The 115,343-nt window shown below is 60.5% G+C and carries 91 protein-coding genes, 3 tRNA genes and 1 pseudogene (2 of these 95 cut by a window edge); 34 read left to right on the forward strand and 61 right to left on the reverse strand.

Annotation, left to right across the window (positions count from 1 at the left end):
• Window positions 1-590, reverse strand: partial view of an ADP-ribosylglycohydrolase gene (locus ACB030_RS02100; protein ID WP_371157633.1) — the 5' portion only. Its footprint begins 52 nt before the window's first position; only the first 590 of its 642 coding nucleotides appear in the window; it begins with the start codon at window positions 588-590; the stop codon falls past the left edge of the window.
• A gap of 6 nt (window positions 591-596) precedes the next feature.
• The gene (locus ACB030_RS02105) at window positions 597-887 is read right to left on the reverse strand and encodes a DUF4258 domain-containing protein (protein WP_371157635.1); all 291 of its coding nucleotides are present in this window, start codon (window positions 885-887) and stop codon (window positions 597-599) included.
• Window positions 888-987: 100 nt separating this feature from the next.
• Between ACB030_RS02105 and ACB030_RS02110 the strand changes: the two genes are divergently transcribed.
• Window positions 988-1,911, forward strand: coding sequence for a WYL domain-containing protein (locus ACB030_RS02110; RefSeq protein ID WP_371157637.1), 924 nt, complete (start codon window positions 988-990; stop codon window positions 1,909-1,911).
• Window positions 1,912-2,004: 93 nt separating this feature from the next.
• Here ACB030_RS02110 and ACB030_RS02115 read toward each other — a convergent pair whose 3' ends face one another.
• The 7 genes from ACB030_RS02115 to ACB030_RS02145 form a co-directional block, all read right to left on the reverse strand.
• A complete protein-coding gene (locus ACB030_RS02115) occupies window positions 2,005-4,092 on the reverse strand; it encodes a dynamin family protein (RefSeq protein WP_371157639.1) in 2,088 nt (695 codons plus the stop codon).
• A 114-nt stretch (window positions 4,093-4,206) separates the two neighbouring features.
• Window positions 4,207-5,016 (reverse strand): hypothetical protein, encoded by an 810-nt coding sequence (locus tag ACB030_RS02120; protein ID WP_371157641.1) that lies wholly within the window; start codon window positions 5,014-5,016, stop codon window positions 4,207-4,209.
• A 29-nt stretch (window positions 5,017-5,045) separates the two neighbouring features.
• Window positions 5,046-6,485, reverse strand: coding sequence for a dynamin family protein (locus tag ACB030_RS02125; RefSeq protein ID WP_371157643.1), 1,440 nt, complete (start codon window positions 6,483-6,485; stop codon window positions 5,046-5,048).
• Window positions 6,486-6,540: 55 nt separating this feature from the next.
• Window positions 6,541-7,575: a hypothetical protein gene (locus ACB030_RS02130; protein ID WP_371157645.1), complete on the reverse strand. Its 1,035-nt coding sequence runs from the start codon at window positions 7,573-7,575 to the stop codon at window positions 6,541-6,543.
• A gap of 59 nt (window positions 7,576-7,634) precedes the next feature.
• Complete coding sequence (locus ACB030_RS02135; protein ID WP_371157647.1) at window positions 7,635-8,942, reverse strand: dynamin family protein; 1,308 nt, start codon at window positions 8,940-8,942, stop codon at window positions 7,635-7,637.
• Window positions 8,935-10,605 (reverse strand): dynamin family protein, encoded by a 1,671-nt coding sequence (locus ACB030_RS02140; protein ID WP_371157649.1) that lies wholly within the window; start codon window positions 10,603-10,605, stop codon window positions 8,935-8,937. The genes ACB030_RS02135 and ACB030_RS02140 overlap by 8 nt, the downstream gene beginning before the upstream one ends.
• Window positions 10,606-10,787: 182 nt before the next feature.
• Window positions 10,788-11,063 (reverse strand): hypothetical protein, encoded by a 276-nt coding sequence (locus ACB030_RS02145; RefSeq protein WP_371157651.1) that lies wholly within the window; start codon window positions 11,061-11,063, stop codon window positions 10,788-10,790.
• 1,214 nt (window positions 11,064-12,277) lie between these two features.
• Between ACB030_RS02145 and ACB030_RS02150 the strand changes: the two genes are divergently transcribed.
• Entirely contained in the window at window positions 12,278-12,436 is a 159-nt protein-coding gene (locus ACB030_RS02150; protein WP_268435568.1) for a hypothetical protein, read from the forward strand.
• Window positions 12,437-12,573: 137 nt separating this feature from the next.
• On the opposite strand, the gene ACB030_RS02155 is transcribed toward ACB030_RS02150, so the two are convergent.
• The 8 genes from ACB030_RS02155 to ACB030_RS02190 all read right to left on the reverse strand — a co-directional run bounded on the left by ACB030_RS02155 (window position 12,574) and on the right by ACB030_RS02190 (window position 25,477).
• On the reverse strand, window positions 12,574-13,638 hold the full coding sequence (locus ACB030_RS02155; RefSeq protein ID WP_371157653.1) for a hypothetical protein: 1,065 nt from the start codon (window positions 13,636-13,638) through the stop codon (window positions 12,574-12,576).
• Complete coding sequence (locus ACB030_RS02160) at window positions 13,639-14,352, reverse strand: M48 family metallopeptidase (protein ID WP_371157655.1); 714 nt, start codon at window positions 14,350-14,352, stop codon at window positions 13,639-13,641.
• Complete coding sequence (locus ACB030_RS02165) at window positions 14,352-17,453, reverse strand: type I restriction endonuclease subunit R (RefSeq protein WP_371157657.1); 3,102 nt, start codon at window positions 17,451-17,453, stop codon at window positions 14,352-14,354. The genes ACB030_RS02160 and ACB030_RS02165 overlap by 1 nt, the downstream gene beginning before the upstream one ends.
• Before the next feature lie 119 nt (window positions 17,454-17,572).
• Window positions 17,573-19,618, reverse strand: a complete 2,046-nt coding sequence (locus ACB030_RS02170; RefSeq protein WP_371157659.1) for a DUF262 domain-containing protein — start codon at window positions 19,616-19,618, stop codon at window positions 17,573-17,575.
• A 1-nt stretch (window position 19,619) separates the two neighbouring features.
• The gene (locus ACB030_RS02175) at window positions 19,620-21,068 is read right to left on the reverse strand and encodes a DUF262 domain-containing protein (RefSeq protein WP_371157661.1); all 1,449 of its coding nucleotides are present in this window, start codon (window positions 21,066-21,068) and stop codon (window positions 19,620-19,622) included.
• The gene (locus ACB030_RS02180; RefSeq protein ID WP_371157663.1) at window positions 21,065-22,429 is read right to left on the reverse strand and encodes a restriction endonuclease subunit S; all 1,365 of its coding nucleotides are present in this window, start codon (window positions 22,427-22,429) and stop codon (window positions 21,065-21,067) included. The genes ACB030_RS02175 and ACB030_RS02180 overlap by 4 nt, the downstream gene beginning before the upstream one ends.
• The gene (locus tag ACB030_RS02185) at window positions 22,429-24,891 is read right to left on the reverse strand and encodes an N-6 DNA methylase (RefSeq protein ID WP_371157665.1); all 2,463 of its coding nucleotides are present in this window, start codon (window positions 24,889-24,891) and stop codon (window positions 22,429-22,431) included. The genes ACB030_RS02180 and ACB030_RS02185 overlap by 1 nt, the downstream gene beginning before the upstream one ends.
• A gap of 139 nt (window positions 24,892-25,030) precedes the next feature.
• On the reverse strand, window positions 25,031-25,477 hold the full coding sequence (locus ACB030_RS02190; protein ID WP_246866550.1) for a hypothetical protein: 447 nt from the start codon (window positions 25,475-25,477) through the stop codon (window positions 25,031-25,033).
• A 243-nt stretch (window positions 25,478-25,720) separates the two neighbouring features.
• Here ACB030_RS02190 and ACB030_RS02195 point away from each other — a divergent pair, with 243 nt between their 5' ends.
• From ACB030_RS02195 to ACB030_RS02205, 3 genes are all read left to right on the forward strand, one after another.
• Entirely contained in the window at window positions 25,721-26,503 is a 783-nt protein-coding gene (locus tag ACB030_RS02195) for an NAD-dependent deacetylase (RefSeq protein WP_371157667.1), read from the forward strand.
• 29 nt (window positions 26,504-26,532) lie between these two features.
• Window positions 26,533-26,865 carry a cyclic-phosphate processing receiver domain-containing protein gene (locus ACB030_RS02200; RefSeq protein WP_371157669.1) on the forward strand — a complete coding sequence of 111 codons (333 nt, stop codon included), beginning with the start codon at window positions 26,533-26,535 and terminating at the stop codon, window positions 26,863-26,865.
• A gap of 336 nt (window positions 26,866-27,201) precedes the next feature.
• Window positions 27,202-27,381 carry an AlpA family transcriptional regulator gene (locus ACB030_RS02205; RefSeq protein WP_080768032.1) on the forward strand — a complete coding sequence of 60 codons (180 nt, stop codon included), beginning with the start codon at window positions 27,202-27,204 and terminating at the stop codon, window positions 27,379-27,381.
• A gap of 38 nt (window positions 27,382-27,419) precedes the next feature.
• Here ACB030_RS02205 and ACB030_RS02210 read toward each other — a convergent pair whose 3' ends face one another.
• On the reverse strand, window positions 27,420-28,613 hold the full coding sequence (locus ACB030_RS02210) for a tyrosine-type recombinase/integrase (protein WP_371157671.1): 1,194 nt from the start codon (window positions 28,611-28,613) through the stop codon (window positions 27,420-27,422).
• Between the two features lie 188 nt (window positions 28,614-28,801).
• Between ACB030_RS02210 and sbcB the strand changes: the two genes are divergently transcribed.
• Window positions 28,802-30,217, forward strand: coding sequence for an exodeoxyribonuclease I (gene sbcB, locus ACB030_RS02215; RefSeq protein ID WP_371157673.1), 1,416 nt, complete (start codon window positions 28,802-28,804; stop codon window positions 30,215-30,217).
• Window positions 30,218-30,363: 146 nt separating this feature from the next.
• A complete protein-coding gene (locus ACB030_RS02220; RefSeq protein WP_371157675.1) occupies window positions 30,364-30,870 on the forward strand; it encodes a hypothetical protein in 507 nt (168 codons plus the stop codon).
• Window positions 30,871-30,928: 58 nt separating this feature from the next.
• Here ACB030_RS02220 and ACB030_RS02225 read toward each other — a convergent pair whose 3' ends face one another.
• On the reverse strand, window positions 30,929-32,644 hold the full coding sequence (locus tag ACB030_RS02225) for a glycoside hydrolase family 36 protein (RefSeq protein WP_371157677.1): 1,716 nt from the start codon (window positions 32,642-32,644) through the stop codon (window positions 30,929-30,931).
• A 130-nt stretch (window positions 32,645-32,774) separates the two neighbouring features.
• Here ACB030_RS02225 and ACB030_RS02230 point away from each other — a divergent pair, with 130 nt between their 5' ends.
• The 3 genes from ACB030_RS02230 (at window position 32,775) to cdd (ending at window position 34,932) form a co-directional block, all read left to right on the forward strand.
• Complete coding sequence (locus ACB030_RS02230) at window positions 32,775-33,134, forward strand: CidA/LrgA family protein (protein ID WP_371157679.1); 360 nt, start codon at window positions 32,775-32,777, stop codon at window positions 33,132-33,134.
• The gene (locus ACB030_RS02235) at window positions 33,131-33,817 is read left to right on the forward strand and encodes an LrgB family protein (RefSeq protein WP_371157681.1); all 687 of its coding nucleotides are present in this window, start codon (window positions 33,131-33,133) and stop codon (window positions 33,815-33,817) included. Before ACB030_RS02230 ends, ACB030_RS02235 begins: the two co-directional genes overlap by 4 nt.
• Window positions 33,818-34,050: 233 nt before the next feature.
• On the forward strand, window positions 34,051-34,932 hold the full coding sequence (gene cdd / locus ACB030_RS02240) for a cytidine deaminase (protein WP_371157683.1): 882 nt from the start codon (window positions 34,051-34,053) through the stop codon (window positions 34,930-34,932).
• A 129-nt stretch (window positions 34,933-35,061) separates the two neighbouring features.
• Here cdd and ACB030_RS02245 read toward each other — a convergent pair whose 3' ends face one another.
• The 3 genes from ACB030_RS02245 to ACB030_RS02255 form a co-directional block, all read right to left on the reverse strand.
• Window positions 35,062-36,726 (reverse strand): AMP-binding protein, encoded by a 1,665-nt coding sequence (locus ACB030_RS02245; protein ID WP_371157685.1) that lies wholly within the window; start codon window positions 36,724-36,726, stop codon window positions 35,062-35,064.
• Window positions 36,727-36,826: 100 nt separating this feature from the next.
• On the reverse strand, window positions 36,827-37,105 hold the full coding sequence (locus ACB030_RS02250) for a YfcL family protein (RefSeq protein ID WP_205641565.1): 279 nt from the start codon (window positions 37,103-37,105) through the stop codon (window positions 36,827-36,829).
• A gap of 108 nt (window positions 37,106-37,213) precedes the next feature.
• Window positions 37,214-38,329, reverse strand: coding sequence for an ATP-NAD kinase family protein (locus tag ACB030_RS02255; RefSeq protein WP_371157687.1), 1,116 nt, complete (start codon window positions 38,327-38,329; stop codon window positions 37,214-37,216).
• 73 nt (window positions 38,330-38,402) lie between these two features.
• Between ACB030_RS02255 and ACB030_RS02260 the strand changes: the two genes are divergently transcribed.
• On the forward strand, window positions 38,403-39,170 hold the full coding sequence (locus ACB030_RS02260) for a TerC family protein (RefSeq protein ID WP_371157689.1): 768 nt from the start codon (window positions 38,403-38,405) through the stop codon (window positions 39,168-39,170).
• 78 nt (window positions 39,171-39,248) lie between these two features.
• Here ACB030_RS02260 and aroG read toward each other — a convergent pair whose 3' ends face one another.
• The 5 genes from aroG to ACB030_RS02285 all read right to left on the reverse strand — a co-directional run bounded on the left by aroG (window position 39,249) and on the right by ACB030_RS02285 (window position 45,214).
• Window positions 39,249-40,304, reverse strand: a complete 1,056-nt coding sequence (gene aroG, locus ACB030_RS02265; RefSeq protein WP_371157691.1) for a 3-deoxy-7-phosphoheptulonate synthase AroG — start codon at window positions 40,302-40,304, stop codon at window positions 39,249-39,251.
• 216 nt (window positions 40,305-40,520) lie between these two features.
• Window positions 40,521-41,801 (reverse strand): 3-phosphoshikimate 1-carboxyvinyltransferase, encoded by a 1,281-nt coding sequence (aroA, locus tag ACB030_RS02270; protein ID WP_268424088.1) that lies wholly within the window; start codon window positions 41,799-41,801, stop codon window positions 40,521-40,523.
• A 314-nt stretch (window positions 41,802-42,115) separates the two neighbouring features.
• Window positions 42,116-43,204, reverse strand: coding sequence for a 3-phosphoserine/phosphohydroxythreonine transaminase (gene serC / locus ACB030_RS02275; RefSeq protein WP_371157693.1), 1,089 nt, complete (start codon window positions 43,202-43,204; stop codon window positions 42,116-42,118).
• A 224-nt stretch (window positions 43,205-43,428) separates the two neighbouring features.
• A complete protein-coding gene (locus ACB030_RS02280; protein WP_371157695.1) occupies window positions 43,429-44,358 on the reverse strand; it encodes an electron transfer flavoprotein subunit alpha/FixB family protein in 930 nt (309 codons plus the stop codon).
• Window positions 44,359-44,461: 103 nt separating this feature from the next.
• Window positions 44,462-45,214, reverse strand: coding sequence for an electron transfer flavoprotein subunit beta/FixA family protein (locus tag ACB030_RS02285; protein WP_371157697.1), 753 nt, complete (start codon window positions 45,212-45,214; stop codon window positions 44,462-44,464).
• Window positions 45,215-45,340: 126 nt separating this feature from the next.
• On the opposite strand from ACB030_RS02285, the gene ACB030_RS02290 reads away from it, so the two are divergent.
• The 3 genes from ACB030_RS02290 (at window position 45,341) to ACB030_RS02300 (ending at window position 48,847) form a co-directional block, all read left to right on the forward strand.
• Window positions 45,341-46,996, forward strand: coding sequence for an electron transfer flavoprotein-ubiquinone oxidoreductase (locus ACB030_RS02290; RefSeq protein WP_371157699.1), 1,656 nt, complete (start codon window positions 45,341-45,343; stop codon window positions 46,994-46,996).
• A 310-nt stretch (window positions 46,997-47,306) separates the two neighbouring features.
• Window positions 47,307-48,254 carry a magnesium/cobalt transporter CorA gene (gene corA, locus ACB030_RS02295; RefSeq protein ID WP_005332981.1) on the forward strand — a complete coding sequence of 316 codons (948 nt, stop codon included), beginning with the start codon at window positions 47,307-47,309 and terminating at the stop codon, window positions 48,252-48,254.
• A gap of 131 nt (window positions 48,255-48,385) precedes the next feature.
• Complete coding sequence (locus ACB030_RS02300; RefSeq protein ID WP_371157701.1) at window positions 48,386-48,847, forward strand: DUF2919 domain-containing protein; 462 nt, start codon at window positions 48,386-48,388, stop codon at window positions 48,845-48,847.
• Between the two features lie 18 nt (window positions 48,848-48,865).
• On the opposite strand, the gene ACB030_RS02305 is transcribed toward ACB030_RS02300, so the two are convergent.
• A complete protein-coding gene (locus ACB030_RS02305) occupies window positions 48,866-49,618 on the reverse strand; it encodes a hypothetical protein (protein WP_371157703.1) in 753 nt (250 codons plus the stop codon).
• A 262-nt stretch (window positions 49,619-49,880) separates the two neighbouring features.
• Here ACB030_RS02305 and ACB030_RS02310 point away from each other — a divergent pair, with 262 nt between their 5' ends.
• The 5 genes from ACB030_RS02310 to ACB030_RS02330 all read left to right on the forward strand — a co-directional run bounded on the left by ACB030_RS02310 (window position 49,881) and on the right by ACB030_RS02330 (window position 56,184).
• Window positions 49,881-51,116 carry an MFS transporter gene (locus ACB030_RS02310; protein WP_371157705.1) on the forward strand — a complete coding sequence of 412 codons (1,236 nt, stop codon included), beginning with the start codon at window positions 49,881-49,883 and terminating at the stop codon, window positions 51,114-51,116.
• Window positions 51,117-51,174: 58 nt separating this feature from the next.
• Window positions 51,175-53,160 carry a siderophore amonabactin TonB-dependent receptor gene (locus ACB030_RS02315; RefSeq protein ID WP_371157707.1) on the forward strand — a complete coding sequence of 662 codons (1,986 nt, stop codon included), beginning with the start codon at window positions 51,175-51,177 and terminating at the stop codon, window positions 53,158-53,160.
• Window positions 53,161-53,235: 75 nt separating this feature from the next.
• Window positions 53,236-54,252: an amonabactin ABC transporter permease subunit 2 gene (locus ACB030_RS02320; protein WP_042648664.1), complete on the forward strand. Its 1,017-nt coding sequence runs from the start codon at window positions 53,236-53,238 to the stop codon at window positions 54,250-54,252.
• An 11-nt stretch (window positions 54,253-54,263) separates the two neighbouring features.
• Entirely contained in the window at window positions 54,264-55,346 is a 1,083-nt protein-coding gene (locus tag ACB030_RS02325; RefSeq protein ID WP_371157709.1) for an amonabactin ABC transporter permease subunit 1, read from the forward strand.
• 43 nt (window positions 55,347-55,389) lie between these two features.
• On the forward strand, window positions 55,390-56,184 hold the full coding sequence (locus ACB030_RS02330) for an amonabactin ABC transporter ATP-binding protein (protein WP_371157711.1): 795 nt from the start codon (window positions 55,390-55,392) through the stop codon (window positions 56,182-56,184).
• Window positions 56,185-56,242: 58 nt separating this feature from the next.
• On the opposite strand, the gene ACB030_RS02335 is transcribed toward ACB030_RS02330, so the two are convergent.
• Window positions 56,243-56,968 (reverse strand): 4'-phosphopantetheinyl transferase, encoded by a 726-nt coding sequence (locus ACB030_RS02335; RefSeq protein ID WP_371157713.1) that lies wholly within the window; start codon window positions 56,966-56,968, stop codon window positions 56,243-56,245.
• Between the two features lie 210 nt (window positions 56,969-57,178).
• Between ACB030_RS02335 and ACB030_RS02340 the strand changes: the two genes are divergently transcribed.
• Window positions 57,179-58,117, forward strand: a complete 939-nt coding sequence (locus ACB030_RS02340; RefSeq protein ID WP_371157715.1) for an ABC transporter substrate-binding protein — start codon at window positions 57,179-57,181, stop codon at window positions 58,115-58,117.
• Window positions 58,118-58,192: 75 nt separating this feature from the next.
• Here ACB030_RS02340 and ACB030_RS02345 read toward each other — a convergent pair whose 3' ends face one another.
• From ACB030_RS02345 to ACB030_RS02375, 7 genes are all read right to left on the reverse strand, one after another.
• Window positions 58,193-59,740 carry an amino acid adenylation domain-containing protein gene (locus ACB030_RS02345; protein WP_371157717.1) on the reverse strand — a complete coding sequence of 516 codons (1,548 nt, stop codon included), beginning with the start codon at window positions 59,738-59,740 and terminating at the stop codon, window positions 58,193-58,195.
• On the reverse strand, window positions 59,737-66,009 hold the full coding sequence (gene amoG / locus ACB030_RS02350; protein WP_371157719.1) for an amonabactin biosynthesis non-ribosomal peptide synthetase AmoG: 6,273 nt from the start codon (window positions 66,007-66,009) through the stop codon (window positions 59,737-59,739). The genes ACB030_RS02345 and amoG overlap by 4 nt, the downstream gene beginning before the upstream one ends.
• Before the next feature lie 14 nt (window positions 66,010-66,023).
• Entirely contained in the window at window positions 66,024-66,773 is a 750-nt protein-coding gene (gene amoA, locus ACB030_RS02355; protein ID WP_371157721.1) for an amonabactin biosynthesis protein AmoA, read from the reverse strand.
• A 29-nt stretch (window positions 66,774-66,802) separates the two neighbouring features.
• A complete protein-coding gene (gene amoF, locus ACB030_RS02360) occupies window positions 66,803-69,892 on the reverse strand; it encodes an amonabactin biosynthesis non-ribosomal peptide synthetase AmoF (RefSeq protein ID WP_371157723.1) in 3,090 nt (1,029 codons plus the stop codon).
• A complete protein-coding gene (gene amoB / locus ACB030_RS02365; protein ID WP_371157725.1) occupies window positions 69,889-70,812 on the reverse strand; it encodes an amonabactin biosynthesis bifunctional protein AmoB in 924 nt (307 codons plus the stop codon). The genes amoF and amoB overlap by 4 nt, the downstream gene beginning before the upstream one ends.
• Before the next feature lie 23 nt (window positions 70,813-70,835).
• The gene (gene amoE / locus ACB030_RS02370; RefSeq protein ID WP_371157727.1) at window positions 70,836-72,497 is read right to left on the reverse strand and encodes an amonabactin biosynthesis (2,3-dihydroxybenzoyl)adenylate synthase AmoE; all 1,662 of its coding nucleotides are present in this window, start codon (window positions 72,495-72,497) and stop codon (window positions 70,836-70,838) included.
• A 76-nt stretch (window positions 72,498-72,573) separates the two neighbouring features.
• Complete coding sequence (locus tag ACB030_RS02375; RefSeq protein ID WP_371157729.1) at window positions 72,574-73,737, reverse strand: isochorismate synthase MenF; 1,164 nt, start codon at window positions 73,735-73,737, stop codon at window positions 72,574-72,576.
• A gap of 25 nt (window positions 73,738-73,762) precedes the next feature.
• On the opposite strand from ACB030_RS02375, the gene ACB030_RS02380 reads away from it, so the two are divergent.
• The 3 genes from ACB030_RS02380 to ACB030_RS02390 all read left to right on the forward strand — a co-directional run bounded on the left by ACB030_RS02380 (window position 73,763) and on the right by ACB030_RS02390 (window position 76,756).
• Window positions 73,763-73,930, forward strand: a complete 168-nt coding sequence (locus ACB030_RS02380) for a hypothetical protein (protein WP_371157731.1) — start codon at window positions 73,763-73,765, stop codon at window positions 73,928-73,930.
• A gap of 128 nt (window positions 73,931-74,058) precedes the next feature.
• Entirely contained in the window at window positions 74,059-74,610 is a 552-nt protein-coding gene (locus ACB030_RS02385) for a lipoprotein (protein WP_205641549.1), read from the forward strand.
• A gap of 148 nt (window positions 74,611-74,758) precedes the next feature.
• Window positions 74,759-76,756 (forward strand): hypothetical protein, encoded by a 1,998-nt coding sequence (locus ACB030_RS02390; protein WP_371157733.1) that lies wholly within the window; start codon window positions 74,759-74,761, stop codon window positions 76,754-76,756.
• Between the two features lie 64 nt (window positions 76,757-76,820).
• On the opposite strand, the gene glgC is transcribed toward ACB030_RS02390, so the two are convergent.
• Window positions 76,821-78,095 (reverse strand): glucose-1-phosphate adenylyltransferase, encoded by a 1,275-nt coding sequence (glgC, locus tag ACB030_RS02395; protein WP_205641547.1) that lies wholly within the window; start codon window positions 78,093-78,095, stop codon window positions 76,821-76,823.
• Window positions 78,096-78,282: 187 nt separating this feature from the next.
• Between glgC and ACB030_RS02400 the strand changes: the two genes are divergently transcribed.
• Window positions 78,283-79,920, forward strand: coding sequence for an EAL domain-containing protein (locus ACB030_RS02400; protein WP_371157735.1), 1,638 nt, complete (start codon window positions 78,283-78,285; stop codon window positions 79,918-79,920).
• Here the strand turns inward: ACB030_RS02400 and ACB030_RS02405 are convergent.
• The 9 genes from ACB030_RS02405 to recR all read right to left on the reverse strand — a co-directional run bounded on the left by ACB030_RS02405 (window position 79,883) and on the right by recR (window position 89,421).
• On the reverse strand, window positions 79,883-80,377 hold the full coding sequence (locus ACB030_RS02405; protein ID WP_371157737.1) for a hypothetical protein: 495 nt from the start codon (window positions 80,375-80,377) through the stop codon (window positions 79,883-79,885). The two genes, ACB030_RS02400 and ACB030_RS02405, sit on opposite strands and share 38 nt — an antisense overlap.
• A 175-nt stretch (window positions 80,378-80,552) precedes the next feature.
• Window positions 80,553-80,915: a DUF2750 domain-containing protein gene (locus ACB030_RS02410; RefSeq protein WP_010674427.1), complete on the reverse strand. Its 363-nt coding sequence runs from the start codon at window positions 80,913-80,915 to the stop codon at window positions 80,553-80,555.
• Window positions 80,916-81,029: 114 nt separating this feature from the next.
• Window positions 81,030-82,658 carry a methyl-accepting chemotaxis protein gene (locus ACB030_RS02415; RefSeq protein WP_371157739.1) on the reverse strand — a complete coding sequence of 543 codons (1,629 nt, stop codon included), beginning with the start codon at window positions 82,656-82,658 and terminating at the stop codon, window positions 81,030-81,032.
• Window positions 82,659-82,819: 161 nt separating this feature from the next.
• Window positions 82,820-84,124 carry an inosine/guanosine kinase gene (locus tag ACB030_RS02420; protein WP_371157741.1) on the reverse strand — a complete coding sequence of 435 codons (1,305 nt, stop codon included), beginning with the start codon at window positions 84,122-84,124 and terminating at the stop codon, window positions 82,820-82,822.
• Between the two features lie 186 nt (window positions 84,125-84,310).
• The gene (locus tag ACB030_RS02425) at window positions 84,311-84,703 is read right to left on the reverse strand and encodes an MAPEG family protein (RefSeq protein ID WP_025326669.1); all 393 of its coding nucleotides are present in this window, start codon (window positions 84,701-84,703) and stop codon (window positions 84,311-84,313) included.
• Window positions 84,704-84,767: 64 nt separating this feature from the next.
• A complete protein-coding gene (gene hemH / locus ACB030_RS02430; RefSeq protein WP_025326668.1) occupies window positions 84,768-85,742 on the reverse strand; it encodes a ferrochelatase in 975 nt (324 codons plus the stop codon).
• 113 nt (window positions 85,743-85,855) lie between these two features.
• The gene (gene adk, locus ACB030_RS02435) at window positions 85,856-86,500 is read right to left on the reverse strand and encodes an adenylate kinase (protein ID WP_025326667.1); all 645 of its coding nucleotides are present in this window, start codon (window positions 86,498-86,500) and stop codon (window positions 85,856-85,858) included.
• Between the two features lie 254 nt (window positions 86,501-86,754).
• Entirely contained in the window at window positions 86,755-88,668 is a 1,914-nt protein-coding gene (gene htpG / locus ACB030_RS02440; RefSeq protein WP_371157744.1) for a molecular chaperone HtpG, read from the reverse strand.
• A 153-nt stretch (window positions 88,669-88,821) separates the two neighbouring features.
• Window positions 88,822-89,421 carry a recombination mediator RecR gene (gene recR / locus ACB030_RS02445; protein WP_025326665.1) on the reverse strand — a complete coding sequence of 200 codons (600 nt, stop codon included), beginning with the start codon at window positions 89,419-89,421 and terminating at the stop codon, window positions 88,822-88,824.
• 778 nt (window positions 89,422-90,199) lie between these two features.
• Between recR and hypF the strand changes: the two genes are divergently transcribed.
• From hypF to hypA, 5 genes are all read left to right on the forward strand, one after another.
• Window positions 90,200-92,617, forward strand: a complete 2,418-nt coding sequence (hypF, locus tag ACB030_RS02450) for a carbamoyltransferase HypF (RefSeq protein WP_371157747.1) — start codon at window positions 90,200-90,202, stop codon at window positions 92,615-92,617.
• A 5-nt stretch (window positions 92,618-92,622) separates the two neighbouring features.
• Window positions 92,623-92,874, forward strand: a complete 252-nt coding sequence (locus ACB030_RS02455; protein ID WP_371157749.1) for a HypC/HybG/HupF family hydrogenase formation chaperone — start codon at window positions 92,623-92,625, stop codon at window positions 92,872-92,874.
• Entirely contained in the window at window positions 92,868-93,986 is a 1,119-nt protein-coding gene (gene hypD / locus ACB030_RS02460) for a hydrogenase formation protein HypD (RefSeq protein ID WP_371157751.1), read from the forward strand. The genes ACB030_RS02455 and hypD overlap by 7 nt, the downstream gene beginning before the upstream one ends.
• Before the next feature lie 85 nt (window positions 93,987-94,071).
• On the forward strand, window positions 94,072-95,076 hold the full coding sequence (gene hypE / locus ACB030_RS02465; RefSeq protein WP_371157753.1) for a hydrogenase expression/formation protein HypE: 1,005 nt from the start codon (window positions 94,072-94,074) through the stop codon (window positions 95,074-95,076).
• Between the two features lie 69 nt (window positions 95,077-95,145).
• Complete coding sequence (gene hypA / locus ACB030_RS02470; RefSeq protein ID WP_371157755.1) at window positions 95,146-95,487, forward strand: hydrogenase maturation nickel metallochaperone HypA; 342 nt, start codon at window positions 95,146-95,148, stop codon at window positions 95,485-95,487.
• Here hypA and ACB030_RS02475 read toward each other — a convergent pair.
• On the reverse strand, window positions 95,465-95,893 hold the full coding sequence (locus ACB030_RS02475) for a hypothetical protein (RefSeq protein WP_371157757.1): 429 nt from the start codon (window positions 95,891-95,893) through the stop codon (window positions 95,465-95,467). The two genes, hypA and ACB030_RS02475, sit on opposite strands and share 23 nt — an antisense overlap.
• Between ACB030_RS02475 and hypB the strand changes: the two are divergent.
• Window positions 95,807-96,580, forward strand: a pseudogene (hypB, locus tag ACB030_RS02480) (hydrogenase nickel incorporation protein HypB); the annotation flags it as partial. The gene ACB030_RS02475 and the pseudogene hypB sit on opposite strands and share 87 nt — an antisense overlap.
• Before the next feature lie 370 nt (window positions 96,581-96,950).
• On the opposite strand, the gene ACB030_RS02485 reads toward hypB, so the two are convergent.
• The 12 genes from ACB030_RS02485 to ACB030_RS02540 form a co-directional block, all read right to left on the reverse strand.
• A complete protein-coding gene (locus tag ACB030_RS02485) occupies window positions 96,951-97,592 on the reverse strand; it encodes an ATP-binding cassette domain-containing protein (protein WP_371157759.1) in 642 nt (213 codons plus the stop codon).
• A 100-nt stretch (window positions 97,593-97,692) separates the two neighbouring features.
• A complete protein-coding gene (locus ACB030_RS02490) occupies window positions 97,693-98,484 on the reverse strand; it encodes an ATP-binding cassette domain-containing protein (protein WP_371157761.1) in 792 nt (263 codons plus the stop codon).
• Window positions 98,478-99,290: an ABC transporter permease gene (locus ACB030_RS02495; protein ID WP_371157763.1), complete on the reverse strand. Its 813-nt coding sequence runs from the start codon at window positions 99,288-99,290 to the stop codon at window positions 98,478-98,480. The genes ACB030_RS02490 and ACB030_RS02495 overlap by 7 nt, the downstream gene beginning before the upstream one ends.
• Window positions 99,280-100,284: an ABC transporter permease gene (locus ACB030_RS02500; protein ID WP_371157765.1), complete on the reverse strand. Its 1,005-nt coding sequence runs from the start codon at window positions 100,282-100,284 to the stop codon at window positions 99,280-99,282. Before ACB030_RS02500 ends, ACB030_RS02495 begins: the two co-directional genes overlap by 11 nt.
• On the reverse strand, window positions 100,269-101,903 hold the full coding sequence (locus tag ACB030_RS02505; RefSeq protein ID WP_371157767.1) for an ABC transporter substrate-binding protein: 1,635 nt from the start codon (window positions 101,901-101,903) through the stop codon (window positions 100,269-100,271). Before ACB030_RS02505 ends, ACB030_RS02500 begins: the two co-directional genes overlap by 16 nt.
• Before the next feature lie 103 nt (window positions 101,904-102,006).
• Window positions 102,007-102,537, reverse strand: a complete 531-nt coding sequence (gene hybE / locus ACB030_RS02510; RefSeq protein WP_371157769.1) for a hydrogenase-2 assembly chaperone — start codon at window positions 102,535-102,537, stop codon at window positions 102,007-102,009.
• The gene (locus ACB030_RS02515) at window positions 102,519-103,049 is read right to left on the reverse strand and encodes a HyaD/HybD family hydrogenase maturation endopeptidase (RefSeq protein ID WP_371157771.1); all 531 of its coding nucleotides are present in this window, start codon (window positions 103,047-103,049) and stop codon (window positions 102,519-102,521) included. Before ACB030_RS02515 ends, hybE begins: the two co-directional genes overlap by 19 nt.
• Window positions 103,049-104,752, reverse strand: coding sequence for a hydrogenase 2 large subunit (gene hybC, locus ACB030_RS02520; protein ID WP_371157773.1), 1,704 nt, complete (start codon window positions 104,750-104,752; stop codon window positions 103,049-103,051). Before hybC ends, ACB030_RS02515 begins: the two co-directional genes overlap by 1 nt.
• Window positions 104,749-105,936: a Ni/Fe-hydrogenase cytochrome b subunit gene (gene hybB / locus ACB030_RS02525; protein ID WP_042648477.1), complete on the reverse strand. Its 1,188-nt coding sequence runs from the start codon at window positions 105,934-105,936 to the stop codon at window positions 104,749-104,751. Before hybB ends, hybC begins: the two co-directional genes overlap by 4 nt.
• Window positions 105,929-106,978, reverse strand: coding sequence for a hydrogenase 2 operon protein HybA (gene hybA, locus ACB030_RS02530; protein ID WP_371157775.1), 1,050 nt, complete (start codon window positions 106,976-106,978; stop codon window positions 105,929-105,931). The genes hybB and hybA overlap by 8 nt, the downstream gene beginning before the upstream one ends.
• Window positions 106,975-108,108, reverse strand: a complete 1,134-nt coding sequence (gene hybO / locus ACB030_RS02535) for a hydrogenase 2 small subunit (RefSeq protein WP_139439456.1) — start codon at window positions 108,106-108,108, stop codon at window positions 106,975-106,977. Before hybO ends, hybA begins: the two co-directional genes overlap by 4 nt.
• 251 nt (window positions 108,109-108,359) lie before the next feature.
• Complete coding sequence (locus tag ACB030_RS02540; RefSeq protein ID WP_371157777.1) at window positions 108,360-108,749, reverse strand: hypothetical protein; 390 nt, start codon at window positions 108,747-108,749, stop codon at window positions 108,360-108,362.
• 242 nt (window positions 108,750-108,991) lie between these two features.
• On the opposite strand from ACB030_RS02540, the gene ACB030_RS02545 reads away from it, so the two are divergent.
• On the forward strand, window positions 108,992-110,206 hold the full coding sequence (locus ACB030_RS02545; protein WP_371157779.1) for a hypothetical protein: 1,215 nt from the start codon (window positions 108,992-108,994) through the stop codon (window positions 110,204-110,206).
• Window positions 110,207-110,704: 498 nt separating this feature from the next.
• Here the strand turns inward: ACB030_RS02545 and ACB030_RS02550 are convergent.
• Together ACB030_RS02550 and dauA are read right to left on the reverse strand one after the other, a co-directional pair.
• Window positions 110,705-110,792: transfer RNA gene (locus ACB030_RS02550), tRNA-Ser, on the reverse strand.
• 270 nt (window positions 110,793-111,062) lie between these two features.
• Entirely contained in the window at window positions 111,063-112,799 is a 1,737-nt protein-coding gene (gene dauA / locus ACB030_RS02555; protein WP_202045197.1) for a C4-dicarboxylic acid transporter DauA, read from the reverse strand.
• Between the two features lie 653 nt (window positions 112,800-113,452).
• On the opposite strand from dauA, the gene ACB030_RS02560 reads away from it, so the two are divergent.
• The 3 genes from ACB030_RS02560 to ACB030_RS02570 form a co-directional block, all read left to right on the forward strand.
• Window positions 113,453-113,528, forward strand: a tRNA-Asn gene (locus ACB030_RS02560).
• A 2-nt stretch (window positions 113,529-113,530) separates the two neighbouring features.
• Window positions 113,531-113,606: transfer RNA gene (locus ACB030_RS02565), tRNA-Asn, on the forward strand.
• A 311-nt stretch (window positions 113,607-113,917) separates the two neighbouring features.
• A protein-coding gene (locus ACB030_RS02570) for a circularly permuted type 2 ATP-grasp protein (protein ID WP_371157782.1) crosses the window boundary here: on the forward strand, window positions 113,918-115,343 show its 5' portion. The gene runs 11 nt beyond the window's last position; the window shows 1,426 of its 1,437 coding nt (coding positions 1-1,426); the start codon lies at window positions 113,918-113,920; the stop codon falls past the right edge of the window.

Here is a 115,343-nt window from a genome sequence, read left to right on the forward strand (position 1 = left end):
ACCCCCCTTACTCGCTCATCCCGACCCAACAACACACCGAGCAATACTTCGCCGCTTTCCAAGGAGTCACCATGCCAGAAACACCAAAGGGCCGCTTCCACTACATCCAGCCAGCTAGCATGACCCAACTGATTACGTGACTTGCGCCGCCAACTGCCGCGCACTACGGCACCGGTATTCGGGGATATGGCCGCCAGTGCCCGCTGCTCCATAGCGCTAGGTGTGAGCCCATCCAGCTTGACCTGACGACTACCACCCCCTCCCCTCAGCAATTTGTCGAGCAGCAGCGCCAGCAGGCGAAACGCATCCTGATCTTCAAAACTTGCCTCTCTCCCCAGCAAGTCGGCCGCACCGGCCATCAGTTGCTCACGCCCGTGGTAAATGGGTAGTAACGTGCGATCCAGCCGATGTTGCTCGATACGGATCGCCAATGCGGTCACAACCGCCAGCGGTGATGCCCCACGAACTTGGTGAGACATCCCATTGCCAAGTAAAGAGTTCAGCTCCGTGACTCGCTCAGCTGACAGAAGGCAAGCAATTCCCTTGATCAGGGGGCTATCCCCCTGACCCGGTACCAGATGTTGGTTCATAGTGCCTCAGTGACGATCGCGTTTGAAATGGGTGGTTTTGTGGCCAACGGTGACAATCTCGCCGCCCTGCAGCACCAGATAGTGACGACGCAGACGCTGGCAAAATTCCGCAGGCAAACCCCACTCGGCTTGCAATATTGCCAATCTTTTTCGATCGAGATAAACCAGTTCTCGCCCTTTGTGATAAGCAGAGCATCCGATCTGCAGGAGCATTTCTACCAGCTCGGGTGCGATGCCACGTTGCTGCATCCGGCATGACGCATGATGGCTATAGGTCGTATCCAGTTTGCCGTTCATGACATTCTCCTTGGGTGCCGCTTTAGATGGACTCATTATATGTAGCCTGTATACTCATGCCGATACTGGTTACATAAACATGTCGCATTTTGGAGCACGTATGGCACCCAAAGAGCTTACCTGGGATCAAACCCTGCGCTTTCGTCTGCTGGAAATCGTATTGCAGTGGGAAGGGCGGCTGACGACCAATCATTTGATGACCGCCTTCAATATCGGCCGCCAACAGGCATCACGGGATATAAACCACTACCTGACCCACTACGCCCCGGAGGGGCTGGTCTATGACAAAAGCCTGAAGGGATACAAACCCACCGGGCACTTTGTGCCGCGCTTTAGTGAGGGAAAAGTAGACGAGTACCTGATGCTGCTGCACCGTGAAAAGCAGCACCAGCGCCAACATGAAGCGGGCCTGTTAACGCTGCCGCTGATGGATCTGCGCTACGGCCATATCGAGATCCTGGATGTGCCCAATCGCCATATCGACCCCAAGATTGTGCGGGGCCTGGTGCAAGCCGCTCGTGGCCAATTGCGGATCGATGTCGATTACGTATCCCTCAGCTCAGAGGAACAAAGCGGCCGCAATATCGTACCTCACACCTTGGTCTATGACGGGATCCGCTGGCACGTACGTGCCTACTGCGAAAAGAAAGGGGAATATCTGGACTTTGTGATGAGTCGTTTTCGGGACGAACCGGATCTGCTGGATGCCTCCCCTCACGGCCGGGATCAGGATCTGGAGTGGAACACTCAGGTGACAGCCATAGTCGTTCCCAATCCGGGACTCAGCAAGGGTCAGCAGGCCATCATTGCCAGCGACTATGCCATGACAGGGAACGGGCTATTGATCCGCCAACGGATCCCTTTGGTGCATTACGCATTGGAGCGGATGCAGGTGAGCTATAACGGCGAACACCAACAACATCCCCTGCTCTACCCGCTGGTGCTGGCCAACCGGGAGGAGCTCATCCAGCAAGGTTGTACCTTCAAGCTCAAGAGTGCGGATTTGCAAGTGCTGCAGCGCTAGTGGCGCTCCCTGCACTCATCACATCCGGCAAAGAGAACTCAACAAGAAAGGCTCCCGCCATGGCGGGAGCCTTTTCCAATCAAAGACCCCAAATTACATCGTGCCAAGACGAGTCAGCAATTGATCATAATTGGCCAATTCCTGCTCTTTATGCTGCAAGCCCTGACGAACCAGTTCCAGTTCATTCTGAATATCTTGAGTCAGATCATTCTGGATGCTTGTCTGCAAGTGATCCAACTGCGCAACTACCTCAGTTACCCCCTGTTTCAATCGCGTTTCCAGCTGTGCGAAAACATTCGAGAGGGCTTGATCCAGATAACTTCGTAGCCTGTTCATTTCCCCCTGCTCTTTCAGCTCACCACTGAAGGGGATAATGGCGGTAGCATCTCCAAGTGATAACTCAAGAGTAGGCAGAGCCAACCTGTTGATCGCCCCCTCCAACGTCCCCTTGAACAGAGCTGGGTTGAAGTGCTCATTGCCCGTATCTAGATGCTTGAGCAGTGCCTTGCGCAAACTGTTTTTCAACTCCAACGGAGAGATAAGTCGGTTGATATGGTTACGCATCTGCTCGGCACACTGGTGGCCATAGTCACGTACCTGTTCGATAGCATCAGATGCACTGAGGTAGTCATAACTGACGGTGCGAGTGTAATACTCCCTTCTGGTATCACCCCATGTCCAAGGCTTATACCATGTGGAGTCACTGACCGTTCGGTAGCGCTCCTCCTCATGGGTAGCGGTACGGGTTTGCAGACGGCTGAAACGTCCACGGTCCGAATCCAGCTGCCCCAACATGGCACGGCTATCCTGCTGCGCTTTAGTTTTCACTCCCTCAATCAAAGTTCGCAGCTCATTGGCAATTGCCGACAATCGCTTATCACAGCCCTGTTGCTGCTTGGTCAGGGATTGCAGATCCTGAGTTTTCAGCAGCGTCATGCGCTGAGTCACCCGCTCGGCCAAACCATCGCGCCACTGACGGAGGCGCTCTGCGGTTTCTTGCTCAAATCCTGCTCGCTGCTGCTCCAGAAGCGGCAGACGATCCTGACGAGCCTTCTGATAAGCCCCCGTTAACGCAGCAAAGTTGGCGATCTGCTGCCACTGCGGCTGGTTAATAGGCTCGCCCCAGCACTCTTCAGCCATATCTTGCAACTGGCTATAGGTGTGGTGCATGCTGCGCCCCCAACTCGTCTCTGGCCAGTGGGCAAAGCCATAAGCAAAGGTACTGGAAAAAACCGGATCAGCCAGTTGTGCCAGCACATCGGCCAGCCGATCTTGGCCACGCTCGCGGCGTAGCTTGACCAGTTCTGCGATTTTCTCACTGGCTCCTCGCTGCAGACGGCGGCGAATATTGCTTTCGGTCTCGGCCAGAGAGCCGCGATCATAACCATCATCCAGAATGGCGGAATCAAATTGACCGGCCACCAGCACCAGCCGCTTCACCCCCTTGTTTGGCAACTGCTCGCTAAGCAAACTCACATCCGACTCATCGAGAAACTGGCTGCAGCGGGAGAGAAAGAAGACCACATCGCAGTTAGCCATATAGTCGCGAGTTTTTTGAGAACGACTCTGCACCGGGTCATTCATGCCGGGGGTATCCACTACCTCAAAACCCTTAAGTTCTTCACTCGGCAGGGTCAGAATGGTCGATTTAACCAAGGCGGTGTAGCGGCCATCATTGCCGGCGTATTGATTGAGCAACCCTTGAAGACCCGCGACATCCTCGGCAAACAGGATCTCGGTCGCCTCGTTATCTGAAAAACGTTGCCAGTGCTCAGCCATATCCAACCCAGAGGCTCTGGCCATTGTCACCAGCTCACGGGCGACCTTGAATTCATCGCTATCCCCTTGCCGGTCGGCCAAATTCGCTATCTCTTGCCATTCCAACTGGTTGTAATACTCCACTTGCAAGCTATAGCGCTCGCCATAGACCACCTTGGTGAGATTGGCTGTCTTGGGCGTGGCCGCCTCTGGCAAGATCGGGCGGCCATCAAACAGCAACGCATTAAGGAAGGTACTTTTCCCCGCTTTGACCTGCCCCATAATACCGATATTGAGGGTCTGCTCCTGTTGCTGCCAGCGGGAAAGTTTAGCTGCATGGTCTTTTTTAATATTTTCCAGCCCCATTAATTCAATGGGGAATTTTACATCCCACTCAGACATGTCATTAAAATACTGTTCCATGCATACCTCTTTTACATCGCCATATGAATATAGCGTAAACAAATCATTTGGCACACCGCTCAAAAAGAAATCGCCGGGTATAAAAGCATTCTTTCCCTTACTTCCTGCGTTGTATTATATAGCGGGTTTGACACCTACGTCGATGGACTCAAACATAGGCCACCATGCGTTCAACCCTTTTAAGTAAGCGATTACTCTTATAGCTGGACTTTTCATCCCTTCATTTACACACCAGATTTCGTAATTTCCAAAACCATTATATACTCTCGTAATAAGGCAGGCGGGAAATGATACCTGATTGTAAACAGTTGCAGCAGAACCTGTATGACTAACTGAAATAACACCAGAGTTTATTACACAGCCTACTATATTCGGAAATTTGTTAACTGAGCCAATGCGGTAATCATAACCAACAATCACGTTTGGAATAATATCATCAGCCATTTCGTTTTCATCGAAAGTTGTTTCCCCCATCATCATTTTAAGGGCCCAAAAAATTATTCTACGAGCTCGCAATTCATTTACCGACAATATTGAAAACTGCTGTGACAATCGCTGAACATCCTGTTCTGACAATGCACAACTTATCCGCATCAATACTATCAAATCAAACAAGTAAGCATTGCTCACACCCTCATCTATTTTCATAAAAGAGATGATTTCTTTAAGTTCACTACTATCCAAAGATGTCGCTTGCTGCAGATAGAAGTTGGCTGGGAACTCTGCTTTCATGGACACAAGCAACATTTCAAACAGTCTTATTTGCACCTCACTCGGTCCACCCAGCTCTAACATATTTGCCGCAAGCAAAGTCAAATAACGATTCTTAGCAATATTTTCTTGCTCTATCAAATAGTGACTGGCAAGAGGTTCCAATTCTGGCCTAATTTTATCCAGCATGACTAATAGTGGTATTTTGTTCATAGCTACGTTCCTGTCAGTTGCAATTTCAATCACACTTTTAGCGCAAAAAGTGCAGTATAAGAAGGGCTGTCTCGACGTAATATTTTATCCATGCTGGGTATGTGCTGGGAACGCATTAGTGCTGCCCACAAGATAGGATCACACACCTCAGCCTCTATTCCCCATTCATCGACTAGTTGTAACAACAAATGGGAAAAATTGATTGGTTCAAGTATAAGTAGGCTAAGCTCATCCGGCTCCGGAAGAGGTATTCCTACACGATCACCTATTTGTTTTAGCTGAGAAAAGAAACGCGATTGAACTTCAACTAACTCTTCGGCCATCTGTTCCTGCTGTACCAACTCGACTTTGCATTTGCGCTGTATACTGCCGATATCATCCTGAATATCCCCATCGTCAGTTAAAGCCAAAATCCGGTTGAACTTTCCAAGCAACCGCTGCACATGCTGTTTTTCCTCATCAATAAAACGCTGATAAACCATAAACTGGCGCTTGAACTGCTGGGCAAAACCCAACTCACGGCAAGCCTTATTCCACTGGACAAAATAGTCCAATAACAGCTCAACGCCGTACGTCGAACGCGGGCGGTTGGAGAAGGGGATCACATCAAGCACAACCACACCACGTTTGGCTAGAGTGCCACGTACCAGTGTCACTATCTTTTCGATATCCTCTGCCGGATGCTTGTCGGCACGGCTCAACACGATGAGCTTGGGGATGGCACGATCCAGACCAGCAAGGAAGACTATATCTTCCTCGGTGATGGTGCCCTTATCCGCCGGTACCAGCCAGACGATAAACTGGGCGCTATTGAGCTGGGCACGAGCCAGATTGGCATCGGTACGCTCACTGCCCGCCTGGCCAGCCTTGCTGTAACCCGGGGTGTCGAGCAGAGCCAGATTGTCCCAAGGATGCGACGGATGAGCCACCACGACCGATTTGAGCAAGCTGCTGACCTGGCTACCATAGCGGAATTTCTCCTCATGAGTCAGTGTACGAAACTGCTCATGGCTTAAAGAAATCACCCGATTGAACAGGTTGATGGCATGCACCTCGGTCTGCTCTCCCTTACCCTGCACCAAATAAGTGGGCAATGAAGTGGTTGGGTCCACCTCGGTGACCAAGCATTCGCGATCCCCTATGAGCGCATTGATAAGGGACGATTTACCCGCACTAAAACTTCCCCCCAGCCCCACGACCACCTTGCTTGGCAAAGCCGGGTATTCACAGAATTCGCGAAAGCGGGTCATCTCCAACCGCAGAGCCTGCAGCAAATCAGTAATGTTATCCGGGCTTCCCTTGCGGGCCAGCGCGGGCAACTCCTGCTCAATAATCTGCTCAAGGGTTTGTAACTGCTGCTCAAGCTGTTGATTGCCCTCACCGGCAACAGATTCACAAGCCTGACAGATCAGTGCATAACGCTCACGTATCGCTTGATCATCAATTTGGGTAAACACGGCATTAGTCACGGGAAACCCCTTTAGTTTAGTGAACTGATTCCATTTTAAATAATAAATGTTTGGCCTATTTCCCTAGAGACTTTGTAAGCAAGATTTGCTGATGCTCTGACAACCACAAATGATAAGGTGACAAATCTATATCAGGTTGCGGCTTACACAAGCCATCTGTTGACTGTTCAAGAATAAATGCAGTTAAATATAAGATGTCGTCTAATTCCATATCATTTATCAGAAACACTTTAGCAAGCATCTCTAAGTGTGAAGAAACTTTAGTAGAAGAGGACTCCACCATACTTGTAAACAAACTCACATCAAGCAGTAATGACTTTCCAAGCCGTGGGTCTTGCGTAATTAAGAAGTTGATAACCTCCTCTAAACTATCCTGAGAGGATAATTTATAAGCCAACTCACACAACTCTGCCTGACGCCCGTTGAGCTTTAGATGTTCAAGCCAACAATTTAGCTTTATCTGCTGTCGCTCATCTATATATCCATCATCCAAAATAATCATGAATAACAAGGCACTATAGTGACAGCGAACAGCTTCACTCTTATTGGACAAATCATAAACCCCGAACTTCTCCACAATATTTAACGAATCATCCTTTGTTCCTACCGGCATGGTATCTTTGTTATCCCCCTCAACCAAAGATACATTTTCATTAACAGTGACATATAAATCAGTAGATTTTGAACGTGCATTAAAGTAATAACAGCCAGCCAACTTCTTGATCAATTCAACAAAAGTATCTGGCTTTATTTTTGACATATTAATATCAATGGCACAATTTGGTTCAAACCAAATAGTACTATCAGACGAGTCAATGGTTGACATATTGTTATACAAGTCTCCCCATGATATGAAATTATGCTCTGTGTATTTACCTAAATTCATCCAGTAAACACCTTTCAAACCAAAGGCAATTCCTGTTTTTGCAGACCCCCAAAATGTAGTATCAATCAGCCCAAGGATTTTTTCAGAACTGGGTATAGAATAGCATTCTCTAGCATTATCAAGCTTGTCATTCGGGATGAAGTCATAAATGTACAGCTTTGGAGAGCCAATGTTTTCTAAAAACTCTAAAAATTTCTCTTCCATTTATTTAATCCTTTCTTAATGAAGATCAAAAACAATACAACTTAAAATTAACTCAAGGTTTATCTACTTGTCAGCCGCTTGAGCATATCTGAAAAATTTGTAGGTTTTAACTCAATTAGGTTCATAGCACTAGGCTCAGCTAAAATAATACCGACGCTATCCCCGAGTTGTTTGAGTTGTGTGAAAAAGCGCATCTGCACTTCAGCCAAACTCTTGGCTATCTGCACCAATTGATCCAGCTCATTCTCGATTTTGCGTTGCAGGCTGTTGATGTCATTCCGCACATCGCCGTCATTGCTCAAGGCAAGAATGCGATTGAACTTGCTGAGCTGGCGTTGCGCTTCCTGCTTTTTATCGTCAATAAAGCGCTGATAGCCCATAAACTGGCGTTTGAACTGCTGGACAAAACCCAGCTCACGCTGAGCCTTATTCCACTGGGCAAAATAGTCCAATAACGGCTCGGCGCTGTAATTCGAGCGGGGGCGGGTGGAAAAGGGGATCACATCGAGCACAGACAGCCCGCGTTTGGCCAAGGTGTCACGCACCAGTGCCACAATCTGCTCGATCTCCTCGGCCGGATGCTTGTCAGCACGGCTGATCACCACCAGCTTGGGAATGGCACGATTCAGTGTGCCAAGGAAGGCGATATCCTCCTCAGTGATGGTGCCTTTATCCGCCGGTACCAGCCAAACGATAAACTGGGCGCTATTTAGCTGGGCACGAGCCAAATTGGCATCGGTACGCTTACTACCAACCTGATCAGCCTTGCTGTAACCCGGGGTATCGAGCAGTGCCAAATTGCCCCACGGCAGCGCCGGATGAGCGACGACGACCGATTTGAGCAGGCTGCTGATCTGGCTACCATAGCGGGATTTCTCATCATGGGTCAGGGTACGAAACTGCTCATGGCTTAAAGAAACTACCCGATTGAACAGGTTGATAGCATGAACCTCGGTCTGCTCACCTTTCCCCTGCACCAAATAAGTGGGGAGTGAAGTGGTTGGGTCCACCTCGGTGACCAAGCATTTGCGATCACCTATCAGCGCATTGATAAGGGATGATTTACCCGCGCTAAAGCTCCCGCCCAGTCCCACGACCACCTTGCTTGGCAAGGCCGGGTATTCGCAGAACTCGCGAAAACGAGTCATCTCCAACCGCATAGCCTGCAGCAGATCGGTAATGTTATCCGGGCTTCCCTTGCGGGCCAGAGCGGGCAGATCTCGCTCAATGATTTGCTCAAGGGCTTGTAACTGCTGCTCAAGCTGCTGATTACCCGTGCCAGCAGTAGATTCACAAGCCTGACTAAGCAGCGCATAGCGCTCACGCACCGTTTGCTCACTCAATTGGGTACACAGGTGATCAGCCACGGGCAAACTCCTTCAGTTTGGTCTGTAACACGACCAGTTCAGCCTGTTCACCTTGGTAACGAACTTTATTTTTGGCGTCAGTTTCTTGCTCGGCTGCAAGCTGCTCGGCCAATTGCTGCAGCGACAGTTGCAGATGGCTGATATTGCGATCTGCGTCGATCTTCACCTGCCCCATTACCTGCTCAATGCTCTTACTTAGCGCTGCGGTAATTGGCACCTGAACCTGAGCAAGACAATCGGGGATCAAGGTCGTCAGCACGTATTGACGCGCCTCTTCCCTTTGCTCGCGCTTAGCCATCTCTTCTGCGGCATTGTCAAACAATGATCCGAGAATGGACTTAAGGATCGGGGCGAAAATCATCAAAGCAGGTATTCGTGTCAGAGCAGCCAATGCCAGGGGCAACAGGCCACTCAGCACATCCTGGAACATGCCACTCTCCTTGCCTTCCCACTGGAAATCATGTGAAAAATTCAGTTCACCGAACGAAACCTCAGCGAGACGCTCAAGCTGGCTTAACTTGCCACTGATCAATGGTTTGAGTCGTTCTTCCATACCTGTCGCGTAGGCCATGCGCAGGGACGCACCGACGGTACCATTGATATCCCCTTGATAGAGCAGGCTACTGGCGAGGCTTTCGAGTTGTGCTTTCAGTCGACTTGAAAACTGATCACAAATAAAGCTGGCAATGGGCGTAACCTGTTCCTGTAACTGCTGTTCAGTTCGTTGCAGATCATGGCGTAGCTGATCCTGCTGCTGACATAACAGCGCCTGCTTGCTTTTGAGCTCTTCAATCGTGAGGTTCTCGCTGTTGAGCAATTGCTGTAGATGACGTACCAAGGTATCGATCAGCCGCTCTGCACGTATACCGACACGTTGATGAAAGAACACCTCGTTTAGCGGCAACAATTGCTGCAATGCACGCGCCCAACCCTCCGTTGTATCACCACTTGACTTGGTTTTACGACTTACCGTACTGATGGAGAGCAAAGGTGTCCCGCTGATGGCTTCAATTTCATCCTTCACCTGAGTCAGTACACTTGCTACATCCTCCGGCGTTTTTTTGTCACATTTGGTAAGCACCAGCATCATCGGCTTCTTACTAATGGCCAGCTCTTCAATAATTTTTTTCAGACTATCCTTGAGCCCTCCTTCATCGACACTCACTACGATGCAGTATGCAGAACTACGTTCCAGGTAATTATCAATGGCCTCCGAGTGTTGCTCGATGCCAGACTCCCAGCCCGGCATATCGACCAGTGTCATGCCTTCCAGCCGAGCGAGTACCGGAGAAGGAATCGCAACCTCAACCCAGCAGCCATTTTCAACATTACCAAAATCCTGAGCTTTAAGTGCAGCACGGTCCAGCAGCACAGCTTCCTTGGCGGGATGATGCAGAATAAGCAATTCATCATCAGCAAAGTGAAGCTCGGTTGGCAGGCAGGTTTCGGGGTTGACGGCAACGGAGAGGAGGCTTTCATCGAGCAAGAAGTTGATCAGGGACGACTTACCAGCACTGAATGAACCGATCAGGGGCAGTCGAACCGCAAACCGGCTTAGCTCAGCTGTTAATGCAGCCAATTCCTCATGAGGAAACTTGTATGAGCACCAAATGGACTCGATACGGGGAAGACTTTCCTTAAGAAATACCTGTTCGTGGAGCATAGAATCCTCATGTTCTATAGATGGCTGCTTTTCGTACTAACTTATTGAAAAAAACCAACAAGTGCCTAGTGGAACCATCATACAGAGGATACCTGAACCTTTTAAGGAGTGTATAAATTCACATGTCACATTTTCAGGCAGAAGTTAGCTTGGAACACATATCAACAACTAAAAGCCCTAAATCAATCAACATATCGTTCTTTCAGCCCAATAAGCCAGCTGCCGTATAGCATGCCCTGTAATGACCCACTGAAATCCTGCTCAGGTCCAAATGAATGGAGATCAAAGGCATGAGTATTACGATGGACGAAGAAAGGCGCTGTAGCCCAAATCGATGGCAGTTTGAGTGGAACGAACTGAAGGGACGGTGATCCGATCACCACCATCCCCTTCAAGTCTGCATCATAGGCAAGGCGCTTCAATCGCTCGTTGGTAGAAACAACGATATCGCTGTTCAAAGTTGATGGTGGACATAATCATTCTACGAAAATACAACGGTCAGGTAGGAGAAGTGATGGCGTATGTGAGCGCGATAAACAAACTAAAAAAACTGAACAACCTTGGTTTGCCAGTAAGAAAGCCCCGAGTGTCACGACCATCAGGGTCTGGGGAAGTCAGGCTGATTTAGGCAACAACGCCACATCCACACACGTACAAAGCTACGTCCATTTAAATGCCATCCTCAATGCAAGTTTATGACCAGGTTTGTTTGATGGCATATAAAAGGCTATTGCCATATTATGGCAATTTTTATCGGAGATTTTTCCAGATTTTGACATGCTTACAGCTATGATTTCATCTTGTACACAAACCCTACTCATTAAAAAATAGAGTTTTAAAAAACAATCTGTTAGGTGAATGAAACTACTATCTCAATGTCAAAAATCCGTGCCAAAATATGGCAATTAACATTTGGCGCTGCCATATTGTGGCAGACACTCCCACATCTCTTCTTACTGAACCTGCTTACCACTCAGATAACTCAGAAAATTCATTAAAATATGAACATTTAGTGACTAAATATGCAATATTAACCACTTCTATACTCATCTCAGTATCTTGTCCAAAGATAGTACAATGGGATGCCATTAATTATAACCAGACACACCTAACAAACCCCAAACGAGTCCGCACTGAGGGCGAGCCTTGTTATGCATATAATGTAGCCTTCGATGCTATCTTATAGATGCTCAAGAATCATATCTTTTCATTCTGGCTTTCATTTACATCTCACTATAAATCTGTATTTCAGGATAAAATGTGCTCTATATAGAAAACCATTTTAAATAAGATGAATGCTGAGTGACAGAGTTACGATTTCATTCACTGGCGGAGAAAAAATAAATACAACACCTCTTTTCCCCTAGCGTGAAATTTTAAGAAATCTGAATCTGAAATCTAATAAGAGATACAGTTCTCATCAATGTCGTATTCTGGTGATCACCTTATCCAGACCTGTTCAACTTGGCGACTCCGGAGTAAAGCAACCGAGAGTTAGTGAACACAGACTGAAAACGGGATCAGTTTTTCGGCCACTACATCTCTCCACTACAACTCCGTTCTACGCCATAACTCTGAAAAATTTCCATTTTTTTCCCCCTGTTAGATGGCTTCGTTTTTCATACATTATCGCTATCCAGTAAGTCTACTGGAGATAACAAGGAGATCTATGATGAGCAACAACAAAAAACCAATGACCACAGAAGCCGTATCCCGTATCCATAGTGCTGAAGCGCGGAGTAACGGAGGTGGTGTGAGTAAAGACAGTTTCACCGCTCGAGCACAAAAAACCGTTTCAGTACCCCCGTCAAAAGCGGCAACAAAAAAGTAAGGAAACAACATGTCTAAAAAGGATGATGACGATAACCGCTCGCGTCAATTAAACCCCGAGCACGATGCCTACTGGCAGAGTCGGGGCTACGATGAGCGCCCTGATGATGAAGATGATGAATGACTTTTTCAGGGAGCCTATGGCTCCCTGCTACCTATAGCTTCATTATAAAAGCGATTGTAATGGCTAAAACATGTGACTACTTCATGATCCAGTTCTTGATCACCCGTTACATGAATCCATCCAGATAATATATCCGCCACCCACCACACCGGCTCACAATAGTGAATAACTTCCTCGACATCAAAATCTTCTGTCTTGGCTAACTCTTCAAGTGCTCCACGTAACCACTCTCTAACCGTTTTAAATTTTAGATTTCTTTTTCTTGCATAGAACTGACGTAAACTGGTGGCGATAGACTCTTCATTGCAACCCGCGTACTTGGAGAATGCCCTATAGCCTATTAACTTGGATGGAAAACGTGCAAGAAGAGGTTCAAACAATCCAGACCTATGAGGCTCCCATTTATAAAGTGGGTAACTCGGCATCAGTTTATGAAATATAGGCTGTTTGTGTTCCATTGGCATGGTGCTGTTAAAATCAGCATCAAAGGCTGCGAAGGTTTTAATAAACATATATATGTTTAAATAGTGCAATACCTTAGCCATGGTCGGATTATCTTCAATAGCTATGCTTGCGTCATAACGATTGATAATCGATTCAACACCCAGCTCAGTCAAACTTGAAATAACCCAATCATTCTCAATTATTTGCTGCGATCGTTCTTTGTTATCAAGACCATCTAAACTATCTAGTAACTCCTGCAGTTTACCAAGAAGAGAACTGGCTTGTGTATATGCCTGCGGATAAAAACGACTAATCTCCATCCCTTTGAATAAAGCAGGCCATTTAACGCGAATAGACAACTGGACTCTTAGAACGGGTTCTGAAGACTCTTCAAAATATTCAGCATTGATACCGAGAGAAACAAGGTGTTTTTTCAACCTATGAAAAAACTTCTCAGCCTGAGGAGTTGTCTTTATCGGCGAATTTGATGCTAAATACTTTCTAAGTGTTTTTGCACATGGGGCATGTAACTTACCTTCATTAAGTAACGGTGAACCAAAAACCGAACACCAAAAATCCCCAGCAGAAGGATAACCAAGCCATTCAATATACTGTTCCGGGTCATAAAGAAACATTTAATAGCCCCACCGGTTAAACGCCAGTGGCATCTTATTCAGCTTCTCTCGGTGCTCTCTCCAATTTGGCAAGTGCAAATCCATCAGGGAGATAAATCGCTGGTTATGTTTGCGCTCTAACAGATGCACCATCTCGTGAACAACAATAAATTCCAGACATTCAGGAGGCTTCTTGACTAATTCGAGGTTAATCCAGATACGAGCAGTATCTGTTTTGCAGCTACCCCACATGGTCTTCATGCGTTTGATACCCACAAAGGAAGGTGACACCTTTAACGCCTCCTGCCACTTGGCGATAAGATCTGGCAAGCGCTGGCGTAGCAACTGGCGGTACCACTCAAGGAGCAACACCTCGCGGCGGTCTGCGTCATAGTGTACAGGCACCCGCATACGGATCCAGCCGCCCTGTAACTTGACGCTATGGTCACCATCGGTCTGGATCACATCCAGCCGGTAGCCTCGTCCCCAAAGATAATGGGTCTCTCCGCTACACATCTTGCGCTCGCTCTGGCGCGGTTGTGCGGCAAATGCGGCCTGCTGCTGTCGGATCCAGGCCAGTCTTCGCACCACTGCAACCCGAATGGCGGTATCTGACAAAGAAGCAGGCGCGGATACACGCACCCGTCCATCAGGGGGCAATACATTGATGTGCAGGTTTTTGATGCCCTTGCGCTGCAACTCGAACGTCAGCTCACCAAAGGTAACCAACGCCATCAGTGGTACTCCGGCTGAGCTTTTACCAACGTCATCACATCTGCGACTGTCACATCGTACTCTTTGATCTCTTCGGCAATAGCAAAGGCAACCTCCCGCTCTTTGAAGCGATCACCGAGCCAGTCCGCTTTTTTGGTATATCTGACGGCAGTATCGATCCTGGTCACCAGCACTTCATCGCAGCCCAAATTGTCATATAGCGCGCGCTTGGCTGAGGTATCAACACTCGCAGGGTAGGTCTGTGCCCCCCCGCTGGCTGGACGTTTCACCTTCATGGCCAGCTCGCGCACCTTTTCCAGATACTCCTGGTAAGAGATAGCCTGAGAGCGACGCAGCTCAATCAGCTCATCGAGCAGCACCGACATCTTTTCGTAGTACTTGGGGTTAACCGGATTCTCGTCGACGATGGCCCGTCGCACGTTGTTTTCAATCGCCTCAGCCATAGCCTCGGGGTCTTTACGCAGTCCCTCAGGCGCCCCCTCAAGCCCTTCAGCTCCCCGCTCGATGATCAGCTCCAGCAATCCCAGCTCTTCAAAGTCCATCAGGGTTTCACTGGGGTCAGCATCAATATAGAGATCCAGCATCTGGCGCATCGCCGGCTCGAACTGCTTCATATCGACGTGATCACTACTGGCTACTTTGATCATGTCGCGCACCTTGCTGTAGTGCTCCACCTCACGACGGATCACAGCAGCCTGGCTCGCGCTATAACCGGCCTCTTCCATCTCCCCCGCCAGCGCGGTGAACGCACGGATAAGCTTGGCAACATATTGATAGAGGGTTAAACGCAGCGCCTCCTTGTCGAACAGCTCATCTTCGTTTGCCCCCGGAGCACAGCAGAAGTAGTGCTGATAATCCAACTCTTCGCGGGGTGCCTTGACCGGTTCGCAGAGCGTTCGCACTGCCTCCAGAGCATCGTCAAGATCCTGCCGTCCTTGTGCCAAGCGATCTTTGAGTAACCCAGCGACATCCTCCTTGTCATAGCCTTCAAACGCCTCGGCCGTATAATCCTTGACGGTCTTCTCAAGGGAGCGAAACAGGTCCTTGTAATCGACGATATAGCCATACTCCTTATCGGCACCATCGAGCCGGTTGACCCGACAGATAGCTTGAAAAAGGTTGTGATCGGCCATCTTTTTATCGATGTAAAGGTAGGTCGCCGACGGCGCATCGAAACCGGTCAACAGCTTGTCCACGACAATCAGCAGCCGCATCCGACCAGGCTCCTTGATAAAGCGCTGTTTGACTGTTTTCTCAAACTCCTCCACCCGCTTGCCGGCCTCATCCTCGCTCTGGCCGAAAAAGTTCGCCAGCATCTTGCGATAGATATGGTATTTCGCCAGCTTTTCGGTCAACCCCGCACCGGTTGTCTGTCCTTTGATGTTACTGGCGTTAGGCTGATAGCTGGTGATGATGGCACACTTGTCAGCAAATCCTGCCTGACTGAACAGCTCATAGCTTTTGCAAGCCTGATAGACACTGGAGCACACCAGCATGGCATTGCCACGGCCATCCGCCAGGCGCTGTTTACGGTCAAAATCGAGCAGGATATCGGCCACGATCTGCTCGAGTCGTGAGCGGCTCGAGAGCAGCTTCTGCATCGAGGCCCACTTCTCTTTTAACTGCTGGCGACCAAGTCGGGAGAGCGCCTTGGTCTTCACCTCGAACCATTCATCCACCTTGGCCTGGGACTTGACCCGTTGGTCAATGTCGCGGGCCTCATAACGCAAGTCCAGCACCACCCCATCGCTCACAGCCTCGTCAAATTTGTAGGAGTGAATGAAGGGGCCAAACACCTCCACCGACTTCTTCTTATCCTTCTTCATCAGAGGAGTGCCGGTGAAGCCAATAAAAAGTGCCTCGGGCAATATGCTCTTCATGGCACCATGCAACTTGCCCGACTGGGTACGGTGACACTCATCCACAAACACAAAGAGTTTGCCCTTGGCCGCAAAATCAGCCGGCAGGCTGGCTTTGAGCTCGGCGATAAATTCCTCGTCATCTCGCTCAGCCGTCTCATCTTCTTCCGTGTGTCGGCCAAATTTGTGTACCAAAGAGCAAAGCAGCCAAGGGTGTGCCTCATTAAGACGGCGTACCAGATCGGCCCCACTCTTGGTACGCAGGATCTCCTCTTCAACCCCAGCAAATACCTTCTCTATCTGCTCATCGAGTTCGGTACGGTCAGTGATGATCAAGACCCGACTGTCAGCGACATTCTCTCGGATCCACTTGGCCAGCCACACCATGGTCAGGCTTTTACCACTGCCCTGGGTATGCCAGATGATCCCGCCCTCATGACGTGCGATAAAGCGCTTGGCCGCCGTGATCCCGAAATACTGGTTATGGCGGCAGGTCTTCTTAACCCCACTATCGAAGACAATAAAGTTGTGAATTAACTCAAGAAAGCGCCCCTTCTCGCAAAGCTGGACCAGGTGGCGATCCAACGGCTTTCCATCCTGCGAAGCGCCGGCCTCTTTCCACTCCAGATAATATTTCTCAGGGGTTTCGATGGTGCCGTACCGCAGGCCCTGGCTGTCGTTGCCTGCCATGAGCAACTGTTGAGTGGTGAAAAAATTGCGAATGAAATCCTGTTGCTGGTTGTCGAGGTTTTGCCGGATCCCTTCACCGATAGAGACGGTGGATCGCTTGAGCTCGATCACCCCTAGCGCAATACCGTTAACGTAGAGCACCAGATCCGGCCGCTTGGTATTCTCCCCCGCGACCGTCACCTCCTCGGCGATGGCGAAGTCGTTAGCCTCAGGATTGGCCCAGTCCACCAGCCAGACGGTCTGATGCTGCTCACCCGCCCCGCTCTTCTCCTTAACGCCATAGCGCAGCAGGCGGTAGACCTCTTTATTGGCATCATAGAGCTGACGCCCCTCCCCCAGGCTGGCCGCCCGCTCCAGCTGGCGCAGGACTCGGGGAATAAGAGCGCCATCCACCCCACGCCCAGCCAACCAACTGGTCAGCAAGGCGGGCTCGACATTGCGATTGTTGGGGCGGGTATGCCAGTTACCCAGATAGCGATAGCCCAGTGTCTCGCAAAAAAAACGGACGACTCGCTGCTGGGTAGCTCGTTCACGTTGGCCGACAGTTGTCACTGTTGTCATTCCTTCTAATCAAACCAAGCAGTCCAACCGGGCTCATCAGGTTTCCAGGGTTACTCAACACCGTCGTTGATAAAAACCCGGAGCAAAACGACTGATAGTGATATTTAACATCACTCTTCAGCAGAGGACCCTATGGTGCCTGGATAACGTTCAACAGCCGCAAAATACTGCTGATACTCTTCAATCATTTTTTGCTGATGAGCCTGCGCCAGCTCACCATTCCACTGTTCGTGTTCATAAATCAGCGCCAACTTTAGAGAATCAACCCTTGCGGCATTTCGCTCACGAAAGCGCGCTCGTTTTTCGGCATAGGGCTTGTTGCCGTATTCCGAGTTGATGCTGCGTGACACCAGACCCAAATTGCCAAAACAGTCGCGTAATTCAGGGGCTACTTGATTGGTGTCAAAGGACTCAGGCTGCTGTGGCGAGACATGCTCCACCGAGTTTCTAGCAGTTATCCGAAACGCCTGCCACGCACTTCCTTTCTGGGTGCGGTAGCGATCCCACAAAATGTATTCCAGCTTGTAGAACCAGTAATGAGAAAAGTCAGTTCCCTCATTGGCCGTCAGCACCGCCTGCATATCACGAAGTGGATAAGCCCGACTCCATGGATTGAGTACAAACTCACGGGTTCGCACGATAAGAGGCTGTTCACTTTCACTGCACAACAGGTGGTTATCCAGATACTGGAGATAGCAATGAGCGTTTTCACCACCATGATCCAACAGATAATTCAGCAGCGGGGTTAACCAGTAATGAGTGGTCAATTGCTGCGAGTGATAGAGCATACTTTGCAGCATGGCAAAGTTGCTTTCGGCATCACGGCTATCTCGGATCAAGCTCCGGTAGCCTCGGCTTTCATTAACCCTGAGCCGGCGAATGCCATGATTTTCTTCATTATTTTCATCGCTGATCCACTTGATGACGTGTTTATCGAACAGATAGCGGCAGCGCCACAACAGCTCGATAAAATAACGCACCTCATTAGCCTGCTTCTGCTTGTCACACTGGGACAGCCCTTCCAGCCAGTGGCTCTGGAAAATCTGTAACAACTCTTTGTCCAGGATCTTGCCGATGTCGTCACGCTGTGACCGTAACAAAAAGAGGCGTAACACATGCTGCAACAACATGGGGAAGCCAATAACGCTGCGCACGTCATCCGCCTCATACACCTCCTCATTTTTTGCGTCCCCACTGGATGGCTCCGTCAGGAGTGCCGCACCATTTAGGATCTCTTCCAGTGAATGAGGCTTGATGTCCTGCTGATCATCAAGCGCCAACAAGGCATCACGTACAGCCCGGGGATCTGCGAGCCGCTCCTGATCGCGTTTTGCTTCATCCGCATCATAAAGAGGTATAAGTTTTAGCCCCTTGACGGTACGCAGATTCTTCTCGACATAGGCCCCCATAAACGAGCATGCATCCCACATCTGACCATAAACTTCCCGTTCACTTCTCTCTGGCAACAATGCCAGCAAGCGAGCCTTCAGAATTTCATGATGCTGCAATTGCACACCGCGATTATTGATAACCTCAAACAACTTGTTGAGATCCGTGTTAGCGGGAACCCGGGTCAGAACCAGTTGTACCCGCTCACGAATAAAACGGCCTAGTTTGACAAGATCAACACGGCTGCGTTCATCAGTCTTGTCTGAGAAATACCCCTCCATCACCTGCATCGCATAGCTCAACGCCGACGCTTGTGGCTCATCAGGCACAGCGCGGCCATCAAGCAACGCCGTGAAAAAGCGGCTAACACCGGGACGAATAGCAAACCGGATACGTGGTTCACGACTATCCCCAAACCAGGCACAGCGAAAATCGGTCAAAGGGTTATGAGCGGTTTGCTCGTCCCTTGAGGGGGGGAGCAGACGCTCCATCACCACACTCAGCAGCCACAAGGTCGTAAAACGTTGCTGGCCATCGATAAGATCCAGCAAAGGATGCCCACATGCAGTCCTCCCCTGTTCAATGACCAGTGTCCCCCCCAGGTAAAACACGTCCTTGTCTGCCTCGCAGGCCGCAACCAGATCATCGAGCAGAACTTTGATCTGATCACTGCCCCACACGTAAAGGCGTTGATAGATAGGGATATTGAAGAGGCGCTTATCTGCAATGATGTCGGCCAACGTGGTCAATTTTGATTCATGTTGCATCTTATTTTTCCATCTTCAGCCAACAGGAAAGCACCCAATTTTTACCCTCAGGGGCAGCGTCAAGCTGGAAATAGCCCAGCAATGCGGCCAGATAACAGCCCTGTACACCCTTCTGGGAGGTAACGTTGCTGACCTTTTTGTATCCCTCTGAACGTTCAATTTCAGATCTTAAAAATGCCATCACCTCTTGCGGGCGATAGGCACCGCATATCTCATCGAGCAGGTTATAGGGGGCATCTCGCAGGTACTTGAGCGGCGACTCCTTGAAGATGTATTGCTTTTCCAGCCGCAGCCCGCCCAGAACCAGTTCCAGCCCCACGGCAAATGCCAATAACCGTTGATAGCCAAAGCGATCGACATACATCAACAAGGCCAGCTTGAAGAGCTCTTGCAAGTAATAGGCATTGACGCATACAACCCGGCGGTAAAACTCACGAAATGCCGTCAACTCTAGGCTGGCGCTCTCCTGATACAACAGCGCATCGAGTAACGCCGCATATTTTTGTGCATAGAGGAAGAAACCCACGCCCTTGTGAATGGGCTGACGCAAGGTGAACGGCAAACTGGCTGCACTTCCCCCCACCTGAACAGGGGTCAGAGCCAATCGATAATCGTTGCTGCCCTGCAATTTGAGAGCGCTGGCAAACTGATTGTGGTACCCCGGATAGAGCGGCACCTCGTCGCTCTCAACCCCCGCGATACTTTGCTGCTGAAAAGTCTCCAGCAAACGATCATGATCTTCGCGCTCGATATACTTGTTGCCCCGCCAGTTACGGGCACGCCACAAGAATTGCTCAAACAGTTCGGGGGCATAATCCTGCCGCTTGCCAGTTTGGCGATAAGGGCCCGCCACTTGCACCGACTCCCAACGCTGGGCACAGACCTGCTGTAGCGATTCGGCATGCGGGCCGTTAACGGCTCGCAAATGATAAGCCTTGAGCAAGTCGGTGGCGTTCAGTGGTACACCACGATGGTTCTGGGTATCAAAAAAGGTAAACGCAAGATCTTCACGCTCTACCGTGATCACGGTGAAACGCAACTGCTCAAAGATAGAGGGGTCCAGCTCAATATTGCTTCGCTCCACCATCAGTTGGCGCGCCTCGTGCAGGTTGCGCGCCGAAATGGGGGATCGATAATGAAACGCTAACCCCTCAGGTAGCGAACCACACAAGGTGTAATACAGCACCGCCAGCGTACTGAGCCGCTGCTGGCCATCGATCACAAATCTGACCTGCTTCTCATCATTACGATGCAGCAACACTGTGCCGAGGTAATAGGCCTGCTCCTTGCTAGAGCGTCTGAACTCGTGTAAATCGCTCAGCAGTTGATTTACCTTGATTGAGTCCCACACATAGGGTCGCTGATAGTGATCGAGTTGTAATGCTGCGCCCTCACGGCACAGCTCATTAAATCCCTGAACAGTAACGTCAACAGGCTGTGCGTGTGTCATGCCCCCACCTCCAGCGGCAGGCGGATACGGCCGGTCAACAACTGCTGCATCATCCCCTGCTTCACATCACGGGCCTTGGCCAGCTTCTGCTCCAGCGCGTTAAGCTCGCTATCCATATCGGAGAGAATGGTGGCGATGGCGGTTTGTTCTTGGGTACTTGGTACTGCCAATAATAAACCTTTGAGCTCTTTTGTATTAATACTGGCTTGACTGACCGCTTGCTTTGCCACTTGCCTTGCCCATTTTCTTGCCTCTTCACCTGATAACAATTTAAACAACCACAGTGAATTAACAGCAGAAGTTCTGATTAAAATAAGATTGATACCATGAAACAACTCTATATCATCATCAAATCGCGCTACCTTACCAATGTGATCGATGCTATTAATATGGCTGTAAAGAATGTCACCTCGAAGCACTCGGTATGACTCATGGATACTTTCTCTAACAGCAACACCTGTTCGCCCAACATCAACAAAACCTGTAGCTATAGTTTCTATCCTAGTTACGGCAACACCATCTTTGGCGACCGAACTATAGTTAGAACCATTCCTAACTATTTCTGCAACACCACCAAGCGTTTCAATTGTCCAATCCTCCGGGATTTGTCCCAGTTCGCTGGTTTTATAACCTTTTGGGGTGCCATCGGGGCGCAGGGCGAAGGCGGGAAGGCGGGTGCGGCCGGTCAGCAGTTGCTGCATGGTGGCGGTCTTGATGGCCTGCTTCTTGGCGATCAACTGCTCCAGCGCATCGATCAGCGCATCGGTATCTGACAGCACGTTGGCAATTGCTGTTTGCTCAACTTTATCAGGAGGATATGCGACAACAAAGTTGAGCAAATCGCCAACGTTGATGTGTTTCATCGTTGTCCCTGTTTCTAACTCCTTTAACCTCAATCGTCCTTGCTGTGAGTTAAATAAAAAAGAAAAGTAGGCTGAATTACACTCAGCTCTAAATCTATTTATAATCAAAGCGTGACAGTTAGCCCCCTCTAATTCTGGAGGGACAACAGTGACAAGACCTACATCACCTGTCTGTACCATAAGCAGGTCACCGGCTCTGAGGCATGACTTGGCATTCTTTCTATGAAACTCTGCTGAAACTTTTTTTATCCCATGAAAGTTAAATTTGTTTTCTTCAACATTATACCCTTGGATATAAGTCACACCATCATGGGCTTCTGTATAATGCGTCTTGGCTGTTCCAACAAAACCATTAGTCATTAAAGAAGTTAAAGAAGACATCGTAGATACGACCCAATCATCCGGAATAACCCCCACTTCGGTCTGCTTATATCCCGCTGGAACAGTCTGCTTGGCCACCTTCTCGTTCGCTCTGTCTTGCATCATCTGCGCTTCCATTATGCCCACTCCAGCCCCATAGCCTTTAGATGGGCCGCCACTTTGGCCTCCAGCTCACTCACGTTTTTGGTGAGTTGTGGCAGGGAGCTGCTATAGCGCTCTTCCAGCTCCTTGACCCGATTAGCCAGTTGCTGGGTAACCCGCTCAATCTCGGCTTCCAGCGCACCGCGCAGGCTCGCCTGCCACTTGTCTTCCACCAGCAGGGTTTTGATCTCGCCATCCTGCAGCTTGGGGTAGCGGGCAAACACCGCTTTATCGAGAGCGTCGCTGGCCTCCTTGTGGGCCTTCTTGGCGCGGGTCTCGGCGTCGAACAGCTGCTGCACCTGCTTGAGCACAGCCAACTCCTCCTTGTCGGTGGCGACCTTGATACGGGCCTTGACGCTGGCAGCGGTCACCTTCTCCTTGTCGTTCATGGCATCGACCAGCCCACCCTCTTCCCCGCTCTGTTCCTCGATAAAGCTCTCCAGTGCCTGGCTGGCCTCATCCAGCGCGGCTTGCAGGGTATTGAGCTCGTTTTGTTCATTGGCAAAGAAGCGGGCCACCAGCAAGGCGGGTGGGAGCAGCTCCGCCTTGTACTTGGCCTTGCCAATTACCAGATCCGGGCTCTCTTTGATCTTTTCTCCCTTGTCGGCGATCAGCTCGCGCATTACCCGACCCGCTGGCCAGCCATCCTGAGAGAGCACATAGAGATCGTCTTGCAGCTCACTCTGCCAGTAGTCCATCAGCAGCTGATAGATGGCGTAGGGGTCGAGCAGCTCACCGGTCGCCTCGGCGCTCGCGCGGTAGTGCTCAAGCAGCGCATCACTCACCTCGTCGATCAACGCCTTGGGCGAATCACCCTTGGCAAACTCGCCGAACTGGCACTCGCTAAACCACTGGGCGAACGGCGCCAGGGCCGCCTGTTTGAAGCGGGCAAACTCCTCACAGGCCAGTATGGTGCCCTTGACCTTGGCGGCGGCGACCCGCGCCTCACTGTAACCGGGACGCAGCGGGGCAAACAGGGTCGCCTTGAGGGTCGGGAATACCCGCCAGTAGGCACCAAGCGCCGCGATATCGCGCTCTGGGATGCCCCCTTGCAGGTGACCGGCCAGATCGTGCAGATCTTCCCCTTCGCTGCCATCGATATAGCGCGGGATATTGAGGTTGTAGTCGTTGCGGGCGATCTCGCTAAGCGGTAACCAACGGCTGTAACCCTCCAGGGTCAGGCCACGGGTGAAGGTATCGACAATCTTGTGGATGTCCTGCTCGCGCAGCCGGTTCTTGTTGCCATCTTTGATAAAGCCTTTGCTGGCATCGATCATAAACAGCCCTTGCTCATTGCCGGCCAGTACATTGAAGGCGCGGGTGTGGGCGCTCTCTTTGTCGATGACGATGATGCAGGCGGGAATACCGGTGCCGTAGAAGAGGTTGGCGGGCAGACCGATGATCCCCTTGATATAGCCTTGTTTCAGCAGGTTCTCGCGAATACGCGCCTCGGCATTGCCGCGAAACAGCACGCCGTGGGGCAGGATCACGGCACCCTTGCCGGTGCTCTTCAGGCTCTTGATGATGTGCAGCAAGAAGGCGTAATCGCCATTTTTTTCGGGCGGCACGCCCCAGACAAAGCGGCCGAACTCGTCATGTTCGGCATCGAGACCGCTGGTCCAGTTCTTGTTGGAGAAGGGCGGGTTGGCTACGGCGAAGTCAAAGGTTTTGAGCTGGTTGTTGCCCTCCTTCCATTGGGGCGCGGCCAGGGTGTTGCCCTTCCAGATCTTGGCGGTGGGGTTATCGTGCAGGATCATGTTCATCCGCGCCAATGCACTGGTGGCGTTGTCCATCTCCTGCCCATAAATAGTCAGCCCCTTGGGGCCTGCCTCATCGCTCGCCTTGAGCAGCAAGGAGCCAGAACCACAGGTGGGGTCGTAGACGGTGGCATCTTGCGGGGTCTGACGGCTGATGCCGATCACCTTGGCCAGAATACGCGACACCTCGGCCGGGGTGTAGAACTGCCCCTTGGACTTGCCCGACTCGGTGGCAAAGTGGCGCATCAGGTATTCGTAGGCATCACCCAGCAGATCATCCCCTTCGGTACGGTTGGCCGACAGATCCAGCCCCTCGAAGATGGCCACCAGCTTGGAGAGACGGTCGATCATCTCCTTGCCCTTACCGAGTTTGTCCTCGTCGTTGAAATCGGCAATGGTGATCACCCCTTGCAGATCGTTGGCGGTCGCCAGCGCACTGATGATGGTGTTGATCCCCTCGCCTATCTCCTTGCTGCCCTTGAGCGCCACCATGTCGTCAAAGCTCGCCCCGGCTGGTACCTCGATCATGGCGTACGGGTTGCCCTTGGCCTTGTCGGAGACGTATTTCACAAACAGCAGGGTCAGCACATAGTCCTTGTACTGGGAGGCATCCATCCCGCCGCGCAGCTCATCGCAGCCAGCCCAGAGGGAGGAGTAGAGTTCGTTCTTCTTGATAGCCATGGTGAATCCGGTCTTTGAAACGGTAAAGGTGGCGCTAAAACAGCGTGTTAATGCGGGTTAGTGTATCCAGTTGAGATTGGGCAGACTATGGCTTGCGCCTCAGAACCTTCGTCTGATGGTGCAGTTGCCTATAAAACCCTCACTCGGATTTAAAAACGGCGGGGGGCGTGCTGCCACCATCGCAACGCAGCGTGCCTAATGAGTCGCTGCGGCACAGGGTGCCATCGGAGGCACGCAGGTTGCCGAGGCTGTCTTTGCGCCAGGTGACGTTCAGGCCACTCTTGCCGTTGCTGGCGCGCACATTGCCCAAGCTATCTTGCCGATAGGTGGTGCCATCGCTGCCTCTGACATTGCCCAACGAGTCTTTGCGCCAAGTGACGCCGGTGCCTGAATCCCTGACGGTGCCAAGGCTGTCGGTGCGCAGCGAACCATGGCGGCCATCCTGGCATTGATAGCGGGTGTGGCCGAGGCTGTCCTTGCGGTAGGTGCAATCGCCCGCGATTCCAAGTTGGGGGAACGCACCGAGCAAGAAAACGGCTAGCCAGGGCAACCGGGCAATTGACCAAGAGATGAAACGGACGCTCATCTCTTGTCTCCTCTGGATGTGAGCTCGACTGACTATACCGAGCGGACTGTGCCGGTTCGATACTGGGGTTTTGCACATGTCGTGTTTTCAGGCGGATACAGTAGCAAACTGCCCACATCCCATCACACCTCCCCTTTGTTGCCCAAACAGGCATTGCCGCAAGGCTTCTAAATCGTCCTTACGCGAGTGGGATGGCGCCAACTAATTTGTCAATTTCAGCCGATGCTGACCAAAGGTAATCTTATGCAACCAATTTCTTCCCGAGCACGAAGACATCAGCGCCGTCATCGAAAAAAACGAGCGCAAGCCCTTACTACAGGTCAAGGTTATCGCCCCAATATCATCTTCTTCACCGGGGCTGGCTTGTCAGCGGAAAGCGGAGTGCCCACGTTCAGAGGCAAGGAGGGTATTTGGCATCACGATGAAAACTGGCGCTATTCCCAAGCGAGCAGCCTGGACACGGATCTGGCTGGTTTCCTGGCCTTTCACAACCAGCGGCGTCAAACCATGCTGGAAGCCTCCCCCTCGCAAGCCCACGATCTGATCGCCCAGCTACAGCCGAAATATCGTGTCGGGATCATCACCCAGAATATTGATGACTTACATGAGAGGGCCGGTAGCCATGTTGTTATTCATCTGCATGGTTCAATCCGGTTTTTGGTACCCAAGGGCTTTCGTAATCTAAAATACCGGCAGCCGTGGTACAAGGATGTAAAGATGGGCGAGTGCTGCCCATGTACCCGCTCACAATTGCGCCCTGATATCGTGCTGTTTGGTGAGACGGTTTATGAGTATCAACACGCTCGTCGCTGGCTCTGCGAGGCCGATATTGTGATAATTATCGGCACCAGTTTACTGGTTGAACCTGCATTCTCTTTGCTGCAAAACATCAACCCAGGCGCATCTGTCTATTACATCGATCCCGACCCCGGGTTGTCATCCCGGCTGCCGTTTCCCGGTGAGCAGATTGTTGATGGGGCTAATCGCGGTGTTGTTCGCCTATTGCAGAAAATATGTCATGACTGATGAGCCTGTAGTGACCAAGAGGAAGCAAAATGAAATTGTATCTGGACGATGAGAGAGAAACACCGGCAGGGTGCGTTCGCGTATTCTGGCCAGACGAAACGATTGCATGGCTAAAAACAGGAGCAGTGACAGAAATTAGCCTCGACCATGACCTAGGTGATGATAATAGAGGGACAGGCTACGACGTTATTCCTTGGATAGAAAAAGAGGTAATAACCAATCCCTTCATACCACCCCTTATTCGTGCTCACTCCGCGAATGTCTCCGCACGAAGAAAAATGGAATTGGGTATTATGGCTATTAATGATTTTCTGGCTAAGCCATCACGGATCGCCCCAGATGATACAAATTGTGTTCGCTGACTCAGTGACATGAGGGAGGGCCAATTGAATAAAGCAGTAGGGGTGCATGTTAGGCTGCGGTGGATTCAACTCTGAAGCAAAACCCTACCCTAAAGGCAACCAAGGAGACAGAACGAGCACCTCCGCCATTGAAATTTACATATCATGACCATGAGCCATATTGATACACGACCATTTTCATTGCTTTTATAATATACGAAAACAGTTTTAAAGTTCATTTTTATAGTATGAGCATGGCGACTTGCTTTTATATATCACAAAAGCAAGCCGCCTAAGAATAGAGCAAATTGACACATTCACTAATGATGTTTAACCTCCTAAAAAACAGGAGGCAATATGAACAACAACGAACCTAAACTAATAAAAACCAAAGCGCTTTTAAAACAGCTTGGCATTTCCAGATCAACACTGTACAGGTGGATTAAAGAACACAAGTTTCCACCGCCACACAATAAAGGATTTTATTCTACCGCAGAGGTCAGCAGTTGGATATCAAGGGAAAATCGCTCATCTTAGATGATGAATTACACCGCTTTTTTATGACTCCATTATATTTACATTTCCTGAAAGGATTTCACAGCCTCCATTAATTTTTTATCCCATAACTCATATGCCTCACGTTGCTCATTGGTCCAATCATGCAGATTGTAAATAGCCATGACACCGGCCATCCTGTGACCAAGCATTTTCTCGGTTACCTGTGGCATGATGCGCTCCTCCGATAAACGCGTACTCAGCGTCCGACGCATATCGTGCATACGCCAATACGGAAGATCCAGTTTCTCTCTCACCCGCTCTGCAAGCTGGATAAGAGACGCACTACTTAATGACTGCTTTGGATTCACCGGCGAGCGACATACAGGGCCGCCCTTTAGCCGAGATTTCGCCGCCGCTTCTTGCAGCAACATCATCACCCGGGTAGGAATAGGCCGACGTATTGGTGATCCACTTTTGGCACGAGCAGCGGGAACCGTCCAAATTTGCTCCTCCAGATTAAACTCACTCCACTGCGCACCCAATGCCTCGCCGCTGCGACAGCCCAGCAGGATCACCAGTTTGGCCGCCAATTTTAATCCGCGACTGGCCCTACTCTGTTCGAATGCAATCCAAATCTGAGCGAGTTCACGCATGGTCAGCACACGAGTCCCCCTCTCTGGTTGAGAGCCCACATCCTCGGTACGTAAATTCAATACCGGTGAGCCGCCAATAAGATTACGCCGAATACAAAAACTAAGAATGGACTTCAGTCTGCGTAATAAATGACCGGCATTTTTGGGCTGTTTCTTGCCAATTTTATCAAACCACTCCAGCCAGCTGGAAAACGGGATCTGTTCAACCGGGATACCAATAAACAGAGGTTCGAAATAGCGCTGCATGGTATGCTCATAGAGCGTGACCGTACGGGGCCGCAGCTTGGGCAGATGGTGTTCTCGAAAATGCTCGCAGCACTGTTTAAGTGTGACATCATGCTTCTGGTGGAGCTTATCCCAGAAAACTCTGGGATGTTCATTACGCTCAAGTGCACCACGGATAGCAGGGATCAACGCCCTGGCATCAGCGAGTTTAAGGTCGGGATAGCGTCCAATTTTGAGTCTCGCCGCTTTTCCTTGCCAGCGATAGCGATACTGCCATGAGATGGTGCCTCGCTCAGTGACCCGAGCTGACAATCCATCACGATCTGACAATTCCGTCTTGCCAAAGTAGGGCTTACCATACAGGGCCCGTAGCTTCGCATCAGTAAGTGGCATATGACTCTCCTGTTATTGGTCATCTGATTTTTCACTGACACATTAACGCGCCCTGACGTGTACACAGATACGTACCAAACTGGTCTGAAACGGACTGAATCAAGATCGGACAAAGTGAGACAATCTGAGATGACACTCCGTATAACGACTTGTTTTTCAAGCATATAAACACAATTCAGAACCACGAAATGAGCCAGCAGACAAAGCCTACCTTCTATTTCCACGACTACGAGACCTTCGGCATCAGTCCCGCCAGGGACAGGCCGTCGCAGTTTGCGGGCATTCGCACCGACGCCGATTTCAACCTCATCGGCGAGCCGCTGGTGATCTATTGCAAGCCGCCCGCGGACTACCTGCCGGAGCCGGAAGCCTGCCTCATCACCGGCATCACGCCGCAGAAGGCGATGAAGGATGGGCTGTGCGAGGCGGACTTCATTCGCCAGATCCACGAGCAGTTCGCCACCCCGAACACCTGCGTGCTGGGCTACAACAGCATCCGCTTCGATGATGAAGTGACCCGCTACACCCTGTATCGCAACTTCTACGACCCCTATGCCTACGCCTGGCAGAACGGCAACTCCCGCTGGGACATCCTCGACATGCTGCGGGCCTGCTACGCCCTGCGCCCGGAGGGGATAGAGTGGGCCCTCGACGACGAGGGCAAGCCGAGCTTCCGACTGGAGAAACTGACGGTGGCCAACGGGGTGGCCCACGCCAACGCCCATGATGCGCTCTCGGACGTGCTGGCCACCATAGAGATGGCCAAGCTGGTGAAAAAGGCCCAGCCCAAGCTGTTTGACTACCTGTTTGCCCTGCGCAACAAGAACAAGGTGAAGGCCCTCATCGACGTGGTGACCATGAAGCCGCTGGTGCACGTCTCCGGCATGTTCTCCCCCTGGCAGGGGTGCGCAAGCTGGGTGTCGCCACTCGCCTGGCACCCCAGCAACCAGAACGCGGTGATCATGGTGGATCTGACCCGCGACCCCACCCCCCTCATCGAGCTCACCAGCGAGGAGATCCGCGAGCGCCTTTATACCAAAAAAGAGGAGCTGGGGGATCTGGCGGGTATTCCGGTGAAGCTGGTGCACATCAACAAGTGCCCGGTGCTGGCGCCGGCCGCCACCCTGACCCCGGAGCGGGCCGACCAGCTTGGCATCGACAGAGAGCAGTGCCGCAAGAGCCTGGATCTGCTGCGGGCCCATCCCGAAGTGCGGGAAAAACTGGTGGAGGTGTTCAATCAGGAGTTTGCCGGCAGCAACGACAGCGATCCCGATACCCAGCTCTACGCCGGTTTCTTCGGCCACGGCGACAAGTCCACCATGGATCTGGTGCGCGCCACCCCGGCGGAGCTGCTGGGTGAGCGGGAGTTTGCCTTCAGCGACCCGCGCCTGCCCCAGATGCTGTTCCGCTACCGCGCCCGCAACTGGCCCCACACCCTGAGCGAGGCGGAGCAGAAGCGCTGGCGCCTGCACTGCAGCGACTACTTCAGCCGCCGTCTGCCGGACTATGTGCCCCGTCTCGAGGCGCTGGCGGAGCAGAATCAGGGTAACGAACGGAACTTTGCGATTCTGAAGAGTCTCTATCACTACCTGGAAGATCTATGAGATGTGAGGCGTTTCACACATAAAACCCTGTCGGCTCCCCGCGCTCGCGACATAATGAGCAGGGGAGCCAAGCTCCTGATAGTTTGATAATTACATGCGCTGCCGGCATGGATGCCGCGCCTCGACTGTTGGGGATCTCACGTTTTATGCGTTCAGCACTGCCTGCTCTCACCCTTGTCGCCTGTGCCTTGCTGCCCCAGAGCACCCTGGCCGGGGTACGTTTCGAAGTGCCGGACTATCTGCTGCGTCTGCCGGAGCAGACCTATCGGCTCATCGAGCGCAACTTCAGCACCCTCTACCAGCAGACCGACTTCACCCCCCAGATCACCAACAGCTATTTCAACCACTCGGATCTCTACCGCTTCGCCGGCATTCCCCTGGCCATCACGCCCCAGAACGGCTTCCAGATGGAGATCTTCGGCCAGCTCTACAACAAGTCGTCCCAGATCTATGCCCAGATGAGCCAGGATCTCTCCCTCTACCGCACCCTGCGGGTGGACATGATGGGGGATCAGAGCGACGAGGTCGCCATCGGCATGGGGCTCGGCATACCCCTCAGCGCCCGCCTGACCCTCAAGGCGCTCGCCTCCAGCAACGAGATCCCGGGCTATGGCTCCGCCAACTACGCCATCGGGATGGAGTGGCACTTCTAGGGGCAGTACCCTCCACCAAAAAGGCTCCCTATGGAGCCTCTTTTGCTTCGTACAGCACTCAGGGGTAGCGGATCACCCGCCCCTGGCCCCCCGCCAGTTCCAGCGTATCTCCCAGGGGGGTGTCGTCCCAGAAATCCCTGCCCCCCGCCGGCAGCACCATCTCCGTGGCTTGCTCGCCCCAGTTGAACAGGCAGAGCAGCTCGCCGCCCCCGGGCAGGGCCACCCGAGCGCGGCCAAACCCCATGTCATCGAAGCGGGCCGCCGGGGTGCGCGCCGCGCACAGGGCCAGCAGCTTGCCAAGGTGCGTCCCCTGCCCCTCGTCCAGATCCTGCAATCGGTCCCCCGCCAGCACCATGCCACCGCTCGCCACCAGGGCGGCCAGGTGGAACTGATACTCGGACTCGCTGGCGTGCTGGCCCGGGATATCCCGCAGGCAGACGCAGTCGGGATCCAGCGCCCAGAGCCTGTCATTTTGCCAGGCGCGGCAGAAGGCTTCCCGCGCTATCTGGCGAAAACGCCGACCCTGGCGCTCCACGTCATCGCTCACCCGCATGCCGTGGACCAGGCCAAGGCTCGGCCAGATCGGGGCGTTGCAGCCGAGCAGGAAGGCGCCCTCCCCCGCCCCGCGCAGCACGGCGGCCATGCCGCGCCGGTAAGCCTCCACCCGGGTGGCGGCGGGGTCGTGGAAGCGGCCGCCGTGGATGGCGCCCCAGAAGTTGGCATCCAGCTTGAAGTAGTGGATGCCCCACTGCTCGCGCAGGGTGCGAAACACCTGCTCCAGGTGGGCCTGTACCTCGGGATGGGTGCCGTCCAGCACATACCAGGGGGTGCAGCGCCAGCCACCGTAGGTGACCCGCTCCGAGGGGAGCGGCAGACCATCCTCCCCTTTCACGAACCACTCCGGGTGCTGCTGGAATACCTGGGAGCCGGGCTCGGCGATAAAGGGGGCGACCCAGAGCGCGGGCTCGCAGCCGGCGGCGCGGATCTCCCTGGCCAGGGTTGCCACCCCCTGTTCGAACTTGGGTGAAGGGGTGAGCCAGTCCCCCATTTTCGCCTGATAGCCGTCATCTATCTGCACGTAGCGCAGGGCCGGGAAACGCTCGGCCCGCACCGCCAGGTTCTCGCGAATGTCGGCGGCGCTCACGTCCGCATAGTAGTGGTACCAGGAGCACCAGCCACTCGGGCGCGCGGGCACCTCGTTCACCAGCGACGGGTGTTCGGCCTCGATATAGTCCGCCAGCGACCCCAGCAGGACCTCCCTGTCCGGCCCCTCCAGGCAGATCAGCGCCTCGCTCTGCCAGTGCTGGCCGGGTGCCAGCGTGCGCCCTTCGGCGTTCATCACTATCTCGAGGCGACCGTCCGGATAGAGGCGAAACTCGCCGCCAAAGCGCTGGCAGCTCGCGAACGCCAGCAGCAGCCAGCCCCCCTCGCAGGCCACCAGCAGCAGGTTGTGCACTGTGTGATAGCCGTCATCGTCCGTGATGCGATAGACGCCGGCGTCGGGGCAGCGGCCCACCGGCTCGGGGGCCTGCCAGCTACCCATGGTCTGGGCCAGCATCTGAAACCCCTCTCCGTAGATGGCCGCGTCGGGAGAGAGGCCGAGATCCCCCTCAAACAGCCGCCAGTGGCGAACGGCCTCGGGGTTGGCCCCTGTATTGTCCAGCCTCACCCGGCACAGGGGGCCGTCCCACTGACGGGTTTGCAGCAGCTGGGGAGGCAGGGCGGGATCGGCGGGCAACTGGCGCAATCTGGCCAGGAGAGAGGGGGTCGACATGGGAGCTCCTTCTGGTGAATGGGGATGATGCCGGGGCCATTGTATCCCCTGTGGGTCAGTTGACCCTGTTCCATGCCCCCCGTGCCTGTTAAACTGCGACCTCGCTCACAGTTGCCAAGATGAGGCCCCCGTGTTGTTGCAACGCGCCTTGCGCTACCTCCTTGATTTTCTGGTCATCATCGCCTGCCTGCTGGCGGGCAAGGTCCTGGCCGCCCTGCTGCCCTTCGCCTTCCCCGGCAGCATCCTCGGCATGCTGCTGCTGTTCGTGCTGCTCTCGTTGCAGCTGATCCGCTTCTCCTGGGTCGAGCAGGGGGGCGGCCTGCTGCTGCGTCACATGGGGGTCCTGTTCGTGCCGGTCGCCGTCGGTCTGGTGGCCTGGCTCGAGCCCCTGCGCCAGTCGTTTGGCCTCATCATGCTCTGCGTGGTGCTGGGCATAGTGCTGATCCTGGGCGCGGTCGGCCATCTCTACCAGAGGATGAACAGACAATGATGTTCTGGTTGGCCATTCCCCTGACCCTGGCGCTCTATTTCATGACCCGGGCCCTCTACCGCCGCCTGCCCTGGCCCGTCATCAATCCGGTGCTGATCCCCACCGCCGCCATCATAGGCCTGCTGCTCTGGCTGGATCTGCCGCTGGATCAGTACCAGCGCGGCACCGCCCCCATCACGGCCCTGCTGGAGCCCGCCGTGGTGGCGCTGGCGCTGCCTCTCTACCAGCAGGCCCGCCAGATCCGGGACAAGCTCAAGCCCATCGTCCTCTGCACCCTCACCTCTGTGCTCATCTCGGTCTGCACCACCTTAGGGATTGGCCACCTGATGGGGGCGGATCCGGCACTGCTCGCCTCCATCGCCACCAAGTCCATCACCACGCCGCTCGCCATGAGCGTCAGCCAGTCCCTCGGCGGCATTCCCGCCATCGCCGCCGCAGTGGTGGTGGTGGTGGGGATACTGGGGGCCCTGATAGGCTACCCCCTGCTCAGGCTGATGCGGGTGACCGACCCCGAGGCCCAGGGGCTCGCCATGGGGGCCTGCGCCCACGCCATCGGCACCGCCGCCTCCGCCGAGCAGGGGGTCACCCAGGGGGCCTTCTCGTCGCTGGCCATGGTGGTGTGCGGCGTGCTGACCGCCGCCGTCGCCCCCCTGCTGTTTGCCCTCTATCACTGGCTGATCTGAGCCCGGCGCCCCTCCGCCATGGTCGCCCCTGCGGCCATGGTCTCCTTGCCCTTCAATCACAGCCATAGGGCACAGCCACTCCCCTCATGCTGCGAGCAAGCGCACAGATTGCGAAAGACAAACGTTTCCTTTACCATCCCCGCCCCTTTGCCCATCAAGGCGTGAGCGCGCTCACACATTTCGCCGCGCTTGCTCCCTACAATGGCCCCCCAATTGGCCTTTGAGGACACAGTATGCATCCCCGCTTTGCCAAGCCATTCGAGACCCTTTCTGCCCCGCTCCAGGCCGCCCTGCTGCCCATGCTGGGGGACGATTTCCAGGCCCGTTTCACCCCTGAGCAAGTGGCGACCCTGAAAGCCGCCACCGGGCTCGACGATCGGGCCCTGCGCCTGGCCCTGCTGCCGCTGGCGGCCGCCTGCTCGGTGGCTCCCATCTCCAGGTTCTTCGTCGGCGCCATCGCCTGCGGCCTGAGCGGCGCCTGGTATTTTGGCGCCAACATGGAGTTTGCGGGCCAGGGGCTGTTCCACTCGGTGCACGCCGAGCAGTCCGCCATCTCCAACGCCTGGCTCGGCGGCGAGACCGGCATCAGTGAGATCACCGTCAACTACACCCCATGCGGTCACTGCCGCCAGTTCATGAACGAGCTGAGCACCGCCAAGACCCTCAAAGTCTCCCTGCCGGATGACTTGAGCGAGCTGCAATCCTTCCTGCCCCACTCCTTCGGCCCCGCCGATCTGGAGATCACCGATGCCCTGATGAGCCCCCAGGCTCATGACGAGCTGGTGCTCGAGAGCGACGACCCCCTGTGGCAGGCCGCGCTGGCCGCCGCCCGCCAGAGCTATGCTCCCTACAGCCAGGGCTATGCCGCTGTGGCGCTGCAGTTCGAGGACGGGCGTATCTTCTGCGGCCGCTACGCCGAGAACGCCGCCTTCAACCCAAGCCTGCCCCCCATGCAGATGGCCTGCGCCCACGCGGTACTGAATGGCGAGGAGCTCACCACAGTGCGCCGCGCCGTGCTGCTGGAGAGCAAGGATGGCCAGATCAGCCAGCGGGATTCGGCCCAGTCGACCCTCAAGGCCCTGGGATCCGTCCAGCTGGAGTACCAGGCCGTCTAAACCGGTTCGTTGATCGTAAAAAGGGGAGCCAGTGGCTCCCCTTTGTCATTTGATTTTTTAATGATGTGGCGCTTTGCATTGATTTGCCAAATGCCCAGAGGGGCCTGGGAGGCCCACTCATCGGCCCTGTCAGGACTCCCAGATGATGGTCCTGGCACCGGACCAGCGCTCGCCGATGTCAGCGTACTTTTGCTCCAGCAGGTGGCGGCGGATCTTCATGGTGGGGGTCAGCACCCCGTTCTCGATATTCCAGGGAGTCTTGACCACCAGGATGCCGCGCAGGCGGGCATGGGATTCGAGCTGGCCGTTGACCCGGGTCAGGGCGGCCTCCAGCTGGGCGTCGACCGCAGCCTTGTCCCCCTTCATGGCACTCTCGGCCAGCTGCACCAGGGCGACCGGCTGCGGCATGCCGTAACCGATGACGCACAGCTGCTCTATGATGGGCTCCTGCCCCAGCATCCCCTCGATGGGCACGGGGGCCACGTACTTGCCCTTGGCGGTCTTGAACACGTCCTTCATGCGGCCCGTGATGGTGAGGTAACCCTCCCGGTCCAGCTTGCCCATGTCGCCGGTATGGAGCCAGCCCTCGGCGTCGATGGCCTCCGCGCTGTGCTCGGGATCCTTGTAGTAGCCCAGCATCATGCCGTCACAGCGGCAGAGGATCTCCCCCTCGTCGGAGATCTTGATGGTCACCCCGGGCCCGGCCTTGCCGACGGTCCCAATCTTGTCGGCCCGGAACGGGAAGTTGAGGGTGGAGTAGGCGTGGTTCTCGGTCATCCCCCAGGCCTCGGTGATCTCGAGGCCTATGCTGTGATACCACTCCAGCAGTGCCGGGGCCACCGGGGCCGAGCCGCAGCCCAGCACCCGCGCCTGATCCAGCCCCAGCCCCTTCTGCAGCTTGCTCTTGATAAGGCCCGAGACGAGCGGGATCTTGAGCAGCAGCGCGAGTTTTTTCTGGGGCAGCTTCTCGTGGATCTTGATGCGGAACATGGCCCACAGCCGCGGCACCGAGATGAAGACGGTGGGACGGCAGCGCTTGACGTCGTCGATGAAGGTATCGAGGGACTCGGGGAAGGCGATGGTGGCGCCACTGAACAGGCTGCCGCCGTAGATATAGACCCGCTCGGTGATGTGGGCGAGCGGCAGATAGGAGAAGCCGCGATCCGCGGCCGTCAGGGAGACTGCCTCCACCAGCTTCTCGCAGGACCAGGCGTAGCGCTCCACGCTCAGCATGGCGCCCTTGGGCTTGCCGGTGCTGCCGGAGGTGTAGACCAGGCTCAGCAGGGCGTCCGGCGCCTGCACCGGGCTGTCCGGGATGGGTTCATGGGCATCGAGCAGCGCGTCCCACTGGTGGGCGGCCGGCATGGTGTCATAGGGCAGTGCGATGCGCAGCAGATCCGCGGGGACCCCCGCCTCCTGGCTCTTCCAGTCGTCGAGCTTGCCGACGAAGATCGCCTTGGCCTCGCTGTGGCGCAGCACGTATTCGATGGTGTCGACGTTGGCGGTCGGATAGATGGGCACGCTCACGTACTGCCCCATCTGCATCGCCAGATCGGCGATGAACCACTCTGCGCAGTTCTTGGAGAGCAGCGCCACCTTGTCACCGGGCACCAGCCCCAGATGACGCAGCGCCGTCACCATGCGGCGCGCTTCGTCAGCCACTTCACCCCAGGTAAAGTCGACGTATTCGCGGTGGATGGTTTGACGCAGATAGACTCGGTCAGGACACTGCCGCTCCCAGTGATAGAGCATCTCGAGCGGCAGTTTGGTGGCAATACGTGAGGAGGAGGCCATAGTTTAATCCCTGAAACAAAAGGCTGAGCCTCATTATTAACCTTTTGATAACACTCAGGGAAGCAGATTACTTAAACTTCTGTTTGAATTGCGAATGGGATCAAGCTTCCGCCTGCTGCTGCAGCCGCTTCCACATGGCTTGTACCAGCTCTTCATCCTGCTCGGAGAGCTCCCCCTGCAAGATGGCCTCGTTCAGGCTGCGCAGCACATAGCTCTTTACGTCCCGCACCAGGGTCTTGCCCTCCAGCTCGGCGCGCGCCACCGCCAGCGAGATATGACCCCGCAGGTAGCCGCCCGCAAACAGTTCGTCCTCGCTGGCCGTGGCGACCATGGCGTCGATCAGTCCCAACAACTTGTGTTCAAAATCGTGAATCGTCATTTAACGCAGCCTCATTTCCGGGATTGCCGGCAAAAAATTCGGGGGAGTGGAACCGCGATCCGGTTGATCACAGCTCTCTGGCGCCAGGCCAGCCGCATCCTTGATGTCCTATTCCGGGTTGGCCACCGGGTAGATGACCTGATCCTTGTATCCCGTGGTGATGCGCAGATAACCACGTAACGACCGGTTCAGTGCCGGGTCATCGGTATCCACCAGCAGCGGACGGCCCTCGAGGGCCGCCAGCTTGGACTTGGTGGCGAGCACCTGAATATGGTCTCGCCCGACGGCCCGGATCACGTCTGGACTCAATTGCTGATTTCCGCGCCCGAACAGATGTCCCTGACCACCGATCAGGGTGATGATCAGGCGGCAGCGACGGCCGCGGATCCGGGTCAGGATCTCGGCGGCGGAGAGATCCTGCCCGATAAGTTGGCCATTTTCCACCAGATCCACACCGAGCAAGGTATTTTCAAGTCCCAGCTCTGCCATGCAGGCGGCCACCGTGCTCCCCGACCCCATCAGATAGAGGGTGTCAGGCTCCATCTGCTCCACCACGCCGGCAGCGAGATCGGCGAGCACCAGCTCCTCGGACTCCCGCCCGCCCTGCTTGACCGCCTGGACGTAACGCAGATCCCCGGGTACCAGCAGCTGGCCGTAGTGGCGGGCACGCACCTTGCCGGCGCGAAACGCCTCCTCGTCGATGTCCATCACCTCGGCATCCACCAGGCTCAGCAGCTCCCCTGCTATCATCCGCGCCGCCACCCGGCCGCTGGCGGCCGGCGTCACGCCGTAGACCCCGGAGTGGATCTTGCACCCCGCCGGGATGCCGAGCACATGGCAGGACTCCCCCACCGCCGCGCAGATGTCCCGGGCTGTGCCGTCGCCGCCGGCGAAGAGCAGCAGATCCACCCCCGCTTCCCGCAGGGCCAGGGCGGCGGCTCGGGTATCCTCGGCGCACGTCTGGGCCCCGGCAGGCTGGTAGACGATGCGATGAGGAAGATGCAGCTCGGCGGTCAGTGTCTCCCCCATCTCCCCCGCCACCGTCAGCAGCTCGAACGGCGTGGTCAGCTCGCACAGGGGCAGCAGGGCCTGGCGGGCCCGCTCCCGGGCTTTGGGCACCGCGCCCCGCGCCAGCGCCTCGGCCACCATGCCGTCACTGCCCTTGAGACCGACGGCCCCGCCGATGCCGGCGATGGGGTTGATGATGAGCCCTAATCGAAACATGTTTTCCTCCCGTTGGATGGCTGCCATTTTTATCTTTTCCCGCCACTGGGACAAGCCATAACCCACTGCTAGAATGCGCGACTTCACTCCTCAATCAAAGTTCAACCAAGGTTCAATCATGCTGGAATGGATTGCTGACCCCTCCGCCTGGGTCGCGCTCGCCACCCTGACCCTGCTCGAGATAGTGCTGGGCATCGACAACATCATTTTTATCTCCATCTTGGTGGGGCGCCTGCCGGAGGCGCAGCGCCAGAAGGCGCGCATTCTGGGGCTGGGGCTTGCCATGGGCACCCGCATCCTGCTGCTGCTTTCTCTCGCCTGGGTGATGCGCCTCACCGAGCCGCTGTTCAGCGTGCTGGATGAAGCCATCTCCGGCCGGGATCTCATCCTGCTGGTGGGGGGCCTGTTCCTCATCGCCAAGAGTACCCACGAGATCCACCAGAGCCTGGAGGGCGCCGCCGAGGAGCCCGGCATGGTGAGCAAGACCGCCGGATTCATGTCAACACTGGTGCAGATCGCCATCCTCGACATCATCTTCAGCCTGGATTCCGTCATCACTGCAGTCGGCATGGCGGATCACGTGCCCGTCATGGTGCTGGCCATCATGATCGCCGTCGGTGTCATGATGTTTGCCGCCAAGGCCATAGGTGACTTCGTCGACGAGCACCCCACCATCAAGATGCTGGCCCTCTCCTTCCTGATCCTGGTCGGGGTCGCCCTGGTCGGCGAGGGGCTGGACATGCACATTCCGAAGGGCTACATCTACTTCGCCATGGCCTTCTCGCTGGTGGTGGAGATGATCAACATCCGCCTCCGTGGTCACCAGGAGCGGGCCAAGTAAGCCCCTCTTTTTGAGCCAACAAAAAGCGCGACCCAGGTCGCGCTTTTTTATTGTCGTGAGCGGGGCATCCCCCCGGCCTCAGAGGGCGTTGCGAGTGGCGACGGCGTCCGCCAGATTGCGCAGCAGCACCTCGGTATCGGCCCAGCCGATGCAGGCATCGGTGATGCTCTGACCGAAGGTGAGCTCGCACCCTTCCACCAGATCCTGGCGACCCTCCACCAGGTGGCTCTCCACCATGACACCGAACACCGCCTTGCTGCCGGCGCGCAGCTGACCGGCCACATCCTCGGCCACCAGCATCTGGTTCTTGAACTGCTTGCTGCTGTTGGCGTGGCTGAAGTCGATCATCACCTTCTGCGGCAGACCGGCCTTGTCCAGCCCCTTCACCACCTCATCCACGTGGGCGGCGCTGTAGTTCGGCTCGCGGCCGCCGCGCAATATGATGTGACAATCCGGGTTGCCGGCGGTCGAGACGATGGCGGAGTGGCCGTACTTGGTGACCGACAGGAAGTGGTGCGGGGCGCTGGCGGCGCCGATGGCATCGATGGCCACCTTGATGGTGCCGTCTGTGCCGTTCTTGAAGCCCACCGGGCAGGAGAGACCCGAGGCCAGCTCGCGGTGCACCTGGGATTCGGTGGTGCGGGCACCGATGGCGCCCCAGCTCATCAGATCCGCCACGTATTGCGGGGTGATCATGTCGAGGAACTCGGAGGCGGTCGGCAGCCCCATGTCGTTGAGATCCAGCAAGAGCTTGCGACCCAGGCGCAGGCCGTCGTTGATCTGGCAGCTGTTGTCGAGGTAGGGGTCGTTGATCAGCCCCTTCCAGCCGACCGTGGTGCGCGGCTTCTCGAAGTAGACCCGCATCACGATTTCCAGCTGTCCCTTGAGCTCGTCGCGCAGGGTCTTGAGGCGCTTGCCGTACTCCAGGGCGGCGACCGGATCGTGGATGGAGCAGGGACCTATCACCACCAGCAGGCGCTGATCGTCACCGGCCAGGATGTTGTGGATGGCCTGACGGGATTCAAACACGGTATTTGATGCGATCTCGGTCGCCGGAAACTTCTCAAGCACCGCAACCGGGGGCAATAACTCTTTGATTTCACTGATACGAACGTCGTCGGTTTGATGCTGCATGACCAAGTTTCCTGCTAAATGACTGCGATGAAGAAACTTCAATCTAGCCCGCGACCGGGACGGTGTAAATAGAAAATTACATTCTTGGGCAAGGAATTTTATCGGTGCACCTTGCAAGTTTTAATAATACTGCTAAAGGGCGTTGAGCAATCGAGAGGAGAAGAGGGGAAGGAGAAGCAGAAACAAACGGGCCCGCACAAGGCGGGCCCGACGGACTTAAGCCTGGCTGATGCTGGCCAGCTTGGTGAAGTAGTCCGGGAAGGTCTTGGAGGTGCAACCCGGATCATTGATGGTGACCGCGGTATCGGACAGCGCTACCAGGGAGAAGCACATGGCGATGCGGTGATCGTTGTAAGTATCGATCTCGGCGTGCTTGAGCTGCTCCGGCGGGGTGACGGCGATGAAGTCGTGCCCCTCCTCCACTTCCACGCCCAGCTTGCGCAGCTCGGTGGCCATGGCGTGCAGGCGATCCGTCTCCTTCACCCGCCAGTTATGGATGTTGCGAATGGCGGTGGGCCCCTTCGCAAACAGCGCCGCCACGGCGATGGTCATGGCCGCATCCGGGATGTGGTTCATGTCCATGTCGACGCCGTGCAGGGGGGCCTGCTCGGCCTCGATGAAGTCGTCGCCCCAGGTGATGCGGGCGCCCATCTTCTCCAGCACGTCGGCGAAGTGGATGTCCCCCTGGATGCTGTGCTTGCCGATGCCGGTGACCCGCACCTTGCCCTTGATGGCGCCCGCCGCGAGGAAGTAGGAGGCGCTGGAGGCATCCCCTTCCACCAGGAAGTCACCGGGGCTGACATAGGTCTGGTTGCCCTTGATGTAGAACACCTTGTAGTCGTCGTGCTCGATGACCACCCCGAACTGCTTCATGATGTGCAGTGTGATGTCGATGTAGGGCTTGGAGACCAGCTCCCCCTTGATGTGGATGCGGGTGTCGCCGGCCGCCATGGGGGCCGCCATCAGGAAGGCGGTCAGGAACTGGCTGGAGACGGAGCCGTCGACGTGCACGTCGCCGCCCCACAGACCCTTGGCATCCACCACCAGGGGCGGATAGCCATCTTTTTTCAGGTACTGGATATGGGCACCCGCTTCCCGCAGGGCATCCACCAGATGACCGATGGGACGCTCTTCCATGCGCGGCTCGCCCCCCAGCATGTACTCACCGGAGCCCAGACAGAGCGCCGCACAGAGCGGGCGCATGGCGGTGCCGGCGTTGCCGAGGAAGAGGTTGACCGGTGCCGATACCGCAAAGCTGCGACCCAGGCCATGCACGGTGCACTCCGTCTTGTCGGCGGAGAGCTTGTACTTGACCCCGAGCTGGGTCAGCGCCGCCAGCATGTGGCGGATGTCATCGCTGTCGAGCAGGTTGGTCAGCCGGGTAGTGCCCCGTGCCAGGGCTGCCAACAGCAGGGCACGGTTAGAGACACTTTTGGAGCCAGGCAGATTGACCACCCCGGCCACGCTAGAAATGGGTTCCAAACGCAACGAATTCATAGACTTCCTGTACGATCTCAAGTAAATCACCTGACCGGACGTTAACAGCCCGCGCCCCGCGCGGCAAGACCGTCTGTGGCACAAAACCGGGGCAGCTGGGCTGGCGGTCAGGATCTTCTGGAAAAACAGACGCCGGGGAGTCCCCGGCGTCATTGCACCAACGGCAATACCCTGGCAGCTGTTCACGCCCTGTCGCGAGAGGTCGTCAGCAAGGTGAAGCGCAGCACAGGAACCGGAGTTGATACCCATCAATGAGGTTCCGCGCAGCACATGAGCCTTGATCACGGCGTCGCAGCCAGCGCGTGAGCCGCTGCTCAACCGTGGCGCTTGGCAAAGCCATCCATAAAGCTGACCAGCGCCTTGACCCCTTCCAGCGGCATGGCGTTGTAGAGGCTGGCACGCATGCCGCCGACGATGCGGTGCCCCTTGAGCGCCAGCAGACCGGCCGCTTCAGACTCCGCCAGGAACTGCTTGTCCAGGGCCTCATTCTTCAGCTGGAAGGGCACATTCATGCGGGAGCGGCAGGCCGCATCCACCTTGTTACCGTAGAAGCTGGAGTCGTCGAGGTAGCCGTAGAGGAAGTCTGCCTTCGCCTTGTTGCGCGCCTCCATCGCCTCCAGCCCGCCCTGCTCTTTGAGCCACTCGAACACCAGGCCGGCCAGATACCAGGCGTAGGTGGGGGGGGTGTTGAACATGGAGTCGTTCTTGGCGGTGAGCTGGTAGTCGAAGATGGACGGCACATCGGCACGGGCCTGGTTCAGCAGGTCGTCCCGCACTATGGTGATGGCCAGGCCCGACGGGCCTATGTTCTTCTGGGCACCGGCGTAGAGGATGCCGAAGCGGCTCACGTCGATGGGACGGGAGAGGATGGTGGAGGAGAGATCCGCCACCAGGGGCACATCGCCGGTGGCCGGGATGTCGAACATCTCGATGCCATCTATGGTCTCGTTCGGGCAGTAGTGCACATAGGCCGCGTCGGCGCGAAACGCCGGGGTCGGCAGCAGGTGGCTTATCCCCTGCTCGTTCTTCGCCACCCCCTGGAAGGTATGGATGTCCCCGTATTTCTGGGCCTCATCCACGGCGCTCTGGGCCCAGACGCCGGTCACCAGGTAATCCGCCCGTCGGTTGGCGCCGCCCAGCAGGTTCATGGGCACGGCAGAAAACTGGCCGCGACCGCCGCCGTGCATGAACAGCACCTTGTAGTTGTCCGGCACCGCCAGCAGATCCCGCAGATCCGCTTCGGCCTTCTCGGCGACCGCCATATAGGGCTTGCCGCGATGGGACAGCTCCATGACCGAGGCTCCCAGCCCCTGGAAATTACAAAATTCGCGCTGGGCGCGCTCCATGACTTCAACCGGCAACATGGCGGGGCCGGCGCAGAAGTTGTAAATCTGTTTGCTCATGACGCTTTCCGTGAATGGATGAGAGTGATCGATGACTTGAATGTTTTTACACGACAGGCCCCCGTGGGGGCAAAGGCTTTTTGGGATCCGGCGCAACCTTTTGCCCCAATGGCCGACGCCGCCACCATGGAAAAAGTCCTGAACGGGCCAGGGCTTGCAGAGAACAGGCATGGAAACGGGGGCGAGACAGCACGGACGGCTTTCTGCGCCCCTTTTTGGCAACTTTACAGCTTGGCGGTGAGCTCGGGCAGCAGGGTGAAGAGATCCCCCACCAACCCGTAGTCCGCCACCTGGAAGATGGGGGCCTCGGCGTCCTTGTTGATGGCGACGATCACCTTGGACTCCTTCATCCCCGCCAGATGCTGGATGGCCCCCGAGATGCCGATAGCTATGTAGAGCTCGGGGGCCACTATCTTGCCGGTCTGGCCCACCTGCAGATCGTTGGCCACAAAGCCTGCGTCCACCGCGGCCCGCGAGGCCCCCACCGCGCCCCCCAGCTTGTCGGCCAGGGCGTCAATCAGGGCAAACTGCGCCTTGGAGCCGAGCGCCCGCCCGCCCGAGACCACCACCCGCGCCGCGCCAAGCTCGGGCCGTGCGGATCGCACCGCACGCCGCTCGATGAGCCGGGTCCGGCAGGCCAGCTCGGGGACGGGAAGGTGCTCGACCCTGGCCCCAGCCCCCCCGCTTTCGGCACAAGGGAAGGCCGATGCCCGTATGCTGAGCACCTTGACGGGCGCCGCACTCGTCACCCGGGCAATGGCGTTGCCCGCATAGAGGGGGCGCAGGAAGGTATCGGGCCCCTCTATGTCCGTCACCTCGGAGATCATCTCCACCCCCAGCCTGGCCGCCACCCTCGGCAGCAGATCCTTGCCGTGGCTGCTCGCCGCCATCAGGCAGTGCTGATAGTCCCTTACCACGGGGGCCAGCAGCCGATCGATACCGTCATTGAGCCCTTCCGCCAGCATGGGGTGTTCGGCCAGCAGCACCCGGGTGACCCCCTTCAAGGAGGCCGCCTGCTCCGCCGCCTCCGCCAGCCCCTGACCCAGCAGCAGCAGGTGGACCTCGGCGCCGATCCGGGTCGCCGCCGTGACCAGACGGGCGGCGCTGTCCGCCAGCTGGCCCTGATGATGTTCGGCAATAATGAGTACGCTCATGGCTGCACCTTGATGTCGTCCGTTGATCTTCCTGTCTGTCCGCCAACGCGCCCGCTGGCGGCAACCGGCCGGCCCGCGGGATAGTCCGTGACCCTGCATGTGCTCATGGGATCACCTTGGCTTCGTTCTTGAGCCTGTCCAGCAGCTCGTCCACCGAGCCCACCCTGACACCGGCGCGCCGGGGGGTAGGCGCCATCACCCCGAGCAGCCGGGTCTGACCGGCGGGCTCGACCCCAAGGGCCGCAAAGGGGGCGCTCTCCATCGGCTTGCGCTTGGCCTTCATGATGTTGGGCAGCGAGGCGAAACGGGGTTCGTTGAGGCGCAGGTCCACCGTCACCACGGCGGGCAGCCCCATGCCGAGGGTCTCGAGACCACCGTCTATCTCGCGGGTCACCTGCAGCTCCCCCTCCACCAGCTTGATGGCGGAGGCGAAGGTGGCGAGCGGCCAGTCGCAGAGGGCCGAGAGCATCTGGCCGACCTGGTTGTTGTCAGAGTCGATGGACTGCTTGCCGAGCAGCACCAGGCCGGGCTGCTCCCGCTCGCACACCTTTTGCAGGGCGCGAGCCACGGTGAGCGGGGTCAGGGTCTCGTCGGTGACATAGTGCAGGGCCCGATCCGCCCCCAGCGCCAGGGCATGGCGCAGCTGTTCGGCCGCCGCCTCCGGGCCCAGGGTCACCACCACCAGCTCGGTGGCCACCCCGGCTTCGCGCAGCCTCACCCCCTCCTCCACCGCGATTTCACAAAACGGGTTGATGCCCATCTTCACATTGGCGAGCTCCACATCGGAGCCATCGCTCTTGACCCGGATCCTGACGTTGAAATCAACGACCCGTTTGACAGCGACCAGCAGCTTCATGGCGGTCATCCCTCGTATCGGTTGAGTGAGTCCATTTTGCACTCTCACACTTTTATGCTGACAAAATGGTTTACGTTTACGTAAACTACCAGCACTACCCTAGGCCAAGTCGAGCGCAGAGGCAAGATGGAACGCGAAGCAATGGAATTTGATGTCGTCATCGTTGGTGGCGGCCCGGCTGGCCTCAGTGCCGCCATCGCATTGAAGCAGCAGGCCCCGGATCTCTCGGTCTGCCTGCTGGAGAAGGGGGCGGAAGTGGGCGCCCATCTGCTCTCCGGCGCCCTGCTCGATCCCGTCGCCCTCAAGGAGCTGCTGCCGGCGCGCTGGCAAGAGGCGCCCCTCGGCGTACCGGTCACGGATGATCGGGTCCATCTGCTGCAAAGCGCGTCGCGCGCCCTGCAACTGCCCCGCTGGGCGGTGCCCCCGCGCATGCACAACGACGGCTGCCACATCATCAGCCTCGGCAACCTCTGCCGCTGGCTCGCCCGGGAGGCCGAGGCGCTCGGTGTCGAGATCTACCCCGGCTTCGCGGCGAGCGAACTCATAGTGGAAGGGAGCAGGATAAGAGGGGTGCTGACAGGGGAGCTGGGTCTCGACAAAGAGGGCAACCCAAAGCCGGATCACGTGCCCGGCATGGCGCTTTATGGCCGCTACACCCTGTTCGCCGAGGGGGCCCGCGGCCACCTCGGCAAACAACTTGGCGCCCTGTTCAAACTGGAGAATACCGCCCAGCCCCAGCACCAACCGCAACACTATGCCATCGGCTTCAAGGAGCTGTGGCAGGTGCCCGTCGGTCAATCCCATCCCGGCCGCGTGCTGCACGGCAGCGGCTGGCCGCTCGGGGAGCAGCGGGGCAGCAAGAGTCAGGGGGGCTTTTATCTCTATCATCTGGCGGACAATCAGGTGGCGGTGGGCCTCATCGTCGATCTCAACTACCAGAATCCCTGGCTCAGCCCCTTCGACGAGTTCCAACGCCTCAAGCACCACCCTCTCATCACCGCAACATTGCAGGGGGGGGAGCGCATCAGCTACGGAGCCCGGGCCATCACCAAGGGGGGCTGGCACTCCCTGCCCCGCATGCACTTCCCCGGCGGCCTGCTCATCGGCTGCGATGCGGGCACCCTGGATTTCTCCCGCATCAAAGGCATTCACACCGCCATGAAGTCCGGCATGCTGGCGGCCAGCACTGTCGCCATGAGCCTGCGCGGCGGCGATGAGGGCGGGCGGGATCTCGCCGAGTATGGGGATGCGCTGCAACAGAGCTGGCTGGCCCGGGAGTTGATCGCGGCCCGCAACTTCGGCGCCGCCCTGCACCGTTTCGGCCCCTGGCTAGGCGGCGCCTTCAACTGGCTGGAGCAGCGGCTGCTTTCCCGCGCCTCTCCTTTTACCCTGCTGGACAAGGAGCCGGACTATCGGCAACTGCGCCTGGCCAGCCGCTGCCAGCCCATCGACTACCCCAAGCCGGACGGGCGGCTCAGCTTTGACAAGCTCTCTTCGGTGTACCTGGCCAACACCAGCCACGACGAGGATCAGCCCTGCCACCTCAAGTTGCAGGACGATCGCATCCCGGTGGCGGTCAACCTGCCTACCTGGGCGGAGCCCGCCCAGCGTTACTGCCCGGCCGGGGTGTTCGAGATCCTGGATGGGGATACCCGGCCAAGGCTGCAGATCAACGCGGCCAACTGCATTCACTGCAAGACCTGTGACATCAAGGATCCCAGCCAAAATATCGTCTGGACCCCGCCTCAGGGGGGCTCGGGTCCCAATTACCCCAATATGTGACCAGTGCGGCCCAGATCTGAGTCTGGAAACGCCAAAGATGCCCAGTCCCGGGGAGGCAGAGCAGCGTTTTCTTTGAAGCGGTAACGGGATGTGATCAGCTGCTCCGACCTCGCCGTTTTTTTGAGCAAACAGGCTGAACCCCCGATGAATAGCCCCTGACAAGCGGGGCCCGCCCCTGTATAGTTCGCCGCATTCAGGTTGTCCATCGGCCTCGTTATGCTATTTCATGGGATCGCTTTCTGTGCGATCTAGGGCCGCATGAACCTGTGCAACCATCCCTGATTACCCACGACTTCTTAAGGGGGGACAGATGATCACCGCCTACATTCTCAATAACAAGGTGCTGGACATAGTCACGCTCGGGCCGGACGACATAGTCCCCGACAACACCGTCTGGCTGGATGCCTACAAGCCGGACACGGCGGAGCGAGAATGGTTGACGGGCCTCTTCCTGGAAGAGGTGCCCGACAAGGAAGAGCTGGACGACATCGAGGCCTCCGCCCGTTTCTACTGGGACACAGATGGTCTGCACATCCACTCCCTGTTCCCCCAGCGGATCGGCCGCGACACCAAGGGTGTCCACGTCTCCTTTACCCTGCGTAACAACCTGCTGATCAGCATTCGCGAGGATGACATCGGCCTGGTACGCCTGCTGCGCCACTACATGCGCCAGGACAGGCTGGAGGTGGAGAACGCCCTCGACATCCTGCTGGAGGTGCAGAACCTCAAGGTGGAGTACCTCTCCGACCTTATCGAAGACGGCTACAAGACCCTGGAGAACACCGCCGATCAGATCTTCGAGCCGGATCAGATCAACTCCATGCTCAAGGAGCTGATGGCCCAGGAAGAGGCCAACGGCCAGATCCGTCTCTCCCTGCACGATACCCGCCGAGCCCTGCGCTTCCTCAAACGCAGCCTGCGCCAGCGGATGACAGGAGAGCAGAACAAGTGGATCGACGAGATGCTGCACGACGTGGAGTCCCTCTTGCCCCACACCCAGTTCCTGTTCGACAAGATCAACTTCCAGCTGGAGGCCTCCATGGGGGTGACCAATCTGGAGCAGAACAAGGTGATCAAGATCTTCTCGGTGGCCGCGGTGATCTTCCTGCCGCCGACGCTTATCGCCAGCATCTACGGCATGAACTTCGGCCGCATGCCGGAGCTCGCCTGGGAGTACGGCTATCAGATGTCGCTGGTGCTGATGGTGATGTCGTCGCTCGGCACCGGTCTCTTCTTCAAGCGAAAGGGCTGGCTGTAACGCCATCCGGCGTCAGACAGGCTGAACAGAGATGGGGGGGCATGGCCCCCCGATTCATTCCCCCGCCTTGCAAAGGGCAGCCCCCCGCCCCATATCCCCTGCATCAATAGCTCAACCCCGGAACGGGCCTTATGACCCTCTACCCCGAACATCGCTATGACGATCACGGCCAGCTGCGCCCGCCGCTCTGGTTCTGGCCCATCGCCCTCTTGCTGACCCGCTCGGTCTGGCTGTTTCTGATGGCCGGCGTCACCCGGGAGAGCGGCAGCGCCATCCTGACCCTCTTCTACCCGGACAAGATGAGCCTCTATCTCGGCCTGCTGACGGACGTGCCCGCCATGCTGGCGCTGCTCGCCTGCGGCGGCACCTATCAGCAGACTAACAGCCTGCGCGCCTGGCTCAGACGCCACAGCCGGGGCCTGCTGCTCTGCTCCACCGCGAGCGGTCTGCTGATGCAGCTGCACAGCCTCAATCTGCAGGCGTGGTCGTTCAGCTGGCCCACCGCCCTGGTGCTGGTCGCCAGCCTCTGGGCGCTCTGGTATCTGCTCAAGAGCCGCCAGCTGCGGGACTACACCCGGGATCAACCCCATTAATGACCACCCTCGTCCGCCTCATTGACGGGTGACCCGGATCTGCAGGGTCTGGCGTTCACTGCCGCTCGCCACCCCGACCCGTGACGGATTGGAGAGTGCGGCCCCCTGACCCTCCTGGCTGGTGGAGAGCTCCCCCACCGTCAGCCACTGACCCGGGGCGCCGCTCACCTCGGTGGCGCTCTGCCCGGTCTTGATGTCGCCCCGCTCAAGCCTGGCCTGCTCGCTACTGAGCGCAATCTGCACCCTGTCCCCGATCAGGGTGGCGGTGGCGTAGAGGCCGCTTATCAGCGGCATCATGGCCACCACCCGGCCTCCCTGCCAGCGGTAGAAGGTGACCGGCTGATAGGAGCCCATCTGCAGCAGCACGGGCCGCCCCGACAGGCCGCGCACCTGCCAGTTGTCCTGCTGGGTGCGCTGGTAATCCTCGGCGCCCCCCTCCAGCAGCCACTGCCGTTTGGCGTTGTCATTGCCGACATCTATCCCCGCTTGCCGGCTGCTTGACGCCCCCGCCACCCGCCACTCGATGAGCAGGCTCTGGGGCGGCTGGTTGAGCTTATCCAGCACCTTCTCGGCCTCCTGCAACTGGGCGGGCGTCCCGCTCAGCACCAGCTGGTTGCCCATGGCACTGACCCCAAGCTCGGGGTATAGCTCCTTGAGGGTCTGCACCGTCCCCTCTGCCTCAAACACCGGGATGACCTTCACCTCGGCCCGCAGGGGCAACGCCCAGAGTCCGCTGCACCCGAGCACCCAACACCATAGCCAACGTCTCATCGTCGCCTCCACATCAGATTCTTTCCCATCGCCTCTCTTGCATCACCTTGCCATCATGGGCCATGGCGCCCCGATTGCAATGGCAAGGAGCAGCCTGCCTGACCTATGAAAGGGGCGTGGAGGCCCCCATCCGGCTAATTTTCGAGCCCAAACCAAAGACTCATTGAGAGACCACTCAATACAAATAAAAATGGTTATCATTTGTTGTCACGACAATATCCCTCGGATACAATTCGGACTCATTTTTTCGAGTCAGCCTCTGATGAAGCCAGAACCTGTCGTCTCCTCCTCTGCTGCCATCCATCTGGCCCTGCTGATCAACATGCTCTCCATGGGCAGCATGATGATGGTGATGCCGCTCGGGCCCGATCTGGTGACCAGCCTCGGCATGGCCCCGGAGCAGACAGGTTACTTCAGCGGCGGCGCCACCTTGGGAGCCGCCCTGACGGGACTCCTTGCCGCCCCCTGGCTCGATCGGGTCAATCGCAAACCCGCCCTGCTGGTGCTGCTCACCTTGCGTTTTCTGCTGCTGATGGCCTGCGCCCTGGTGCAAGAGAGCCAGCAACTGCTGCTGCTCTTCATCCTGTCCGGCTGCGTGGCCGGGCCCCTTGCCGCCATCCTGATGGCTGCCGTGCTGGATCTGGTGCCCCCAAGCGATCGCGGACGCCGCCTCGCCTATGTGGGCATGGCGTTTTCACTTGCCGCCATCCTGGTGGTGCCCGTCGCCCTGGTGCTGGCCCAGTGGCTCGGCTGGCAGAGCCCCTTCCTGCTGTTTGGTGCGAGCGGCCTGCTGCTGGCCCTGATCTGCACCCGGCTGCTGCCTTCGTTGCCGGTCAGCCGCGCCCCGCAGGGCCAGGGGCTGCGCCAGTTGCTGGGCTCACCGCTCTGTCAGGGAGCCCTGTGCATCCTCTGTCTGCAGATGTTCGGCCACTTCCTGCTGATCCCGCACTTTGCGAACTACTTCCAGTTCAACCTCGGTTTCCCGCGCCAGCAGATCGCCGCCCTCTATCTGTGCGGCGGCCTCGCCAGCATGGCCACCATGCGCCTGTGCGGCGGCTGGATAGACCAGGGCCGCGCCCAGGGCGCCATCTTGCTCACCAGCCTGCTGCTGGCCCTGGTCACCCTGCTCGGCTTCGCCCTGCCGGTCGGCCTGCCCGTCTACCTGCTGTTCACCCTCTTCATGGCCCTGAGCTCGGCCCGCGCCAGCACCACCCTCGCGGTCACCGCTGCGATTCCGGCCCCCCATCAGCGCGCCGCCTTCATGTCCTTCCAGGGCACTGTCACCAATGTGGCGGCGGGCCTCGGCAGCCTGATCTCCGCCAGATACCTGGTCTCCGACGAGGGAGGCGCATTGCACGGTTTCTCCACCCTTGCCTGGATCAACATCGGCTGCGGCCTCCTGGCCTGCACCGGCGTCTGGTTCCTCATCCGGGGACTGGAGCGGACAAGAGATAACAATAATCCTGCCTCTGGTACTGCCAGACAAGGAAGTCAGTGAGCATTTGGGCCCACCGCGCCCTACCCCATAACCTCTGTTTATTCATGGAGTTTTGACAATGCAGTTGCAGCATGGCGTATTTCGTTTGAACCCGATTTTGCTCTCCCTCGGCCTGCTGGCCATACCGGGCCTGGCCCAGGCAGAGTCGGTCAAGGCCAACGAGACCATGGTGGTCACCGCCACCCAGACCAAGCACACCGAGCTGTCCGCCCCGGCCAGCGTCTCGGTGGTGACCCGTGCCGATCTGGACAAGATGAACGTCAACAACATCGGCGATGCCCTCAAGCACGTGCCGGGCGTCAACATCGTCTCCACCAACCCCACCGGCCGCAACGAGATCAAGATCCGCGGCATGGGGGGTGACTACACCCTGCTGCTGATCAACGGCAAGCGGGTCAACGCCCGCGAGACCCTGGGCAGCGCCTACGGCAACGACTTCGACTTGAGCTCCATCCCCATGGCCGCCATCGAGCGCATCGAGGTGATCCGTGGTCCCGTCTCCTCCCTGTACGGGGCCGATGCCCTGGGGGGCGTAGTCAACGTGATCCTGCGCCAGGCCAAGGAGAAGACCGAGGCCGCCGTCGGCTACACCCACAGCATGCCCACCAAGGGTGATGGCGGCGATGCCAACCAGGGCAGCGCTTATGTTTCCGGCGCCCTGATCGACAACAAGCTGCTGGGCAACGTAGTGGTCGAAGGCTATCAGCGTGACCACTGGAGAAGTGAGCAGAGCAACAACCCGAGCGCCGATGCCCTGGAGAAACGTGAAGTGGTCAACGTGCTGACCGGCCTGAAGTGGCTGGTGGCGGACAACCAGGACATCGACTTCGATCTGGGCTACAACCAGAACGACATGGACAGCTATTTCAACAACGTCCCCCTTCCTCCTAATTCCCCAGGTCCTCTCACTGCCCACAACATCCAGAACCTGGATCGCCTGAGCCTGGGGCTGACCCACAACGGCCGTTGGGAACATTTCGACAGCCGAGCTCGTTACTACTTCGAGCAGACTGATCTGATGGATGACTCCCAGCTCAATGGTGGCGCCGCCGACATCACCCAGACCAACAATACTGTGGACGGTCAGGTCAGCGGTTACCTGGGTGATCACCTGCTCACCTCCGGTGCCGAGCTGCGCAAGACCGAGCTGGAACACAGCCGTAGCATTACCAACGGCAGCGTGGATGCGTCCCAGAGCGCCGTCTATCTGCAGGACGAGTTCGGCTTCGGCGATCTGGCCCTGACCCTCTCCGGTCGTCTGGATCACCACGAGACCTATGGCAACGAGTTCAGCCCCCGTGCCTACGCCCTCTACACCCTGACCGACGAGTGGGTGATCAAGGGTGGCGCCGGCAAGGCGTTCAAGGCACCGACCCTGGCCCAGTCCAGCGAAGGCTTCTCCACCACCGCCTGCCGTGGTCGCTGCCAGGTCATCGGCAACCCGGATCTGAAACCGGAAACCGCCGTCAGCTATGAGTTGGGTACCGCCTACGAGGCCGCGCGCTTCGGCGCCGGGGTGACCGGCTTCCACAACGAGATCGAGGATCTGATCCAGAGCGATCAATGGCGCCCTGCTGCAGGTTATATGCCTTCAGTTATGACCTACCACAATATTAAGAAGGCCCGCATCAAGGGTCTGGAGTTGACCGGCTGGGTCGACGTGCTGGACAACGTCAAGCTGACCGGTAACTTCACCCTGCTGGACTCCGAAGACAAGAGTAACGGCCAGGATCTGACCAAGACCCCGGATCACACCGGCAACCTGGGCCTGGACTGGCAGGCAAGCGACGTGGTCAGTGCCAATCTGGCCTGGCAATATGTCGGCAGCCAGGTCATCACGGTCCCGGCCCGCAACGCCCAGGCGTTCACCTCCAAGCACTACCAGACCCTGGACGTGAATACCAACTGGGCCGTCACCCCTGCGCTGGACTTCAAGCTCGGCATCACCAACCTCACCAACACCCAGCGTGACGAGGTGGCCACCGACGCCGAATTCATCCTGGAAGGACGCACCGTCTACGCCGGTGTCGATTACAAGCTGTAAGCTCTCCCTGCGGGAGCCCCGAGATCGGGGCTCCCTTTTTGCGTTTCTACTGCCCCGTATCAAAGGAGTTGTTGCGTGCTCAGATACCAAGCACAGCTGTTCTGGCTCGGAGTGCTGCTCCTCTTACTGCTGATTTCTCTGTCACTGGCCACAGGTGCCGGTGTCTATGGTGGCCGCGAGGTCGCCGGTTTCCTGATGGGCGATCCCGCCTTCCTGGCCGATGAAAAACTCGCCATGATAGTCAATACCCTGCGCCTGCCCCGCACCCTGGCGGCCCTGGTGGTGGGAGTCTGTCTCGCGCTCGCCGCCTCCATGCTGCAAAGCGCCACCCGCAACCCCCTGGCCGAACCCGGCCTGCTCGGGGTCAACGCCGGCGCCGTCTTCGCCCTGGTGATAGGGCTGACCTATTTCGGTGTCGAATCCGCCTACGGTTACCTGCTCTGGTCCGGCATGGGGGCCCTGCTTGGCAACCTTATCGTGCTCGGCCTCGGCCTCATGGTGGGGCGCTCCAATCCCCTCAAGCTCATCCTGGTGGGGGTCGCCCTCTCCGCCACCTTCGGCGGCCTCTCCAACTTCCTGCTGCTCTCCAACCGGGTGGTACTGGAGCAGTTCCGCTTCTGGAACTTAGGATCCCTTGCCGCCTCCAGCCTGGAGTCAGTGCTGACGGTCACCCCCTTCGCGCTGGCCGCCCTGCTGCTGACCCTGGCGCTCTGCCGCCAGCTCACCCTGATGCAGATGGGGGACAACCAGGCCCAGGCGCTGGGCATCCGGCCGACCCGGGTGCGCATCGGCGTGCTGCTGGCCGCCACCCTGTTCACCGCCTGCGCCATCGCCATCGCCGGGCCCATCGGCTTCGTCGGCTTCCTGGCCGCCTACTGCGCCCGCCTGGTGGAGCCGGTGCGCCTCGCCATCCAGGTGCGCTTCTCCGCCCTGTTCGGGGTGCTGTTCCTGCTCGGTGCCGACATACTGGCGCGCTGGCTGCTGCAGCCGTTCGAGCTGCCCAACGGCGTCATTCTGGCGCTGATCGGCGCCCCCGTGCTCATCCTGGTGGTGCGCAGCGGCGGCTTCCGCTCCCTGCTGGCCGTCAAATAAGGTGCCCTCCCATGAACAACCCCATGAATGACACCCTGCCGGGCTCCCTGCCCGAGACCTCACTCCCCACCGGCACCCTGCTCTTGCGCCTCGGCCGCCGCACCCTGCTGCTGGAGCGCCGCGCCTGGCTCGTCACCCTGGCGCTGGTGCTCGCCCTCACCCTGCTCTCCCTGCTGGCCCTGACCCTGGGCTCAGGCAAGATCACCATGCCGGGGGTGATCCAGACACTGCTTGGAGAGGGGAGCCGGCTCGACCAGGTGACAGTGTTCAAGATCCGGCTGCCGCGCATCGTCGCCGTGCTGGTGGCTGGCGCCGCCATGGGCCTCTCCGGCTGCCTGGTGCAGACCCTGGTCCGCAACCGCCTCGCCACCCCGGACATGATAGGGGTCAACGAGGGGGCGTCCCTTGCCATCATCATCTTCTCCCTCTACCTGACCCTCGGCAGCTGGCCCTGGTGGGCCGCCCCCTTCGGCGCCCTGTTTGCCGCCGCCGTGCTCTATGCCCTGTGCAACAAGCCGGGGGAGCAGGGCTACCTGTTCGTGGTGATCGGCATCGGCGTCTCCGAGCTGATGAACGCCATCGGCCAGTTCGCCATGTCCACCCAGTCCCTGGTGCACCTCACCAGCCTTTATCTCTGGAACATGGGCAACTTCGTCGGCCAGGGCTACGGCACTGTGCTGCCGGTGGGTATACTCATCCTGCTCATCTGCCCCTGGGTCGTCTATCTCTCCCGCGCCCTCGGCGTGCTGCGTCTCGGCCCCGTCACCGCCAGAACCCTGGGGGTGAACGTGAACCGGGTGCAGCTCGGGGTGCTGGCCCAGGCCATCATAGTCGCGGCCCTTGGCACCGCCATCGGCGGCCCCGTGGTCTTCATCGCCATGGCGGCCCCCATACTCGCCTCCTGGCTCTCCCGGGATCGCATAGTACCGCTCTGGATTGCGGCCCTGTGCGGCGCCCTGATGCTGCTCGCCAGCGACACCCTGGTGCGGGTGCTGGCCAGCCCCCATGAGGTGGCCACCGGCATCATGACCCGCATTCTCGGCGGCCTGCTGCTGCTGTTCATCCTGATCAAAGACAGACAACGGGCGGACTGACCATGCCATTCATCCATTTCCAAGACAGACCGAGGGCCGCCTGATGACGCTCACCGTGAATCGACTCCATTTCGGCTATCAGCACAAGGCCATCTTCAAGGAGATCTCCCTCTCCATCCCCCAGGGCAAGCTGGTGGGCATCGTCGGCCCCAACGGGGGCGGCAAGTCCACCCTGCTCAAACTGCTGGCGGGCCAGGAGCAGCCCCAGTCCGGGGAGATACTGCTCAAGGGCAGGCCCCTGGGAAGCTATGGCATGAAGGCCCTGGCCCGGGAGCTGGCCTACCTGCCCCAGCGCCCCCTGGTGCCGCCCGGCATCCGGGTCGAGCAGCTGGTGCAGTACGGCCGCCATCCCCATCAGGGCTGGTTCACCCAGTGGAGCGAGGAGGACGCCCGCATGGTGGGCTGGGCCAGGGAGCGGATGCAGCTCGATGCCATCTGGCAGCAGAGCGCCAATTCGCTGTCCGGCGGCCAGGCCCAGCGGGTCTGGCTCGCCATGGTGCTGGCCCAGGATGCGGATCTCATCTTGCTGGACGAGCCCACCAGCGCCCTGGACATAGGCCACCAGACCGAGGTGATGGAGGCCATCCACAGGGTCGCCGCCGAGGGCAAGACGGTGCTCATCGTCATCCATGATCTCGCCACCGCCGCCCGCTACTGCGACGAGCTGATTGCCCTGGGGGACGGCGGCATCCAGGCCATGGGCCCGGCCCGGGAGGTGGTGACCAAGTCCCTCATCGATAGGCTCTACCAGACCGACGTGGACATACTGCACGCCCCCGGCGACGGTGCCCCCGTCATAGTGCCCCGCAGGCGCGTCGACCATGCGCAGTCGGCCTGAGCCGGATAGCAAGAAACCGCCTGATGGCGGTTTCTTTGTCTGGGCCGAAGCCTCACTCTCATAGCAACAATGCGGTGAGCACGCCCCCCGGCAGCGGCTGCCAGCGCAGGGTGCAGCGCCAGCCAGCCGGCAGGGCCGGCGTCAGCGAGACCTTCAGCTCGAGGGTGAGGCTCTGGGCCGTCATCCCCAGCCAGCGGGCATCGAGAAAGTCGAAGTAGCGCCCCACCCTGGGATGGAGCGCCTTGAACAGGCTCTCCTTGGCGGAAAACACCAGGGTCAGCCCTCCGGCCCTGTCCAGCCCTACCGCGCGGGCCCCGGCCTCCAGCTGCCCCCACTCATCCTCATCGACTATGCCGGGCCAGAGCTGCGCCGCTTGGCAGGCCTCGAGCCAGGCCTCCAGATCCAGCCCCATCCCCCCCTGGGCGGGGCGCACCCCACAGAGTGCCACCCCCTGCCCCGCCAGCTGGCTGTGGCTGATGCTCCCCTCCATCCCCACAGGCCACAGGGGCTCGCGGGCGCTCCCGATGGCAACGCTGCATCCCGCAAGGCCAAAGGGGCGCAGGGCCTCGCGGGCCGCGAGGCGCCCGGCCAGAAACTCCCCCAGCCGCTTGGGGGCCGCCCCTTGCAGGCTGGCGGGCAGCGCCATGCCGTGGGCCGCGAAGCAGGCGGGGGTAAAGGCGGCGGCATCGAAGCAGATGCGATGCAGGGTCAAGGGGGGCGTACCCGGCAGCAGCAGGCGATCCCGTTGCAAAAGGAAGGCGGTGAGAGGGGATAAGGGGGGCATCTGGGCTCCTCGCAATGGAGCCTTATGGTAACAAAACCGCCAGGGTCGGCACCACAAATACAAATGACAATGTTTCTCACTTGCGCTTCTGTGATAGCATGTCCCCGCCCATTTGGACCCCGGTTTTAGGCTGACTGGCAGGCACGACCAACAGGGGCCGTCCTGCATGGGCCAAGCGTGCCGCCGATTTCACCCATTAAGGATGTAACCATGAAGATCTTCTCCCCCCTGGCCGCCGCGCTCATGCTGGCCAGTCTGGTCGGCTTTCAGGCCCAGGCAGGCACCCGCCAGGTGCTCGATGCCAACGGCCAGACCCACACTGTCCCCGATGCGCCCCAGCGGGTCGTGGTGCTGAGCGAGCTCGATCTCGACAGCGCCCTCACCCTGGGGGTGCAACCGGTCGGCACAGTCAACGGCCGCGGCCAGTCCACCCTGCCCCGCTATCTGCTGGACATGGCGGGCAAGGAGATCCAGGTGGTCGGGGATCTGGACAACCCCAATCTGGAGAAACTCATCGATCTGGAGCCCGACCTCATCCTCACCGGCCAGACCAAGCCAGAGCTGCTGGCCCTGCTCAAGGAGATAGCCCCCACAGTCGTCACCGGCAACTGGGGCGAGCCCTGGAAAACCGTGTTCAACCGCAGTGCCAATGTGATGAACAAGGAGGCCGAGGCCAAGGCCTTCCTCGCCCGGTATGACGCCCGCCTGGCAGAGGCCCGCAGCAAGCTCGCCAAGCACCAGGGGGAGCAGGTGAGCATAGTGCGCTGGAACCCCAAGGGGCCTAGCTACATGCATGGCGGCACCTTCGCCAGCAGCGTGGTCACCGAGATGGGACTGGCTCGCCCTGCCCACCAGATCGGCGACAAGAGCCCCCACTCCCCGGCGCTGAGCCTCGAATCCCTCAACCTGCTGGACGGTGACTGGCTGGTGGTCGGCACCCTGAGCACCAGCGGCGATGCGGTGGATGCCATGAAGCAGGCCGAGCAGACCCCGGCCTTCCAGCAACTCGGCGCCATCAAGGGCAAGCGCTTCGGTGCCGTGGACGGGTCGCTCTGGACCTCCACCGGCGGCCCCCAGGCGGCGCTCAAGGTGATCGACGACGTCGAGCAGCTGCTCACCAAGCCGGACGCGGCCCCCATTGCGCACTGATCCCCATCTCGATTGACTGCCAACAAGAAGCCCGCTTGATGCGGGCTTCTTGTTATCCATGGCTCGGCAGGACGCCTACTCCGGCAGAGGCAGCGCCTTTCTATCCAGTTTGCCGCTGCCGGTCTTGGGCAGGGCATCCAGCAGGATAAGTCGCGCCGGGACCATGTAGTGAGGGAGCGTGGCCTGCAGCCCCTTGCGCAGGGCCAGCCGGTTGAGGGTCACCCCGCTTTTCGCCTCCACATAGCCCACCAGCATGGCCTCGTCCCCCTCGCCCACCAGGCGCACCGCCGCCTCCTGCACCCCGGGTTGACGGCGCAGGCCCGCCTCCACCTCCCCGAGTTCGATGCGAAAGCCCCGCAGCTTGACTTGATCGTCCCGCCGCCCCAGGTAGAGGAAGCTGTCCGCCCCAAGCAGTCGCACCCGATCGCCGGTGCGATAGAGGCGATGGCTCTCCAGGCGCAGGAAGGCGGTCGCCGTCAGGGCAGGCTTGCGCCAGTACCCCTCGCACAGGGCCGGGCTCTCGATGCAGAGCTCACCGCACTCCCCCTCGGCCACCGGCTGCCCCGCCTCGTCCAGCACCCAGTGGCGATAGCCGGGCAGGCTGTGGCCTATGGTGATCTGCCCCCCTGCCGGTGGCAAGCGCACCTCGCTCACCAGAGACCAGACGGTGGCCTCGGTGGGCCCGTAGCAGTTCCACAACCGCCGGGTGCGGGCACAAAGCTGCTCGGCCAATCCCATATCCAGCGCCTCGCCGCCGCACAGGGCGGTGAGGGTATTGCGCCCCTGCCAGCCAGCCTTGAGCAGTATGCGCCAGCAGGCCGGGGTGGCCTGCAGCCAGTTGATGGAAGGATCTGCCGCCAGCAGGGCCAGCATCCCCAGGGGATCCTTGTTGTGCTCGCCGCCGGCCACCGTCAGCCGACCACCGCCCCAGAGCGGCCCCAGCATCTCCAGCAAGGAGATGTCGAAGGCCGGGGTGGTGATAAAGAGCCAATGGCAGTTGGGTGATAGCCCGAGCCGCTCGCGGATCCCGTCGAGGAAGCAGAGCAGGGCCCGGCGGCTGATGACCACCCCCTTGGGCTCGCCGGTGGAGCCCGAGGTGAACATCATGTAGGCGGCCAGGGCGTCATCCACCCTGGGCCAGGAGAGAGCCCCGCCGGGGGCCGGCCCCTTGAGGGGGCGCAGGGGGCAACCGAAATCCGGGGTCCCCGCCTCCTCATCGCAGATCACCGCCGAGAGCCTGGCCTGGCGGGCTATCCCCTGCAGCCGCGCCAGGGGAAAGTCAGGTTCGAGCGGCACGAAGCAGAGGCCGAGCCGCAGGCAGGCCAGCAGGCTGGCCACCAGATCCGGGCTGCGGGAGAGATAGAGGCCGACCCGCTCCCCCACCGCCAGCCCCTGCAGGCGGGCGGCGACGTGCTCGACCCGCCCATTGAGCGCACCGTAGCTGAGCCACTGCCCTGCGGTTTCACCGTCACGGGTCTCTGCCATTTCCACACTCATGCCCACGCCCAGGCGAAGGGCGGGGGCCAGCGGGGTGGCGACGAGGCAAGCCGCCAGCCGAGAGCCGAGGGAGTGCTCCCTGGCCCCGGCGCCCGCCCCCTTGCCTGAGCCTATCGCCATCGTCATAGCACCTCCTCGGGCTGGCGCACCAGCCAATGGTTGAACAGCCGGCTGGGGGAGCCATATCTCTTGAGATCCCCCAGGGTGAGGGGGACCCGCCCATCGGCAAAGGCCTCATTGAGGGCCGCCAGCAGGGCGAGCTGCTGCACCGAGTCCACCCCAAGATCCTGCAGGCTCTGCTGCCAGACCCCTGGCACGCCGCCATGACGCTGCCACAGATCCACCAGGGAGCGGGCCGCCACAGGGATATCAGCCAGGCAGGGCTCAGCCCCTGCGGCGGGCGCGGCCACCTCTGTCGTCAGACTCGGCGCCTCGGGTCTGGCCGATTGCGCCAGATTCGCCTGCGCCAGCCATTCCAGCTCTCTTATCCAGTCGGCCAGCACGGCCTCGGCCTTCGCCATGGGGATCTGATCCCCATCGAACTCGAGACGCAGGTTGAGCTGGCCGCCACGGGCATTGACCACCAGGGAGAGCGGCAGCTCCACCTTCTCCACCACGGCGCCAAAGCGCGGCACCAGCTGGTGGGGCTCGGGGGCGGCAGGGGCCGCCGGCATGGGGTAGTTCTCGAACACGAACAGGCTCTGGAACAGACGCGCCCGGCCTTTCGTCAGCGCCGCCAGCGACTGGGTGCCGTGCTCGTTGAGGGCCATCAGGTCGGTCTGCAACCGGGCGATATGCTCGGCCAGGCTCAGCTCGGTGCGCCACGCCAACGCCAACGGCAGGCTGTTGATGTAGAGGCCGACGCTCTGGGTGATCCCCTCGATGGGGTAGTCACGGCCCGGGGTCACGTTCCCCACCAGGGTGACGGCATCGCCCGAGCGGCGCGCCAGCAGACGATGCCAGGCATATTGAGCCAACAGGCCCGCTGTCACGCCAAGATCGCGGGCACGGCTCTCCAGCTGGCGCGACAGCGCCGGTGCCAGAGGCTGGCCGCACACCGCAGGCCGATGCTGGGTATGGCGCCCGCTTGAGCCCGCGTCCAGCGTCACCCCGAACAGGCAGGCGAGATCGTTAGGCTTTGTTAGCAGCTCCTCCCGCCCCTGCCAGTAAGCCTCGGCGCTGCGGTTCTGGCTCACGATATGGCGGCCAAATTCGAGCCAGGCGGTATCCGGCTCGCCCTGCGGCAACAGGCCGTTCATCAACGCCTGATAGCCGCGATGCAGCGCCCCCAGCAACACCGGGCCGCTCCAGCCATCCAGCACACAGTGATGGGCGCTGAAGATAACCTTGTGGTGATCGGGGGCCAGTTTGAAGCAGGCAAGGCGCAGCAGAGGTGCCTGCTCGAGCGGGATCGGGCGGGCCAGATCCTGCTGGCGATAGGCCTGGATCCGTGCCTCTGCCTCTCCCACCGCATTTCCCACCTCGGATAAGTCCTCATAGTGGAACGGCAGCTCGGCACGCTTCATGATGCGCTGCAGCGCGACTCCGTCCGCCAGCACCAGTTCGCTGCGAAGGGCCGGCCAGCGGGCGATCTGCCCCTGCCAGGCCTGACGGTAGACCGCCACGTCCAGCGGCTGGTAGTACTCGATCTCGGTCTGCAGGTGATAAGCCGTGTCACCGGGCACCAACGCCCTGTGATGGAGCATGCTCTGCTGAAGCGAGGTCATGGGCAGCAGGGTCTCCACCTCGCGCCCGTTCAGCACCCGATCGAGCGCAGCTTGCGAGAGGCCAAGCCCCGGGAAGTCGCTCGGGGTGTGGCGCGGGGCCGCCCGGGTGCAGCAGTGCTCCACCAGCGCCGTCAGGTTGTCCGCCAGCCGCGCCATCAGGGCGTCGCTCGCCTGCTGGTTGAGGGCGCCCACCTGGCGCAGGGTGAGGCGGCCATCATAGACGCCCCCGTGCAGGCTGATCAGCTCCCGCGGCAGGTTGTCAGGGGACGTGGGTGCCCCCGGCGCCAGCGGCAGGGGCTGCCAGGCTTGAGCGGCCTCGCCCTGATGGCTGACCCCCAGGTAATTGAAGACCACCAGAGCTTCGGGCAGTGCCCAGCCACGTGGGTGGTGCAGCCGCAGGGCGTTGAAGCCCACCCCCTTGTCCGGCACGGCGCGCAGCTGCTCCTTGGTGGCGCACACCAGCGCATCCCAGGCCCCGGCATCCGCCAGCGCCAGCGGGTAGGTGCTGGTGAACCAGCCCAGGGTACGGCTCACGTCGAGTTCAGCATCGATGGCCTCGCGGCCGTGCCCTTCCAGCATCACGCAGTGACGGCTGCCGTAACCCTGCTCGCTCAGGGTACGGGTCAGTGCCGCCAGCAGCAGATCGGGCACCCGGGTGAAGTAGGCCTGGTTGGCGGTGTCGATAAGACGAGCCGTGGTCTCCTGACTCAGTTGCAGCAGGCTGGCGGCGGCGCGACCATCGGCGGCACGTTGCGCCGAGAGCAAGCCTGACTCGCAGCCCTCCCCCTGAGCCAGCCAGAAGCCCATCTGCTCCTCTTCCCGTTTGGCGTAGGCCGCGAGCCCCTCGCCCCACTGGCGATAGCTGCTGCCCTTGGCGGGCAGCGGCTCGCCCCTGCTCACCCGAGCGAGATCCTCGGCCAGAATGCGCCAGGAGACGGCATCGATGACCAGGTGGTGGAAGGCGAGGAAGAGCCCCTCCACCGTCTCCCCGTCCACCGTCAAATTGTGCAGGCGGGCCCAGGCCAGGGTATGGCCACAGGCAGGATCGAGATCTCCCTGCAGCTCGCTCAGTCGGGCCTGCAGCTCGGCCTCATCCAGGCTGCCGGCATCCAGGGTCGGCAGCGGCGGCAATGGCAGCTCGGCCAGGTAGCGCTGGCCGGTCGGGGTCACCGCCAGGCGCAGGGCATCGTGGTGCTGGCGCAGGGCATCCAGCCAGCCGCGCAGGGCCTCGTCTTCCACCCCGGCCGGCAGGCGCAGTATCACCCCCTGGTTCCAGTGACCGGACTTGGCAAAGCCTTGCTCGAAGAACCAGTGCTGAATGGGGTGAAGCGGGAACTCGCCGGTCAGGCTGCCCTGCTCGCTCCTGTGATTGACCGCCTGCTGCTGGCCGAGCTGGCGGCAGAGGCGGCGCACCGTCTTGGCTTCGAACACGTCCTTCACGCTGCAGTGCAGCCCCGCATCCCGCAGCCTGGTGGTGAGCTGGATGCTGAGGATGGAGTCACCCCCCAGACGGAAGAAATCATCCTCCACCCCGAGCGGTTGTTTAAGCACCCCTTGCCAGATGGCGAGTACGGTCTGCTCCAGTTCGTTTTGCGGCTCGCCCTTGCTCTGCTGCCAGACGATGGCGGGCAGACGGCGCAAGTCCAGCTTGCCGTTGGGGGTGAGGGGCATCTCGGGCAGCCAGCAGAGGCGTGCCGGCACCATGTATTCGGGCAAGCACTCGCCGGCCCGCTGCAGCAGGGCATCGCCGTCGGGCTCGTTTTCCCCCGCCTGCAGACAGGCGTACGCCAGCAGGCGCCCCTCCTGCACCACCACCTTGATCTGGCGCATCGCCGGGCACAGCGAGGCAATCTGGGTCTCTATCTCCCCCGGCTCGATGCGATAGCCGCGCAGCTTGATCTGCTCGTCTATCCGGCCCAGATACTGGATGTTGCCATCGCGGCGCCTGAGGGCCCGATCGCCGGTGCGATAGAGGCGATGGGTACGTTCCTCATTCGTTGCATCAAAGGCCAGCTCGATAAAGGCCTCCTGGGTGCGCTCTGGCAGATTGAGGTAGCCGCGGGCCAGCCCCAGCCCCGCCAGGCAGAGCTCGCCGGGCACCCCCACCGGGCAGAGGTTGCCCCCTTCGTCCAGGATCAGCGCTTTTAAATTGCTGATGGGCTGGCCTATGGTGATGGGCTGACCCGGCACGAGCCGCGCGCAGAGCGCCGTGACTGTGCACTCGGTCGGGCCGTACATGTTAAAGAGTGCTACCCGCCCCCCCCAGCGTTCCACCAGGCTGCTCGGGCACGCCTCACCGCCAAAACCGATGGCCTTGAGGGAACCGAGATCCGCCGCTGGCAATAGATTTGCCAACAGCGCCGTGGGCAGGATCATATGGCTGGCACCGCAAGCGATCGCGGCACCGATCACCCCTTCGCCTGGCTCGCCGAAGTGCAGGGCCGCGCCGCAGTAGAGCGGCAGCAAGCTGGTCATGTTGCCCGCATCAAACGAGAGGGACATGCAGTTGAACATGGCACCATTCTGATCAAGGGCGATGCGCTCGCCGTGATCCGCCATCAGGTTGACCAGGCTGCCCTGCTCCACCATGACCCCCTTGGGCAAGCCGGTGCTGCCGGAGGTGTAGATGATCTGGGCCAGCATGGCGGCGTCCCGAGGCAGTGCGGGCGTGCTGGTTGGCATCTTATCCAGCGCCAGCTGGTGCAGGTTGTGGTAACCGGCATCTGTGCCCTTGATGGCCTCGGCAAGCCGGGCATCCGGCTCTCCCCCGAGCACCAGCGCAATACTGGCGTCGCTCAGGATATGGGCCAGCCGCTCGGCAGGATAGGCAGGGTCGAGGGGCACATAGGCCGCCCCCGCCTTCCAGCAGGCGAGCAGGGCAATGACGAAGGCGACATCGCGTCTCGCCTGGATGCCGATGGCGGCGCCCGGGGTGACGCCCTGGGCCACCAGCCAGTGGGCCAGCCGGTTGGCACGCACCTCCAGCTCGCCATAGGTCAACGATTGCGCACCGTCGCTCACCGCCAGCGCGTCCGGCAACTGCGTGGCCCGCCGCTCGATATGACAGAGCAGGGTGTCGCGACTCGGGTAGTCCGGCGGCAGGTCGGCAAGCTCGGCGGCGAGCGCGGCCTGGTCGGTGCCCGCCTCCAGCGGCAGTTGCCAGATGTCGGTCTCGGGGGCCGCCACCACGGCGCGCATCAGGTGCAGAAGACGATCGGCATAAGCCTGGATGGTCTCTCGCTTGAACAGGGCGGTGGCAAACAGCCAGTCCACCCTGACGCAGTCCATCAGCTCGGTCACCTTGACCGAGATGTCGGTCTTGGCCGGCAGCACAGGCGAGGTCTCCTCCACCAGCTGGCAGCCGGGGATGAGATCGTTGAAGTCCACCTTGGCCTGATAGACCAGCATGATCTGGAAGATGGGGTTGATGGCGGTGGTGCGATCGGCGCCGATGGCCTCGGCCAGCGCCTCGAAGCGGTAGAGCTGGTGATCGAAGGCCGCCAGATCCTCCTCCCGGCACTGCTGCAGATAGTCGACAAAGCTGGGCCGCCCTGTCAGCTGGGTTCTCAGCACCAGGGTATTGACGAAAAAGCCCACCAGGGACTCGATTTCGTGGCGCTCGCGATAGGCGAGCGGGGTGCCGATCACCACCTCCTTCTCGCCGCTCTGGCGCACCATCAGCAGGGCAAACAGGGCGTGCAGACCGATGAAGTTGGAGGTGCTGTGGCGCTGACAGAGGCGCTTGAAGCTCTCCCACAGGGCATTGTCTATGGTGGAGAAGACCAGCTCGCCGCCGCTGTCCTGATGGGCCGGGCGCGGCTTGTCGAGCGGCAGACCGTGCACCTCGGGGCTGCCACCGAGCCGGTCGACCCAGAACGGCTTGAACTCGGCGTGATAATCGAGAAAACGGTCCGAATTGAACCAGCGGGCATAGTCGATGTAGGTGAGCGGCAGTTCGCTCACCTGCAGGGGCTCGCGGTTCTGATGGGCAAGAAAGGCGCGCTTGAGATCCGCGAACATGTTCTTGACCGACCAGCCGTCGGAGATGATGTGGTGCTGGGTGATCAGCAGCACGTGCTCGCGGCTGCCCAGCCGTATTAGGTGCACCCGGCTGAGATCCCCCCGGGTCAGGGAGAAGGGGCGCCCTATCTCCTCGCGCACCCGGCGGGTCACATAGGCCTCGCGCTCGCCTGCGGGCTGCTCGCTCACGTCCTCGATATGCAGCGTGAAGGGCGCATGAGGCAGGATCTCCTGCGCCCCCCTGCCCGCTTCGTCCTTGATGAAGCGGGTACGCATGCTGGGGTGGCGGGCAAACAGGTGGTCGAAGGCAAACTCCAGCGCCGCCGTGTCCAGCTCTCCCTTAACGCGAAAATAGACCGGCATATTGTAGAGGTGGGAGGCCTCCTCGTACTGCTCGATAAACCAGAGCCCGCTCTGGGAGGACGAGAGCGGCCCCTGCAAGGCCCCCTCGGAGGCGATGGGCGCCTCGAAGGCGGCGCGGGCCGCCAGGCAGCGCACCAGCTCATCCTTATGGGCCTTGATGGTGGCGCCGATGACCGGCGTCACCGCCTCCTTGCTCGACTGAGAAATCAGCTGCCCTTTCTCGTTGAGGGCCAGCTTGACGCCCTGCCGTTCCAGCTGTTTCAACAGCAAAATCATATTGTTCATCTGTTTATCAAGCCTCAGGCACTCAGGGTGGCGCCGCCGTCGACGACCAGATCCTGCAGCGTGATGTGGCTGGCCAGATCCGAGGCCAGGAAGAGGACGGTATGGGCGATCTCCGCCGGGGTGGCTACCTTGCGCAGGGGGATGCCGAGCTTGAACTGCTCCGGCAACCCGGCAATGGTGCGGGCCATGGCCTCCTCGCTTGGCAGCATGCCCCGCAGCATGGGGGTATCCGTCGAGCCCGGCGACACCAGGTTGGCGCGCACGCCGAAGGGGGCCAGCTCCAGCCCCACCGTCTGGGTCAGGCTGGTGACCGCCGCCTTGGAGGCGCAATAGGCCGCCATCTGCATGCGCGGCACATGGGCGGCGTTGGAGCCGATGGTGACGATGGCGCCGCGCCTCTGCCCCTTGAAGTGGGGCGCCAGGGCCCGCAGCAGATAGAAGACGCCGCTGGCGTTGACCGTCATGCAGTCGTGCCAGTCGTCATCGCTCAGGGCGTCGGTGGGGCCGAGGCGCAAGACCCCGGCCCCGTTCACCAGCACATCGAGCCCGCCGTCCGCCAGCAGCGCTGCGCAGCAGGCGTTGACCGCCTTAGAATCGCCGATATCGAGCAGCCGGGTGGTATAGGGGTAGTCGGCTTCGGGAAACGCCAGATCCAGCCCCACCACGGTGGCGCCGGCCGCCACGAACTGCATCGCCACCTCGCGGCCGATGCCGCGCCCGGCTCCGGTCACCCAGACCCGCTTGCCAGTGAAATCAAACGCCATTTTTTGCGGCTCCTTCGTCATCTTGCCCATCACCAGACCATCTCCACGCTCTCTTCGTCCTCGGCAAGCAGGCCGTCGAGGAAGCGGCAGAAGTCGTCGAGGCGCGGGTGATCGAACACATCGGAGACCTTGACCTGCACCCCAAACTCGGCGCCGAGCCGGTTCACTATCTGGATGGTCTGCAGGGACTGGCCCCCCAGTTCGAAGAAGTTGTCGGCGGGCGCCATGGTGGCGAGCCCCAGGATCTGCTGCCAGATGGCGCCGACCCGGTTCTCGGTCTCGCTGCCAAGAGTCAACACCTCGCCACCCGCCTGGTATGCGGCCAGCAGCCCCTTGCGATTCAGCTTGTTGGAGCCGGTGCGGGGCAGCTGGTCATAGTGGCGATAATCGGTGGGGATCATGGCGGCGGGCAGCACCCTGGCAAGCTGCGCCTTGATGACCCGGCTGTCGCGCTCAGGCCCCGCCACGAAGGCCACCAGCCGGCGTACGCTGCCGATGCTCACTCCCTGCACGCAGGCCTCGTCCACCCCGGGCAGAGCCAGCAGCTGGGCCTCTACCTCACCGGGCTGGATGCGATAGCCGCTGATCTTGAATTCGTTGTCGCGCCGGCCCAGATAGACCAGCCGGCCGGCCGACAGCCGCACCCGATCGCCTGTGCGATAGACGGGCAGCGCCTGGGCGCCGACCCTAAGGGTCTCAAAGCTCCCCTGCACGTCCCCCACATAGCCGTTGGCAAGCTGTGGGCCGAGCAGCACCAGCTCCCCCTCGCTGGCAGGCTGTTCCCCTGCCCCCAGAATGAGCGCCTGCATGCCGGGCAGCGGCAGACCGATGGGCAGCTGGGCCTGGTTCGGGTCTTCCTGCTGCAGCTCCTGGGTGGTCACCACCACTGTGGTTTCGGTGGGGCCGTAGGTGTTGAAGAGGCGCACATCGGAGCGGCCCTGGCGCTGCCACTGGGCCAGCTGCTCGGGGTAGACCGCCTCGCCGCCGATGATGACGGTGGCCAGATTGGCAGGAATGTGAGCCTGGCCCGCCGTCAGCGCCACCACCCATTCGTTCCAGAACGCGGTGGGCAGATCGAGGTGGGTGATCCCCATCTGCTCCACCCCGGCCGCAAAGGCGGGCATGGATTCGAGCAGGGCGTCGGTGCGCAGCACCAGGGTGGCGCCGGCGCTCAAGGTGGCGAACACCTCCTCGATGCTGGCATCAAAATTGAAGGGGGCGAATTGCAGCATCCGCGCGTCTTCATCCAGGTGATAACGGCAGCGGGCGGCGGCGGCGAAGTGATCCAGGGCGCCGTGGCTGACCGCCACCCCCTTGGGCAGACCGGTGGAGCCCGAGGTGAACATCAGGTAGGCGACGGCGCGGCCGGCGGCCGGCTGGTTGAGCCGATCGCCGCTCACCAGATCCCCCGCCAGGAGGGTGCGCCCCTCAAACAGGCTGGCCAGCTTGTGACGATACTCGGCCTGGGTGATCAGGGTATTGACCTCGCCCAGGCGCAGTATATGGCCCTGGCGCTCCAGCGGCTGCTCTGGATCGAGCGGCACGTAGACGGCGCCCACCAGCAGCACAGCCAGCTGGGCGAAGATGGCCTGGGGAGAGCGGGCCAACATGACCCCCACCTTGTCGCCGGGGGCGACGCCTTCGGCCTGCAGGGCGGCCGCCATCTGTTCGGCTCTGGCCAGCAGCGCCTCGTAGCTGAAGCGGGCCTCTCCCTGCTCCAGCGCTACCTTGTCCGGGGTCTGGGCGGCGAAGTGGCAGAGCGCTTCCAGCACCGGCCGCACCTGGAGAGCCTCATGGGCGGGGCCGGCGATCAGGGCCCTGGCTCGCTGCTCGGCCAGCCAGTCGGCCTTGAGGGTCCCTTGCGTCTGGGCGGGCTCGGCCAGCCAGCGTCCCAGCAGGGCAAACAGGGTATCGGCGATGGCCGCCAGATCTCCCTGCTGGTAGCAGCCGGGGTTGGCATCCAGATCCAGGCGTGGCTGGCCATCGACGCCGACCTGCACTTCGATGGTGAGATCCTCCACCGGGCCGGCGCTGATGTTGAGAATATGGGCACTGAGCGGCCCGAAGCGGCGGGCGTGATCGAAGGGCATGATGTTGACCAGGGGGCCGAACAGGCGCTTGTCGCCCCCCACCAGGCCAAGGTCGCGGCGCAGCAGTTCGTAGCGGTAGTGCTGGTGTTTGCGCACCCCGCGCTTGGCCTTGGCCACGGCGCCGGCGGCGCCCGCCAGATCCAGTTCCTCACCAAGATCGAGAGCCAGGGGGGTGATGTTCATCTGCATGCAGGGCACGGTCAGCGACGCCGAGCCGATGCGGTTCATCATCATCAGGCCGAGCAGGGTCTGGCGCTGGCCGCTCGAAAGCGACAGCTGTGCCGAGAGGCCGGCCAGCAGCAGATCGGGCCAGCCCAGCTTGTGTTCGTCGGCAAAGCCGGTCAGGGATTGCCAGAGCGCCGCCGGCAGCGGACGGCTCTCGCGGATAAATTCGGCGGCGATGGGCGCGCGGGTCTCGCCAAAGGACTTCACCTCGGGCCAGGCCTGCAATTGCTCCTGCCAGAAGCTGCGGGCGGCGGCGTTCTTGCCGCTTAGCTCGCGGCTCGCCTCTTCGGCCAGCACCTCAGCCAGAGAGCCAAAGGGGGATGGGGAGTTCATCTCACCGGCCAGCCCCTCTGCATACAGCTCGGCGATGCGCTGGAACAGCAAGGTGGTGCCAAAGCCATCGAGGGCGATGTGGTGCACGCAGCTGTAGAGATAATCGCGGCCGGGGCCGCGCAGCAGGGCGAAGCGGCAGGGAGCCTCTTCGGTCAGTTTGAACGGGCGGCGCAGATCGGCCCAGGCCCAGGAACGGGCCAGGGTCTCGTCATCGCGCTCGAGGGAGACCTCTTCATAGGCCAGGGGCAGCTCGTGCGAGACGAAGCAGACCGCCTCCTTATCGTCTTCGAAGTGGCCCTTGAGCGCCTCGCACTCCCCCACCGCCCTGGCGAGGGCTGCGGCCAGCACGGCCGCCTCGACCTTGCCGTCGAAGGCGATGCACTCGGCGGTGTTGAACATCGCCTTGTCGTCATTGAGCAGATGTCCGGACCAGAGCCCCTGCTGGGGGATGGTCAAGGGGAAGCGGTTCATGGGGTCACCTCCAGCGCCTGGGCTGCCAGCCTGGTCTCGATGAGGCGCCACCAGCCGTTGAGGGTCGGCAGCTTGGCCAAGTCCACGAAGCCGAGCTCCACCCCGGCGGCGCGCCACTCGGTGAGCAGGGCCATGATCCGCACCGAATCCAGACCGTAGTCGATGAGGTTCTCGTCGGGGTCAAACTCCCCTTCCTCCTCGTCGATATGACTCAGCAGCCGCGCCTTGAGCCCTTCGTACGTCAGCAGCGGATTGGTGGGCAACGAATTGGTCTGGGCGGCAGAAGCGGAAGCCGGGGCCAGGGCCAGCACCTCCTCGCAGGGGATCACCTTGCCGCAGCGGGTCGCCACGTAGTCGAGCGCCATCTGGTGGTCGGCCAGGGAGAAGTCCGCCACCCCGTCCGCCAGGAAGAAGGGCTGGATGTCGCGCATGAAGGCGTCGCAGGCGGTCATCATGCAGCCGATATGGCCGTAAATGCCGCCGATGATCAGCTGATCCCGCCCCTGACTTTCAAGCATCTGCTCGAGCTCGGAGCGCTGGAAGGCGCTGTAGCGCCACTTGACCAGCACGGTGTCGTCCCGCTCCGGGCGCAGGGCGGCCACCACCTGCTGCTGTTCGGGCCGTTTGTTGAGCCCCGGGCCCCACATGTCATTGAGCAGGGCGCGATCTTCGGGGGATTGATCCTTGGGCTGGGCGGTGTAGAAGACCGGGATGCCGAGGGCCTTGCACTGCTTGCGCACGGCGGCCAGGCGCTCGGTCAGGGCCGCGATCAGTGGGCTGTTCTCGCCGTAGAAGGCGGTGAAGTACTCCTGCATGTCGTGGATCAGCAGGGCGGCGCGTTTGGGGCTCAGGGTCCAGTCGACCTTGTTGGCCTTCCACTGGCTGGGCATGGCGTAATTGTTCAGGGTTGGGATAGCCATAACGTCATGATTCCTTTTTAGTTTTATGCTGTTGTCAGGGGCTGGTTGGCGGCGATGGCGTGCGCAATGCGTGCCCGCAGCCCCTGCTTGTCAATCTTGCCCACCGCCGTCATGGGCAGGGCGTCCAGGGTTTCGAAACGGTCGGGCAGCTTGAAGTCCGCCACCCCGCGCTCACGCAGAAACTTGCGCAAGGCCAGCGGCTTCAAGGCGGGATCCGTGCTGACGATAAAGGCGCAGCTCTTCTCCCCCATGGCGCTGTCGGGCATGGAGACCAGGGCCGCATGGGTGATGGCCGGGTGGTGCAGCAGCTGGTTTTCCACCTCTTCCGCCGCGATCTTCTCGCCGCCTCTGTTGATCTGATCCTTCTGCCGCCCCACCACGGTGAGGTAACCCTCGGCATCCTGTACCACCAGATCGCCGGAGCAGTAGAAGCCCTCGCTATCGAACACCCGGGCGTTGTGGGCCGAGCTCTGGTAGTAGCCGCGGAAGGTATAGGGGCCACGGGTGTGCAGGGCGCCAGGCTCGCCGGGGGCAACCGGGTTGCCCGCCTCATCGAGGATGCGTACCTCGTCGTCCGGGCTCATGGGGCGGCCCTGGGTGTGGATCACCTTCTCGTCCGGGTCGTCCAGCCGGGTGTAGTTGACCAGCCCTTCCGCCATGCCGAACACCTGCTGCAGCCGGCAGCCGAGCAGCGGCCCTATCTTGCTGGCCACAGCCTCCCCCAGCTTGGCGCCACCCACTTGCAGCAAGTCGAGACTCTCGAGCTGAGTGCGCGCAGCGGAGTCAGCTTCCGCTGCCTGCAGCCAGAGGGAGACCGCCGGCGGCACCAGCGAGGTGAGATTGACCCGGTGGCGGGCGATCAGCGGGAAACAGCTGATGGGGCTGGGATCGGGGGCGAGCACCACGGTGCCGCCCGCCTCGAATACTCCCAGGGCACCCGGGGAGCTCAGGGGGAAGTTGTGGGGTGCCGGCAGGGCGCACAGATAGCGGGTGTGGGGCCCCAATTCACAGATTTCATTGCTGCGGCGCACGCTGTAGAGGTAGTCGTCGTGGGTGCGGGGGATGAGCTTGGGGGTGCCGGTGCTGCCGCCGGAGAGCTGGAAGAAGGCCACCTCGTCCGCCGGGGTCGGGCTACATTTCACCGGCTCACTCTCACCCTGCTTCGCCAACCAGTGAGTCAACCCCAGCTCCCCCCCATCGCCATCCAGCAGCACCAGTTCGGCGCCGATGGTTGTCAGCAGCTCGCTCTCGCGACACTTGCTCGCAAACAGCGGATGGGCCAGCGAGCCGATAAAGAGGCGGGGAGTGATCTGCTCGGCATAAGAGAGAAGCTCCAGCCGATTGTGGCTAAAGAGCGCGTTGACCGGCGCGATGCCGGCCTTGAGCAGGGCGAAGAACACCAGATAGAACTCGGCCACGTTGGGGAGCTGCACCAGCGCGGTGTCCCCCACCCCCAGGCCGTGGCGGGCCAGATTCGCGGCCAGCCGGCTCGAGGCAGCGTCCAGCTCGCCATAGCTGAAGCGACGCTCGCCGCAGAGAATGGCCTCGGCCTCGGGGGCCAGTTCGTACTGGCGCGCCAGCATGGCGGTCAGCGGCTCGCCGCGCCAATAGCCCTTGGCTCGGTACAACTCCGCTAACGCTTCAGGCCAGCGGGTATAGGGCAGGAAACGTCGAGTCTCGCTCATTGCGCCACCTCCGGGCTCAGGCCCAGGGCTTTCAGATTCGGCTGCCCGCTCAGCCAGCCCAGATATTGACGCTGGCTCATTGCGCTACCTCCAAATCCAGGCCCAGGGCTTTTAGCATGGTCCCCAGCTTGGTGCCGGTCTCGGCCCACTCCATGGCGGGATCCGAACCCGCGACTATACCGGCGCCGGCAAACAGCTCCACCTGATGGCCATCAAGCACGCCGCAGCGGATCACTACGGCCCACTCGCCGTTGCCCTGGCTGTCGCACCAGCCGACGATGCCGCTGAACAGAGCGCGCCGGAAGGGCTCCTGCTCGCGAATGAACTGTCGGGCGAGATCGGTGGGATAGCCGCACAGGGCCGGAGTGGGATGCAACTGGCAGGCCAGGGAGAGCACTGAGGCGTCGCTGCCGTGCAACTGACCCGCTATGGGGGTGCCCAGATGCCAGAGGGTGTCCGTGCTCATCAGGGTGGGTTTTTGGGGGATCGCCAGCTCGCGGCAATGAGGGGTCAGCACCCGGCGGATCTCGTCGATCACCAACTTGTGTTCATGCTGATCCTTGCGAGAGGCCAGCAGATCCCGGGCCACCGCCTCGTCCTGCACCGGCTCACTCGCCCGTCTGGCGGAACCCGCCAGCGGGTGGGTGAACACCTCTCCCCCGCTGACACGCAGCAGCAGCTCGGGGCTGGCCCCAAGCAGTCGGCGGCCCTGACCGAGCGGCAGGGAGAAGTGGAAGGCGTGGGGATTCTGGGCCATCAGGTGGGCCAGCACCCGCTCGGGGTCGGCGGGCTTGTGCAGGGTAAGGGTGAGCTTGCGTGACAGCACCACCTTGGCGAGCTTGCCTTGGGCGAACGCATCCAGCGCAGCACTGACCGAGGCCTTGAATTCACCCGCAGCCGGGGTGCTCTGCACCGAAATGACGCTGTTGGTCTCGGTGGCCTGCTCTTTTGGCGCAGCACGCTCCCCCCGCTCATAGCGGCCGGGCACATAGAGACAGGAGGCTTCCGCCGGATCGAAGGCGAAGGCACCGATGAGCAAGGGGTTGGCCTGGCCGGCGGCCCTGGCGGCATCGAGGGCCCGGGTTATCTGCTGCGCCAGCAGGGGCCAGTCACCGGCAGGGGTCGCTATGGGTTGACCCAGATCATAGGCACCAAGGCTCCCCTGGCCTGAGGTAAACAAGAAGTCTGGCGGTGTGTCCGCCTCGGCAGGTGCGCCATTTTCCATTACTCGAGTATTCACGTTACACCCTCAAAGAAGATTCAAAATGATAATGATTATCATTTTGACTTTGTGCGGCGGTAAAATACTCGCTTTGAAATCACGGGGTCAATGGGATTTTGAGTCGGTAAAACAGGAGCCTGTCTGTGGATATTGGCACTATGGCGCCGCGGCGGGCCTGCTGGCGCAGGGGATGACAACGCTACTCGAATGAACACGGATTGCCATCCCCATATGGGGGATGCGACAGAAACGGGGTCAGGCTGCCCTACTGGCGGCCGACCCGCTTTGCCCCTAAGATGGCGCCATCTGTTGTTGCCACCCATTTGATGGAACCTTCCCATGTTAAAGCACCTGCTTCTGCTCCCCTTCGCCCTGCTGCTGGCGGCCTGCTCTCTCACCCAGTACAGCGTCAGCGAGGGGGAGATAAACCAGTACCTCAAGGAGCGAGTCGCCTTCGAGAAACAGCTGGGGATCCCCGGCATCATGTCGAGCAAGATCCGCCTGGACGACATGGAGAGTCGCATCGGTCGCACCCGCGCCGATCGGGTCGAGCTGGATGCCGCCGGTGATCTGCAGGTCGCAAGTCCCCTTGGCAGCCAGCAGATGAAGATCCGCCTCTCCCTCAGTGCCCGCCCGGACTATGTGGCGGAGCAGGGCGCCATCTACCTGCGCGATCTCGAACTCATCTCGGTCAAGACAGAGCCGGCCGACGTGGGCGCCGCCCTCACCCCGCTGCTGCCCACCTTCAACCAGTCCCTCTCCCTCTTCCTCTCCCAGACCCCCGTCTATCGGCTCGATGGCAGCCGCAAGAACGAGGCGCGTATCAAGGAGAAGGTCGAGGCCCTCAAGGTGGAGCCGGGTCGCCTGGTGATCCCCTTCAAGCTGATGTAACCCCTGTAGCCGCGCCCCCCTCTCCCCAGCACACCGGGGCGCGGTTTTTCGCTTCTAAAGTTCCCTCCCTTGCCTCATAATGCACACCATTCTCATTTAGATTCATGAGAAGCGTCATAATAAAATCAAACATATGGGTGAAAAGGACATGAGAAAGACCGTACTGGTGCAGGCGATCGCCTGTGCACTGCTCAGCAGCGCCGCGCACGCTGCCGTCAAGGTGGAAGACAAGACCTTCAACACCGCCGCCAGCATGTTGGCCTATACCGAATTCGAACTCTCCGGCGAGCCGCTGGCCGAAGCGCTGGGGCTGGATCTGGACGTGCTGGACGCCAACCGTGCCGATGAACCGACCCCCTTCGACTTCGCCGCCGGCATCGAATCCTACGAGTACTCCGAAGAGGCGATGTACGCCCTCAACTACCAGTCCGGCATGGGCCCGCATCTGGTGAACGGGCCGCAGAACCTGGCCCGTGGCGGCACCCTGGCCGACCTTGGCCAGCGGGTGCTGGCCATGGCCGATGCGGTCGGCTTCCCGGCCGATGAAGTGCCCCAGGGCATGTATCCCCTCTCCCTGCCCTACGCCTCCGCCAACCCGGAGTTCGCCCAGGCGGTGAACGCATCCCCGGTCAACGGCGATCAGCTCACCATCAAGACCGCCAAGGGCACGGAAAAATCGGTCAAGACCCAGGTGCCGGCCTACTTCCGCGACTACGCCACCCTGCGCTGGAGCGGCAGTGACAACCTGCTGGTGCCGGCGGCCGTGGGCGGCATCCTGCTCAAGGAGGTGATGTGGTCCCAGGACTTCCTCGGCGGCATGCACGTGGCCGAGAGCGATGAAGAGGTAGAAGCCGCGTCCGCCACCATGGATCAGGATGGCAAGCACAAGCTCGGCGTCTCCGCCGCCGACGGCTTCAACGGCATGATGCTGACCGAGCAGTCCATCGACAAGCTGGCCATACTGCAGAACCAGCTCGGCTTCGACGGCAAGCAGCTCGGCGCCAAGGTAAGCCCCCAGTACGATCCGGCCAAGGGGGTCGTCTACTTCCCCCATCAGGTGAAAGTGACCGAAACCAGCAAGAACGACGTCGGTGCCATCGGCAAGCTGGAGGTGGTGGACGGCTCCGCCCAGCTGCGCGATGCCTGGATGCTGCTGTGGCCCCTCTCCGAGTTCTACGCCTTCAGCGATCAGCGCAGCGCCAACACCAACCAGAACCCGGCCTTCCACGCCGTGTTTGACGGCGCCCCCTTCGCCGCCGCGCCGGCCGCCAACAAGGCCAATGATCTGGGCAAGGCGGTGGCGGGCAGCGATGCCTTCTCCCTGGCGCTGAATCTCTCCAACCTGACCTTCAAAAACCTGGCCGCCCTGCACTTCGAGCCCAAGGCCGGTACCCTGGTGGACAGCTGGCAAGGGGGCAAGCAGGGCACTCATGTCACCACCTTCGACGCCGCCTACGCCCTGGTTGCCCTGCAGATCTTCCAGCGCGCCCAGGATGCCCTGCCGGTCGGCTACGCCGCCGGTGACAATGGCGAGCTGAACCTCAAGACCCGGCAGGGTCAACAGGCGCTCGAGCTGGTACGCAAGCAGGCTGACTTCATCCTCGGCAAGCTGGTGGGCAAGAACGGCCTGGTCCACGACGGCCTGACCCTGGGCGGAGCGCTGGACGCCGGTCAATCCATAGAGGCGCAATTTGCCGCCATCCGTGGCCTGACCGCCGCCTTCCTGGCCACCTCGGATGCCAAGTACCGCACTGCCGCACGGGATCTCTTCATCGCCACCGACAAGGCCTACTTCAATGCCAAGGCGGGTACCTGGCTGGCGGGCAAGCAGGGTGAATACACCCCCTGGACCCAGGCCGCCATCTCCGGCGCCCTGCGCTCCGCCATGCTGAACCTGCGCAACGAAGGGGCCGAGAAGGCGCCCGAGCTGGAGCTGGCCAAGCTGACCCAGCAGTACGTCAGCTGGTTCCGTGGCACCGTCAACGGCGGCATGCAGATGGCCGAGTGGGTCGGCGACTCCGGCGAGAACGTCATCGAGGGTGCCGGTGGTGACACCGACGAAGACGGCGTCCCCCAGGTGACCGCCGCCGGTGGCAAGCACGGCACCGCCATGGTGATGGCCGGCAAGGCCATCGTCAGCGAATAAGTCAGCGATGACGACATGAAAAAGGGAGCCTCTTCGGCTCCCTTTGTGTTTTCTGCATGTGTTCTCACCCCAGCTTGGCCAGCATCTCCTTGGTCACCAACACTATGCCCTGCTCGGAGCGGTAGAAGCGGCGAACATCCTCGTCGGCGTTCTCCCCCACCACCAGGCCATCTGGCAACACACAGCCTTTATCCACCACCACCCGGCGCAGCCGGCAGCCGGCACCTATCTCGACCCCGGGGAAGATCACCGCCTGATCCAGGGTGCAGAAGGAGTGCACCCGCACATTGGTAAAGAGCACCGAGTTCAGCACGAAGGAGCCGCTGACGATGGAGCCGCCCGCGAACATGGAGTTGATGGTCATGCCGTGCTGACCGTTTCTGTCCTGCACGAACTTGGCGGGGGGCGACATGTTCTGGCTGGTCCAGATGGGCCAGTTCTCGTCATAGATGTCGAGCTCGGGCACCACGGAGGCGAGGTCCATGTTCGCCTCCCAGAAGGAGTCCAGGGTCCCCACGTCGCGCCAGTAAGGCTTTTGCCCCTCCTTGGCCCCGACGCAGGAGATGGTGAAGGGGTGCGCAAAGGCCTTGCCCTCTCCCACGATGCGCGGGATCACATCCATGCCGAAGTCATGCTTGGACTCCAGGTTGTGGATGTCCTCCTCCAGCAGCTGATAGAGGTATTCCGCATCGAAGATGTAGATCCCCATGGAGGCCAGGGAGACCTTGTCATTGCCCGGCATGGCGGGCGGGTTGGCCGGTTTCTCCACGAAGGCGCGGATCTTGCGCTGCTCGTCGATATCCATGACCCCGAAGGCGGACGCCTCCGCGCGCGGCACCTCGATGCAAGCCACCGTCACCTTGGCGCCGAGGCGCACGTGATCGAGCAGCATGGCGGCATAGTCCATCTTGTAGATGTGATCCCCCGCCAGCACCACTATGTATTTGGGGCCGTAGTCACGAATGATGTCGACGTTCTGATAGATGGCATCGGCGGTGCCGCGATACCAGTGCACCTCGTCCACCCGTTGCTGGGCGGGCAGCAGATCGATGAACTCGTTCATCTGATAGCGCAGGAAGGACCAACCGGACTGCAGGTGGCGCAGCAGGCTGTGGGACTTGTACTGGGTGACCACACCCACCCGGCGAATACCGGAATTGATGCAGTTGGAGAGCACGAAATCGATGATGCGGAACTTGCCGCCGAAATGGACGGCAGGCTTGGCGCGATTGTCGGTCAACTGCTTCAGGCGACTGCCTCGTCCCCCTGCGAGCACCAAGGCCATACTCTGATTCAATAGTTGCCGGGCTTTGGCTGTGTCTACGGGTTCTAGCAACATATTTACCTCTGCTCTGTTGGGGCTGTTTTCAACCCATCTTCGCTTTTTTCACGAACTGTGAAAGTGTTTTCACTCACATTTAGTTGCTTTCCGACGGCCCTTTTCATGGAGTTGCGTGAGTACTCATGCTTTGTGCCGGCGGCTTGGTTAGAATTTCTACATCACGAGCATCATCAAGGATGAAACGATGTTGAATAAACACGAGGGAAATCTGCTGCTGGTCAGCGCCCTGGTCTGCATTCCCATGCTGTTGCTGCAGGGGCTCTGGCTTGCACCTCCCGCCTCCCCCCTCACCCTGCTGCTGGTCCTGATGACCACCCTCATCGGCTTCGCCCTGCTGCTCTTTCTCACCCACAGCGTGCGCAAGGGGGAGCGGGCGAGGCAGGAGCAGCGCTGGCTGCTGGCGCTGCAACAACGGGATCCCGCCATGCTGGAGAGCCCGCAGGCACAAACGGCACTACGCCAGCTGCTTGCCTCCTTCAGTGAAGCCGAACTCGATGCACATCGCCAGATAAGCGAGCTGCACAATCAGGCGACCCGGGACGAGATGACGGGCCTGCGCAACCGCCATGCGTTCAGGCGCGATCTCACCGAGCTGCTGCAACAGGAGAATACCCAGACCGCCATCCTGGTGCTGATCCGCGCCACCGAGCTTGGCAAGCTCAACACCCAGCGTGGCTTCCAGTCCGGGGATGCCTACATCAGGGACATCGCCAACCTCATCACCCACACGGTGAGCCGCTTCCCCGGCCATCAGGTCTATCGCATCTCGGGGGCCGACTTCGCGGTCCTGATGCCACCGCTGGCCCAGATCCCGCCCCACCTGCTGGGACGAGATCTGAAACTCGCCTTCGATCGCTATCAGCACGAACACGAGCTGGACAGTGCCGCCTACTCGGGCATGACCCGGCTCAGCAGCGAGCAGAAGATAGAGGCCATCCTGGCCCGCGCCGATCTGGCACTGGCCCGCGCCCAGACGGAAGCGGTCAACGGCTGGGCCATCCAGCAGAGTGACGAGGTGGTCGAGTTGCAGGGGCAGCGTCACTGGACCCAGGTGCTGACCGATCTGCTGGAGCAGGAGAGCGTCAGCTTCACCTGCCAGCCCATCATGCCGCTCCATCGCGGCATGCTGACCTATCACGAGATCTACCCCCGCTTTTGCAGCAGCGACGGCACCACGCTGCCAAGCGATACCCTGCACGCCATGGCCCAACGTCTGGACATGGTGCTGCGCCTGGCGCAGATGGTGATCCGCCACGTCATCCGCCAATACCGGGCCTTCGGTGGGCACAGCAGCCGCTGGGGCCTCAACCTGCCGGGCAGCTTGCTGCAAAACAGCGCCTTCCTCATCTGGCTCGATCACCAGTTGCAAAAAGACCCCGACATCAGCGCCAACCTGGTGTTCGAGATAGATGAGGAACATCTGGAGCGCAACCTGACGGGGGCAAGGCGGCTGTTCGAGTTGCTCAGGCGCCACGGCAGCCGCTCGGCCATCTGCAACTTTGGCAAGGGCATAGGATCCTTCAGCCTGTTTCGTGAGCTCAAGCCCGACTATATCAAGCTGGATCCCGCCCTCATCACCGAGCTGGAGCAGGATCTCACCAACCAGCAATTCGTGCGGATGATAGTCGACGTCTCCCATCGCATGGGCAGTCTGGTGATAGCGGAAGGGGTGGAGCAGATAGGGCAGAAGCAGATGCTGCAAGGCATGTATGTGGACGGATTGCAGGGGTATCTGATCGCACGGCCCCAGGAGCTGGGACCGGAGATGAGCCAGATGGCGCTTTTTACGGAGAGCGTTTCAACTTCAGCAGGGTCAGAATGATGTCATTGAGCTGGCGGTAGCGCTCCAGCTCCTTCTGATCGTAACGGGTCGCCAGCATGGTCGGGTTGTGGCGGTTCTTGAGGTAACGGTTGATCTGCAGACGATTGAAGCCGGCCACCTTGTAGACCTGTCCCAGCAAGGCATTGAGCTCTTCGTCATCCAGTCCCGCCCGGGCCAGATAGTCCTCCTGGGAGGGGCTCTCCAGCTGGCAACTCTGCTTGTCGAGGTGACCGCTCTCCTGCAGGTAGGCGAGCCACTGCTCCACATAGAGCGGCTTGCAGCCGGCCAGCAGATCGAAATAGCCCACCGCATCGCAGCGGCAGCCGGTGAGCAGCACCAGGGCCAGGGCGTCGCTGTCGCATTGGAAGGTCACGGGACCGCTCTGGCCCCAATCCAGTGCCTGCACCCGGATCTGCGCCCGCGCCCCCGCCCGTCCGCTCACGTCGAATACAAACATGGCACCTCCCGTCTGGCAAAGGATTGATGATGGCCCATAGCGCCGTCAGCGCCAAGCCAAATCGCCTTTTCATTCAACATTCTGCAGGGCGGGCCATAAAAAAACCGACAGCCTCGCGGCTATCGGTTCTGGTGGCATTCCATGGCCCCGGTGCGGGCCATCAGTGCAGCACGGTTCAGGCGTCCAGCTCTACCAGCGCCTTGGCCAGCTCGATGGGCTCGAGCTCCTGGCCTTCCAGATCGGCGTTCCAGTTCGGGCCGACCAGCACATCGTCTTCGTCCAGATCGTTGATCCAGATGTCGAGGAACTCTTCCAGCTCGATCACTTCCGGCTCGTAGTCCGCCCACTCGTCCACGCAGTGCAGACGGGCATCGCCCTCGGCAGACCAGAGCGGCATGACGTCGGCATCTTCGAACTCGGCGGAGCGGCACACCACCCAGTCTTCACCATAACGCAGACCCCACACCTGACCCGACTCGCGGACTTCTTCGATGAACAGCTGGAAATTGGCGTCAAGATTGTCAGTTAGTTTGCTCATGGGGGTCTCTCTCTTGCAGGCGGTCGGCCAACGCTGGCCAATAATGGGGCTGATGGTGTCCCAAAAGCCCCCCAGACTCAAGCCTTATCCCCAAAAAGGCGGGGATAAGCGCCATCAGGTACGATATTGGGCGACCAGGGCCCCCAACTCATCGCAAGAGAGCGCCAGCTGGCTTGCCGCCTGCTCGGTCAACCGGTTCTGGGCCAGGGCATCCGCCGCCAGTTCTGTGATGGCCACCAGCCGCTGGTTGATCTCCTCGGCCGCCCGGCTCTGCTCGGCGGCGGCCGTGGCGATCTGACTATTCATGGCATTGATGGTGTGCACAGACCCATCGATGGCATGAATGGCGCCGTCGGCATCACCGGCCCGGTCGGCGGTGGAGCGGGAGAGTTGCTGCAACTGGGTGATGCCGCTGACCACCCGGCCCGCCCCCTCCTGCAGCCGCTGGATCATCTGCCGGATCTCGTCGGTGGAGCTGTGGGTGCGGGTCGCCAGGGTGCGCACCTCGTCGGCCACCACCGCAAAGCCGCGCCCCTGCTCGCCGGCCCGGGCCGCCTCGATGGCGGCGTTGAGGGCCAGCAGGTTGGTCTGCTCCGCCACCCCCCGGATCACATCGAGCACAGAGCCAATCTGCTGGGTCTCCTGCTCGAGCCGGCTCACCGCCTGCACCGTCTCCACCATCTCGTCCGCCAGCTGGCTGATGGTCTCCCTGGTCTGAGCCACCACCTGACGCCCGTGCCGGGCGAGATTGAGCGCGGAGTCCGCCGCCTCGGCGGCCTGGGCCGCGTGCTGGCCCACCTCCCGGCTGCTCACCGTCATCTGCTCCATGGCGCTGGCCACCCTCAGGGTGTCCTGCTCCTGGCCGGTGACGATGGCGCCTGTCCGATCGACGACCTGGGCCAGCTGGTGCGCCTGCTCCCGGTTCTGGGCCGTGATCTGCTGACTGCGGCCCACCAGCTGCGCCATCTGGCCGGCGAAGAGGTTGAAGTTGACCGAGAGCTGGCTCAGCTCGTCCCGGCCCGACTCCGGCAGGCGAAAACGCAGATCCCCCTCCCCCCTGGCGATGTTGCCGAGGGCCGATACCGACTGGGAGAGGGGCACCACTATGCTGCGCACTATGAGCCCGACCACGGCAAACAGCAGGATGGCCAACACCAGGCCTATCCCGAGCAGGGTGCGCAGCACCTCCTGATACTGGGCTTCGACGTCGTCCACATAGACGCCGGTGCCGATGATCCAGTCCCAGGGGGCGAAGCGCTTGATGTAGGAGATCTTGCGCACCGGCTCCTCCACCCCGGGCTTGGGCCAGTAGTAGGCCAGCTCACCGGCCCCCTCGGCCCGCGCCAGATCGGCGAAGGCGACGAACAGCCTGAGCCCCTGCTTGTCCTCCACCCCGGAGAGATCCTTGCCGTCCAGCTCGGGCTTCATGGGGTGCATCACCATGGTGGGGTGGCTGTCGTTGATCCAGAAGTAATCCTCCTCGCCATAGCGCAGCCCCTTGATCGCCGCGAGGGCCTCGGCCTTGGCGCTTTGCTCATCCAGCTCCCCCCGGCGCACCCTGGCCTCGAACCCGGCCACCAGGCTGTAGGCGGTCTCGACCTGGGCGCGGGTCTGACGGCTCTTCTCCCCCATCAGCCCCTGCTGATAGATCTGCAGGCAGAAGAACAGCAACAGTCCCAGCAGCGCCAGCACCATCAGGGTCACCAGCGACAGGCGCCGGCCGATACTCCATTGTCTCAACATACCCTCATCCCGAACCAGCTACATGTTGTTAACAAGGTATGTCGCCACGACGCGGCCTGTCTACGATGACAGCAAAAGCAGTGCCAAAAACATGATCCAGCCCCAAAAACAAGAAAGGGTGCCCAGTGGCACCCTTTCTTGTTGTCGACCGAATGACGGTATCACCGCTCCCAGTACACCTCTTCCAGGCTGTCTTCCTTCTCAGGCAGGCCGCGGGAGAGACGCGGGCTGCTCTGGGCCAGCACCTCGTAGCTCACCCGGTTGGCGTACTTGCACACCTGGGCCAGGGAGGAGTAGGTGAGGAACTCGGAGAGGTGCTTGGCGGAGTTCGGCACATTCATGCGGTGATAGGCGTTGGCCACCATGTCGTGCAGCACGGCGGACAGGGCGCCATCCCCGGCGCCATTGGTGTTCTTGATCTTCTCCGGGCCGCCCATGTAGGGGGAGATATGGGAGTAGATCCGCGCCGGCTTGCGGCACTTCTCGCGGGCCATGGGGCGGCTGAACTCATACATGTTGAACTCGGGGATGACGCCGGGCAGCAGGGTATGGGTGGTCTCGCGCTTGTAATCCTCGTCGGTGTAGCTCGCCATGTAGAGGCCGATGGGACCGGCGGTGCAGAGCACCATGTCGGCCCAGTCCAGCGCCTTGTCGGCAGCGCCGAGCGGGTCTTTGATCCCGGTCAGGGCCTCGGCTTCGTCCTCGTTCATGGCGAGCACGGTCACGTTCTCGCTGATGAAGTCACGCCACCACTGGGGGTTCTCGTCGATGACAAAACGGGTGCCCAGGGTCAGCACCACGGGCACACCGGCCTCGCGGGCATAACGGACCGCAGCCATGGCGGCCTCCTTCATGGGGGTGCCGTCGGCACCGCGCACCAGGTAGGCGGTGATCACCAGGGCGGAGGAGTCCTTGATGATGGCCTCCGGGATGTGCGCCACATCCAGGTGGTCCATCTTGCCGGCGTTGATGCCAAAGCTGCGTTCGCCCCCTTCGGTGATGAAGGTAAAGCAGCGACCGACCGGGCCGTCCACCGGCTGCAGGTAGTCGAGGTTGACCCGGGACGAGGTGTTGCACAGATAGCGGTAGGCGTAGCTGCCGATGCGGATGTCCTGGCTCATCACCCCGAGCAGGATGGAGTGGGAATCCGCCAGCACAGAGTAGTTGTGCATGGTGTTGCCTATGGTGCCGCCGGCAAACTCGCTCACCACCATGTTGTTGGCCTTGAGCTCTTCATAGACCCGCTCGGCCACGTCGTCGGAGATGAGCATGGAGTGACCCTTGCTCAGGCCGTACCGGTTCAGGAAGTCCTCGTCCACATGGGCTTCGATATCCACCAGAGTCTGATCTATGCCCACCACATAGGCCTTGCCCAGTTCGCTGAGCAACGGATTTTGCGGGATCAGGGGATCACGCCTGTCGACCGGGAAGTAGTGTTTGGACTTGCGCTGACCGGGAAATTTCATGGCAATCTTCTGTGCTCTGGGGGAAAGAGGGGCGGGATTTTAACACAATCCACCCCGCCGAAAAGTCGCACGATTAAATTTTGAGGTCAGTATAGGCAAGGGTTTGCGAGGAAAACGTTTGATCTTTCCCCCTCAAAAAACCACCTCGCGGTGAAGTGGTTTTTCGCACTCAAGTGGCCCCTGGCCTCAGCCGAATGACAGCCCCTGCACCAGCGCCAGCACCGAGAAGAGTCCCAGGGACAGCCAGAAGAAGAGGGTGCCGAAGAGCCGTGGCTTGTTCGGCGCCTTTGGGATCTGGATGCCGATGGCGTGCAGGATGCGCCCCACCAGCAGCAGCGCCCCACCCAGGTGCAGCCAGAGCGCCCCCACCCCGGCCAGCTCGCACAGGGCCATCAGCAGGAGGGTGAGCGGCACGTACTCGGCGAAGTTGCCGTGGGCACGGATGGCGGAGAGCATCTCGGGCGCCTCCCCTTCCCCTATCATCACCTTGAACTGGGCACGGCGCTTGACCACCCAGAACGAGAGCAGCAGGAACAAGAGCCCCAGCAGACCGCCGTAGATCAGCGTGATATGCATCATCAAGACACTCCTTTATCGTTGAACCCGAACACCAGGCACGCATAGTCGCGGCCGTGAAGACCCCTCACGCCAGCTCGCGGCAGATCAGCGACACCATCATGCGGATATGGGCCTGATCGCTGTTGAGGGCCGGTATGTAGTGGAACTGCTCTCCCCCCGCGTCCATGAAGACGGCGCGGTTCTCGACCTGGATCTCCTCCAGGGTCTCGAGGCAATCCGCCGAGAAGGCCGGGCAGATCACATCGAGCCGCTTGACCCCTTGTTCAGCCAGCTGGGCTATGGTGACGTCGGTATAGGGCTTGAGCCACTCCTGCTTGCCAAAGCGGGACTGGAAGCTGGCACTCCACTGCTCGGGGGACAGACCCAGCGCCTCCGCCAGCAGGGCGGCGGTGCGGCGACACTGGTGACCGTAAGGATCCCCCTCGTCCTCGCTGCGCTGGGGAATGCCGTGGAAGGACATCAGCAGATGCTCCCCCTGGCCCTGCTGCTCCCACTGGCGGCGCACGCTCATGGCCAGCGCCTGGATGTACTCAGGGTGGTTGTGATAGTCGCGGATGAGGCGCATCACCGGCAGGTGGCGCTCCTTCTTCATCACCCGGGCCCAACCGTCGAACACGGCGGCCGTGGTGCTGGCGGCATACTGCGGATAGAGCGGCAGCAGTATCACCCGGTTGACCCCCTGGGCCTTGAGCGCCTGCCAGCCCTCGTCGAGGGAGGGCGAGCCATAGGTCATGGCCAGCACCACGGGCACATCGACCCCTTCCCGCTTGAGCTCCTGCTCCAGCGCCGCCCGCTGCCGCTGACTGATGGCCATCAGGGGCGAGCCCTGCTCGGTCCAGACCTGCTGATAGAGCTTGGCGACCCTGGGGGCCCGAAACGGCAATATGGCGAAGGTCAGCAGCGGGGCCCACAGCAGGCGAGGTATCTCGACCACGCGCGGGTCCTGCAGGAACTGACTGAGAAAGGCCTTGACGGCCGCCGAGGTTGGCGCCGCTGGGGTCCCAAGATTGACGAGCAAGATCCCGGTTTTCGTGGTCACGTTAGCGTCCTGTCGTGGGGTGTTTGTGGTGCTTGTGATAATGCAAGAAAGGGCCCTGTGTGGACCCTTATCTCAGACTCGTTATCGACCGATTGCGGTTGGCAATGGCAGGCTTAGCCCAGGATGGCGGCCAGCTGCTGGCTGACCTGATCCACCGGCTGGGTGCCGTCGATCTTGACGTAACGGGTGTTGCCCGCTTCCGCTTCCTTGCCGTAGAAACCGATGAGCGGGGCGGTCTGCTGATGGTAGACATCCAGACGCTTGCGAACCGTGGTCTCTTCGTCGTCGGCACGGATCACCAGATCCTCGCCGGTCACGTCATCCTTGCCTTCCACTTTCGGCGGGTTGAACACCACGTGGTAGGTACGGCCGGAGCCGGAGTGCACGCGGCGGCCGCTCATGCGCTTGACGATCTCTTCGTCCGGCACGTCGAACTCCAGCACGAAGTCCACCACCACACCGGCATCCTTCATGGCTTGCGCCTGGGGAATGGTGCGGGGGAAGCCGTCCAGCAGGAAGCCGTTGGCGCAATCCGGTTGCGCGATACGTTCTTTGACCAGGCCGATGATGATGTCGTCGGAGACGAGCTGACCTGCGTCCATCACGGCCTTGGCCTTGAGGCCCAGCTCGGTACCCGCCTTGATCGCCGCACGCAGCATGTCGCCGGTGGAGATCTGCGGAATACCGTGTTTTTCCATGATGAACTGAGCCTGGGTACCCTTGCCGGCACCCGGTGCTCCCAACAGAACAATGCGCATACACGCTCCTAATTGATTGGTTATTCAATTCTTGAGAAGGCAAAAAACTACACGTTTTCGCCCGTATTAACAAGCTCGCCCCGTGTGAGTGGCCAGATTATCACCAGCCCCTGGCGCCGTCTCTGCGACCAAAGACGCAGACCCCTGCCACGAAAAATGATTGAAAATGCAGCAGACATCCAGGGCGGACAACGCCGCCCCGGGGGCGGCGTCGGCCAAAAAAAAGCCCACTGCCTTGCAGTGGGCCAATGACATCACGCCTGGAGTAGCAGACGGTTGATACGGGAGACGAAGCTCGCCGGATCATTGAGGCCGCCCTGCTCCGCCAGCTGGGCTTGCTCATGCAAGAGGCTGACCCACTCACCGAACAGCGCCTCGTCTTCGATGGCGCCCAACTTCTTCACCAGGGCGTGGTCGGGGTTGAGCTCCAGGATGTACTTCTGCTCCGGTACCGGCTGGCCGGCGGCGCGCATCAGCTTGATCATCTGGGTGCTCATGCCGTGGTCGTCGGTGACGATGCAGGAGGGGGAATCGGTCAGGCGGTGGGTGACACGCACCTCTTTCACCGCATCGGCCAGGCTCTGCTTGACCCGCGCCACCAGACCGGCGTTGGCCTTTTCAGCCTCCTCCTGGGCCTGCTTGGACGCTTCGTCCTCCAGCTCGCCCAAGTCCAGCTCGCCACGGGTGACGGAGACCAGCTGCTTGCCGTCGAACTCGGTGAGGTGGCTCATCAGCCACTCGTCCACCCGCTCCCACATCAGCAGCACTTCGACGCCCTTCTTGCGGAAGATCTCCAGATGCGGGCTGTTCTTGGCCGCGGCATAGGAGTCGGCGGTGATGTAGTAAATCTTCTGCTGGCCTTCCTTCATGCGGCCAACGTAATCCTCAAGCGACACTGTCTGGGCTTCGCCCTCGCCGGCGGTGCTGGCGAAGCGCAACAGCTTGGCGATCTCTTCGCGGTTGGCGTAATCCTCGGCCGGGCCCTCTTTGAGCACATTGCCGAACTCGCTCCAGAACTTGGCGTACTTCTCGCTATCGTCCTTGGCCAGCTTGTTCAACATGGTCAGGACGCGCTTGGAGCAGGCCTTGCGCAGGGAGGCGGTGACCTTGTTGTCCTGCAGGATCTCGCGGCTGACGTTGAGCGGCAGATCGTTGGAGTCCAGCACCCCTTTGACGAAGCGCAGGTAGGTCGGCATAAACTGCTCGGCGTCGTCCATGATGAAGACGCGCTGCACGTAGAGCTTGAGGCCGTGCTTCTGCTCTCGGTTGTAGAGATCAAAGGGCGCGCGGGCCGGGATGTAGAGCAGGCTGGTGTACTCCTGGGCCCCTTCCACCCGGTTGTGACCCCACAAGAGCGGATCTTCGAAGTCGTGAGCGACGTGCTTGTAGAACTCCTGATACTCCTCGTCCTTGATGTCTTTGGGGTTGCGGGTCCAGAGCGCGGTGGCGCGGTTGACCTGCTCCCACTCGCCCGGGGTGCCGACTATGGTTTCACCCTCTTCTTCGCGATCCGGGGTGCCCTCCTTGAACATCTCAACCGGCACAGAGATATGGTCGGAGTACTTGGCGACCACAGAGCGCAGGCGCCAGTCGTCCAGGAACTCCTCTTCATCGCTGCGCAGGTGCAGGATGACGTCGGTGCCGCGACCCTCTTTGGTCACGTCAGCTACCGTGAAGGAGCCTTCCCCTTCGGATTCCCACTGTACGCCCTGGCCCGGCTCTGTGCCGGCGGCGCGGGAGATGACGGTCACCTTGTCGGCAACGATGAAGGCGGAGTAGAAGCCCACCCCGAACTGACCGATCAGCTGGGAGTCCTTGCCTTGATCACCGGAGAGGTGCTTGAAGAACTCGGCGGTACCGGATTTCGCTATGGTACCCAGGTGTTCGATCACCTGGTCCCGGGTCATGCCGATGCCGTTGTCCGAGATGGTCAGGGTCTTGTTCTCTTTGTCCACCACCAGGCGCACGCGCAGCTGGCCGTCGTTTTCGAACAAAGAGGCATCGGAAAGCGCCTTGAAGCGCAGCTTGTCCGCCGCATCAGATGCGTTGGAGATCAGCTCGCGCAGGAATACTTCTTTGTTGGAGTAGAGGCTGTGAGCCATCAGGCTCAGCAGTTGTTTGACTTCAGTCTGAAAGCCGTGGGTTTCGGCGTGAACACTTTGGGTCATCGACCAGTCCTCAAAACGTCGGGTTGAACAGATTCCCAACCTAGATGGGGCTGGCCTACCAAATATCAAGGGGCTTGCGTGCAAACTTGAGAGCAAACTTGCACACAGGCCCCTTGTGGCGAGCTTGGCTGCCCATTTTTTGTACCATCCAGCCTAGATGCGCTGGCGCCCCATCAGGGAGTGCGACAGGGTAGTGCCATCCACCAGCTCCAGCTCGCCCCCCACCGGCACCCCGTGGGCGATGCGGCTCACCTCCACCCCGGCGGCGCGGGCCATGTCGGCGATATACCAGGCGGTGGCATCCCCCTCTATGGTGGGATTGGTGGCGAGGATCAGCTCCTTGATGTGCTCATCCTTGAGGCGCCGCTCCAGGATCTCCAGCCCCAGCTCCTCCGGGCCTATGCCGTCCAGCGGCGACAGATGGCCCATCAGCACGAAGTAGCGGCCGGAGAACTGGCCGGTCTGCTCGATGGCCGCCACGTCTGCCGGGCTCTCTACCACGCAGAGCAGACCGTTCTCCTCGCGCTTGGGATTGGCGCAGATCTCGCAGCGATCGTTCTCGGTGAAGGTGCGGCAGTGGCTGCAGTGACCGATTTCGGTCAGCGCCCGATTGAGCAGGGAAGCCAGGCGCAGGCCGCCGCTGCGCTCGCGCTCCAGCAGGGTGAACGCCATGCGCTGGGCCGACTTGGGGCCCACGCCCGGCAAGACCTGCAGCGCCTTCATCATCTCATCGAGCAGGGGACTGAATTTCATGGGGATATCCTTTAAAGCCGCGCCGAAGGAGTGATTCGGCCCGCTTGCCTGACGCAGCGCCGACTCCTCCTTCCGAACCTATCTTGTTGGCGCAGGACTATACCCGAGCCGCCCCCAGCCGCCAATGGCAGATCCCGCCGGATTGCCTGTCGGCTTCTTGCCACACCAGTGCCGGCAAACCGGGCGGGCCCCGCTTTGCCAAGCCCATGCAGACCCCGGCAAGGCCATCCAGGGCTCACAAGGCGGGGAAAACCGCTCAAGATGTTTAGTTTTTCTGCTCAATCAATAATCATCGTTAAATAAAACCAAACAAAAAACCTCCCCCGACAACCCGCTTCCGTGGACGCGTCACCCGGCAGGGGCGCTATCGGAGCGCCCGATAAGCTGTGCCGTCACTATGCCGTCACTGCCCCGTCGATTCCCCCACCCTATGCTCCTGCTCGATAGCGAGCGGGCCCGTCTCGCAGGATCGCAAAGAAGCGCCGCGTCTGACACTCAAACCGGTGCGAGATCAAGGTAATGGGGGCAGGAGCCCCGGTAAACTTGGCCCCCGCGGCAGGGCGACGGGCCACCTCCCTCCCCTGCCCAGGCTACGCCCCCGCTATCGAGACGCAGCCCGTTGCAACCCTGTGCGCTGCATTCCTGTCCGTTGCCCCTGACCGTTGTACCCAATGGCCAGCGCCGTGACGGCAGGCCTGCAGATGGGAGTTCGATATCACATGACACCCCTCAAGACGATCGCCATCTGGCCGTGCCTGCCTCTCCTCAGGGTGGCGTCATGATGGCCCAGACTCCGACGCGCGCCCTGCTGCGCCGCGAGTTCCATCTCGACGGCATAGTGCAGGGGGTGGGCTTTCGCCCCTTCGTCTATGGGCTGGCGCTGCGCCACGGCCTTGCTGGCTATGTGCTGAACGACGCGAGCGGCGTCACCATAGGCGCCGAAGGATCGCCTGAGCAGCTGGCCAGCTTTGCCCGCGAACTGCGGGAATTGGCGCCGCCGCTGAGCCGCATCGATCACTTCAGCGAGCGGGAACTGCCCTTCGCTCATGATCCCGACTTCGATGGCCAATTTCATGGCCAGTTTCGAATTAAAGCGAGTCAGCAGCAGAGCGCCGCCACGGTCGCCATCTCGCCGGATCAGGGGATGTGCGAGGCGTGCGCCCGGGATGTGGCCAACCCCGCAGATCGCCACCATCACTACCCCTTTACCAACTGCACCCACTGCGGCCCGCGCTACACCATTATCCGCCGCCTCCCCTACGATCGGCCCCACACCGCCATGGCCGACTTTGCCATGTGCCCGCGCTGTGCGACGGCTTATGAGGATCCACTGGATCGGCGCTACCACGCCCAGCCGGTGAGCTGCCCCGAGTGCGGACCCCATCTCAGCTGGCGCAGCGGCAACGGCGATGCCCAGGCCGAGCGCGAGGATGCGCTGCACGCGGCCGCCCGCGCCCTGCAAACCGGGGCGCTGATTGCGGTCAAGGGGATGGGGGGGTATCACCTGATATGCGATGCCCGCAATGAACAGAGTGTTGCCAGATTGCGAACGCTCAAGCGGCGCGCGCGCAAGCCGTTGGCGGTGATGATGGGCTCCCTTGCCGAGGCCAAATTGCATGTCACCGGCAGCGAGGCAGAGTGGACGCTGCTCGCCTCTCAGGCCAGACCCATTACCTTGCTGCGCAAGCGCATTAAGGATGATCGGCTCTCAGAATCCGGACAATCAGCCGCGCCGCTGGCCGAGGGGATTGCCCCCGGCATCCCCTACCTTGGCATCATGCTCCCCTATACCCCGCTCCACCAGCTGCTGCTGGATGCCTGCGCCATGCCGCTGGTGGCCACCAGCGCCAATGGTCGCGGCAGCCCGATCCTGATCGAGTGCGAGGATGTGGTCAGGGAACTCGGCAGCGAGATTGACGGCATCCTGGATCACAACCGCCCCATACTGCACCCCTGCGACGACAGTCTGGTGCAGTGGGCAGGCGGGCGGCGCCAGACTTTGCGCCTCGCCCGGGGCTATGCCCCCTGCACCCCCAGCCTGAAAGCGGCGGTCAGGGTGCCGCTGCTGGCGGTCGGGGCGCAGCAGAAGAACCAGCTGGCGCTCGCCTTCGGTCGCCAGCGCATCTACAGCCCCTATATCGGCGATCTGCACAGCCTGCCGATGCAGAGTCACTTCGAGCAGACTCTCGCCACCTTTCGCGATCTCTACGAGCTCAAGCCGGAGCTGCTGGTCTCGGATCGCCACCCGGGCTACCTCAGCCATCAGTGGGCCAAGCACTATTGCCGCGATCAGGATGCGACCCATCTCGAGGTACAGCATCATCACGCCCACCTGCTGGCGGTGATGGCCGAGCATGACATCACTGGCCCGGTGCTGGGTGTTGCCTTCGATGGCACCGGCCTTGGGGATGACGGCACCCTCTGGGGCGGCGAGCTGCTGCTGGCCGATGTGAAGGGCTTCGAGCGCGTTGCCCACCTCACCCCCTTCAAGCTTATTGGCGGCGAGGCGGCCATTCGCGAGCCGGTGCGCCAGCTGCTGGGGCTGCTGTTTGAATCGCACAGTCCTGAGGAGATCTGCGCCCTCGATATTCCGTTGATCAAGCAACTGCCCCTTAAGCGGATCAGCAATCTGCACCAGCTCTGGCATCTCGGTCGCAACGCCCCCCATACCAGTTCCATCGGTCGGCTGTTCGATGCCGTGGCGGCGCTACTGGGGGTGATCGACACCCCGGATTACGAGGGCGAAGCGGGACTCTTGCTGGAGGCTGCCGCCTTGCAGCTTGCCCCCGATGAACAGCCCTTCCCCCTCGCCTTTGATCTAAGCCAATCAACAGAGGGGCCACTGCAGTTCGAGTGGGCAGAGCTCATCAATACCCTTGTCAGCGAGCAGAGAAAAGGCACCGCCACCGCCAGCCTGGCCGCCGGTTTTATCCGCGCCATCAGCAAGCTGGTCATCGACCTTGCCGAGCGCTTCCCCGGCTATCCGGTGGCGCTGGGGGGCGGCGTCTTTCAAAACCGGGTGCTGATGGACCAGCTGGTGCCCGCACTCGAAGCCGCCGGCCGGCAGGTATTGACCAGTGAAACCCTGCCGCTCAATGACGGTGGCATCGCCGCCGGTCAGCTCTGGTTTGCCATCCACCATATTGCCACGCACCAGCCTGTCACAACCGGCTGTGCCACCTTGTCGGAGTCCTGAAATCCATGTGTCTATCCATTCCCTCTCAGGTGGTGCAGCTGCACCCCGAAGATAACTGCGTCACCGTCGATACCCTGGGGGTGCAGCGACGCGTCAGCTGCATGCTGCTCGAAGAGCCCCTCAACCTTGGCGACTATGTGCTGCTCCATATCGGCTTTGTGATGAGCAAGATTGACCAAGAGGAGGCGCAGGCCAGCCTGGAGAGCTTCCGCCAGATGGTGGCCCTGATGCCTGCGCAGGATATCTTGCCATGCTGACCCTCAATGATCTCTTTCAGGGCTTTCGTCAGCCCGACGTCATCCGTGCCCTCGCTGCGCAAATTACCGAACTGGCCAAAGATCTGCCCGAGCCGCTGCGGGTGATGGAGGTGTGCGGCGGCCATACCCACACCATCATGAAGTACGGCCTGCACCAGCTGCTGCCGGCCAGCATAGAGTTTGTCCACGGCCCCGGCTGCCCGGTCTGCATCATGCCCAAAGAGCGCATCGATCAGGCCATCGAGCTCGCTCGCCAGCCCAGCGTCATTCTGGTCACTCTGGGAGACATGATCCGGGTGCCGGGCTCCAAAGGCACGCTGGCCCAGCAGCGGGCCAAGGGGAGCGATATCCGCCCGGTCTATGACCCCCTCGACGCCCTGCGCATCGCCAAAGAGAATCCGCAGAAAACCGTGGTCTTCTTCGCCATCGGTTTCGAGACCTCCACCCCGATGACAGCTGCGCTCTTGGCTGCCGCTGAAGCTAAGGGGATTGAGAACCTGCTGTTTCATATCAACCATGTGCTGGTGCCACCCGCCATTCACGCTGTGATGGCCGACGGGAAGGCCCGGGTGAACGCCTTTATCGGCCCCTCTCACGTCAGCGTCATCACAGGCGCCGATATCTACCTGCCCATAGTCCAACGCTATCAGGTGCCTGTGGTGGTGAGCGGCTTCGAGCCGGTGGATGTGATGGAGGCGCTCTTGATGATGGTGCGCCAGAAGGTGGAGGGTCGCTACGCCCTGGAGGTGCAGTACAGCCGCGCCGTCACAGCCAGTGGCAATAAAGCCGCCCAGCGGCTGGTCGAGCGCTTTTTCGAGACCCGCGAGCACTTTCGCTGGCGAGGCCTCGGCGATATCAACGCCTCAGCCCTGCGCCTGCGCGATGCCTTCGCCAAGCGTGATGCGGAACGTCACTTCCAGCTTGATCAGACTCCCATCGATGACCACAAGGCGTGCCAGTGCGCCGATATCCTGCGCGGCTTGGCCAAACCGAACCAGTGCAAAGTCTTTGGCCGGGGCTGCACCCCGACCCAGCCCATGGGCAGCTGCATGGTCAGCTCCGAAGGGGCCTGCAATGCCTACTACCGCTATATGGGGATCCAGCAGCAATGAGAGAAATTCAGTTAAGCCACGGCGGTCGGGTGATGAGGAGAGATGAACCAGCCTGTTTCGGCAATCTTGTGGAGAACCAGACCCGATGAGAGAGATCCAACTTAGCCACGGCGGCGGCGGTGTCGAGATGAACCAGCTGATAAGCCACCTCTTCTTTCGCCACTTTGGCAACGAGATCCTGCTGCGCGGTGAAGATGCCGCCCTGTTGCCGGTAGAGGGCCCCGTCGCCTTCACCACCGACAGCTTTACCGTCTCGCCGCTCTTCTTCGAGGGGGGGGATATCGGCAAGCTGGCCATCGCCGGCACGGTCAACGATCTCGCCATGATGGGGGCCAAGCCCGAGTATCTGAGCTGCAGCTTTATCATCGAGGAGGGCTTTCCCTACGCCGATCTGGCCCGCATCGTCGAGTCGATGGCCGCAGAGCTGGCCAAAAGCGGCGCTCGCATCGTCTGCGGCGACACCAAGGTGGTGCCCAAGGGGGCGGCCGACAAGATCTTTATCAACACCAGCGGGGTCGGCACCTTCCCGCTGCCCGAACAGAGCCGGGGTATCTCGGTACGCAACCTCAAAGCCGGTGACGCCATTCTGGTGTCGCGAGATATCGGCAGCCACGGCGCCTGCATCCTGATGGCCCGTGACGCCCTGCAACTGGGATCTGATCTCAAGAGCGACTGCACCACCCTCTGGCCCCAGGTAGAAGCGCTGCTAAAAGCTGGCATTACCCCTCACGCCCTGCGCGATGCCACCCGCGGTGGCCTTGCGGCCGTGCTCAACGAATGGAGCAGCGCCTCCGGCGTTGCCATCGAGCTGGAGGAGTCCGCCATTCCGGTGTGCGATCCGGTGCGCGGCCTGTGCGAGCTCTACGGTTTCGAGCCCCATGATCTCGCCAACGAGGGGACCATGGTGCTGGCCCTACCCGCCGAGCAGGCGCAGGGCGCGCTGGGCATCTTGCGGCAATTCAACCCAGCAGCCAGCCAGATCGGCGTGGTGCAGGCGAGCGATCGCCACAAGGTGATCCTCAACAACCCCTGGGGCAGCCGCCGTTATCTGGAGCTGCCGCAGGGGGAGCTGCTGCCGCGGATCTGTTGAGCGGCCATGCAGTTCGGTCAATTACAGGGAGGAGTCACTGCTTCTCCCCATATCGGCTAAGGAGCCACCATGCACGAAATGTCTCTAGCCATGGCTGCCATCGATTTGGCGGCTGAACAGGCCACCCAGCGGGGCTTTACCAAGGTGACCGCCCTCTGGCTCGAGGTCGGCAGCTTCTCCTGCGTCGACCCGAACACCATCGCCTTCTGTTTTGAGGCGGCCGCCAAGGGCACCGTGGCCCAAGGCGCCCAACTCCACTTTCAGCACCTGGCGGCAGAGGCCTGGTGTTACGACTGCAACCAGACGGTCACCCTCACCGAGCGCGGGCAGGCCTGCCCCGGGTGTGGCGGGTACAAATTACGAGTCGCGCAGGGTGACAGCCTGCGCATCACCGACATCGAGGTAAGTTGATATGTGTAGCGTATGCGGATGCGGCCAGGCGCGGATCGCCGGCCATGAGCACGATCATGAGCATCATCACGAACATGAACATCACCATGAACATGGTCATGAGCACGGCCATCATCATGCTCATGACGCCCATCACCATCATGACCACGAGCAGAGCGCGCCGCGCACCCTGATCATTCACCACCACTACCACCATCAGGGGGATGTCCATCACCATTACCACGGGGTACGGGCTCCCATGAGCCATGAGGGTCATGATCAGCCTCATGAGCACTACCATGATCACCCCCACGACCATCATCATGAACATGCCCACTCTCATGAACACGGCAATTCCCACGCGCATCCCCATGATCACAGCCATGACCATGACCATGACCATGACCATCAGCAGGGCTCCCTGCACTACGGCAAAGGGGAAGCGGGATTGTCGGTTCCGGGCATGGGGCAGCGCCAGCTGATCGCCATCGAGATGGATGTGCTGGCCAAGAACAATGCGCTGGCCGCCCATAACCGCGAGCACTTCGACGAGGCGGCCCAACTGGTACTCAATCTGGTATCGAGCCCGGGTTCAGGCAAGACCACTTTGCTGTGCGAAACCCTGCGCCAGCTGGTCGACAAACGCCCCTGCGCTGTGATCGAAGGGGATCAGCAGACCAGCGCCGATGCGGACCGTATTCGTGCCACCGGCGTCCCTGCCGTGCAGATCAACACCGGCAAGGGCTGCCATCTGGATGCCAAAATGGTCCACGACGCCTGCCACCAGCTGCCCGCCAATCCCGGGGGCATCCTCTTTATCGAGAACGTCGGCAATCTGGTCTGCCCTGCCAGCTTCGATCTCGGCGAGAAGTACAAGGTGGCGATCCTCTCCGTCACCGAAGGGGAAGAGAAGCCCCTCAAGTACCCGGACATGTTCGCCGCCGCCCAGCTGATGGTGATCAACAAGATTGATCTGCTGCCCTATGTCAGCTTTGACGTGGCCCGCTGCATCGAGAACGCCAAACGGGTCAACCCCTATATTCAGGTGATCCAGGTCAGCGCCACCACGGGCGAAGGGATGGAGGCCTGGCTCAACTGGCTGGCTACGGCCTGAACCGGTTAAACAGCGCTGATAACGGTAGAAAACAAGAGAGGGAGGCTGATGCCTCCCTCTCTTTATCTGCGAACCTTGCCAGCCGTTCTATCTGCCCAGAATGGCCAGCGTCTCACACTCCCCCCCTCACCCTGGTCCTCTCCCCAGGGAGAGGGAACCGGTTGGTAGATACCGCACTCCTCTCCTGTCTCAACAAGGAAAGGGGAACCTATTCATGGATGCTAGAAATATGCTCGAAATATTCGCCCCAGAGAGCCTGTGAGCATAACAACCCACCCCTGTTTCCCAACCCCTGAGCCTGGCGAGATGGCACCTTCTGCTCCCTTCTCCCCTTGCGGGAGAAGGGCTGGGGATGAGGGGGAACCAACTCTCAAGCAGCACTTTCGGTCAGCACCATAGGCTCGGGCTGCACCTCACTAAAGCGCAGCACCCGATGGCAGATCTGGCGCAGCAGTGCCTGCTGGTGACTGAAGATCACCATGCCAAGCCCGCGCTGCTCGCATTCAACCATCAACTCCCGCCAGAGCTGGCGCTGGATTTGCGGATCCAGCTGGGCGGTCACCTCGTCGGCAATCAGCAGACGGGTACGGGGATCGAGGGCGCGCAGCAGCGCGATGCGGGCCAGCTCGCCGCCGGAGAGCTGGCCGGGTTTACGACCAAGCCACGCAGGCTTGACCATAAAGCGGGTCAGCATGGCGTCATCGGGGCGCCACACATCCCACAGCGCCTGCCCTGTGGTGCGATAGGGATTGAAGGTGAGTTCGGGGTGCTGGGGCACCAGCTGGATGGGGTTGTAGCCTTTTACCCGTTCAGGCACAGACTGCCCATCCAGCCGTATTTCTCCATTTCCCCGAACAGGCTGCCATCCCGCCAATACCCGCCCCAGCGTGGTCTTGCCATGGCCGCTCGGGGCAGAGATGCCGAGCCGCTCGCCCGCTTTGACGGCCAGCGACAACCCCTGCCAGAGAGCGCGTTCCCCCTGCGCGATGGTGAGATCCCGTACTTCAAACATCAGGACACCTCCGGCACAGAAAAGAGCGTGTTGAACTCTGGCAGCGCCCGCCACTGAATATCTGCCGCGCCACACACAATCTGTCTCAGAGGCACCAGCATCAGGATACCTCCGACGTAGCGGGAAAGAGCGAGTTGAACTCCGGCAGCGCCTGCCAGTGGGCACGGAGCATCTCGCTCCCCTGCCCCTGTTGCAGGTGGTGGCTGCTCAAGGTATCGCTCACCTGCCCCTGATGGAGCGCGACTATGCGATCGGCAAAACGGGCCGCCAGCGCCAGATCGTGAGTGACCCAGAGGATGCCGCTGCCCTGATTGGCCAATTCACGCAATTGGCTGAGCAACAGACAGGCCAGCTCCTCGTCGAGCCAGGCGGTGATCTCGTCCGCCAGAATATAGCGGGCGCCGCCGAGCGCCGCGGTGCAGGCCAGAATGCGCTTGGCCATGCCGCCGGAGAGCTGGCGCGGGTAGCTGTCCAGGGTGGCGGCGGGCAGTTGGTAGCGAAGCAGCTGCTCGCCGAGTCGCTCGCGGGAACCGTTCTGGCCGCAGAGACGGGCCGCCCGGCCCAGCTGGCGCTCCACCGTCAGCAGCGGATTGAGGGCGCTCACCCCTTGCGGCACATAGCAGAGGGTGTGGCCACGCAGGCAGGCCCGACTCTCGTCGCACAGGGGATCACCGTCGAGGGAAATGGTGCCGCGCATCCGCAGGTTATCCGGTAGCAATGTCAGGGCGCTTTGCAGCAGCAGGCTCTTGCCCTCGCCGCTCCCCCCCACCAGCGCCACTATCTCCCCCGGTGCCAGTTGCAGGCTGATATCGGTCAGCAAAGGCTGCCAGCTGCGCCGCCCCAGCCAGGAGTAGTGGGCCGCCTCTATGGTCATATGGTCGAAGCTCAGCATTGTTCACTCCCAAACCAGAGTTGTTGCAGGGCGCGGGTAGCTTGATCAAACAGTAAAACCAACGTCAGCAGCATCAGACCGGGGAAGAGGGCCAACCACCAGCCGCCACCAGCCAGATAACGCAGGGCATCGGCCAGCAGCAGACCCAGGGAGGCCTCGTGGGCCGCCAGCCCAAAGCCGAGAAAGCTCAAGGCAGCGCTGTGCAGTACCGCGTGGGGAAACATCAGCAGGGTGCCGATAAACCACTGGGGCAACAGCCCCGGCAGCAGGTGGGTGCGCCAGCGACGCAGCGCCCCCATACCCTGACAGCGGGCCAGCACCACATAGTCGCTGCAGGCGATCCGCCGCGCTTCTGCGCAGAGAATGAGCGCCAGCTTGGGCCAGTGGGTCAGCGCCACCGCCAGGATCACTCCGCGCATGCCGCCCCCCACGGTAAAGCAGATCAGGATCAGCAGCAGCATATGGGGCAGCGCCAGCATGGCATCGATCAGCAGCCGCACCGCCACATCGCATCTGGGATGAATGAGCGACACGCTTGCCGCCACCATGGCCAGCAGCCCACTACACAGGGCCGTGCTGATACCCAGCTCCAGACTGGTGAGGGTACCCTGAAAGGCGCGCAACCAGAGACCCCGCCCCATCTGATCGGTCCCAAACCAGTGGACCAGCGAGGGCGGCTGCTGGCGGGCCAGCAGATCCATCGGCACATCCTGAGCCGACAAGCTCCAGCCGTAGGCTGCCAGCAGCGCCAGCCCGATCAGGGCAAAACCCAGCCGCAGTATGGAGGGAAGCGGATTAAACAGCATGCTCGCCCTCCCAGCCCCGATTGATGCGCGCCAGCAGTAAGCTGGCCGCCGTGTTGCCAATAAAGACCAGCAGGGTGCAGAAGAGCACTATGCCCATCAGCAAGGGGATGTCGCCCCTGAGCCCCGCATCCACGGTCGCCTGCCCGAGCCCCGGATAGGAGAAGACCTTCTCCGCCAACAGGGATCCGCCAATCAGCTCACCGAGGGAGGCAAACTGCAGGCAGAGCGCCGGGGTCAGGGCGTGGCGCAACACATGAAAACGCAGCATGGGCCAGCCGCCATCCCCCTGGGCGCGGGCGTAGCGGATAAAGTCGCTCTCCAGCACCTCGGCCACCCGCCCCCGGGTATGCAGGGCAATGTTGCCCACTCCGAGCAGCGCAAGCGTGGTGACCGGCAGCAGCAGATGGCGCAATCGCAATGCCCAGTCAGCCTCATCGGCAGAGAGGCCCGGCGTCCAGGCACAGCAGACAGGGAGCAACGGCCAGTGCACCGCAAACAGGGCGAGCAGCAAGAGGCCGACCCAGAAGGTGGGCAGGGTGGCGAGCAGGTAGGCAAAGCGGCAGATAAGGCGATCGGGCCAGCGGTTGAGATAGCGACCGGCGCACAGCCCAAGCAGGATGCCAAAAAAGCCGGAGAGCAGCCAGGCCCCCGCCAGCAGCAGGAAGGAAGCGGCAAAGCGTTGGCCTATAACCTCGCTCACCGGCGCGTTATAGAGCATGGAGTAACCGAGATCCCCCTGCAGCACCTGGCTAAACCAGTGCCAGTAGCGCAGCCAGAGCGGCTGATCCAGCCCCCAGCGGGCGGCGATGCGGGCGTACTGCTCGGGCGGCACATGGAGCAGATCGTTGCCGATATAGGCCTTGATGGGATCGATGGGGGAGTAGCTGAGCAACACGAAGGTCGCAACCGACACCAAGCATAAAAGCCCTGCCAGACGCAGCAGGGCTTTCACAGTGACGCTCATCATAGTGGACGAACTTAGCGGCACGTCCACCGCCAGTCAGAGAGGTTGTTGAGCAAAGACCAGCTACCGTGAATTTCCGGCGCCCCCTTGCCAAGGTCGATGCAGCGGTTGGCCAGATAGGTGTGCTGCACATTGAGCAGCCAGGCCCAGGCGGCATCCCCCTGCACCCCGGCGCCTGTCTTGCCATCCCACTCCACCTGCTGCCAGAACGGCACGGCCGCCTGCCAGTTCGGGGCATCGAGCGCCTGCTTGAGGTGGCCATCCACCACAGGGTTGCTGTAGTAGCCCGGGTTGTAGAACTCAACGCCGCCCGAACCACTCTGGTAGTGGTGATAGAGCTCCATGGGATCCAGACTCCCCCACCCCATCAGCACCGGATTGGCGTGCATCTCCCGCTCCACCTGCTCCCAGCTGCCGGACTTGAGGCTCACCTCAAGACCTATGGGCTTGAGCATGGCCCGCACCGCTTCCGCCAGATCCCGGCGAGTGCTGTCACCGCTGGTGTACCAGAGGGTAAAGGCGGCGCGCAGGTCGCCCTTGTGGCGAATGCCATCGCTGCCCATCTTCCAGCCCGCCACATCGAGCAGGGCATTGGCGCGGGCGGCATCCCCATCCTTGAAGGCGGTAGATTTGCTTTGCCAGGGCAAGCCTTCTACCGCGCTGTAAGCGGGGATGGCGTGCCCTTCCAGCAGCTGATCGGCCAACAACTTGCGGTCGATGGCATAGTTGATGGCGCGACGCACCGCCACGTCCGAGGTCACGTCGTTGCCGATGGCATAGCCCTTGGCATCTTTTTTTGCCTCTTCGCCACGCTTGCTCGCTGCAGGAATGGGGAAGACGATGCCGCGGTTCTCCACGCTCGGCCGCACCCAGAGCCGCAGCGAATCCGGCACGGCGAGCGCCAGCGACGGGGGGATGCGCACCAGATCGAGCTGGCTGCTCTGGGCAGCGGCATAGGCGCTCTCTTCGTCGATAAAGACAAACACCAGCCGTTTGAAGTCGTTGTTGCCACCGGCGTAATAGGGGTTCGCCTCCACCACCAGTTGCTGACCGGGCAGGAAGCTCACCAACCGGTAAGGGCCGGCACCGACAGGCTTTTGGGCATACGCTTTTGCGTCGTAATCCTTCTTCGACACGATACCGAGCGATCCCAGCACATTGACGAAGGTGCTCTGGGGGGCGCTCAAGACGATGGCGACCTCGGTAGGCGAGACCACTTTGGCCGAGACAAAGTTGCCCATGTCAATCTTGCCGCCGCCCTTGGCTGCGCTGTTGTAGGTAAATGCCACATCCTCGGCGGTGAGCGGCGCGCCGTTGGAGAATTTCAGGCCGGGCTTGAGGGTGATAAGCCACCCCTTGCCATCCTTGTTCGGTGTCACCGATTCGGTGAGCAGATCCTGCCAGCTGAGATCGGCGTTCTGCTTGAGCAGCGGGCTGTGCAGCAGCAGGTAGCTGCCGTGACTCCAGCCCAGCAAGGGGTCAAACCCTTCGGTGGGCTCACTGCCGATGGCGAGCTTGAGTTCGGCAGGCACAGGTTGGGCAGCCTGCACCGAATGGGGCATGCCCGAGAGCAGAGCCAGCAAGAGGGTGGCAACCACAGGGGCGCCATAAGGGCGAACCTGGCTGCGGGCATGACGGGTGATGGTCATAAGACTCCTTATCCATCTGAGCCACCCGACGCAGGGCGCCGGGCGACACATCGAACGAGGGGGCCGACAGGGGCCCCCGATATATGGCGGATGATCCCTGAAACTAGGACTCGGTAGCGCCTAGCCCCTGGCTGCGGCGGGCTCCAAACAGCCGGCGCCGACCCAGATCCACGCCGACGGCACCTTGCTGCACCGGCAAGGAGTGCAGCATCTTGAGGGTGTTGCTCACCAGCGAGCGCCCCTGCTCGGCCCCGAGATGGGGATCGAGCGGCGACATCAGGGAGCAGGCCAGCAGCTGACCACTTTCGGGCAATTCCCCCACCATAAAGGTCATATTGCCGCAGGGGAGCTGCAGGGCGAGCCGATCGCTGCTGCTGCGCACCGGCCAACGTTGATCCGGCCCCGGCAGCACCACCAGGCTCAGCATCCAGGGGGTGAGCACGCAACCGAGCCACTGCTCTTCAAACAACACGCACTCCGCCACTATGGGCATGGTGGCGTGATAGAAGGGCAGCCCTTGCATCTGTTCCCGGGCGATCCGCTCGTACTGGGCCACCAGCAGCGGCGCGGGATTGCTGGCAAAACCGGCAAACTCCTGTACGGCATCAACCTCGCTTAAATGGGACTGCGCCATAAGCCCTCCTGCTCCTGTTTTGCCCGCTCGGCGTCGGAGAGCGCAATGGCGGGGGCGCCAACACTGGCCAGCAGGGTCAAAATCCGATCCGTCGCCTCCCCCATGGCAGCCGCCACTAGCGGGGTGAGGCCGATGCGGGGTTCGAGGGACTCAGGCTCGACCCCGATCAGGGTGAGCCGCTTGGGCGACTCCCCCGTCATGTGCAGCGCCGAGAGCACGTCCGCCAACCCCAGCTGATGGGGGGAGATCTTGCGGCCAAACAGGATCGGGATCTCCTCATCCTTCAGAGTCACGACGGTGCCCGGCGGGTTACCGCTGCGCACCGCATCCGCCAGAATGATGTGGTCGCGACTGGCCATGGCTTCAAGCAGCTCCATACCCGCCGTGCCGCCGTCCAGCAGCTCGATGCCGGGGGCGAAACGGTAGTCGCGCCCCAGCCTCTCGACGATGCGCACCCCCACCGCCTCGTCACTCAACAGCAGGTTGCCCACGCCTAGGATCAGGGTGTTCATCACAGCACCTTCACCTGAGTCGTTTCGCCATTCTGGGTATCCACCACGTGGACCGCGCAGGACATGCAGGGGTCGAACGAGTGGATGGTGCGCACCACCTCCAGCGGCTTGGCGGGATCCGCCACCGGGGTGCCCACCAGCGCCTGCTCGTAGGGGCCGGGCTCGTCATTGAAGTTGCGCGGGCCCGAGTTCCAGGTCGATGGCACCACCGCCTGATAGTTGGCGATCTTGCCCTCCTTGATGACGATCCAGTGGGAGAGCATGCCCCGCGGCGCCTCTTCAAAGCCCACCCCGCGAAACTCCTTGTCCGCCGGGATCTCGGCCTTGATATAGGCGGTGGTATCCCCCTTGCCGATGTTGTCCACCAGCGCCTTCCACTGGTGCGCCAGGGTGTCTTTCAGCACACAGCAACGCACCGCGCGACCGATGATGCGGCCCAGGGTGGAGTGCAGTTGTTCGGTCTTGATGGCCGAACCGGTCAGCGCCTTGTAGATGCCGTTCAGCTGATCGAAGTGCGCCACCGTCTCCGGGTGCTTGGCGGCGAGCTTCACCAGCAAGTCTGCGAGCGGCCCCACCTCCACCACCTTGCCGTAGAAGGTGGGGGATTTGACCCAGGAGTATTTGCCGTCATCCTGCCAGCCGGTGTAGTCGGGCTCGGTCTTGCCCTCCCAGGGTTTTAGGGGCTCGTCATCCTTGTACCAGGCGTGCTTGTTGCTCTCGGCGATGCCGTCCATCAACCAGCCATCCTGATGGCTCTCGATGGGGCGATACCCCGCCAGATTGCCATTCTCGATATAGCCGCCCGGCATCAGGAAGCTGCCGCCATTGGCGTCGGTGGGGAGCTCGGGCACGCTCAGGTAATGCTTGGCCCCCTGCCCCAGTGTCAGCCACTCGGGGTAGTGCGCGGCTATGATGGCGGCATCCACCTTGTAGACCTGCTCGATAAACTCGCCGAGCCGATCGATAAAGCTCTTCACATAGAGCAGCCGCTCCAGGTTGAGCACGCTCGGCGCATCCAGATTGATGGGGTTGGCCACGCCGCCCACCGCCAGATTCTGAATGTGGGGGGTCTTGCCGCCGAGGATGGCGACGATGCGGTTGGCATCGCGCTGGCACTCCAGTGCCTGCAGGTAGTGAGCCACGGCGATCAGGTTCACCTCCGGGCTCAGCTTCATCTCCTTGTGACCCCAGTAACCGTTGGCAAAGATGCCGAGCTGGCCGCTGGCTACCAGCGCACGGATCTTCTCCTGCACCTTGGTCAGCTCATCGGCACTATTGAGGGACCAGGTCGATACCCCCTTGAGGATATCCGCCGCTTTTTGCGGATTGGCCTGCAGCGCCGCCGTGATGTCCACCCAGTCCAGCGCCGAGAGCTGGTAGAAGTGAACGATGTGATCGTGGATGTTGTGGGCCGCGATGATGAGGTTGCGGATGAACTGTGCATTGACCGGCACCTTGGCGCCGATGGCGTTCTCCACCGCCCGCACCGAGGCGATGGCATGGATGGAGGTGCATACCCCGCAGATGCGCTGCACTATCATCCAGGCATCGCGCGGGTCGTTGCCCTTGACGATCTCCTCCATCCCGCGCCACATGGTGCCGGACGACCAGGCTTTGGTCACTTTTCCGCCTTCGATTTCGCAGTCGATACGCAGGTGCCCCTCAATGCGGGTGATGGGGTCTATGGTGATACGTTGGCTCATACGTTGGCTTTCCCTCGGGCCTGATAATCTTGGTGAACACGTTCAAGTGATGGCAGTACCGGCAACAGCCGGATCAACAGCAAATAGGCACACACCTCGATGGCAACGAAGCCCAGGGAGATCAGCACCTCCTCTGCGGAGGGGAAGTAGTGGTAGCCATTGCCGGGGTTGAAGGCGAGCAGGGAGTAATCCAGTCGCCAGAGGGCTGCGCCCAGCAGCATGCTGAGGGCCCCCAGGAACAACATGCGCGAATCGCGGCGGCTCTTGTCCCAGTGGAACACCAGCAGCGGGAAGATCATCAGCGCAATCTCGCTCCAGAACATGATGGAGAAGCGATTGAGATCGGAGAGGTACTCCGACTTGTCATTGATGACGATCTCGGCAAAGCGCAGCGCCACAAACAGGATCAGGAAGATGTCGATCACCTGAGTCAGCTTGTAGAACAGCGACTTCTCATTGGGGCCACGCCCCGCCAGCCCCGCCTGCACCAGCGAACCTTCAAACACCACTATGGAAAAGCCCATGATGAATGCGGTCAGAAGCGAAAAGACCGGCAGCAGCTCGTAGCTTTGCCAGAGCGGATGGATCTTCTCCCCCGCGACGATCATCAAGGAGCCCATCGAGGATTGGTGCATGGTGGGCAACAGTGCCCCCAGCGCCAGCACGAAGAACATGATCTTGTTGAGGCGAATGAGTGACGCCTTCCAGCCGAACTTCTCCAGCAGCACGGGCGCAAACTCCAGCGCCATCACCCCGATATAGATGGTCATGCAGACCGCCGTCTCGAACAGTACCGAGGAGGTGTTGAAGTGACCGGGCAGGTAGAAGTAGGGCAGGTTCCAGTAACGCCCCACGTCTATGGTGATGGAGAGACCCCCCAGCGAATAGCCGAACAGACTTGCCAAGAGTGCAGGTCGCACCAGAGGGTGATATTCGCCCCGGTTGAACACATAGACCGCCCAGGCCAGTGCCCAGCCGCCACAGGCAAAACCGGTGCCGATCAAGAGATCGAACGAGATCCACAACCCCCAGGGATAACCGCCGTTCAGATCGGTGACCGAACCCAGCCCGAAGAAGAGACGCTTGAGGATAAGCATGCCGCACAGCACGGCAAAGGGGGCCAGCACCAGCACCGGCCAGCTGACCAGCTTGCCGCCGAGGGGATGTGCCTTGTGATTACTCATGATCCTTGCCTCCCTTTGACGAGCCCTGATCGTGACGACTGTCCGGCCCATGCCCCTCGTCATCATGGTGATCCTGACCGTGCTTCTTGCTGTTGCGGCGAATGAGCACAGAAAGACCGGTCAGCACCACCATGGGCAGCACCATCCCCTTGTAGAGGGTGTGCTGGATATGCTCGGAGCGGGCCCCGGCGGAGAGCTCCGGCAGGTCGGGCATGTCGAGCTTGGTATAGGGCACCCCGGCCAGCACCAGCACCTGGGTGCCGCCCCCCTCCTTCTCGCCATAGACGTAAGGTTGGTAGTTGGGCACCTCGTGCAGGTAGGGATCGTTGGCGCTGAAGGTCTGGCGCGGATAGGCATATTCACTGCCAGGGGTCGCCAGCAGGCGGCGCTTGGCCTCGGCCATCAGATCCTCGCGGGTGCCGAAAATCACGGCGCCGGTCGGGCACACCTCGACACAGCCGGGCAATTTGCCCTGGCTGATCCGCTCAAGCCCCTTCTGGTTGCAAAGCTCGCACTTGTGGATCGCCCCCAGCGGATTGTCGTAGTCATATTTGGGCACATCGAACGGGCAGCCCACCATGCAGTAGCGGCAGCCGGTGCAGACGTCCGGATCGTAGTGAACGATGCCGGTCTTGGGATCTTTACGCAGAGCCTGCACCGGACAGACCGAGACACAGTTGGGATCGACGCAGTGCATGCACTGCTTCTTGATGTAGGCATAGCCATCCACCAGCTGATCCTTGTGCTCGCCCGTGCCGCTCTTCCACACCTGAATGATGTTGTTGGTGTAGGGTGTCAGCTTGTCGTTGGTAGACCAGGTCTGTGCGCCCTCCGGATTGGACGGGTTGCCATTCAAACGCTGACACTCCGCCACACAGGCCTGACAGCCGACGCAGAGGGTGGAGTCGTAGAGCATGCCGAGCGACCCGGGAATGGGCGGCTTGTTCTTGGCCGCCGCCATGGCTCGGCCGGGCACGCTTGCCCCTGCCGCCAATGCACTGGCGGAGGCAAATTTGAGGAAATTGCGTCTGTTCACGGTCATTCCTCCCGTGATGGGTGCTGCCCGGCTTCGTGGCGCTTCTGCTGGCGACCGAGTTCACGCACCGTCATCAGACTCACTCCCACCAGCACCCCGAGGGCTCCCCCGATGAGACCCGTGGCTGTGGGCGAGGTATAGCCCCCCTCCTGGATCTTCACATCGGGTTTATCCACCCGCGGGGTCGGGTTCTCGACCTTGGCGAGCTGGAAGATCCCCTTGCTGAAACCCACCCCCTGCTCGTTGCAGCCATAACAGGGGTGGCCGATGCCGACCGGCCAGATGCCGCCGCCCACATCGCAGAACTCCAGGGTCGAGCAGTTGCCGTAGGTCTCCGGTCCCTTGCAGCCCAGATGGTAGAGGCACCAGCCCTGACGGTGGCCCTCGTCACCAAACTCCTTGGCAAAACGCCCTGCATCGAAGTGCGGACGACGTTCGCAGTTCTCGTGGATCAGCCGCTCATAGGCAAACAGCGGACGCTTCTTGCTATCCAGCGCCGGCAGCTTGCCGTAGGTGATGTAGTAGGCGACCGTGGTGAGGAAGTTGTGGGGATTGGGCGGGCAACCCGGGATATTGATGATGGGGGTGCCGATGTTGCCTAGGGCTTCCTCCAGACTGACTGCACCGGTCGGGTTGCCGCCGCTGGCGGGCACGCCGCCCCAGGCGGCGCAGGAGCCGATGGCGATGACGGCGGCCGCGTCACTTGCGGCACGGCGAATATGGTCGACGATGGGCTCACCGGCCACCATGCAGTAGACGCCACCATCTTTGAGCGGAATGGAGCCATCCACCACCAGCACATACTTGCCTTTGTAACGCTTGATGGCGTTGTGCTTGTTCTCTTCCGCCTGATGACCAAAGGCCGCCGAGAGCACCTCGTGGTACTCCAGCGAAATGGTATTGAGGATCAGGTTCTCGATGGTGGGGTGGGTGGCACGCAGCAGCGACTCGGTACAGCCGGTACACTCCTGCGCCCCAATCCAGATCACCGGCGGCCGCTCGGGGCTGGTGAGTGCGGTGGCCATCTTTGCCACCGCATTCTGGCTTAATCCCAGGGTTGCGGCCATCCCGGCGCACAATTTCATAAAGTCACGGCGATTAATTCCATGAGCCGATAAAAATGTATCCTCGACCATTCTTTTTATTCCCGTCAGTGAGCATTGTTTGACAAATGCTTAATGGCGGGAATGCTATGCCTCCCCCTTGACTCCCATGTTGATCTTTATCAAACAGAAACACATTACTTACCCATGCTGCCGACATAATGAAATAAAAAATCTATATGTAACATATGCTTATTAAAAACCTCACCACCCCCAAAATACCCACAAAGTGGTATTTTTTGCGCTTTTTGAATTAAATAAATATAAATTACGCCCTATTCAGGTCATGCGTCATGAAAAATGAAAGCGTTGTCACAGTATTTTCTATTTGATGCTGTTAATCGACCATTTAACCCCATGACATCGCCTTGGGATAAATAACACTTCATTGGTCCAGACGACCAGACCGCATAATAATTAATCATCACATCTCGATTGACAGAATTAAGATGGCCAGTTGAATGATACAAATCATCGATGCTGATCGACAGGAGGGTTCCCTGCATTTCGCGATCAGGCGTCACCCCTTCTGGGACGTTTAACCACCCGTTGTGTACATCAGACGCAATGAGGGACTGCATCTGCAAGGCCTGTTCAAAAAGCAACACACAGGGATGGCAAAATAGGCTGGTTATCACACCATGAGCATGGGCAAACGCTATACCTATAGCCATGGGGCTTGGCTCAGTGGCACTGAGATGGAACCCGCCGTCATGGCAGTCATTTTCCTCTGCCAATCCTGTTGCATATGGGATTTTCAGCCAACACAGAGGCTGAGTTCAGGGGATCTGTCATGGTGCACTCATGACACCAAGCCCTAATCCCTGCCCGCTGCGTCTTCGCCTTACACCTTGGTGACAAGGGGAGTCAAGGCCGGCTGGATGGCACATTTATCACACAGCAAGGTGGTCCCATCATGTCGCATCACAGGCCTGTCACCCCGCCCGATCCCCTCAGCCCTCCCCTGTCCGATCCCAGCAACTTCTCCCTGATCCTGGGAGGCCCCCTCTATCAGCTGTGGAGCCGGGCGCATCTTGGTGACATAGAGGCGCACATCAGGCGACGGATCCTTGTCCTCTGCGGGATCTGCTGGCTGCCCCTGTTGCTGCTGTGCGGGTGGGAAGGCAGCCTGCTGCAAGGGGTGGCGGTGCCCTTTCTGCTGGACGTAGAGACCCATGTTCGCTTTCTCATCTGCGTCTCCTTGCTGGTGCTCGCCGAGCTCGTCGTCCACCAGCGCATCCGGGGGATCGTCAGTCAGTTCATCGAACGGGGGCTGATCTCGCCACCCTACTTGCCACGTTTTCATGACGCCATTCGCAGCGCCATGATCTGGCGAAACTCGATCCCCGCGGAGGTCGGGCTCATCCTGCTGGTCCTCTCTATGGGGTACTTCATCCGGACCCACACCTTCGTCCTGGAGTCCTCGACCTGGTACGCCACCATGGAAGAGGGAAACCCAACCCTGACCCTGCCCGGCTTCTGGTTCTTCTGGGTGAGCAACCCCATCATCCAGTTCCTGCTCCTGCGCTGGCTCTACCGCCTCCTTATTTGGACCCGCTTCCTCTGGCAGGTTTCCCGGATCCCCCTCTCCCTCATGCCGACCCATCCCGATCGCAACTGCGGCCTCGGCTTTCTCGGGGGCTCGGCCTACGCCTACTCGCCGCTGCTGACCGCTGTGGGGGCCCAGCTGGCCGGCTTTATCGCCAACCGGATCTTCTATGACGCCGCCGTGCTCACCGCCTACAAGTCGGAGATCATTCTGCTCGCCGGCTTCGGTTTGCTGCTGGTGCTGGCGCCGCTGACGGTCTTTGCCCCCCATATTCTGGCGGCCAAGCGTCTGGGGCTGCGGGAATACGGCGCTCTTGCCGCCGAATACAGCCGCAGCTTCGAGCACCGCTGGCTGCGCACGACGGACAGAGACGGGGAATCCCTGCTCGGCGCCTCGGATATCCAGTCCCTCGCAGATTTCGGCAATGCCTATGCCGTCATCAAGGAGGTCAGACCCATGCCATTCAGTCGGGACATGTTCCTGCAGCTGGTGCTCGCCACCGTGGTGCCCTTCCTGCCCCTGCTCCTCACCCTGTTCTCCTTCGAGGCTCTGCTCGACAGGCTGGTGGGGGTGATCTTCTGATGCGGGTGGGGAAGGAAAAGGCGGCATAAGACGGAGGGATTACCGCCTCCGGCAAGGAAATTCAGCCATCCTGCGCTGAAGCCGAGGAGATGAGGGCCCCAACAGCAAAAAAGCCCGACCATCAGGTCGGGCTTTGAATGTGGCGATGGGTCGGGATTGACTCGCGCCATCCCTGGCACTCGCCCTACGGGCAGCCTTCGGCTGTCCAAGGGGGCTATCCTGCCCTCTTGTCGAACCAGGGTCCGAACCGAGCCGCCCCTCGCTGGGCATCAGGGAATGTGATAACCCAGATGCAAAAAGCCCGACCATCAGGTCGGGCTTTCAATTTGGCGGTGGGTCGGGATTGACTCGCGCCATCCCTGGCGCTCGCCCTACGGACAGCCTTCGGCTGTCCAGGCGGGCTATCCTGCCCTCTTGTCGAACCAGGGTCCGAACCGAGCCGCCCATCACCGGATAAAGTAAAAGGGCCTGTCTTGCGACAGGCCCTTTTACTTTATTTGGCGGTGAGGGAGGGATTCGAACCCTCGATACGTTGCCGTATACACACTTTCCAGGCGTGCTCCTTCAGCCACTCGGACACCTCACCAAATTTTTACTTCTTGAAGTGGCTTTCGGAGCACGCTGCGCGTGCATCTTGCCGACTTCGTCGGTGGGCAGCCACTGGAGCACCGCACCAAAGTTCTGTCTGTGGTTTAACGTGTTCAGCCAACACGGGTTCGCTGCGCTGCTGCGCTGGAACGGGGCGTAATGTAAGGGATAGGAGCATGCCGGTCAATCTCATTTTTCATCTTTTGCCATCGTTTGCTCAATTTGCGAACCAACTGACCAAAAAGATGCCGTTTCCTATCCCTTTCCGTCAATTTTCAACCGCTTCGTGCAAATGTTCCCCTCTGATAGCCTCCTCCAGCGAGCCGTAGAACTCCAGCTCACCCGGGACAGGGCGCACCTTTGCCCGCGCCAGGGTCTTGAGGGGCTGGAACTGCAGCTCGGCCACCTTGAGCTGGACGCCCGACTTGGCCATGCGCCTGGCAAATTGCTGGAAGGCAGAGAGCCCACCGGCATCCAGAATGGAGACGGCCTCCATCTGCAGGATCAGCGCCTTGTGCTCCCCCACCTGGGCCAGCAACTCGTCGAAGACCCGCTCCGCCGCAGCAAAGAACAGGGGACCGTTGATCTTGTAGAGCAGGGTCTGCGCCGGCACTTCGCTGGCATAGCGACCGTGCTCGGCCAAGTTGTGCAGCTTGGTCATCTTGGCAATCTCGCGCATAAACAGCAGGGACGCCAGGATCACCCCGAAGGTGATGGCGATGACCATGTCGAAGATGACGGTCAGCGACAGGCAGACCAGCAGCACCAGCACGTCCGAACGGGGCGCCCGGCGCACCAGATCCACCACCTTGTGGGCCTCGCTCATGTTCCAGGCCACCAGCAGCAGCAGGGCGGCCATGGCGGAGAGCGGCAGCCAGGAGAGCCAGGGGGCCAGCACCAGAATGGCCGCCAGCACCACCAGCGCATGGACGATGCCGGAAATGGGCGAGGTGGCACCGGCCCGCACGTTGGCGGCGGAGCGCGCGATGGCGGCCGTCGCCGTGATGCCGCCGAAGAAGGGGGCGAGGATGTTGCCTAGCCCCTGCCCCACCAGCTCGCCGTTGGAGCTGTGCTTGCGCCCCGTCATGCCATCCAGCACCACGGCGCAGAGCAGGGATTCGATGGCTCCCAGCATGGCCATGGAGAAGGCGGCGGGCAGCAGCCGCTCTATGGCGGCGAGGTTCCACTCCACCGGCGCCCCGTCCGGCCCGGGCAGGGCCCAGGGCATCACCAGGGTCGGGGCTATGGGGGGGATCCCCATGCCCTGGGTGCCATCGGCCAGGGTATAGCTGAACTTGCTGCCTATGGTGGCCACGTCCACCCCGAACTGGTGCAGACCGAAAGCCAGACCGACACCCACCAGCACGGCCGGCAGATGACCCGGCACCGGCAGCCGCAATCTGGGCCAGAGCAACAGCACTGCCAGGGTGGCCACCCCCACCAGGGTGTCACCCCACTGCCAGCTGGGCAGGGCATGGGCCAGCGCCTGCACCTTGCCGACATAGGTTTCCGGCATTTCGGGAACGTGCAGGCCGAAGAAGTCCTTGATCTGCAAGGTGGCGATCACGATGGCGATACCGCCCGTAAAGCCAAGCGTCACCGAGGGCGGAATGTATTCGATGAGGCGGCCGAGGCGCGCCATCCCCATGGCCACCAGGAAGAAGCCGGAGATGAGGGTCGCCATCAAGAGGCCCCCCACCCCAAATTGCTGGGCCACCGGATAGAGGATCACCACGAAGGCGGCAGTGGGGCCAGAAATCGAGAAGCGCGAGCCCCCCGTCACGGCGATGACGATGCCGGCGATGATGGCGGTGTAGAGGCCGTGCTGGGGCGGCACCCCGCTGGCGATGGCCAGCGCCATGGCGAGCGGAATGGCGATGATGCCGACCGTGATGCCGGCGATGAGGTCGCGGCCGAAGCGCGCCACGCTATAGGGTTCATCGATGCAGGATTGGCGCAATGCGATAGCCAGCTTCACGCCTTGTAAGGAAGCTTGATTGTGCATGTCTAGGGTAATACCAGAAGAGGGAGACAAAGGCCGGGGTGAACCGGCACCCGATCATCATCAAGGGCCGGCAGAGCTGTCGACGCGGCGATGGTATCCAGAGCAACCATACCCGAGCCGGCCCGATAATTCGATGGGCAGGATCAAGAAATGGCCATTAGCCCGCATTATTGTCATCGATAGCTCGCATATCGCCGATTTTCCCAGCCATCCCTTCAGCTCTCTGCTCATCGCGAGCCAGCATCTTCCCCGCATCCCCCTCCCAACGCCTCAGAGGCAAGCCCATCGACAATGGGTATATCGCCAATTATCCCAGACATCCCTTCAGTAACCCGGCCATCACGAACCGGCATCTTCACCGCATCCCCCGCACATCCGCTCAGAGGCAAGCCCATCGAGAGGCACATGCATCACTTCCCCCTCCATGATCGGCTCATCCATTGCCGGCCCCCTCCAGGCCGGGGCGCGCCTTCACGGCCGGATCAACCGTGGCTGCCGGCGGAGGCATCTCAAGCTGCTGATTGTGCTGAAAATAGTCCACAGCGCCCAAGTTTTGGGCAAACGGGCCGAAAAGCCCTTTTTCCGTGGAATGGCGGGTTGACACCCGTCCGGGGGATCATTAATATCCGCTGCGTCTCGACGAGACAGGCAATTCCTCCTTAGTTCAGTCGGTAGAACGGCGGACTGTTAATCCGTATGTCACTGGTTCAAGTCCAGTAGGAGGAGCCAATTCCCTCGTAGTTCAGTCGGTAGAACGGCGGACTGTTAATCCGTATGTCACTGGTTCAAGTCCAGTCGAGGGAGCCATCTTCTAAAGCCCAGTCTCAGGACTGGGCTTTTTCGTTTCTCCTGCCCCAGGGCGGGGCAGGACGAAGCAACGCGGCCTCCCCTCCCTGTCCGTCTCTGCTCATCGCGCCCGGGGGCGCTGCCACAAGATGGCGCAGGGCTACCCTCTATGGGGTACCAGTCTGGTGCGACGCCCTTTGCCCCATGCTGACAGAATAATCATCCATATGATTTATCAGCAGAAAATTACTGATATCGGCCTTCATAGCGACTCAATTGACTGGCACAGCCCTTGCAATTCCTGACCTCAGGGACGTCACAAGGAGTTGCCTATGCTACCCATCAAGCCGCCCGGACCCGGTTGCTACGACGAGATGTTGCTCGCCGACAACCAGTTTCGCGATCACTACCACGCCTACCTGGCGTGGCTGCACCAAACCAACGAGAAGAGCATAGAACGCAAGCGTGAGGAGGCCGATCTGCTGTTTCACCGGGTCGGCATCACCTTCAACGTCTATGGGGATGGTGACGGCGCCGAGCGTCTCATCCCGTTCGACAGCATTCCCCGCATCATCCCCGCCCGGGAGTGGCAGCATCTGGACAAGGGGATCCGCCAGCGCGTCACCGCCCTCAACGCCTTCCTGCACGACATCTATCACGATCAGCGCATCCTGAAGGCGGGGGTGATCCCGGCCGCCCAGATCCTCACCAACGCCCAGTACCAGCCCTGCATGCAGGGTGTCGACCTGCACCGCAACACCTATGTCCATATCACAGGGGTGGACATCATCCGCAACAGCGACGGCGACTACTACGTGCTGGAGGACAACCTGCGCACCCCCTCCGGGGTCTCCTACATGCTGGAGAACCGCAAGATGATGATGCGCCTCTTCCCTGAGCTGTTTCACAACCAGCCCATCGCGCCGGTGGAGCGCTACCCGGCCCTGTTGCTGCAGACCCTGCGCGAGAGCAGCCCGGTGGACAACCCCTGCGTGGTGGTGATGACCCCGGGCCGCTTCAACAGCGCCTACTTCGAGCACAGCTTCCTCGCCCAGCAGATGGGGGTGGAGCTGGTGGAGAGCGCGGATCTGGTGGTCAAGGATGGCCAGGTGCTGATGCGCACCACCACTGGGCTGAAAAGGGTGGATGTCATCTATCGCCGCATCGACGACGACTACCTGGATCCCCTCGCCTTCAACCCGGACTCCCTCATCGGCGTGCCGGGCCTGCTGTCGGTCTACCGCGCCGGCGGCGTGGTGCTGGCCAATGCCATCGGCACCGGGGTGGCGGATGACAAGTCCATCTACCCCTATGTGCCTGAGATGATCCGCTTCTATCTAGGAGAGGAGCCCATCCTCAACAACGTCCCCACCTGGCAGTGCCGGGAACCCGATGCCCTGGCCTATGTGTTGGCGCACCTGGAAGAACTGGTGGTCAAGGAGGTCCATGGCGCCGGCGGCTACGGCATGCTGATCGGCCCCTGCGCCAGCCGCGAGGAGCTGGCCCGTTTTCGCGAGCTGCTCAAGGCCAGGCCCGACAACTACATCGCCCAGCCGACGCTCTCCCTCTCCACCTGCCCCACCTTCGTCGAGGCGGGCATCGCCCCCCGCCACATCGACCTGCGTCCCTTCGTGCTCACCGGACAGGAGCTTCGCCTGGTGCCGGGCGGCCTGACCCGGGTCGCCCTCACCGAAGGCTCCCTGGTGGTCAACTCCTCCCAGGGCGGCGGCACCAAGGACACCTGGGTCATGGAGGGCA

It is taken from the genome of Aeromonas sp. S16(2024), from assembly GCF_041403065.1.
Taxonomy (GTDB): Bacteria; Pseudomonadota; Gammaproteobacteria; order Enterobacterales; family Aeromonadaceae; genus Aeromonas.

Bases quoted from the DNA above. Each gene is read 5' to 3' on its own strand.
- ACB030_RS02105 (WP_371157635.1), bottom strand. From the start codon at position 887: ATGAACGGCAAACTGGATACGACCTATAGCCATCATGCGTCATGCCGG.
- ACB030_RS02110 (WP_371157637.1), top strand. From the start codon at position 988: ATGGCACCCAAAGAGCTTACCTGGGATCAAACCCTGCGCTTTCGTCTG.
- ACB030_RS02115 (WP_371157639.1), bottom strand. From the start codon at position 4,092: ATGGAACAGTATTTTAATGACATGTCTGAGTGGGATGTAAAATTCCCC.
- ACB030_RS02120 (WP_371157641.1), bottom strand. From the start codon at position 5,016: ATGAACAAAATACCACTATTAGTCATGCTGGATAAAATTAGGCCAGAA.
- ACB030_RS02130 (WP_371157645.1), bottom strand. From the start codon at position 7,575: ATGGAAGAGAAATTTTTAGAGTTTTTAGAAAACATTGGCTCTCCAAAG.
- ACB030_RS02140 (WP_371157649.1), bottom strand. From the start codon at position 10,605: ATGCTCCACGAACAGGTATTTCTTAAGGAAAGTCTTCCCCGTATCGAG.
- ACB030_RS02150 (WP_268435568.1), top strand. From the start codon at position 12,278: ATGAGCAACAACAAAAAACCAATGACCACAGAAGCCGTATCCCGTATC.
- ACB030_RS02155 (WP_371157653.1), bottom strand. From the start codon at position 13,638: ATGTTTCTTTATGACCCGGAACAGTATATTGAATGGCTTGGTTATCCT.
- ACB030_RS02160 (WP_371157655.1), bottom strand. From the start codon at position 14,352: ATGGCGTTGGTTACCTTTGGTGAGCTGACGTTCGAGTTGCAGCGCAAG.
- ACB030_RS02170 (WP_371157659.1), bottom strand. From the start codon at position 19,618: ATGCAACATGAATCAAAATTGACCACGTTGGCCGACATCATTGCAGAT.
- ACB030_RS02175 (WP_371157661.1), bottom strand. From the start codon at position 21,068: ATGACACACGCACAGCCTGTTGACGTTACTGTTCAGGGATTTAATGAG.
- ACB030_RS02180 (WP_371157663.1), bottom strand. From the start codon at position 22,429: ATGGAAGCGCAGATGATGCAAGACAGAGCGAACGAGAAGGTGGCCAAG.
- ACB030_RS02185 (WP_371157665.1), bottom strand. From the start codon at position 24,891: ATGGCTATCAAGAAGAACGAACTCTACTCCTCCCTCTGGGCTGGCTGC.
- ACB030_RS02190 (WP_246866550.1), bottom strand. From the start codon at position 25,477: ATGAGCGTCCGTTTCATCTCTTGGTCAATTGCCCGGTTGCCCTGGCTA.
- ACB030_RS02195 (WP_371157667.1), top strand. From the start codon at position 25,721: ATGCAACCAATTTCTTCCCGAGCACGAAGACATCAGCGCCGTCATCGA.
- ACB030_RS02200 (WP_371157669.1), top strand. From the start codon at position 26,533: ATGAAATTGTATCTGGACGATGAGAGAGAAACACCGGCAGGGTGCGTT.
- ACB030_RS02205 (WP_080768032.1), top strand. From the start codon at position 27,202: ATGAACAACAACGAACCTAAACTAATAAAAACCAAAGCGCTTTTAAAA.
- ACB030_RS02210 (WP_371157671.1), bottom strand. From the start codon at position 28,613: ATGCCACTTACTGATGCGAAGCTACGGGCCCTGTATGGTAAGCCCTAC.
- sbcB (WP_371157673.1), top strand. From the start codon at position 28,802: ATGAGCCAGCAGACAAAGCCTACCTTCTATTTCCACGACTACGAGACC.
- ACB030_RS02220 (WP_371157675.1), top strand. From the start codon at position 30,364: ATGCGTTCAGCACTGCCTGCTCTCACCCTTGTCGCCTGTGCCTTGCTG.
- ACB030_RS02225 (WP_371157677.1), bottom strand. From the start codon at position 32,644: ATGTCGACCCCCTCTCTCCTGGCCAGATTGCGCCAGTTGCCCGCCGAT.
- ACB030_RS02235 (WP_371157681.1), top strand. From the start codon at position 33,131: ATGATGTTCTGGTTGGCCATTCCCCTGACCCTGGCGCTCTATTTCATG.
- cdd (WP_371157683.1), top strand. From the start codon at position 34,051: ATGCATCCCCGCTTTGCCAAGCCATTCGAGACCCTTTCTGCCCCGCTC.
- ACB030_RS02245 (WP_371157685.1), bottom strand. From the start codon at position 36,726: ATGGCCTCCTCCTCACGTATTGCCACCAAACTGCCGCTCGAGATGCTC.
- ACB030_RS02250 (WP_205641565.1), bottom strand. From the start codon at position 37,105: ATGACGATTCACGATTTTGAACACAAGTTGTTGGGACTGATCGACGCC.
- ACB030_RS02255 (WP_371157687.1), bottom strand. From the start codon at position 38,329: ATGTTTCGATTAGGGCTCATCATCAACCCCATCGCCGGCATCGGCGGG.
- ACB030_RS02260 (WP_371157689.1), top strand. From the start codon at position 38,403: ATGCGCGACTTCACTCCTCAATCAAAGTTCAACCAAGGTTCAATCATG.
- aroG (WP_371157691.1), bottom strand. From the start codon at position 40,304: ATGCAGCATCAAACCGACGACGTTCGTATCAGTGAAATCAAAGAGTTA.
- aroA (WP_268424088.1), bottom strand. From the start codon at position 41,801: ATGAATTCGTTGCGTTTGGAACCCATTTCTAGCGTGGCCGGGGTGGTC.
- serC (WP_371157693.1), bottom strand. From the start codon at position 43,204: ATGAGCAAACAGATTTACAACTTCTGCGCCGGCCCCGCCATGTTGCCG.
- ACB030_RS02280 (WP_371157695.1), bottom strand. From the start codon at position 44,358: ATGAGCGTACTCATTATTGCCGAACATCATCAGGGCCAGCTGGCGGAC.
- ACB030_RS02285 (WP_371157697.1), bottom strand. From the start codon at position 45,214: ATGAAGCTGCTGGTCGCTGTCAAACGGGTCGTTGATTTCAACGTCAGG.
- ACB030_RS02290 (WP_371157699.1), top strand. From the start codon at position 45,341: ATGGAACGCGAAGCAATGGAATTTGATGTCGTCATCGTTGGTGGCGGC.
- corA (WP_005332981.1), top strand. From the start codon at position 47,307: ATGATCACCGCCTACATTCTCAATAACAAGGTGCTGGACATAGTCACG.
- ACB030_RS02300 (WP_371157701.1), top strand. From the start codon at position 48,386: ATGACCCTCTACCCCGAACATCGCTATGACGATCACGGCCAGCTGCGC.
- ACB030_RS02305 (WP_371157703.1), bottom strand. From the start codon at position 49,618: ATGAGACGTTGGCTATGGTGTTGGGTGCTCGGGTGCAGCGGACTCTGG.
- ACB030_RS02310 (WP_371157705.1), top strand. From the start codon at position 49,881: ATGAAGCCAGAACCTGTCGTCTCCTCCTCTGCTGCCATCCATCTGGCC.
- ACB030_RS02315 (WP_371157707.1), top strand. From the start codon at position 51,175: ATGCAGTTGCAGCATGGCGTATTTCGTTTGAACCCGATTTTGCTCTCC.
- ACB030_RS02325 (WP_371157709.1), top strand. From the start codon at position 54,264: ATGAACAACCCCATGAATGACACCCTGCCGGGCTCCCTGCCCGAGACC.
- ACB030_RS02330 (WP_371157711.1), top strand. From the start codon at position 55,390: ATGACGCTCACCGTGAATCGACTCCATTTCGGCTATCAGCACAAGGCC.
- ACB030_RS02335 (WP_371157713.1), bottom strand. From the start codon at position 56,968: ATGCCCCCCTTATCCCCTCTCACCGCCTTCCTTTTGCAACGGGATCGC.
- ACB030_RS02340 (WP_371157715.1), top strand. From the start codon at position 57,179: ATGAAGATCTTCTCCCCCCTGGCCGCCGCGCTCATGCTGGCCAGTCTG.
- ACB030_RS02345 (WP_371157717.1), bottom strand. From the start codon at position 59,740: ATGACGATGGCGATAGGCTCAGGCAAGGGGGCGGGCGCCGGGGCCAGG.
- amoG (WP_371157719.1), bottom strand. From the start codon at position 66,009: ATGAACAATATGATTTTGCTGTTGAAACAGCTGGAACGGCAGGGCGTC.
- amoA (WP_371157721.1), bottom strand. From the start codon at position 66,773: ATGGCGTTTGATTTCACTGGCAAGCGGGTCTGGGTGACCGGAGCCGGG.
- amoF (WP_371157723.1), bottom strand. From the start codon at position 69,892: ATGAACCGCTTCCCCTTGACCATCCCCCAGCAGGGGCTCTGGTCCGGA.
- amoB (WP_371157725.1), bottom strand. From the start codon at position 70,812: ATGGCTATCCCAACCCTGAACAATTACGCCATGCCCAGCCAGTGGAAG.
- amoE (WP_371157727.1), bottom strand. From the start codon at position 72,497: ATGAGCGAGACTCGACGTTTCCTGCCCTATACCCGCTGGCCTGAAGCG.
- ACB030_RS02380 (WP_371157731.1), top strand. From the start codon at position 73,763: ATGATAATGATTATCATTTTGACTTTGTGCGGCGGTAAAATACTCGCT.
- ACB030_RS02385 (WP_205641549.1), top strand. From the start codon at position 74,059: ATGTTAAAGCACCTGCTTCTGCTCCCCTTCGCCCTGCTGCTGGCGGCC.
- ACB030_RS02390 (WP_371157733.1), top strand. From the start codon at position 74,759: ATGAGAAAGACCGTACTGGTGCAGGCGATCGCCTGTGCACTGCTCAGC.
- glgC (WP_205641547.1), bottom strand. From the start codon at position 78,095: ATGTTGCTAGAACCCGTAGACACAGCCAAAGCCCGGCAACTATTGAAT.
- ACB030_RS02400 (WP_371157735.1), top strand. From the start codon at position 78,283: ATGTTGAATAAACACGAGGGAAATCTGCTGCTGGTCAGCGCCCTGGTC.
- ACB030_RS02405 (WP_371157737.1), bottom strand. From the start codon at position 80,377: ATGTTTGTATTCGACGTGAGCGGACGGGCGGGGGCGCGGGCGCAGATC.
- ACB030_RS02410 (WP_010674427.1), bottom strand. From the start codon at position 80,915: ATGAGCAAACTAACTGACAATCTTGACGCCAATTTCCAGCTGTTCATC.
- ACB030_RS02415 (WP_371157739.1), bottom strand. From the start codon at position 82,658: ATGTTGAGACAATGGAGTATCGGCCGGCGCCTGTCGCTGGTGACCCTG.
- ACB030_RS02420 (WP_371157741.1), bottom strand. From the start codon at position 84,124: ATGAAATTTCCCGGTCAGCGCAAGTCCAAACACTACTTCCCGGTCGAC.
- ACB030_RS02425 (WP_025326669.1), bottom strand. From the start codon at position 84,703: ATGATGCATATCACGCTGATCTACGGCGGTCTGCTGGGGCTCTTGTTC.
- adk (WP_025326667.1), bottom strand. From the start codon at position 86,500: ATGCGCATTGTTCTGTTGGGAGCACCGGGTGCCGGCAAGGGTACCCAG.
- htpG (WP_371157744.1), bottom strand. From the start codon at position 88,668: ATGACCCAAAGTGTTCACGCCGAAACCCACGGCTTTCAGACTGAAGTC.
- recR (WP_025326665.1), bottom strand. From the start codon at position 89,421: ATGAAATTCAGTCCCCTGCTCGATGAGATGATGAAGGCGCTGCAGGTC.
- hypF (WP_371157747.1), top strand. From the start codon at position 90,200: ATGATGGCCCAGACTCCGACGCGCGCCCTGCTGCGCCGCGAGTTCCAT.
- ACB030_RS02455 (WP_371157749.1), top strand. From the start codon at position 92,623: ATGTGTCTATCCATTCCCTCTCAGGTGGTGCAGCTGCACCCCGAAGAT.
- hypD (WP_371157751.1), top strand. From the start codon at position 92,868: ATGCTGACCCTCAATGATCTCTTTCAGGGCTTTCGTCAGCCCGACGTC.
- hypE (WP_371157753.1), top strand. From the start codon at position 94,072: ATGAGAGAGATCCAACTTAGCCACGGCGGCGGCGGTGTCGAGATGAAC.
- hypA (WP_371157755.1), top strand. From the start codon at position 95,146: ATGCACGAAATGTCTCTAGCCATGGCTGCCATCGATTTGGCGGCTGAA.
- ACB030_RS02485 (WP_371157759.1), bottom strand. From the start codon at position 97,592: ATGTTTGAAGTACGGGATCTCACCATCGCGCAGGGGGAACGCGCTCTC.
- ACB030_RS02490 (WP_371157761.1), bottom strand. From the start codon at position 98,484: ATGCTGAGCTTCGACCATATGACCATAGAGGCGGCCCACTACTCCTGG.
- ACB030_RS02495 (WP_371157763.1), bottom strand. From the start codon at position 99,290: ATGCTGTTTAATCCGCTTCCCTCCATACTGCGGCTGGGTTTTGCCCTG.
- ACB030_RS02505 (WP_371157767.1), bottom strand. From the start codon at position 101,903: ATGACCATCACCCGTCATGCCCGCAGCCAGGTTCGCCCTTATGGCGCC.
- hybE (WP_371157769.1), bottom strand. From the start codon at position 102,537: ATGGCGCAGTCCCATTTAAGCGAGGTTGATGCCGTACAGGAGTTTGCC.
- ACB030_RS02515 (WP_371157771.1), bottom strand. From the start codon at position 103,049: ATGAACACCCTGATCCTAGGCGTGGGCAACCTGCTGTTGAGTGACGAG.
- hybC (WP_371157773.1), bottom strand. From the start codon at position 104,752: ATGAGCCAACGTATCACCATAGACCCCATCACCCGCATTGAGGGGCAC.
- hybB (WP_042648477.1), bottom strand. From the start codon at position 105,936: ATGAGTAATCACAAGGCACATCCCCTCGGCGGCAAGCTGGTCAGCTGG.
- hybA (WP_371157775.1), bottom strand. From the start codon at position 106,978: ATGACCGTGAACAGACGCAATTTCCTCAAATTTGCCTCCGCCAGTGCA.
- hybO (WP_139439456.1), bottom strand. From the start codon at position 108,108: ATGGTCGAGGATACATTTTTATCGGCTCATGGAATTAATCGCCGTGAC.
- ACB030_RS02540 (WP_371157777.1), bottom strand. From the start codon at position 108,749: ATGGCTATAGGTATAGCGTTTGCCCATGCTCATGGTGTGATAACCAGC.
- ACB030_RS02545 (WP_371157779.1), top strand. From the start codon at position 108,992: ATGTCGCATCACAGGCCTGTCACCCCGCCCGATCCCCTCAGCCCTCCC.
- dauA (WP_202045197.1), bottom strand. From the start codon at position 112,799: ATGCACAATCAAGCTTCCTTACAAGGCGTGAAGCTGGCTATCGCATTG.